Annotated in this window: 79 protein-coding genes and 2 pseudogenes; 54 read left to right on the top strand and 27 right to left on the bottom strand. The window is 63.1% G+C overall.

Going from position 1 to position 92,820, the window contains the following annotated elements; all coding sequences use genetic code 11:
- The 4 genes and pseudogenes from C7G61_RS33525 to C7G61_RS33510 form a co-directional block, all read right to left on the bottom strand.
- Positions 1–115, bottom strand: a pseudogene (locus C7G61_RS33525) (IS110 family transposase); the annotation flags it as partial.
- 96 nt (positions 116–211) lie between these two features.
- On the bottom strand, positions 212–886 hold the full coding sequence (locus C7G61_RS33520; protein WP_108521970.1) for an L-2-amino-thiazoline-4-carboxylic acid hydrolase: 675 nt from the start codon (positions 884–886) through the stop codon (positions 212–214).
- A 26-nt stretch (positions 887–912) separates the two neighbouring features.
- Positions 913–1,299: a RidA family protein gene (locus C7G61_RS33515; protein ID WP_108521968.1), complete on the bottom strand. Its 387-nt coding sequence runs from the start codon at positions 1,297–1,299 to the stop codon at positions 913–915.
- Position 1,300: 1 nt separating this feature from the next.
- Positions 1,301–2,170, bottom strand: coding sequence for a VOC family protein (locus C7G61_RS33510; RefSeq protein WP_108521965.1), 870 nt, complete (start codon positions 2,168–2,170; stop codon positions 1,301–1,303).
- Positions 2,171–2,298: 128 nt separating this feature from the next.
- Here C7G61_RS33510 and C7G61_RS33505 point away from each other — a divergent pair, with 128 nt between their 5' ends.
- The 5 genes from C7G61_RS33505 (at position 2,299) to C7G61_RS33485 (ending at position 9,261) form a co-directional block, all read left to right on the top strand.
- The gene (locus C7G61_RS33505; protein WP_108521963.1) at positions 2,299–2,925 is read left to right on the top strand and encodes a LysR family transcriptional regulator; all 627 of its coding nucleotides are present in this window, start codon (positions 2,299–2,301) and stop codon (positions 2,923–2,925) included.
- Between the two features lie 7 nt (positions 2,926–2,932).
- Positions 2,933–3,775 (top strand): aldo/keto reductase, encoded by an 843-nt coding sequence (locus C7G61_RS33500; protein ID WP_108521985.1) that lies wholly within the window; start codon positions 2,933–2,935, stop codon positions 3,773–3,775.
- A gap of 171 nt (positions 3,776–3,946) precedes the next feature.
- On the top strand, positions 3,947–4,909 hold the full coding sequence (locus C7G61_RS33495; RefSeq protein ID WP_244608583.1) for a DMT family transporter: 963 nt from the start codon (positions 3,947–3,949) through the stop codon (positions 4,907–4,909).
- Positions 4,910–5,190: 281 nt separating this feature from the next.
- A complete protein-coding gene (locus C7G61_RS33490; protein WP_244608580.1) occupies positions 5,191–8,037 on the top strand; it encodes an autotransporter outer membrane beta-barrel domain-containing protein in 2,847 nt (948 codons plus the stop codon).
- Positions 8,038–8,178: 141 nt separating this feature from the next.
- The gene (locus tag C7G61_RS33485) at positions 8,179–9,261 is read left to right on the top strand and encodes a zinc-binding dehydrogenase (protein ID WP_108521957.1); all 1,083 of its coding nucleotides are present in this window, start codon (positions 8,179–8,181) and stop codon (positions 9,259–9,261) included.
- Positions 9,262–9,471: 210 nt separating this feature from the next.
- On the opposite strand, the gene C7G61_RS33480 is transcribed toward C7G61_RS33485, so the two are convergent.
- Complete coding sequence (locus C7G61_RS33480; RefSeq protein ID WP_108521954.1) at positions 9,472–10,623, bottom strand: DJ-1/PfpI family protein; 1,152 nt, start codon at positions 10,621–10,623, stop codon at positions 9,472–9,474.
- A 289-nt stretch (positions 10,624–10,912) separates the two neighbouring features.
- Between C7G61_RS33480 and C7G61_RS33475 the strand changes: the two genes are divergently transcribed.
- The gene (locus C7G61_RS33475) at positions 10,913–12,340 is read left to right on the top strand and encodes an FAD-binding protein (protein WP_108521952.1); all 1,428 of its coding nucleotides are present in this window, start codon (positions 10,913–10,915) and stop codon (positions 12,338–12,340) included.
- A gap of 22 nt (positions 12,341–12,362) precedes the next feature.
- Here the strand turns inward: C7G61_RS33475 and C7G61_RS33470 are convergent, their stop codons facing one another.
- Together C7G61_RS33470 and C7G61_RS33465 are read right to left on the bottom strand one after the other, a co-directional pair.
- Positions 12,363–13,247, bottom strand: coding sequence for a LysR family transcriptional regulator (locus tag C7G61_RS33470; protein ID WP_244608579.1), 885 nt, complete (start codon positions 13,245–13,247; stop codon positions 12,363–12,365).
- Between the two features lie 785 nt (positions 13,248–14,032).
- Entirely contained in the window at positions 14,033–14,494 is a 462-nt protein-coding gene (locus C7G61_RS33465; protein WP_108521948.1) for an Lrp/AsnC family transcriptional regulator, read from the bottom strand.
- Between the two features lie 137 nt (positions 14,495–14,631).
- Between C7G61_RS33465 and C7G61_RS33460 the strand changes: the two genes are divergently transcribed.
- From C7G61_RS33460 to C7G61_RS33445, 4 genes are all read left to right on the top strand, one after another.
- Positions 14,632–16,998 (top strand): transketolase, encoded by a 2,367-nt coding sequence (locus C7G61_RS33460; RefSeq protein ID WP_108521946.1) that lies wholly within the window; start codon positions 14,632–14,634, stop codon positions 16,996–16,998.
- A 392-nt stretch (positions 16,999–17,390) separates the two neighbouring features.
- Complete coding sequence (locus tag C7G61_RS33455) at positions 17,391–18,821, top strand: aldehyde dehydrogenase family protein (protein ID WP_108521943.1); 1,431 nt, start codon at positions 17,391–17,393, stop codon at positions 18,819–18,821.
- Between the two features lie 142 nt (positions 18,822–18,963).
- A complete protein-coding gene (bla, locus tag C7G61_RS33450; protein WP_190242084.1) occupies positions 18,964–19,854 on the top strand; it encodes a subclass B3 metallo-beta-lactamase in 891 nt (296 codons plus the stop codon).
- Between the two features lie 197 nt (positions 19,855–20,051).
- Positions 20,052–21,464 (top strand): C13 family peptidase, encoded by a 1,413-nt coding sequence (locus C7G61_RS33445; protein WP_108521940.1) that lies wholly within the window; start codon positions 20,052–20,054, stop codon positions 21,462–21,464.
- A gap of 25 nt (positions 21,465–21,489) precedes the next feature.
- Here C7G61_RS33445 and C7G61_RS33440 read toward each other — a convergent pair whose 3' ends face one another.
- Positions 21,490–22,458, bottom strand: a complete 969-nt coding sequence (locus C7G61_RS33440; RefSeq protein ID WP_108521938.1) for an SMP-30/gluconolactonase/LRE family protein — start codon at positions 22,456–22,458, stop codon at positions 21,490–21,492.
- Between the two features lie 93 nt (positions 22,459–22,551).
- On the opposite strand from C7G61_RS33440, the gene C7G61_RS33435 reads away from it, so the two are divergent.
- Together C7G61_RS33435 and C7G61_RS33430 are read left to right on the top strand one after the other, a co-directional pair.
- On the top strand, positions 22,552–23,373 hold the full coding sequence (locus tag C7G61_RS33435; RefSeq protein WP_108521936.1) for an NAD-dependent epimerase/dehydratase family protein: 822 nt from the start codon (positions 22,552–22,554) through the stop codon (positions 23,371–23,373).
- 123 nt (positions 23,374–23,496) lie between these two features.
- Positions 23,497–25,203 carry an IlvD/Edd family dehydratase gene (locus C7G61_RS33430; RefSeq protein WP_108521934.1) on the top strand — a complete coding sequence of 569 codons (1,707 nt, stop codon included), beginning with the start codon at positions 23,497–23,499 and terminating at the stop codon, positions 25,201–25,203.
- Positions 25,204–25,338: 135 nt separating this feature from the next.
- On the opposite strand, the gene C7G61_RS33425 is transcribed toward C7G61_RS33430, so the two are convergent.
- The gene (locus C7G61_RS33425) at positions 25,339–26,136 is read right to left on the bottom strand and encodes an enoyl-CoA hydratase/isomerase family protein (RefSeq protein ID WP_190242083.1); all 798 of its coding nucleotides are present in this window, start codon (positions 26,134–26,136) and stop codon (positions 25,339–25,341) included.
- A gap of 271 nt (positions 26,137–26,407) precedes the next feature.
- Here C7G61_RS33425 and C7G61_RS33420 point away from each other — a divergent pair, with 271 nt between their 5' ends.
- Complete coding sequence (locus C7G61_RS33420; RefSeq protein ID WP_108521930.1) at positions 26,408–27,628, top strand: NAD(P)/FAD-dependent oxidoreductase; 1,221 nt, start codon at positions 26,408–26,410, stop codon at positions 27,626–27,628.
- A gap of 102 nt (positions 27,629–27,730) precedes the next feature.
- Here the strand turns inward: C7G61_RS33420 and C7G61_RS33415 are convergent, their stop codons facing one another.
- Complete coding sequence (locus C7G61_RS33415) at positions 27,731–28,645, bottom strand: ribokinase (RefSeq protein ID WP_108521927.1); 915 nt, start codon at positions 28,643–28,645, stop codon at positions 27,731–27,733.
- Positions 28,646–28,666: 21 nt separating this feature from the next.
- Positions 28,667–29,560 (bottom strand): sugar kinase, encoded by an 894-nt coding sequence (locus C7G61_RS33410; protein WP_108521925.1) that lies wholly within the window; start codon positions 29,558–29,560, stop codon positions 28,667–28,669.
- A gap of 235 nt (positions 29,561–29,795) precedes the next feature.
- On the opposite strand from C7G61_RS33410, the gene C7G61_RS33405 reads away from it, so the two are divergent.
- From C7G61_RS33405 to C7G61_RS33340, 14 genes and pseudogenes are all read left to right on the top strand, one after another.
- Positions 29,796–31,055 carry a Glu/Leu/Phe/Val family dehydrogenase gene (locus C7G61_RS33405; RefSeq protein ID WP_108521923.1) on the top strand — a complete coding sequence of 420 codons (1,260 nt, stop codon included), beginning with the start codon at positions 29,796–29,798 and terminating at the stop codon, positions 31,053–31,055.
- Positions 31,052–31,895 (top strand): annotated as a pseudogene (locus C7G61_RS33400) (VOC family protein). The gene C7G61_RS33405 and the pseudogene C7G61_RS33400 overlap by 4 nt, the downstream one beginning before the upstream one ends.
- A gap of 223 nt (positions 31,896–32,118) precedes the next feature.
- Positions 32,119–32,826 (top strand): TetR/AcrR family transcriptional regulator, encoded by a 708-nt coding sequence (locus tag C7G61_RS33395; protein WP_190242082.1) that lies wholly within the window; start codon positions 32,119–32,121, stop codon positions 32,824–32,826.
- A 302-nt stretch (positions 32,827–33,128) separates the two neighbouring features.
- Positions 33,129–33,938 (top strand): ABC transporter permease, encoded by an 810-nt coding sequence (locus C7G61_RS33390; protein ID WP_108521920.1) that lies wholly within the window; start codon positions 33,129–33,131, stop codon positions 33,936–33,938.
- A gap of 54 nt (positions 33,939–33,992) precedes the next feature.
- Positions 33,993–34,991, top strand: coding sequence for an ABC transporter substrate-binding protein (locus C7G61_RS33385; RefSeq protein ID WP_190242081.1), 999 nt, complete (start codon positions 33,993–33,995; stop codon positions 34,989–34,991).
- Positions 34,992–35,107: 116 nt separating this feature from the next.
- Positions 35,108–35,956 (top strand): ABC transporter ATP-binding protein, encoded by an 849-nt coding sequence (locus C7G61_RS33380; protein ID WP_108521915.1) that lies wholly within the window; start codon positions 35,108–35,110, stop codon positions 35,954–35,956.
- 11 nt (positions 35,957–35,967) lie between these two features.
- Positions 35,968–37,371: a hypothetical protein gene (locus C7G61_RS33375; RefSeq protein WP_108521913.1), complete on the top strand. Its 1,404-nt coding sequence runs from the start codon at positions 35,968–35,970 to the stop codon at positions 37,369–37,371.
- A complete protein-coding gene (locus C7G61_RS33370) occupies positions 37,368–38,519 on the top strand; it encodes a Gfo/Idh/MocA family protein (protein ID WP_108521910.1) in 1,152 nt (383 codons plus the stop codon). Before C7G61_RS33375 ends, C7G61_RS33370 begins: the two co-directional genes overlap by 4 nt.
- 12 nt (positions 38,520–38,531) lie before the next feature.
- Positions 38,532–39,725 carry a dihydrodipicolinate synthase family protein gene (locus tag C7G61_RS33365; protein ID WP_108521908.1) on the top strand — a complete coding sequence of 398 codons (1,194 nt, stop codon included), beginning with the start codon at positions 38,532–38,534 and terminating at the stop codon, positions 39,723–39,725.
- A complete protein-coding gene (locus tag C7G61_RS33360; protein WP_108521906.1) occupies positions 39,725–40,588 on the top strand; it encodes a sugar phosphate isomerase/epimerase family protein in 864 nt (287 codons plus the stop codon). Before C7G61_RS33365 ends, C7G61_RS33360 begins: the two co-directional genes overlap by 1 nt.
- Positions 40,589–40,823: 235 nt before the next feature.
- On the top strand, positions 40,824–41,114 hold the full coding sequence (locus C7G61_RS33355; RefSeq protein ID WP_145963734.1) for a hypothetical protein: 291 nt from the start codon (positions 40,824–40,826) through the stop codon (positions 41,112–41,114).
- A gap of 198 nt (positions 41,115–41,312) precedes the next feature.
- Positions 41,313–41,693 carry a hypothetical protein gene (locus C7G61_RS33350; protein ID WP_108521902.1) on the top strand — a complete coding sequence of 127 codons (381 nt, stop codon included), beginning with the start codon at positions 41,313–41,315 and terminating at the stop codon, positions 41,691–41,693.
- 114 nt (positions 41,694–41,807) lie between these two features.
- Positions 41,808–43,172, top strand: a complete 1,365-nt coding sequence (locus C7G61_RS33345; RefSeq protein WP_108521899.1) for an MBOAT family O-acyltransferase — start codon at positions 41,808–41,810, stop codon at positions 43,170–43,172.
- 13 nt (positions 43,173–43,185) lie between these two features.
- Positions 43,186–44,061: a hypothetical protein gene (locus C7G61_RS33340; protein ID WP_145963733.1), complete on the top strand. Its 876-nt coding sequence runs from the start codon at positions 43,186–43,188 to the stop codon at positions 44,059–44,061.
- Between the two features lie 52 nt (positions 44,062–44,113).
- Here C7G61_RS33340 and C7G61_RS33335 read toward each other — a convergent pair whose 3' ends face one another.
- Positions 44,114–44,488 carry a c-type cytochrome gene (locus C7G61_RS33335; RefSeq protein WP_108521978.1) on the bottom strand — a complete coding sequence of 125 codons (375 nt, stop codon included), beginning with the start codon at positions 44,486–44,488 and terminating at the stop codon, positions 44,114–44,116.
- A 132-nt stretch (positions 44,489–44,620) separates the two neighbouring features.
- Positions 44,621–45,919, bottom strand: coding sequence for a Spy/CpxP family protein refolding chaperone (locus C7G61_RS33330; RefSeq protein ID WP_244608578.1), 1,299 nt, complete (start codon positions 45,917–45,919; stop codon positions 44,621–44,623).
- A gap of 128 nt (positions 45,920–46,047) precedes the next feature.
- Here C7G61_RS33330 and C7G61_RS46295 point away from each other — a divergent pair, with 128 nt between their 5' ends.
- Complete coding sequence (locus tag C7G61_RS46295) at positions 46,048–46,338, top strand: hypothetical protein (protein ID WP_244608577.1); 291 nt, start codon at positions 46,048–46,050, stop codon at positions 46,336–46,338.
- 273 nt (positions 46,339–46,611) lie between these two features.
- Here the strand turns inward: C7G61_RS46295 and C7G61_RS33325 are convergent, their stop codons facing one another.
- Positions 46,612–47,832 (bottom strand): cytochrome P450, encoded by a 1,221-nt coding sequence (locus tag C7G61_RS33325; RefSeq protein ID WP_108521892.1) that lies wholly within the window; start codon positions 47,830–47,832, stop codon positions 46,612–46,614.
- Between the two features lie 304 nt (positions 47,833–48,136).
- Here C7G61_RS33325 and C7G61_RS33320 point away from each other — a divergent pair, with 304 nt between their 5' ends.
- The 4 genes from C7G61_RS33320 to cnbZ all read left to right on the top strand — a co-directional run bounded on the left by C7G61_RS33320 (position 48,137) and on the right by cnbZ (position 54,112).
- The gene (locus C7G61_RS33320; protein ID WP_108521890.1) at positions 48,137–48,838 is read left to right on the top strand and encodes a TetR/AcrR family transcriptional regulator; all 702 of its coding nucleotides are present in this window, start codon (positions 48,137–48,139) and stop codon (positions 48,836–48,838) included.
- A gap of 1 nt (position 48,839) precedes the next feature.
- Positions 48,840–50,033, top strand: coding sequence for an efflux RND transporter periplasmic adaptor subunit (locus tag C7G61_RS33315; protein ID WP_108521887.1), 1,194 nt, complete (start codon positions 48,840–48,842; stop codon positions 50,031–50,033).
- 106 nt (positions 50,034–50,139) lie between these two features.
- Complete coding sequence (locus C7G61_RS33310) at positions 50,140–53,235, top strand: MexW/MexI family multidrug efflux RND transporter permease subunit (protein WP_108521885.1); 3,096 nt, start codon at positions 50,140–50,142, stop codon at positions 53,233–53,235.
- A 133-nt stretch (positions 53,236–53,368) separates the two neighbouring features.
- On the top strand, positions 53,369–54,112 hold the full coding sequence (cnbZ, locus tag C7G61_RS33305; RefSeq protein ID WP_108521882.1) for a 2-amino-5-chloromuconate deaminase CnbZ: 744 nt from the start codon (positions 53,369–53,371) through the stop codon (positions 54,110–54,112).
- Between the two features lie 114 nt (positions 54,113–54,226).
- On the opposite strand, the gene C7G61_RS33300 is transcribed toward cnbZ, so the two are convergent.
- The 12 genes from C7G61_RS33300 to C7G61_RS33245 form a co-directional block, all read right to left on the bottom strand.
- Positions 54,227–55,114: an ABC transporter permease gene (locus C7G61_RS33300; RefSeq protein ID WP_108521880.1), complete on the bottom strand. Its 888-nt coding sequence runs from the start codon at positions 55,112–55,114 to the stop codon at positions 54,227–54,229.
- A 3-nt stretch (positions 55,115–55,117) separates the two neighbouring features.
- Positions 55,118–56,059 carry an ABC transporter permease gene (locus tag C7G61_RS33295; RefSeq protein ID WP_108521878.1) on the bottom strand — a complete coding sequence of 314 codons (942 nt, stop codon included), beginning with the start codon at positions 56,057–56,059 and terminating at the stop codon, positions 55,118–55,120.
- A gap of 145 nt (positions 56,060–56,204) precedes the next feature.
- On the bottom strand, positions 56,205–57,716 hold the full coding sequence (locus tag C7G61_RS33290) for an ABC transporter substrate-binding protein (RefSeq protein ID WP_244608582.1): 1,512 nt from the start codon (positions 57,714–57,716) through the stop codon (positions 56,205–56,207).
- Positions 57,717–57,736: 20 nt separating this feature from the next.
- Entirely contained in the window at positions 57,737–58,846 is a 1,110-nt protein-coding gene (locus tag C7G61_RS33285; protein WP_108521874.1) for an ABC transporter ATP-binding protein, read from the bottom strand.
- A complete protein-coding gene (locus C7G61_RS33280; RefSeq protein WP_108521872.1) occupies positions 58,843–59,832 on the bottom strand; it encodes an ABC transporter ATP-binding protein in 990 nt (329 codons plus the stop codon). The genes C7G61_RS33285 and C7G61_RS33280 overlap by 4 nt, the downstream gene beginning before the upstream one ends.
- On the bottom strand, positions 59,829–60,539 hold the full coding sequence (locus tag C7G61_RS33275; RefSeq protein ID WP_108521870.1) for a DUF1028 domain-containing protein: 711 nt from the start codon (positions 60,537–60,539) through the stop codon (positions 59,829–59,831). Before C7G61_RS33275 ends, C7G61_RS33280 begins: the two co-directional genes overlap by 4 nt.
- 16 nt (positions 60,540–60,555) lie before the next feature.
- Positions 60,556–62,361 (bottom strand): gamma-glutamyltransferase family protein, encoded by a 1,806-nt coding sequence (locus tag C7G61_RS33270; protein ID WP_108521868.1) that lies wholly within the window; start codon positions 62,359–62,361, stop codon positions 60,556–60,558.
- 103 nt (positions 62,362–62,464) lie between these two features.
- Entirely contained in the window at positions 62,465–63,463 is a 999-nt protein-coding gene (locus tag C7G61_RS33265) for an ABC transporter ATP-binding protein (protein ID WP_108521865.1), read from the bottom strand.
- On the bottom strand, positions 63,460–64,458 hold the full coding sequence (locus tag C7G61_RS33260) for an ABC transporter ATP-binding protein (protein ID WP_108521862.1): 999 nt from the start codon (positions 64,456–64,458) through the stop codon (positions 63,460–63,462). The genes C7G61_RS33265 and C7G61_RS33260 overlap by 4 nt, the downstream gene beginning before the upstream one ends.
- The gene (locus C7G61_RS33255; RefSeq protein ID WP_108521859.1) at positions 64,455–65,426 is read right to left on the bottom strand and encodes an ABC transporter permease; all 972 of its coding nucleotides are present in this window, start codon (positions 65,424–65,426) and stop codon (positions 64,455–64,457) included. Before C7G61_RS33255 ends, C7G61_RS33260 begins: the two co-directional genes overlap by 4 nt.
- Before the next feature lie 13 nt (positions 65,427–65,439).
- On the bottom strand, positions 65,440–66,420 hold the full coding sequence (locus C7G61_RS33250; protein ID WP_108521857.1) for an ABC transporter permease: 981 nt from the start codon (positions 66,418–66,420) through the stop codon (positions 65,440–65,442).
- Between the two features lie 207 nt (positions 66,421–66,627).
- Entirely contained in the window at positions 66,628–68,223 is a 1,596-nt protein-coding gene (locus C7G61_RS33245) for an ABC transporter substrate-binding protein (protein ID WP_108521976.1), read from the bottom strand.
- A gap of 201 nt (positions 68,224–68,424) precedes the next feature.
- On the opposite strand from C7G61_RS33245, the gene C7G61_RS33240 reads away from it, so the two are divergent.
- The 7 genes from C7G61_RS33240 to C7G61_RS33205 all read left to right on the top strand — a co-directional run bounded on the left by C7G61_RS33240 (position 68,425) and on the right by C7G61_RS33205 (position 77,796).
- Positions 68,425–69,678, top strand: coding sequence for an NAD(P)/FAD-dependent oxidoreductase (locus tag C7G61_RS33240; protein WP_108521855.1), 1,254 nt, complete (start codon positions 68,425–68,427; stop codon positions 69,676–69,678).
- 98 nt (positions 69,679–69,776) lie between these two features.
- The gene (locus tag C7G61_RS33235) at positions 69,777–70,028 is read left to right on the top strand and encodes a DUF6489 family protein (protein ID WP_108521853.1); all 252 of its coding nucleotides are present in this window, start codon (positions 69,777–69,779) and stop codon (positions 70,026–70,028) included.
- 8 nt (positions 70,029–70,036) lie between these two features.
- A complete protein-coding gene (locus C7G61_RS33230; protein WP_108521973.1) occupies positions 70,037–70,831 on the top strand; it encodes an esterase/lipase family protein in 795 nt (264 codons plus the stop codon).
- 155 nt (positions 70,832–70,986) lie between these two features.
- Positions 70,987–72,534 carry a WS/DGAT/MGAT family O-acyltransferase gene (locus C7G61_RS33225; protein WP_108521851.1) on the top strand — a complete coding sequence of 516 codons (1,548 nt, stop codon included), beginning with the start codon at positions 70,987–70,989 and terminating at the stop codon, positions 72,532–72,534.
- 9 nt (positions 72,535–72,543) lie between these two features.
- Positions 72,544–73,539 carry an alpha/beta fold hydrolase gene (locus tag C7G61_RS33220; RefSeq protein ID WP_108521849.1) on the top strand — a complete coding sequence of 332 codons (996 nt, stop codon included), beginning with the start codon at positions 72,544–72,546 and terminating at the stop codon, positions 73,537–73,539.
- Positions 73,540–73,721: 182 nt separating this feature from the next.
- Positions 73,722–76,958 carry a bifunctional cytochrome P450/NADPH--P450 reductase gene (locus C7G61_RS33210; RefSeq protein WP_108521847.1) on the top strand — a complete coding sequence of 1,079 codons (3,237 nt, stop codon included), beginning with the start codon at positions 73,722–73,724 and terminating at the stop codon, positions 76,956–76,958.
- Between the two features lie 163 nt (positions 76,959–77,121).
- Positions 77,122–77,796: a spermidine synthase gene (locus tag C7G61_RS33205; protein WP_108521845.1), complete on the top strand. Its 675-nt coding sequence runs from the start codon at positions 77,122–77,124 to the stop codon at positions 77,794–77,796.
- Positions 77,797–77,918: 122 nt separating this feature from the next.
- Here the strand turns inward: C7G61_RS33205 and C7G61_RS33200 are convergent, their stop codons facing one another.
- Positions 77,919–78,833, bottom strand: coding sequence for an alpha/beta fold hydrolase (locus C7G61_RS33200; RefSeq protein WP_108521843.1), 915 nt, complete (start codon positions 78,831–78,833; stop codon positions 77,919–77,921).
- 165 nt (positions 78,834–78,998) lie between these two features.
- Between C7G61_RS33200 and C7G61_RS33195 the strand changes: the two genes are divergently transcribed.
- From C7G61_RS33195 to C7G61_RS33120, 15 genes are all read left to right on the top strand, one after another.
- Complete coding sequence (locus C7G61_RS33195; RefSeq protein WP_108521841.1) at positions 78,999–79,379, top strand: hypothetical protein; 381 nt, start codon at positions 78,999–79,001, stop codon at positions 79,377–79,379.
- Positions 79,376–80,458 (top strand): alpha/beta fold hydrolase, encoded by a 1,083-nt coding sequence (locus C7G61_RS33190; protein WP_108521839.1) that lies wholly within the window; start codon positions 79,376–79,378, stop codon positions 80,456–80,458. Before C7G61_RS33195 ends, C7G61_RS33190 begins: the two co-directional genes overlap by 4 nt.
- Positions 80,455–81,048 carry a GNAT family N-acetyltransferase gene (locus C7G61_RS33185; RefSeq protein ID WP_108521837.1) on the top strand — a complete coding sequence of 198 codons (594 nt, stop codon included), beginning with the start codon at positions 80,455–80,457 and terminating at the stop codon, positions 81,046–81,048. Before C7G61_RS33190 ends, C7G61_RS33185 begins: the two co-directional genes overlap by 4 nt.
- Before the next feature lie 246 nt (positions 81,049–81,294).
- Positions 81,295–81,771 carry a phasin gene (locus C7G61_RS33180; RefSeq protein WP_108521834.1) on the top strand — a complete coding sequence of 159 codons (477 nt, stop codon included), beginning with the start codon at positions 81,295–81,297 and terminating at the stop codon, positions 81,769–81,771.
- A gap of 252 nt (positions 81,772–82,023) precedes the next feature.
- Entirely contained in the window at positions 82,024–83,310 is a 1,287-nt protein-coding gene (locus C7G61_RS33175) for a DUF445 domain-containing protein (protein ID WP_108521832.1), read from the top strand.
- Positions 83,311–83,494: 184 nt separating this feature from the next.
- On the top strand, positions 83,495–84,265 hold the full coding sequence (locus C7G61_RS33170; RefSeq protein WP_108521830.1) for an esterase/lipase family protein: 771 nt from the start codon (positions 83,495–83,497) through the stop codon (positions 84,263–84,265).
- A 586-nt stretch (positions 84,266–84,851) separates the two neighbouring features.
- On the top strand, positions 84,852–85,721 hold the full coding sequence (gene paaX, locus C7G61_RS33160; RefSeq protein ID WP_108521825.1) for a phenylacetic acid degradation operon negative regulatory protein PaaX: 870 nt from the start codon (positions 84,852–84,854) through the stop codon (positions 85,719–85,721).
- Between the two features lie 74 nt (positions 85,722–85,795).
- Entirely contained in the window at positions 85,796–86,788 is a 993-nt protein-coding gene (gene paaA / locus C7G61_RS33155; protein WP_108521823.1) for a 1,2-phenylacetyl-CoA epoxidase subunit PaaA, read from the top strand.
- A 12-nt stretch (positions 86,789–86,800) separates the two neighbouring features.
- Positions 86,801–87,088, top strand: a complete 288-nt coding sequence (gene paaB / locus C7G61_RS33150; RefSeq protein ID WP_027539035.1) for a 1,2-phenylacetyl-CoA epoxidase subunit PaaB — start codon at positions 86,801–86,803, stop codon at positions 87,086–87,088.
- Positions 87,089–87,201: 113 nt separating this feature from the next.
- Positions 87,202–87,978 (top strand): 1,2-phenylacetyl-CoA epoxidase subunit PaaC, encoded by a 777-nt coding sequence (gene paaC / locus C7G61_RS33145; RefSeq protein WP_108521821.1) that lies wholly within the window; start codon positions 87,202–87,204, stop codon positions 87,976–87,978.
- Complete coding sequence (gene paaD, locus C7G61_RS33140) at positions 87,972–88,475, top strand: 1,2-phenylacetyl-CoA epoxidase subunit PaaD (RefSeq protein ID WP_108521819.1); 504 nt, start codon at positions 87,972–87,974, stop codon at positions 88,473–88,475. Before paaC ends, paaD begins: the two co-directional genes overlap by 7 nt.
- A 133-nt stretch (positions 88,476–88,608) precedes the next feature.
- Positions 88,609–89,688, top strand: a complete 1,080-nt coding sequence (paaE, locus tag C7G61_RS33135; protein ID WP_108521816.1) for a 1,2-phenylacetyl-CoA epoxidase subunit PaaE — start codon at positions 88,609–88,611, stop codon at positions 89,686–89,688.
- A gap of 131 nt (positions 89,689–89,819) precedes the next feature.
- Positions 89,820–90,278, top strand: a complete 459-nt coding sequence (paaI, locus tag C7G61_RS33130; protein ID WP_108521814.1) for a hydroxyphenylacetyl-CoA thioesterase PaaI — start codon at positions 89,820–89,822, stop codon at positions 90,276–90,278.
- 16 nt (positions 90,279–90,294) lie between these two features.
- On the top strand, positions 90,295–91,626 hold the full coding sequence (paaK, locus tag C7G61_RS33125; protein ID WP_108521812.1) for a phenylacetate--CoA ligase PaaK: 1,332 nt from the start codon (positions 90,295–90,297) through the stop codon (positions 91,624–91,626).
- Positions 91,627–91,659: 33 nt separating this feature from the next.
- Positions 91,660–92,679 (top strand): quinone oxidoreductase family protein, encoded by a 1,020-nt coding sequence (locus tag C7G61_RS33120; RefSeq protein WP_108521810.1) that lies wholly within the window; start codon positions 91,660–91,662, stop codon positions 92,677–92,679.
- Positions 92,680–92,820 lie beyond the last annotated feature (141 nt).

The raw sequence follows: 92,820 nt of genomic DNA, 5'->3' as shown, positions 1-92,820 counted from the left end.
ACCACCTCTGCCGCAGCACGATGGCGCCGCGGTCATCATGACCCACGAGGTGGAACGAGTTCTTGCCGATATCGATGCCGATCACGGCGATCGCTGCGTTGAGTTTCTGAGACATGGCGTGCTCCTCGTCTTGAGCGCCCCTTGCCAGTTTCTCGTACTGGCAGGGCCGGAGCACGGCCGGATCATTCCATTAGCAGATACCCGGCGTGTCCTACTCCTGTTCGACCCGCGAGAACCGAAAATTGCAGTGACTCGCACCGCCAGCCAGCGTTTGTGTCCGGTCCAAGCGAATGCCACGTGTTGCATAGGCCTCGAAATCGAGTCCGCAAATGTGCGGTAGGATTTCTTGATCCCCATAGCGCGCTGCGAATTTGCAGAAGCCGCAAGCCTTGTAGTCGATGCCGAATTCAAAGTTGTCGCCCGGGGCCGGCTCGACGAAGTCGTAGACGAAATCTTCCGGATATTCTTCCTGATGGCTTTTTGCAGCCTGCTCGCGCAGCAAGGTCTGATTCTCTGGCGACATGAACTGACGCCCCGAGGCGAGCCGTTCGGCCATGGGTACGGTGAGCAATTGCGCCTTGTAGGTTTCTCGCTCGATATTGCCGATCACGGGCAGCGGCACGCCGTGTCGCCGGAGCACCCGACCGATGGCCATAAAGCCCATTAAACGCATGAAGAAATCGCTCATGCGACTTGCCGCGCCGCCGACATAAGGCATCTGGATGAGCACGATTTCGAATTCGTCCATCACCTCCTGTCTGATCCCGTCAATGTTGGGTAGGTGCGTCTGCTCGCGCAGCATTGCTTCGGCAAGGTCGAGGCGTTGGCGCATGGCGGCCTCCATTGCGCTGCGATGCGTCTCGTAGAAGGGATGAATTTCAGGCATAGGGTATCCTCTCCGGCACAATCACCCTATTCCGCAGCGATCGCCTCGATTTCAAGCAACCATTTTCCGTCGACGGTTTCAGCTATCATCACCGTGGACGCGGGTTCGTTCCCCTGCAGCATCTTGCGGCGAATAGCGCGGTTGGCCATGACCTGGCTTCGGTCGGTCAGGAACGTATTGACCTTGACCAGATGCTCGACGCCGAGGCCGGCGGCGGCGAGCACCTCGATGACGTTGCGCCAGGCTTGCTCGCATTGCGCCTCGAAACCTTCGGGCACACTGCCATCAGGTTTTTCCGGCACCTGGCCGCTGACGAACAGCAGCCGGCGATGCTGGCCGAGTTCCAGCCCCATGCTGTAGCCGCTGGAAGGCGCGTGGACGCTTGCGGGATTATGGCGGGTGATGTGAGCCATGTCAGATTGTCTCCTGTTGTATGAATTCCAGCGCCAGACCATGCGACGCCGCGGGCGAAACGAGCAACACAGCGCCGGCAATTTCGAAGTCGACGCCGTTGTTTTTCAATATCCGCCTGGTCGCATCCAGATCGGTGACCGCCAAACGCGTGGCGCAAAAGCGCGGCGAAGTATTGCTGGCTAAGCCCGGCAGACGGCGCGCCATTTCGGCTGGGTCGAGCACGGTGATCCGATTGCCGCTCTCGCCGACCGTCAATCGCCCGGGCGCAAGCTCGGCTGCGCTTTCCGTGAAGCGTTCGAGGAAGCCGCGGTGCTCCGCAGGCTCCGGCGCCGACATCACGACCTCGATCACGCGCAAGGCGCCGTTGGGGTGGCGCTGATAGTCGGGCTTCCAGAATAGTTCCGGCGGATGACGCTGCTGGCAGGTGAAGAAGGCGATCCCGGGCATGGCGGGATCGGTGGCGAAGGCCAGTGAAAACTCAACGCGCGCCGTGCCTCCGCCCGGTAGTGCCGCGTCACGGCCAAAATCGAACGGCGCATAGGCGCCGATGTGATTGGCCTTGAAGTGCGCCGCATCGGCATGGGCGTCGTCGCTGTGCAAAGCCAGCATCGACATTCCTTCCGCGGTGGAAAGAAAATCCCGGTTATGGGCGGCGAAGCTGAATCTATCAGGCGTGGCCGGCGGTACCGCCGCAGCATCGGTGACGGCCAGAAGTTCCAGAAAATTGTTCCCGAACATCGCGAGGCGATTGCTCGTTCCGAACGGATGCACGCCGGTCGGCGTGAGATTGAAACCGAGCGTTTGCCAATCCAGCGCAGCCTGCGCCAGTTCGTGGACACAAATGACGAGATGATCGATTAGGCGTGGCATGGGATCTCCGGACGCTGTGCACCGACCGTAACCGGCGGCAGCACTGCGGGGCAAAGCATAGTTGCTGCAGGTGTGCGCAAGAAAATCTATTGCAAGACCAGCGCCTATCAGTGACAAACTGGACGGCGATGACCTACATCCTTCCCCCGCTCAATGCGCTCCGCGCGTTCGAAGCCGCGGCGCGGCATCTCAGCTTCAAGCTGGCCGCGCATGAGCTGCACGTGACACCTGCCGCCGTCGGGCAGCAGGTCAAGGCGCTGGAAGCGCGCCTGGGCGTACGCCTGTTCGAACGGCTGCATAAGCAGCTCGTCCTGACCGCAGCCGGCCAGGCCTATCTGCCCGAAATATCCGACGGCTTTCGCCGCATCGCCGATGCGACCGCGCAGTTGAGGCCGGTGGGCGCGGTGTTGCTGCAGCTCGGCGTGCACGGCAGCTTCGATCTGCGCCGTCTGGAACTGGAGGCGTTTCGCGCAAGCCACGCGGAAATCGGCTTGCGGGTGCTGCAGCCCGCCGGCCTGCACGAGTTGATCGAAGGCAAGGTCGATCTGCTGATAGCGCGTGGGCTCGGCAACCATCCGGGCTACCGCTGCGACCGCGTGACGGAGGGATCCGGGCTCGGCGATTGGCTGATTGCGCCTGCCGGCACCGCGGACTGTCCCGAGATATCAAGCTTCCGCGATTGGCTGCGCGCTCTCCCGGTCGAGAATTCGCTCGCGCTGCATCGTCGTCGTGCGGTCGGCATGGTCAGAAGTTGAGGTGATCTTGAAACAGAAAAAATTCGGCACAGGCGGCCCCAACGTATCCGTGATCGGGCAGGGCACCTGGTATCTCGACCGCGGCGACCGCAAGGCGGCCGTTGCGGCGCTGCGCCGTGGCATCGACACAGGCATGGCGCATATCGACACCGCCGAGATGTATGGCGACGCGGAGCTCGTGATCGCAGACGCGATCGCGGGGCTGCCGCGTGAAAAACTGTTTGTGGTCTCCAAGGTGCTGCCGAGCAACGCCTCGCGGCGCGGCACCATCACCGCCTGCGAGCGTTCGCTGAAGCGGCTGAAGACCGATCATCTGGATTGCTATCTGTTGCATTGGCGCGGCTCCTATCCGTTCGAGGAGACGGTTGCGGCTTTCGACGAACTGGTGGCGGCCGGAAAAATTCGCTCGTGGGGCGTCAGCAATTTCGACGAAGACGATCTCGACGAACTGCTCGATGTCGCGGGCGAGGGCAAGATCGCCTGCAACCAGGTGCTCTACCATCTGCAGGAGCGCGCGATCGAGCACGCGGTGATTCCGTGGTGCGAGCAACACGGTGTCGCCGTCGTCGCCTATTCGCCGTTCGGCCATAATGATTTTCCGTCCGCGCGCAGCAAGGGCGGCGAGGTGCTGCAGGCGATCGCTGACGCGCACAAGGCGACCGCGCGCCAGGTCGCGCTGGCGCTTCTCACGCGGGCAGCTTCGGTGCTTGCAATTCCCAAAGCCTCGAGCGCGGAACACGCGGCGGAGAACGCCGCCGCCGGCGATCTGAAACTGAGCGACGCCGAGATCGCCGCACTCGACAAGGCCTTTCCGCGCGGACCCAAACCGCGCGGCCTGCCGATGCTCTGAGGGAACACCGTCCTTAACAAAGTGTTGCAATTGCCCCCTCAGCGCATATCCGCATCCTGTTTTCGGACCTAGTCGCGTCGGGCTATCTGGTGTTTTTTAAAGCCTCGCCCGAGTCGATCATTACTGCCTTCGAGAATTGCCGTGACACCGCCCCCCGCCGCAGCCGCGAGGCTGGACAGCGCTCCATTACCTTTTCCCGAGAGGAAGAAGTCCGTCGCTCCAGCTGCGCCTGCGCGCGCCGACCGGCCGTTCAAGGGCATTGCGCTGGTGCTGGCCTCGACGATCTTTCTCGGCACCTCCGACGTGACGGCAAAGTATCTCTCGGCGACACTGCCCTCGATCGAGATCGCCTGGATCCGTTTCCTGGTGTTCGCGATGATCATGACGCCGGCGATGATGCCGGGTTCGCCATTGTTTGCGCTGCAGACCAACCGGCTCGGCCTGCATCTGATGCGCGGTGCGGCACTGCTGGGCTCATCGCTGTTCTTCATTTCCGGCCTGCGGTTCCTGCCCATTGCGGAAGCTTCCGCCACCGGCTTCGTCGCGCCGCTGTTCGTCACGGCGCTGTCGATCATCTTTCTCGGCGAGAAGGTCGGCCTGCGCCGCTGGATCGCCACGGCAGTGGGCCTGATCGGCGTGCTCATCATCCTGCGCCCCGGCACCGGCGCGTTTCATCCCGCAGCATTCTTTCCGCTGGTCTCGGCGCTGGCCTGGGCCTGCACGCTGATCATGACGCGGATGATGAGCGGCACCGAGCGCGCCATCACCACCATGACCTATTCGTCGATCGCGGGCCTACTCATTCTCTCCGCGCTGGTCCCGTTCGTCTGGGTGACGCCGACCTGGCACGACATCGCCTTCGGCATCCTGATCGGCGTTGCCTCCACTGCAGGCCAGTGGATCGTGGTGCTGGCGTTCCGCTATGCGGATGCGTCCGTGCTGGCGCCGTTTTCCTACACGCAATTGCTTTGGGTCAGCGTGCTCGGCTTCCTGGTGTTCGGCGAAGTCCCTGACGCCTACACCATCACCGGCGCCGCCTTCATCGTAGCCTCAGGGCTTTACACCGCCCATCGCGAGCGGGTGCGGCGCTCGCAGCTTCTGGCTGTCTCGGGCGAGCCGTCGCCGAACGCCTGATCCTGCCCGGCCAGGCAGTCATAGCCAGGCCGCCAAACGTGGCGCGAGTGCCACAGCGGCGCCGCAAAACGCTCGGTTGTGGCGCAAATCTGACGGATTCAACGCCGCATCCGTAATTCTACGGCGGAACCCATGCTAGTGAATCCCAATGGCGCCGCAGAGCGCCGGGGAATGGGGTTAGGGCGTTGCATTTTCAGTTGCTACCGTCGGCGCAGGGCCGACGCCGCCGGGATGCGGCTGCGTGCGCAGTCGCACTGTCGGCGTTTGTCGTTGGTCTATGTTTGTCGACTACCCCTGCGAATGCGGCATGCGCGCCCGATCCGGTATCGAGCGGCCAGACCGTCACCTGCAGCGGCAACGTCCCAACCGGCTTTCAGGCCGGCGGCGGCGTCGACAATCTCACCGTCAACGTGCTGCCCGGCGCGACCCTCAGCGACGGCGGCGGTGGCGTGATCATCGGCGTCAACGACTTCAACACGGTTACCAACAGCGGCACGCTCACCGCCGGGCCATCGAGCACCGGAATCTTCGCCGGCGTGAACAACACGATCGTCAACGCCGCCTCCGGCATCATCACCCTCGGCGACAATGGCGTCGGCATCTTCGCCGCCGGCAACAGCACCGTGACGAACGCCGGCCAAATCACGATCGGCGACGCGGCCGGACTGGTGGCCTCGATCGTTGCCATCAACGACGACAACACCGTCAGCAACCTCGCCGGCGCAACCATCACCGTCGGCCTCAACGCCGACGGCATCCTGATGCAGGGCGATCGCGCCATCGTCAACAATGCGGGCACGATCAACGTGACCGCTTTCGGTGCCGCCATCGACGTGTTCGGCGACGATGCGCTGATCACGAGCAATGGGATGATCAACGCCAGCGACAACGCGGCCGGCATCTCCACGCAGGGCGACCGCGCCCTGATCACCCATTTCGGCACCATCAACGGCGGCGTTGCAAGCGCTGGCGTCGCTTACAACGGCTCGTCCGGTACGATCAACAACAGCGGCCGTATCCTTCTCGGCGACGACGCCGTCGGCATCGTCGTGCTCGGCGATTCCAACACTATCACCAACAGCGGCACCATCACCGTTGGAGCCGGCTTCGCCGTCGGCATCGACGTCACCGGTTTCGGCGGCAGCAATTCCATCATCAACACCGGCACGATCAACGTCGGTGCGGGCGCGACGGGTATCCTCGTCAGCGGCACCGGCACCGTTTTCAATTCGGGCACGATCAACGCCGCGACCGGTTCCGCGGCGATCGAGTTCTGCGGCGGCTGCGGCATCGCCAACGTGCTGACGCTGGGGCCGGGCAGCGTCATCAACGGCCTCGTGCTCGGCACCGGCATCGATACATTCCAGCTCGGCGGCACCGGCAAGGACACCTTCAACCTCAGCCTGATCGGCGCCGGCCAGCAATATGACGGCTTCACGACCTTCAACAAGATCGACAGCTCGAACTGGACCGTCACCGGCACCGGCGCGCAGGCCTGGAACGTGCTCGGCGGCACGCTCTCGGTCAACGGCACCATCAACGGCTTCGTCACCGTCAATGCGGGCGGCACGCTCGGCGGTACCGGCACGATCGACAACGTCTTCGTCAATGGCGGTGTGCTCGCGCCGGGCAATTCGATCGGCACCCTCAACGTGGCGGGCAGCCTGACGTTCACGGCGGCGTCGAGCTACATGGTCGAGATCTCGGGCACCAGCAGCGATCTGACCCTCGTCACCGGCGTGGCGACCCTTGGCGGCGCTTCCGTCGTGGTCGTTCCGAGCGGCACGGTGGCCAGGCAATACACGATCTTGACCGCCGGTAGCGTGCCCGACACGTTCAACCCGGTGGTTACTGGCGTTTCGTCCAACCTGAATCCGACGCTGAGCTACGACGCCAACAACGTCTATCTGAATTTCGCGCTGAATTACGGCGGCGGCCTCAACGTCAACCAGCAGAACGTCGCCAATGCGCTGACCAATTTCTTCAATGCCACCGGCGGCATTCCTGCCGGCTTCGCGTCGCTCTCGCCGGCCGGCCTGACGCAGGTCTCCGGCGAACTGGCGACCGGATCGCAGCAGGGCACCTTCGACGCCATGAACCTGTTCCTGTCGCTCATATCAGATCCGTTCGTGGCGGGCCGCAATGGCGGCTTCGGTGGCAATGCAGGCGCGATCCCGTTCGCTGAAGAGAGCGCGCTCGGCTATGCCGTGAAGAAGCCGCGCGCGGCGCGCGATGCCTTCGGCAAATTCCCGACCAAGGCGGATGTCGTGCGCAACGACCTGTTCGATCAGCGCTGGAGCGTCTGGGGCGCAGCCTTCGGCGGCGGCAGCAACACCTCTGGCAATGCCGCGCTGGGATCGAACGACGCGACCGCCCGCGCATTCGGTTTTGCTGTTGGCGCCGACTATCGCCTCTCGCGCGATACGCTGGCCGGCTTTGCGCTCGCCGGCGGCGGCACCAATTTCAGCGTCAGCGGTTTCGGTTCCGGGCGCTCGGACCTGTTCCAGGCCGGCGCCTTCATCCGCCACAACATCGGCGCGGCTTACATCACCGCCGCGGCGGCCTATGGCTGGCAGGACGTGACGACCGAGCGCACGGTCACGGTGGCCGGCTTCGAGCGCCTGCGTGCCCAGTTCAATGCCAACGCGTATTCCGGCCGCATCGAGGGCGGCTACCGTTATCTGGCGCCGTGGATGGGCATCACGCCCTATGCCGCCGGCCAGTTCACCACCTACAGCCTGCCGGCCTATGCCGAGCAAATGCTGGCGGGCGCCGGCACGTTTGCGCTGAACTATGCCGCCAAGGACGTCACGGCTTCGCGCAGCGAAATCGGCGTTCGCACCGACAAGTCGTTTGCGATGTCGAACGGCATCCTGACGCTGCGCGGCCGCGCCGCCTGGGCGCATGATTTCAACACCGACCGCAACGTCACGGCCTTGTTCCAGACGCTGCCGGGCACGGCCTTCGTCGTCAACGGCGCAGCGCAGGCGCATGACTCGGCGCTGGCTACGGCGGCTGCCGAGATGAAATGGCTGAGCGGCTGGTCGGCGGCGGCCATCTTCGAAGGCCAATTCTCCAACGTCACCAATTCCTACGCCGGCAAGGGCGTTGTGCGCTATGCGTGGTGATCCTCGCCATAGCGTTTTCGAGCGAAGTGGCCACCGGTTCGCGTAAAGAAAACGCGTAAAATAAAAAGATCCAGCATTATCGGTTCTGATTCAATCAGAACCGATAATGCTTTAAGGTGAAAAAAATCACCGGGAGGAACCATGCGCGCAGCCATTTTCCGCAACGGGGAAATTGTCGTCGACGAGATGCCTGAGCCCAAACCGGGGTCCGGCATGGTGCTGGTGAAGTCGCTGGCCTGCGGCATCTGCGGTTCCGACCTGCACGCGCGCAAGCACGCGCACCGCATGGTCGAACTGGCAAAACATTTTCCCGGCCGCAAGCCGATGGACCTTTCGCGCGACGTCGTGTTCGGCCATGAATTCTGCTGCGAGGTGCTCGACTATGGTCCGGGCACGACGCAGAAGTTGAAGCCTGGCACCAAAGTCTGTTCGCTGCCGGCGCTTTTGACCGCGGAAGGCCCGCAGGGCATCGGTTATTCCAACGACAATGTCGGCGCCTATGCCGAGCGTATGCTGCTCAGCGAAGCCTTGCTGCTCGAAGTCCCGAACGGCCTCGCCGCCGAGCATGCCGCGCTGACCGAGCCGCTGGCGGTCGGCGTGCACGCGGTGGCAAAAGCCAATATCAAAGGCGGCGAGGTGCCGCTGGTGATCGGCTGCGGGCCGGTCGGGCTCGCCGTCATCGCGGCGCTGAAGATCAGGGGATTGCACCCGATCGTCGCTGCGGATTATTCGCCGGCCCGCCGCGCGCTCGCTGAAAAGCTCGGTGCCGACGTGGTCGTCGACCCTGCGCGCACGCTACCTTATGCGACGTGGGCCGAGCACGCCCAGATGTCGCCGGAAGAAAAGGCCGCGCGCCCGCCGCTGCAGGCGTTGCTGCCGGCGCTGAAGCCTGCGCTGATCTTCGAGTGCGTCGGCGTGCCCGGCCTGATCCAGCAGGTGTTCGAGGGCGCGCCGCGCGACGCGCGCATCGTCGTGGTCGGCGTCTGCATGGAAACCGACCGCGCCGAGCCGATGCTCGGCATCCTCAAGGAGCTCAACGTTCAGTACGTGCTGGGCTACACGCCGGAGGAATTCGCGTATTCCTTGCGCCTGATCGCGGAAGGGCAGGTCGATGCCGCCTCGATGGTGACTGCCAGCGTCGGCATCGACGGCGTCGCCAAGGCGTTCGCCGATCTCGCCAACCCGGAAGCGCACACCAAGATCATCGTCGAGCCGTGGCGATGATGATCGTCGGGGCAGCGTAGCGATGTAGAGTGGGCAAAGGCGCGCGAGCGCCGTCTTAAAGGATGCAGATCCGCGCTCTCTCCACGTCATTGCGAGCCACCCGGTCGGCGCGAAGCGCCGCCGGATGACAGGCTCCGCGAAGCAATCCATCTTTCTGTGCACGAGGTGACAATGGATTGCTTCGCTGCGCTCGCAATGACGGGATGGCCCTCACTGCGTCGCCCGGTGCCTTGGGTACTCGAGCTGCATCGCGACGAAATCGGTGGTGCGCGTTCCGTAGCGGGCCGCAATCCCGTTCAGCGCGTTGTCCAGCGCTTCCGCTGGTTTCCGATCCGCTACAGACGGCAGCAAACGTTCCACCGGCCAATTCGCTGCGATCTCATCGGGCAGAATGCGAATGCCGTTCCTGGTCTGTTGTGCGCCTGCAGTGCTCGCGAACGTCACCGCCTGCGACCGATAGGTCCGCGACCATGCGTCCGCAACGAGCGCCAGCGACACTTCGTCTACGCCTTCCTTGAGTTCGATGCCGAGCCGCTCGTGCGCCCAGAACGCGGTCGTATTGCCGATCGCCGTCAGCGCGAACGGACGCGTGAAGCGAAACTCGTCGCTTTCATGCCGTGCGTCCCAGTCGGCGAGGCCGATATCGCGGCCGACAGCGCGCGCCTTGTCGCGGCCGGCAATGGCCTCGATCAGCGCCAGCGACATCGGCATCGACGCCGTGATGCCGGTCGTCGTCGCCACGCCGTCATCGACCACCAGCCGCCGATCTTCGACATAGCGCATCGTGGGATGCTTGCCGCGCAATTCCTTGACGGAATACCAGTGGGTGGTCGCCCGCTTGCCATGCAGCAGCCCGGCATCGCCGACCACCTTGGCGCCGACGCAGACGCCGATGATGATCGCCTTTTTGGCCGACTGATTCCTGATCCATTGCAGCGCCTCGGGATCGTCGTCGCGGCTCATGGCGGGAACGATGACATAGTCGGCGCCGTCGGGATGCCGCGCATCGAACGTCGCTATGGTCGCCTGCGGTTCGATCTTCAACGCCGGAAACAGCGTCATCGGGCCGGGGCGGGTTGCCAGCGTCACGACGTCGGCGACGTCGGCGCGCTTGAGGATGCCGTAGGGCATCAGGTAATCAGTAGTTTCGGTGGCGTCGTTGATGCCGATGATGGCGATCAGCGGGCGCTGTCGCTTCGGCGGCTTCAGCGCCAGGATCGTCGCGTCACGCTCGTCTTGCGTGATCGCTGGCGGGGCTGCGACGGAAGGCGCCGTCGGAAGCGAGAAAATCCAGGCTCCGCCGATCATGGCGGCAAGTGCGATTGCGCCTATCGCACTCCACAATACACGTCGCGAATTCATGATTTGCTGGCTCGCGTCTCATTCATTTCAATCGACTCCCGTTCTACTGCCGCGATGATCTGCCTGAAATGACGTAAATCCGTCGAAAACGGCCATGCATCGCGGAACTGCGAGGACGGGTTCCACGACGCCAGACTTGTTCACGCTCACACTATGAACGGCGACCCGGGACAGGCGGGATCCTCCCGGTTTGCGGGAATGTCCATCCGGCGCCGCGGCGATTGTCTGATGCCGCGCGACGCCACAGCTTTGCGGGCAAGCATCACGGCCTCTGGACAAGGAGGGTTTCATGCCATCGGACAGACGCATGTTTTTGAGCGCAGGCCTGGGTGTCACCGCCGCCGCGCTCGCCAGCGGGCTCACGACATCGGCGCAAGCGGTCGATCGTCCGCAGCTACCCGGCAATGTCAGCCTTGACCCGGAGGTTCGCGCCGCAGCGGCGCATGATTTCGGCCGCCTCATTCACCGGCAACCATGTGGCGTACTCAGGCCCGCATCGGCTGCCGACATTGCGAGCCTGATGCGTTGGGCGAAAGGCGAGGGCGTCAAAGTGGCGGCGCGCGGGCAGGGCCATTCGATTTATGGCCGCGCCTTGGTCGAGAACGGTATCGTGGTCGATATGGGCGCGATGAACTCGATCCGCGATATCAAGGCCGATCGCGTCGTGGTCGACGCCGGAGTGGCGTGGAAAGATCTGCTCGAGGCGACATTGGCGCAGGGACTCACGCCGCCGGTGCTGACCAACTATCTCGGCCTCTCGATCGGCGGAACGATCGCGGCGGGTGGCATCGGCGCGGCGTCATCAAGGCATGGCATGCAAACCGACAACGTCATCGCGCTGGATGTGGTGACGGGCGAGGGGAATGAACTGAGCTGCTCGGCGGCCGAAAATCCCGATCTCTTTAACGCCGTCCGCGCCGGCCTCGGCCAATGTGGCATCGTCACACGGGCGACGCTGCGCCTAGTGCGCGCGCCCGAGCGTATCAGGCGCTTTCAGCTCTTCTACCGCGATTTCCCGTCGCTGGCGGCAGACCAGCGGCGCGTCCTGTCGGAAGGGCGCTTCGACCAGTTGCAGGGAGCGATCCTTCCCGATGGAAACGGCGGTTGGAGGTATCAACTCGATGGCGCGGTAGCTTATGGGAGCAGTTCGGCGCCTGACGACGGGGCCGTGCTTTCCGGATTGTCCGATGAGCGCGGCGCCGCCGTCATCGCCGACCTGACCTATCACGAGGATGCGCTAGCGTTTGGAAAGTTCGAAAATCTGCTGCGGTCGAAAGGCCAGTGGTCCAATCCGCAGCCCTGGCTGTTGACATTCCTGCGCGGCAGCAACGCCGAGCGAGTTGCCGGCGACATCCTGGCCGGGCTGACGGGCGATGCTGTCGGTCCGTTCGGGCGGATAGCCCTCTATCCCTTGCTCACGGGCGCGTTTCACACGCCGCTGGTTCGGCTGCCAGCGGAAGATATCGTGTTTGTCTTCAATCTCATTCGGATTCCGGCCTCGAACGATGCGGCGACGGCGGAGCGGATGGTCGCGGAAAATCGCACGCTGTTCGATCGCATTCGAGAAGCCGGCGGCGTTCTCTATCCGGTCAGCGCCTTTGCCATGTCGCCGTTCGACTGGGAGATTCACTTCGGGTCTGGCTGGCCGCAGCTTCGCGAGGCCAAGCGGCGCTATGATCCCGAACATCTGCTTGCGCCCGGCTATAATGTATTCTGATGCGCAAATGTCTTGCGAGGTGCTAGAGCAGATCGGTCTTCAGGCTGCTCGCGAGAAAATCCACGAACCGACGGACGCGTTCCAGCGGCGCCCGCGTCGGCGGCCAGACCAGCTGAATCGGCATTCCATCGGCTTCAAATTCCGGCAGTACGATTGCAAGCGCGTCCCGCGCGACGAGATCGTTGATTTGCCATAGTGGTAGCAGCGCAAGGCCGGTGCCTTCGCTCGCGGCCGCGCGGATCGAAGCGGCGCTGTTCGAACGAAAGCGACCGTGCACCTTGACCGACTGGAGCCGGCCGTCGATGCGAAACGGCCATTTGTCGATCACATCAGTACCGGCCCGCAGGATGCAGGCGTGCTGTTCGAGATCGTTTGGGTGCTTCGGCCGGCCGTGTTGGGCGAAATAGGATGGCGCGCCAACGATAACGACGCGCAGCGTATGCAACCGCCGGGCAATCAGGGACTCATCGGTGGAGTCGCCGATCCGCACGGCGATATCGAGGCCGTCGGCAACGAGATCGGCCTGCTCGTCGGAGGCCCGGAGTTCGACATCCACATTGGGATAGAGATTTAGAAAACGGCTGACGATCGGCGCCACATAGGATGACGCAAACAGGATGGGCGCACCGACTTTCAACGGGCCGGAAATTTCGCCGCGCAGGCTGGCTGCCTCGGTCCGCGCTTCGATGATCGCTGCAACCGCCGGCTTGATGCGCTCGTAGAACACCCGCCCGGCCTCGGTCGGTTCCGATCGTCGCGTGGTGCGTTTCACGAGTTCGACGCCGAGGGCGCGTTCCAGCGTCAGCAGCGACCGGTTGAGCGACTGCAACGGGCGTCGAAGATGCCGTGAGGCCGCCGCCTGGCTGCCCTTCTCGATAACAGCCAGGAAGGCTTCGAGATCGTCCAACCGTTCCAATTCGATATACCGCTTCTGATATACCGCCCCTCGGGATGGTGGAGCGAGCAAGCAGCAATTGCAAGGTCCCACGATTGCTGCGAGTTGATTTGCTTTGCGCGCAAGCACAACTTCGTGCAGCGGTCTGCGACAAACTGGCACGACGGGCAAATCAGTCAAAACCTGTCCAGCCCTCTTTGCAAAAATATTCCGCTTTCGTTCTCACCCAAATCACTCGCATAACTCCGCCCGTCTCACGGCAGATGAGGGGCGCTCGCGATCGTCACGAACGTGCAGTGAGATGCGATGGACGCGGAAGGCGCGCTAGACGTACGCGCCGAAAGCGTACGGCGAAGTCGTGTGGTTCGGGCGCCGCGGTGCTGGCGCTAAGTTGGCGGTTGCGCATCGATCCTATCGGATCGAGCGCGGTGTCCCGCCGGCGATGGTGGCAAGAAAGCCGTTCACCAGGAAGAGCACGAAGTAAGCCGTAAAGCCATTGCGCAGGGAAGGCCGGAATGCTCCCGCTGCCCTGTATGCTCGTGTGCAGTTTTGTTTGTGCAAATCGCACGCGAGACCGCGGGTGCAGCAAGCACCCGGTCTTCCCTGCGCCCTCTAAGTTCTGGAGGGCAAACGAAGATGCAAACCTCGGACGCAACGCGCCGCGAGATCGCGAAGTTATGTCGTAGGATGGGTGGAGCGAAGCGATACCCATCGCCACACGCACTGGCATTGATGGGTATCGCTTCGCTCCACCCATCCTACGGGACTGCGCTCGCAATGACGTGGAGAGTGTCGTGTCACACCGGCAGCGCGATCGAATACTTCACCTGGCTCAGCGCAAAGCTCGACTCGATCGAGGCGATGCCGTCGAGCCGTGTCAGCTTGTTCTTCAGGAACGCTTCGTAGGAGGAGAGATCGGCGGCGACGACGCGCAGGAGATAGTCGCGGTTGCCGGTCATCAGGTAGCATTCCAGCACCTCGTCCCATTTCGAAATCGCTTTCGCAAACCGGTTGAGGTCCTCTTCCTTCTGCCGCGCCAGCTTGATCGAGATGAAGACGCTGACATGGAGCCCCAACGACTTCTGGTCGACGGTCGCGATGTAGCGCGTGATGACGCCGCGCTCTTCCAGAAGCTTGACCCGGCGATGGCAGGGCGACACGGACAGGCCGACCCTGTCGGCCAGTTCCTGCATGGTCATTCGGCTGTCGGATTGCAGCAGGCCGAGAATCTTGCGGTCGATGGCGTCGAGGTCAGGCATTGGGATGGACTCATGGTTTGGAGGAGGTTTGTGGGAAATTATCCCAATATTGTGGGGTATGTCGCAGGAAATTGAGAAATTTGACACCTCGCCGCCCGCTAAAATCGGCGCATACTGATCCTGTCCGGAGCATGGCCATGCCCATCGAGCCCGCACGCCTTGAGCTATTGTCCGCACTGGCGGCCAAGGTTCTCTGGCTATCGTCATGGACGATCCATCACGCCAATCACGTCAGGCCCAATACCGATGGACTGAAAGTGGGCGGCCATCAGGCCTCGTCCGCCTCACTCGCCAATATCATGTCGGCGCTGTACTTCTCGGTGCTCCGTCCGCAGGATCGCGTCGCGGTGAAGCCGCATGCGAGCCCGGTGTTCCACGCCATCCAGTATCTGTTCGGCCACCAGGCCCGCGAGAAGCTGGAGAATTTCCGCGGCTACAAGGGCGCGCAATCCTATCCCTCGCGCACCAAGGATGCCGACGACGTCGATTTCTCCACCGGCTCGGTCGGTCTCGGCGTCGCGCAAACCCTGTTCTCCTCGCTGGTGCAGGACTACGTCACCGCGCATGGCTGGATGAAGGACCGGCCCGAGGGACGGATGATCGCGCTCGTCGGCGATGCCGAGATGGACGAGGGCAACATTTTTGAGGCGCTGCTGGAGGGCTGGAAGCACGGCCTGCGCAACACCTGGTGGGTGGTGGATTACAACCGCCAGAGCCTCGATGCCGTCGTGCGCGAAGGGCTGTGGGCGAAGTTCGAGAGCATGTTCCGAAATTTCGGCTGGGAGGTCGTGATCGTGAAATACGGCCGCCTGATGCAAGCGGCATTCGCCGAACCCGGCGGCGAAGCTTTGCGGCGCTGGATCGATAATTGCCCGAACCAGATGTATGCGGCGCTGTGCTTCCAGGGTGGTGCCGCCTTCCGCAAGCATTTGCAGGACGACGTCGGCGATCAAGGGCAAGTATCGCAACTGATCGACCGCCGCAGCGACGAGGAACTGCTGGCGTTGATGTCCAATCTCGGCGGACACGACATGGCTAGCATGATCGAGGCCTTTGAAGCCATCGATCACGACCGCCCCGTCTGCTTCATCGCCTACACCATCAAGGGCGTCGGCCTGCCGATGCAGGGCCACAAGGACAACCATGCGGGCCTGATGACGGTCGCGCAGATGGAGAAGTGGCGCGCCGCGCAGAACATCCGCCCTGGCCATGAATGGGACAAGTTCGAAGGCTTGTCGCAGCTGCCGGCCGAGCTCGAAGCATTTCTGACGGCCGCGCCCTTTAACCAGGAAGGCCGCCGCCGTCTCACCGCGCCCGTCATTGACGTTCCGCAACAGCTCACCTTCAAGCCGGCGGCGCAGATGTCGACCCAACAGGGCTTTGGGCTGGTGCTCAATGAACTCGCGCGCGGCGATACGGAACTGGCCGCGCGTATCGTCACCGCGTCGCCCGACGTCACCGTCTCGACCAATCTCGGCGCCTGGGTCAACCGCCGCGGCCTGTTTGCCAAAGCCGAGAACCACGACCTGTTCCGGCAGGAGAAAATCCCGTCGACCTTCAACTGGGATTATTCGCCCAGGGGACAGCATCTGGAACTCGGCATCGCCGAGATGAACCTGTTCATCATGCTCTCGGCGCTCGGGCTGTCGCATGCGATCAATGGCGAACGGCTGCTGCCGGTCGGAACGCTGTACGATCCCTTCATCGAGCGCGGCCTCGATGCGCTGAATTATGCCTGCTACCAGGACGCCCGCTTCATGGTGGTGGCGACGCCATCCGGCATCACACTGGCGCCGGAGGGCGGTGCGCATCAGTCGATCGCCACGCCGCTGATCGGCATGGCGCAGGATGGGCTGGCCTCGTTCGAACCGGCCTTTGTCGATGAACTTGCCGTGATCATGGGATGGGGTTTTCGCCACATGCAGCGCGAAGCCGGCGAGGGCGGTTCGGTCTATTTGCGGCTCTCGACCCGCACGCTGGACCAGCCGCAGCGCATCATGGCGCCGGAGCTGCAAAGCGACATCACCGAGGGCGCCTACTGGCTGCGCGAGCCGGGGCCGAACTGCGACATCGTGATCGCCTATACCGGCGCGGTGGCGCCGGAGGCGATCGAGGCGGTGGGCTTCATCGGCGAAAGCCACCGCGATGTCGCTTTACTGGCGGTAACCTCGGCCGACCGGCTGCATGCCGGATGGTCCGCCGCGCGGAATTTGCGGCGCGACCGCCGTGGCATCCAGTATCTCAGCCATGTCGAAAAGCTGCTGGCGCCGTTGCCGCGCGATTGCGGCATCGTGACCGTGATCGACGGCCATCCGGCCGCGCTCGGCTGGCTCGGCAGCGTGCGCGGCCACCGCGCCGAGACGCTCGGCGTCGAGCAGTTCGGCCAGACCGGTACAATTGGCGACCTCTACCGCCACTACGGCATCGACGCCAACGCCATCATCGATGCAGCGGAAAGCCTGACCGTCGGCGCGCCGGTGCGGCACCGCAAGATGGCGGTGTGAGGTACTGATGCGAGACTTCCGATGCCGCGCCACCCCCACCCCAACCCTCCCCCGCAAGCGCGGGAGAGGGGGCACATCTGGGGCCTCGGCGGCGATCGCATGACATTTGAGTTGATTGAAGTTGCGTCTAGACGCTGCATTGAATTTTCACTCGCTGCTGCGGCAATCTTCTCCCTCTCCCGCGTGCGGGGGAGGGCCGGGGTGGGGGTCTCTCCGCACGACAGAATGCCAGCGTGAGCACCTTGCTACCCTGCCATCCCTGTCCTTATATCCAGCGCCTGCCGCATCGCGGCACCCCGCATATGGCGGGTTCAACTGCCCTGGCTTTCGTGCAAGGATGCCTGCCGAACGCTACCGTTCCCCTCCATTGCTCCGAGATAAAGAGGTTTCCGATGGTCAATCGCATGCAATTCTACATCGATGGCGCCTGGGTCGATCCCGCCGTCAAGAAGTCCACCCCCGTCGTCAACCCGGCGACCGAAGACGCGATGTATGAAGTTGCGCTCGGCTCCAAGGCCGACCTCGACAAGGCCGTGGCCGCCGCCAAGCGCGCCTTCGTGACCTATTCGCAGACCAGCCGCGAGGAGCGCATCGCGCTGTTCGAGAAGATCATCGAGATCTACAAGACCCGCATGAAGGACATCGGCGCCGCCGTCTCCGATGAGATGGGCGCACCGCTGCCGATGGCTGAACGCCTGCAGGCCGGTGCCGGCCTTGGCCACATCGCTTCCACGCTCGAAGTGCTGAAGAACTATCATTTCGAAGAGACGATCGGTTCGGCCGTCGTCGTGCGCGAGCCGGTCGGTGTCATCGGCATGATCACGCCCTGGAACTGGCCGCTCAACCAGATCGCCTGCAAGGTCGCGCCCGCGCTCGCCGCCGGCTGCACCATGATCCTCAAGCCCTCGGAATTCACGCCGACCTCGGCGTTGATCTTCGCCGAAATCCTGCATGAAGCGGGCGTGCCGAAGGGTGTGTTCAACCTGCTCAACGGCCTCGGCCCCGAAGTCGGCGCTGCGATGGCCGAGCATCCTGATATCGACATGATCTCGTTCACCGGCTCGACCCGCGCCGGCGTCGACGTCGCCAAGCGCGCCGCGCCCACCGTGAAGCGCGTCAGCCAGGAACTCGGCGGCAAGTCGCCGAACGTCATCCTCGAAGGCGCCGACCTCACCAAGGCCGTCACCGGCGGCGTGATGCACATGTTCAACAACTCCGGACAGTCGTGCAACGCGCCGTCGCGGATGATCGTGCCGCTGTCGAAGATGAAGGAAGTGGCCGCAATCGCCAAGGGCGTCGCCGACAAGACCAAGGCGGGCGATCCCCGCGCCGAAGGCACCACCATCGGCCCGGTCGTGTCGCGTATCCAGTGGGACAAGATCCAGGCGCTGATCAAGAAGGGCATCGATGAAGGCGCGACCCTCGTCGCCGGCGGTCCCGGTCTCCCCGAGGGCGTCAACAAGGGCTTCTATGTCCGCCCGACCATCTTCGCCGACGTCACCAACGACATGACGATTGCCCGCGAAGAAATCTTCGGACCCGTGCTGACGATCATCGGCGCCAAGGATGAAGCCGAAGCGGTGAAGATCGCCAATGACACGCCCTATGGTCTCGCCGGTTACGTCACGGGCGATACGGTGGAAAGCGCGCGCCGCGTGGCCCGCCAGATCCGCGCCGGCAACATCAACCTGCAGGGCGTGCCGAACGACCGCACCGCGCCGTTCGGCGGCTACAAGCAATCCGGCAACGGCCGCGAGTGGGGCAAGTACGGCCTTGAAGAATATCTCGAGGTGAAGGCGGTCGCCGGCTACAACGCCGCGTAAATTGATGCGGCGCTCGCGCCGATCGTGAAAGATGCCGGCTGCTGAAAAGCGGCCGGCATTTTTTTGACCAGAATCATCGTCAGGCTAAGACTCGTCGATGCCGACACGGCGACGATGCAACAAGAAAAGACGGAGGATGCCCGTGAAGAAAATCGTCGTGGCGCTCGTCGCGCTGCTGCCGCTTGCCGGGACAGTGCAGGCCCAGACCGTCAAGGATCTGCTTGAGACGCTCAAGGTAAAGTGGAACACACCGACCGAGCCGTTCAAGATGATCGGCAACGTCTATTATGTCGGAACCGACGGCCTGGCGTCCTACCTGATCACGTCGCCGCAGGGCCATATCCTGGTGGATACGGTGATGCCGGAGGCAACGTCGCAGATCAAAGCGAACATCGAGAAACTGGGCTTCAAGATCACCGACATCAAATACCTCGTCAACACCCATGCGCATATCGATCACACCGGCGGCCTTGCCGAATTGAAGCAGGCCAGCGGCGCCCAGATGGTCGCGGGCGAAGCCGACAAGCCGTTGCTCGAAGGCGGCTACTATCCGGGCGCGCAGGAAGATACGGCGCTCAATTTTCCGCCGGTGAAGGTGGATCGCATGGTGCGCGAAGGCGATAAGGTCGCGATAGGCGATGTCACGCTGACCGCCCGCGAAACCCCCGGCCATTCGCCGGGCTGCACGAGTTGGGAATTCTCCGTCAGGGATGGCGACGCCACGCGATCCGTCCTCGTTTTCTGCAGCGGCACCGTGGCGCTGAACCGCCTCGTCCCCAACCCGACCTATTCCGGGATCGTCGCCGACTACCGGAAGACGTTTGCACGGGCGAAGGACATGAAGGTGGATGTGCTGCTCGCGCCGCATCCGGAAATGTACAGGATGCAGGACAAGCGTGCCATGATCTCGGATGGCGCGCCCAATCCATTCGTCAATCCCGGCGAGTTCAACGCCTATGCCGCGACGCTGGAAAAGGCGTTTGAAGACGCGCTCGCCAAGCAGACCGCCGACGCACAGGAAAAGAAGGGGTGAACGAACGCAGGGCCTGCCTGCGTGGAACCGCGCAAAGTAGTTAATGCAAAGCTGCCGAAGGTCAATCTCGGGTCCAACAACCGAAAGGTGATGGTACGAAATAACGCAATTCGGATCAATTTCGTAGATCGAATAAATCAATCGTTCGTCTTCTACCCTCACGATATCGCGGGAGTTGGGTCTTTGGTCGGTCAGGTATGAAGAATTTCCTCTGGATCATGCGGACAACGCTGCGCGCGGCGCTTTGGCGGAGCACCGCGGCCGAGTGTTCGGTCTCGGTTTTCACCGTCCTCGTCTTCGCGACCTTGGCTATGGGTTCGGAAGCCGCGCGCCAATATCTGACGGTCGATAGTCCGTCGTTCTTCAGCATCTATGGTATCAATTCGATCATTGCTGCGATGGCGGTTTTCGTCGCGATCGCTTCGCTGTTTATCTCGAAGGATCGCGCGGTCGTCCTGGCGCAGCTTGCGGTGCTGGCCACGCTTCTGGAGTGGATGCTGATTGCGGCCCGCCGCGTGCCGTCCCCTATTTATAATCCGATGCCGGGCATCTGGACCGAATCGGACAAGGTAGTCCTTGCCATTATTATCGTGGTGGTCTGGTGGATCGGTGCAGTTGCCGCCATCTTCCGCGGCGCCGGCATCGGGCCTTATCAGAGCTCGGTGCTGCGGGCCCTTTGGCTGTGTGCGGTCGCAGGAGCCGCGATCGTCGCCTTGCCGGCATTTCCGACATTCCTCAGCCGCGATTACAATCAGTCCTCCTACAATATCTGGGAGTGGGGCTACGCAAAATTGTTGAAGCCTCCTCCAGCGGACGATTCGGCTCCAATCGACGCAGCGGCGGTCGAACTCTCGCAGCCACATCTTGTCGAAGCAGAAATCAAGAAGCTGTTGCCCGAGCGCAAGGGCACAACCGACGTCTATGCCATTGGCGTTGCAGGCTGGTCCGACCAGGACGTGTTTATCAAGGAATTGAACGGCGGTTTGTCGATCCTGAGCAGGTCGCTCGGCATGGATCGCGGTACGATGCGGCTTGTGAACCATCGCGATACCCTTGTGACCACCCCGGTGGCCACCCGCACGAACTTTGCGGCGGCGGTGCATGCCGTGGCTGGGATCATGAACAAGGACGAAGATATCCTGGTCGTCTTCATCACGTCGCACGGTGGGCCGACGGGCGTCGGACTCTTCCTGGGCGACGCCATGACCGCGGTACTCAGTCCGGAACACGTCGCATCCGTTCTCGATCGCGAAGGCATCCGGAATCGGGTGGTGATCGTTTCGGCCTGCTATTCCGGCATATTTGCCAAGCGGCTTGCGTCGCCGGACAGCATCGTCCTGACGGCCGCGGACGAAAACAGCACGTCATTCGGCTGCTCCAACGAGCGCGAATGGACCTATTTCGGCGATGCCTTCTTCAATCAAAGCCTCGGCGAGAGCGTGTCGCTGGAACAGGCTTTCGAGGATGCGAAGGGGAAGATCTCGCAATGGGAGGCCCGCGACGAGTTGCCTCCGTCGTCGCCGCAGGGCCATTTCGGCGTGGCGATTTCCGAGAAACTTGCGAAGCTCAAGCTCGGCAAAAAGATGCAGGCCTCTACCGAGGAGCGCTAGCTTTTCGAAAGCCTTATGGATTGCGTCAGCCGCCCGGCGCGCCTTGCGTGTTCACGTAGAGTGCGTAGATCGACTGGCTAGCGGCCATGAACAGGCGGTTGCGCTTCAAGCCGCCGAAGCAGAGATTGGCGCAGCGTTCGGGTAGCGCGATGCGGCCGATCATCACGCCATCGGGGGCGAACACCACGACACCGTCGAGTTCGGGATCGCCCATGCCCCAGCCGCACCACAGATTGCCGTCGATGTCGCAGCGCATGCCGTCGGGTGTGCCGGGGCCGGCGTCGACCAGGACGCGCTTGTCGGCAAGCTTGTCGCCGCTGGCCGCGACGTCGTAGGCAAGGATCTTGCGGTTCGGCACGCCGCGGGATTCGATGATGTAGAGAATCTTCTCGTCCGGCGAGAAGCACAGCCCGTTCGGCCCGAGCACGCCCTCGGCGACGATGGTGGCTTTGCCGGTCGCGCCATCGATCCGGTAGACATTGGCGTCGATCTCCGGCTCGGCCTTGTAGCCCTCGTAATTGCCGAGCAGGCCGAACACCGGATCGGTGAACCAGATCGAGCCGTCGGATTTGACGATCACGTCGTTCGGAGAGTTCAGGCGCTTGCCGTCGAAGGAGTCCATCAGCACTGTGATCGATCCGTCATATTCGGTGCGGGTGATGCGGCGGCCGCCATGCTCGCACGTGACGAGCCGTCCCTGACGGTCGCGGGTGTTGCCGTTGGCGAAGTTCGACGGCTTGCGGAAGATGCTGACCGCGCCGGTCTCCTCTTCCCATTTGAGGATGCGCTGGTTCGGAATGTCGCTGCACAGCAGGTAGCGCCCGTCGCCGAACCACACCGGGCCCTCTGCCCAGCGCAGGCCGGTGGTCAGCCGCTCCACCGCCGACAGCTTGAGCCAATATCTCTCAAAGCGCGGATCGAGTGCGCGGATGGCCGGATCGGGGTAATACGTGGCCGGGCGCCAGCCGGTGGAATGCGATGCTGCATCGGACATTTGCTGTTCTCGTTGTTGCGTTTCCCTGACAGTTGGATTTGCTATCATTGTCAGCTAATGACCGCAAATCGGTCGAGAGATAAGAGGAACGAAATGCCACGCATATTGATGACCGGCGCTGCCGGCGGGATCGGCACATCCTTGCGCAAGCTGCTGCCGCCGATCTATCCGGACCTGCTGCTGAGCGATCTGAAGGCGCCGGCCGATCTCGGCAAGGACGAGAAGTTCAAGGCCGCCGATCTGGCCGATCTGGCCCAGGTCGAGGCGATCTGCGAAGGCGTTGACGGCATCCTGCATTTCGGTGGTTATTCGGTCGAAGGGCCCTGGGATTCGATCCTGCAGTCCAACATCATCGGCGGCTACAATCTGTTCGAGGCGGCGCGGAAGAAGGGCGTCAAGCGCGTGGTGTTCGCCTCGTCCAACCACGCAGTCGGCTTCTACCCGCGCCACCACCGCATCGGCACCGACGTCACCGCACGCCCCGACAGCCGTTACGGCGTCAGCAAGGTATTCGGCGAAGCGGTCGGCGCGCTCTATGCCGACAAGCACGGGCTCGGCGTGACCTGCATCCGGATCGGCAATTTCGGCGAGATGCCGCTCGATCATCGTCGCCTGTCGATCTGGCTGAAGCCGGAAGATCTGGTGCAACTCTGCCGCATCGGGCTCGATCATCCCGATATTCATTTCGAGATATTCTACGGCGCCTCCCATAACGAGCGCGCCTGGTGGGACAACCATCGCGCCTATGAGCTCGGTTATCGCCCGACCGGCCGTGGCGAAGATTTCCGCGAACACGCGATGGCCGAACAGGCCAAGCTCAAGCCGGACCCGGTCGGCGATTACTACCAGGGCGGCACGTTCTGCAGCATGGAGTTCGACGGCGACAAGGGCCGGATTATCGACTGGAAGAAGTGACCGGTCATTCAGGGGTATGCGCCCTTGCGGCGCGGGCCCGGAAACCATACTGACGATCATATCGTGGCCCGGGCTCACCGGGCGCGCCCGGAAGCTAAAGCCTCGAAGACAGGAAGCAAGAAAATGGCCGACGGACTTCGCAAGGGACTGACGAGTTATGGCGATGCTGGCTTCTCGCTGTTCCTGCGCAAGGCCTTCATCAAGGCGATGGGCTATTCGGATGATGCGCTGAACCGGCCGATCGTCGGCATCACCAATACCTACAGCGACTACAATCCCTGTCACGGCAACGTTCCGCAGATCATCGAAGCGGTGAAGCGCGGCGTGATGCTGTCTGGCGCGATGCCGATGGTGTTCCCGACTATCTCGATCGCCGAGAGCTTTGCCTATCCGACCTCGATGTATCTTCGCAATCTGATGGCGATGGACACCGAGGAGATGATCCGCGCGCAGCCGATGGACGCCGTGGTCGTGATCGGCGGATGCGACAAGACCTTGCCGGCGCAGATCATGGCCGCCGTCAGTGCCGACCTGCCGACCGTCGTTATTCCCGTGGGGCCGATGGTGGTCGGGCATCACAAGGGCGAAGTTCTGGGGGCGTGCACGGATTGCCGGAGGCTGTGGGGAAAATATCGCGCCGGCGAAATTGACGACATTGAAATCGAAGCCGTCAACGGCCGGCTCGCGCCGTCGGTCGGCACCTGCATGGTGATGGGCACCGCCTCGACCATGGCATGCATCACCGAGGCGCTCGGTCTGTCGCTGCCGATGAGCGCGACGATCCCGGCGCCGCATGCCGAGCGCTTTCGCTCGGCGGAGGCGAGCGGCAGGGTGGCGGCCGTGATGGCCAAGGCCAAGGGACCAAAACCCAGCGAATTGCTGACGCAGGCCTCCTTCCAGAACGCACAAGTGGTACTACAGGCGATCGGCGGCTCGACCAACGGGCTCATTCATCTGACGGCGATTGCCAACCGCACCAAACACCGCATCGATCTCGAAGCGTTCGACAAGCTCGGCCGCGAGGTGCCCGTGCTGATCGACCTGAAACCGTCAGGCGAGCATTACATGGAGCATTTTCATCATGCCGGCGGCGTGCCGAAATTGATGGCGCAGCTCGGCGATCTCATCGATCTCGATGCCAAAACCATTACGGGGCAGACGCTGCGCGAGGTCGTCGCCGACGCCGAGGAGGTGCCGGGGCAAGACGCCATCCGTCCGCGCGACAATCCGATCAAGAGCGAAGGCGCGATGGCGGTGCTACATGGCAACCTGGCGCCGCGCGGCGCGGTCATCAAGCAATCAGCGGCAAGCCCGAAACTGCTGCAGCATACCGGCCGTGCCGTGGTGTTCGAATCCGTCGAGGACATGACGCTGCGGGTCGACGATCCCGATCTCGACGTCAACGCCGATGACGTGCTGGTGCTGCGCAATGCCGGCCCCAAGGGTGCGCCCGGAATGCCGGAGGCTGGCTATCTGCCGATCCCGAAGAAACTCGCGCGTGGTGGGACCAAGGACATGGTGCGGATATCCGACGCGCGCATGAGCGGCACCGCGTTCGGCACCATCGTGCTGCACATCACGCCGGAATCCGCCGTGGGCGGTCCGCTGGCGCTGGTGAAGAACGGCGACATGATCCGCCTCGATGTCGCGAAACGCAGCATCGATCTGCTGGTCGACGAGGCGGAACTGGCGAAGCGCCGCGCGGCGCTTGCTCCGGCCGTCGCGCCCGATTGGGCCAGGCGCGGCTACGCGCACCTGTTCAACGAGACGATTCTGCAGGCTGACGAGGGCTGCGACTTCGATTTCATGCGCGGGCGGGGGAAGGGGTAGCCCTGTGGCGTCATGCCCCGCGAAGGCGGGGCATCCAGTACGCCGAGGCATTGAACTTGAATTGAGCGAGCGCGGCGTACTGGATCATCCGCCTTCGCGGATGATGACAGTTGAGCAGGCGGTATCAACGCGCCACTACTTTCCCTTGCTGGTGAACTTCTTCACCGCGACGCGGAAGTCGTCGGTGTGCATGGCGTCGATGATCTTCGCTTCCTCGGCATCGAGTTGCTGCCTGGTCGGTGTAACCGCGGCCTGATAGACCAGCGACTTGGTGCCGGCGATCGCCGCGGGCGGATTCTGCGCCAGCCGTTCGGCGAATTTGCGCGTCTCTGCCTTCAGTTCCGCTGCCGGAACGACGCGGGCGACCAGGCCCCATTGATAGGCCTGCTGCGCTGTAAAACTGTCTTCGGCCAAAAATATCTGCAACGCGCGGCGGGTGCCGACGGTGCCGACCATGCCGACCGTGCTGCCGCCGTCCGGCGAGACGCCGATCTTGGCATAGGCCGGCGTGAAGCGGGCGTCGTCGGCGGCAATGCAGAGATCAGCGATGAAGGCGAGCCCCATGCCAGCACCGGCGGCGGAGCCGTGGACGCTGGAGAGAACGATCTTCGGCATCCGCCGCACCGTCTCGATAAAGGCGTGGTAGTGCTTCAGCAACTCGCCGACCACGGGCGCGATGGTATCGTTGGCGGCGGCAGCTCCAATGGTCTGCAGATCGCCGCCGGCCGAGAAGGCGCGGCCTTCACCCTCGATGACAAGCACACGGATATCGTCGTTGCCCTCGACCTCGCTGCCTAGCTGCTCGAGCTTTTGCGCGATCGACAGATTGATGGAATTGAAGGCCGCGGGCCGGTTCAGGGTGATGGTGGCAATCGGACCCTCGATCCGGAGCAGGGCAGGGGCGCTGGCGGCGGTATCATCTGACGTCGGCATGGCTGGGCCTCGGCTCGGAACGGAGGCCAGCATTTAAATAGCAGAAGGTAAGAGGTGACAATCCCCGGCCAAGCCTGCAAAATGCCTGGCAATCCTTCCCCCCCGGGGCGATGGCGCTCTTGCGTCTGTTCGCGCCATGAGCTCAGATAGGGCCTGTCATCGTTCGGAACGGACACGAGCGCCGCTTCCAAGGGACGAGACAGGCAAGCCAAAATCAGTGGAGAGGAAACGACATGGGTCATTCCCGTGCGCTCGAACGTAGGATGTTCCCATGACGGCAGGACCGATTGTCATCATTGGCGCGGGCCACGCGGGCTTTCAGCTTGCGATGTCGCTGCGCCAGCACGGCTTTTCCGAACGCATCGCGCTGTTGAACGATGAAGGCCATCTGCCGTACCAGCGGCCGCCGCTATCCAAGGCCTACCTGAAGGGGACCGGCGGACCCGACAGCCTGATGTTCCGCCCGGAAAAATTCTATCATGACCAGACCATCGATCTGATCTCCGATCGCGCGGTATCGATCGACCGCGCCGCGCGCAAGGTGCGGCTCGCCTCCGGCACTTCGCTCGATTACGGCCATCTCGTGCTGGCGACCGGTGCGCGCAATCGCCTGCTCGACATTCCCAATGCCAATCTCGACAGCGTGCGCTATCTGCGGACGCTCGATGAGAGCCAGTCCTTGCGGGACTACATTGGCCCGGGCCAGCGCGTCGTCGTGATCGGCGCCGGATTTATCGGCCTCGAATTTGCCGCGACCGCGCGGGCCAAGGGCCTCGAAGTCGACGTCATCGAGCTCGCGCCGCGGGTGATGGCGCGCGCGGTGACCGCGGAAATCTCGGAATATTTTCAATCGCGGCACACCGCGGCCGGCATCCGGATTCATCTCGGCGTCCAGGTCACCAGCATCGAGAGCGACGGCAGCAAGGTCACCGGGGTCAGCCTCAGCGACGGACGGCATATCAAAGCCGACCTGATCGTGGTCGGCGTCGGCGTCCTGCCCAATGTCGAACTGGCGGCGGAGGCAGGGCTGAAGGTCGCGGCCGGCATCGTGGTCGACGAGCATTTGCTGACCTCCGACCCGAACGTCTCGGCGATAGGCGATTGTGCGCTGTATGCGAGCCCGCGGTTCGGCGGCTCGCTGCGGCTGGAGTCGGTGCAGAACGCCACCGACCACGCGCGCTGCGTCGCGACCCGGCTCACCGGCGATGCCAAGCCCTATGACGGCTTGCCCTGGTTCTGGAGCGATCAGGGTCCCGACAAGCTGCAGATGGTGGGACTGACCACCGGCTACGACCGCGTGGTGGTGCGCGGCGATCGCGCCCAGGGGGCGTTCTCGGCGTTCTGTTACAAATCCGGGCAACTCGTCGGCATCGAGTCCGTCAATCGCGCCGGCGACCACATGTTCGGCCGGCGCCTGCTTGCCGCCCACGGATCGATCACGCCGGAGCAGGCGGCGGATGCGAGTTTTGATTTGAAGCGCGCGCTGACATAAGTCGGAGGCGGCCGAGTTCTGTAGCCCGGATGCAGCGAAGCGAAATCCGGGGCTGTTGCATGCGGCGTGGGTGATCCCGGATTGCGCTTCGCTCCATCCGGGCTACGGCTGCAGGGCGTTCGCCACCTCGGCCGCTGTCGGCATCGACGGCGCGGCGCCCATTCGCTGCACGCAGATCGATGCGGCGGCATTGGCGTATTCGAGCGCGTCGCGGATCGCCTTTCCATTGGCAAGCTGGGCTGCGAGGGCGCCGACAAAGCAATCGCCGGCGCCGGTGGTGTCCACCGCCTTCACGGCACGCCCCGCAATCAGCGAGGGTTCGCCGCCCATGAGCGCGAGCACGCCGCGCTTGCCCAGCGTGACGCAAATGGTTTTGTCGGCACCGGTCGGCAGGCGCCGCGCTGCTTCAATAAAACGTTCGGGGGCGTCGGTATCGGCCAGCGCGGTGCCGGCGAGAAACCCGAGCTCGGTTTCGTTGAGGATCATGATGTCGGCGAGTTCAAGCAATTCCGGCCCGCAGGCCATCGCCGGCGCCGGGTTGAGGATGGTGGTCGCCCCGGCCGTGCGCGCCCGTTTGAAGAAGGCGCCGATCGTCGCTTGCGGAATTTCGAACTGGCTGACGGCGACGTCGCCTTTGGCGAGCACGGGGGCGGCGACATCCTCAGCGCTGACCAGCGCATTGGCGCCGGGCACAACGACGATGGTATTGTCGGCGTCGGCGATGGTGATGATGGCCGTCCCGCTATGGATCCCGGCGATGTCCTTGACGAGCGCGAGGTCGACGCCTTGCGCGGCGAGGAACGTCCGCAATTGCTGCCCGAAGGCATCTCGGCCCAGCCGGCCGATCAACGCGGTTGTTGCACCCAGCTTCGCCGCGGCGACCGCCTGGTTCGCACCCTTGCCGCCCGGAAAATAATGCACGGCGTTGCCGGCGACGGTCTCGCCGACCTTCGGATGCCGGGTGGCCGTCGCCACCACATCCATGTTGATGCTGCCGGCGACGAAGACGCGTCCCATGCGTTACCCCTGCTTCGCCGGTCAGGCGCTCTCCCGAAACTCCTGCTTGACCGCGTCGATATCGCCGAGCGACGGCAGGCCGGCCTCGTTGCCGAGGCGCTGGATCTTGTAGGTCGAGGCGGCACGCGCAAACTCGAAATGATCCTGCCAGCTTTTAGCGGGATGGCTGAGATAAGAATAGACATAGGCGCCGTGGAAAACGTCGCCTGCGCCATTGGTGTCGATCACGCGGTCGCGCGGGATCGGCAGCGCGGGCAGGCGGCGGACCGCGCCAGTCTCGTCATACCAGAGCAGGCCTTGCTCGCCCATGGTGACGCCGCCGACCCGGCAGCCGCGACTCTTGAGATAGTCGAGCATGGCGTCCGGCGTCTTGTCCATCTGCTCGCACAGCCGTTCGGCAACGATGGCGACGTCGATGAATTCCAGCAGCTCGTGGGTATTGGTGCGCAGGCCGCCGCCATCGAGCGATGTCAGGATGCCGTCTTCGCGGCACAACTTGGCATAATGGATTGCGGCGTCCGGCTGGTGGCCGTCGATGTGCAGCGCGCGGCAGCCCTTCAAGTTCAACATCGGGAAGGGATGGATGTGCTCGTCGTCGCGGCAGCGCACGATGGCGCGTTTGCCGTCTTTCGGCATGATGAACGACAGCGAGGAGGAATTGACCTTGCGCGGATGGATCGAGATTCCGTATTTCGCGCTCATGTCCTGAAACATGCGGCCGAGCCAGTCGTTCGCCACCGTTGCGATCAGGTCGGGCACGATGCCGAGTTTGGCGCAGCAGAACGCCGCGGTGACGGCGTTGCCGCCAAACGACACCGCATAGGCGGAGGCCACATGTTTTTCGTCGCCGGTCGGCATGTGGTCGGTGATGAAGGTAACATCGATATAGGTCTGTCCGATGAAGAGAGCCTGCATTCGTTTTCCGTCATGAGCTGATGGGTGGTCCCGGCCCGGCGCGCACACATTAGCACCGGTTATCGGATGCATTCGCTGAAATTATTCGCAACCGTGCCGTCTTTGCAGCCTGAGATGGGAGTATGAGGAGACTACGACCGTTCTTAGACTAGTCCTTGGGGCTATCGCCAGCATCCGCCGATAACGGCGAACCGCTGCCTGGGGTTCCTGACAGTGCAACAAAAGGGGGGCAAGGATGACCGTTTATTCCGGTCCGGTGTTCGACATGGCGGTTAACCAATTTGGCGTCATCGCCAACCATCTCGAAATCCCGATGGACGAGCGCGACCGAATCCTGATGCCGAAGCGGGCCATCACAATCTCCTGTCCGATCCACCGCGATGACGGCACGGTCGCGGTATTCGAAGGCTACCGGGTGCAGCACCACCTCACGCTCGGCCCGACCAAGGGCGGCACGCGATTCGCGCCCTCCGTCGACATCGGCGAGGTCGCAGCCCTTGCGATCTGGATGAGCTGGAAATGCGCGCTCGTCGGGCTGCCCTATGGCGGCGCCAAGGGCGGCGTCAATGTCGATCTCTCCACCATCTCCAGGCGCGAACTGGAAGCGCTGTCGCGGCGCTACATGCAGGAGATGATTCCCTTCGTCGGCCCGCATACCGACGTCATGGCGCCTGACATGGGCACCAATGAGCAGGTGATGGCCTGGTTCATGGACACTTATTCGATGTACCAGGGCCGCACCGTGACCGAGATCGTCACCGGCAAGCCGGTATCGTCGGGCGGCACGCTCGGCCGGCGCGAAGCAACGGGGCGCGGCGTCGCCTATCTTGCCAGGCGCGTGCTGAAGGAGCTGTCGATCAATCCGGGCACTGCGACCGCCGTGATCCAGGGCTTTGGCAATGTCGGATCCTATGCCGCGCTGGAGCTGCATCAATACGGGTTGAAGATCATCGCGGTCAGCGATCACACCGGCGCGCTGCACGATCCGGCCGGGCTGGATATTCCCGCGCTGATGCGGCATGCGGGCACGCATGGCAGCATCGCCGGCTTCTCCAACCAGATGACTTTCGACCCCGAACAGATCCTGACGCTGGCCTGCGACGTCCTGGTGCCGGCGGCGATGGAGCGGGTGATCGATGCCAGCGTCGCGGAAAATCTCAAATGCCGCGTGCTGGCCGAAGGCGCCAACGGCCCGACCACGCCGGATGCCGATCTGGTGCTGGAAAAGCGCCAGGGCGAAGTGTTTTTGATTCCCGACATTCTCTGCAACTCCGGCGGCGTCGTGGTCAGCTACTTCGAATGGGTGCAGGATTTACAGCAATTGTTCTGGGAGGAAGAGGAAGTGACGCGGCGCGAATACGCCATCCTCGATCGCGCCTTTGACAACATGGTGCAGCGTGCCAATGCCGACAAGATCCCGCATCGCACCGCAGCGATGGCGATCGGGGTGGAGAAGGTCCGCGCTGCCAAGAACACGCGAGGCCTGTTCCCGTGATCACCGGCCTCGATCACGTCGTCGTTCTCACCGGCGATATCAATGCGGCCTCCACCGCTTACCAGACCTTGTTTGCCCGTGCGCCGGCCTGGCAGAACAGCGGCGAGGGCGCCGACCGTGTCCTGTTCACGCTCGACAACACGACGCTGGAATTGATGGCGCCGAGTGGCGAGGGCGCCAATGCGGAGCGCATTCGCGCTGTGCTGGCCGCGCAGGGCGAGGGGCTCGCAAGCATCTGCTTTCGGACCAGCGACATCGCCAGGATGCATCGCAGGCTCGACCGGCTCACGCTGAGGCCGGACGCGATTGCCGACGTCGAAAGCCAGGACGCGATCTCAGGTGCGACGCTGTCATGGAAGCGCACGCGCGCGGCAACGGAGGCCACGCGCGGCATCCGCCTGTTCTTCCTCGAGCGCGACAAGGAGCGACCGCTGTCGGTGCGAACCACGACCGGATCGATCACGGCGATGGATCATGTCGTGGTCTCGACGTCGGACCCCGAACGGGCCGCAGCCCTCTACGGCGCACGGCTCGGCCTCGACATGGCGCTCGACCGCTCGCACCCGGATTGGGGCCGGCTGATGTTCTTCCGCTGCGGCGACCTTATTGTCGAGGTGACGCACCGGCCGGGCAAGCAGGAAGATACGTCGCAGGACCGGCTGCGCGGCCTGTGCTGGCGCGTCTCCGACATCGACGCCACCCATGCGCGGCTGGCTCAGGCCGGCCGTCGACGTCTCGGAAGTCCGCACCGGCCGCAAGCCGGGGACGCGGGTCCTGACGGTGCGCAGCGGGACGTGCGGCGTCCCGACGCTGCTGGTGCAGCCGTCTACGGGACCGTGATATCTTTCCCTTCTCCCCTTGTGGGAGAAGGTGGATCGACGGCGCGAAGCGACGGCGAGCCGGATGAGGGGTCTGTCTCCGCGGATAGAGACCCCTCATCCGCCTTCGCTTTCGCGAAGGCACCTTCTCCCACAAGGGGAGAAGGGGAAGAGCGTTGCCGCCTCGTTCTCAAATCGCGCCATGCGTGCTACAGCAGACATCATGTGTCTACCGGGCGATTGATTTGGCAAAGGCAAAACGCGTTCAGAAATGGCAGCGCGACCCCGAGGGGATGCGGCTTCGCATTCTCGAGGCCGCCAAGCAGGAATTCGCCGCCCATGGCCTGGCCGGCGCACGCGTCGACCGCATCGCGGCCAATGCCGGCGCAAACAAGCGCATGCTGTATTACCACGTCGGCAACAAGGAAAACCTCTACCTCGCGGTGCTCGAAGGCGCCTATGAGAAAATCCGTTCTGAGGAGCGTGGGCTCGATCTCGAACATCTCGATCCGCCCGAGGCGATCGAGCGGCTGATCGACTTCACCTGGAACTACTTCCTCCGCAACCCGGAATTTCTGGCGCTGCTCAACACCGAAAATCTCGCCAAGGCGCGCCATCTGAAGCGCTCGACCAAGGTCAAATCGATGCATTCGCCGTTCGTCGAGATGATCCGCACGGTGGTGACGCGCGGCGTCGAAAGCGGCGACTTCCGCGTAGCGGTCGATCCGGTGCAGCTCTACATTTCGATCGCTGGGCTATGCTTCTTCTATCTCTCCAACAGCGCAACACTCTCCGTGATCTTCGGCCGCGACCTCCTGAAGAAGGAGGCGAGGGACGAGCGCCTCGCCCACATGGTGGCGCTGGTGCTGGCGGCGCTGACGGGCAAATCGACGGCGGATTTTGGCAAGCCGGCGCAGCCCGGCGTGCGGTCGCCTGCGCCTCAGCCGGTCTAGCAGTCGTTCCTGCGAACGCAGGAACCCATAACCACCGGTTTCGGTTGTTGAGCCGTAGGTCCGTAGCCCGGATGGAGCGAAGCGCAATCCGGGACCGCTCACGCCGCTTGCACTTTCCCGGATTTCGCTGCGCTCCATCCGGGCTACGAACTGCACGGCGTAGGGGTCCCTGCGTTCGTGTAGGGTGCGGCCGCTTTTTTTTGGGTTCCGAAGGCCACAAATTGTCACACCCAACCCGCTTGCCAGTATTTATCCAACGGGTTAATTTCTTCCCAGAAAAGACGATCACCAGGGAGCGGGACGTGGCGGAGCTGAAGCGCGAGAGTGGCGTATCGAAAGCGCTGAACGCGGCGTGGGTGCGGCCGTTTTTGTTCCTGCTATTCATCGTGGTGGCATGGGATCTCACCATCCGCGTGTTCCGGATTCCCGCCTACCAGATCCCGGCGCCCGGCGACGTCGTGGCGGTGCTGTGGACGGACTGGCCGGAACTGCTGCGGCAGGCCTGGCCGACCACCTACGCCACCCTGTGCGGCTTCCTGCTGTCGGCCATGTTCGGCATTCCCGTGGCCATGCTGATTGCGGGTTCCAAGACGGTGGAAAGCTATGTCTATCCGCTGCTGGTGTTCTCGCAATCGGTGCCGAAGATCGCGATCGCGCCGCTGTTCGTGGTGTGGTTCGGGTTCGGCATCATCCCGAAAGTGATCTCGGCGTTTCTGCTCGGGTTTTTCCCGGTGGTGGTGTCCGCCGTGCAGGGCTTCAAGTCGGTCGACCCTGATATGGTCGATCTCGCGCGTGCGATGCAGGGCAGTCGCTTCCAGGTGTTTCGCGCCGTCAACCTGCCGCATGCGATGCCGGCGATTTTCTCCGGGCTGAAGGTGTCGGTAACGCTCGCCGTCGTTGGCGCCGTGGTCGGCGAATTCGTCGGCTCCAATTCCGGCATCGGCTATGTGCTGCAGCGCTCGATCGGAACGTTCGACCTGCCGACGATGTTTGCAGCTCTCGTGATTCTCGCGCTGCTCGGCGTGGTCCTGTTCTGGGCCGTCGACCGCATCGAACGCCTCGTGATCCCCTGGCATGTCAGCCAGCGCGAGGACATCATTTTTGCTTCCTAAGCCAAACCAAAACGGCCGGCCAAAGGCCGCAACAACACCAACGGGAGGATGACCATGATACGAACGATAGCGGCGATCTCCGCCGCCTTGATCTGGACCGCACTTTCGGTGCTGCCCGCATCGGCCGCCGACAAGGTCGTGCTGATGCTGAACTGGTACGTCTATGGCGAGCACGCGCCGTTCTATTACGGCAAGGCCAAGGGCATCTATGCCGCCGAGGGCATCGACCTCGAAATCCAGGAAGGCCGCGGTTCGGCGGCGACCACGCAGGCCGTGGCGGCCAAGACCGCCAATTTCGGCTATGTCGACGTGCCCACGATGATGCGCGCGGCAGTGAAGGGTGCGCCGATCGTCGCCACCGGCGTGCTGCTGCAGACCAGCCCGATGTCGGCGATGGGCTTTGTCGAAAAGAACATCAAGAAGCCCGAGGACATCAAGGGCAAGACGGTGGCGATCACGCCGGCTGACTCGATGACGCAGATCTGGCCGCTGTTCCTGAAGAAGACCGGCCTGAAGGAAAGCGACTTCCAGACAGTGGCCGGCGACGGCCAGACCAAGCTGAACGCCGTCATCAACGGCCAGGCTGACCTTCTGCTCGGCTATGTCATGGACCAGTCGATGAAGATCAAGGACGCCACCGGCAAGGACGTCAACGCCATCAAGTTCGCCGACTACGGCATCAACATGGTCTGCTCGGGCGTCGTCGCCAACACCGACTTCGTCAAGGCCAATGCCGATCTGGTCAAGCGCTTCATGTCGGCGACCACCAAGGCAGTTGAAGCCGCCGAGAAGGATGCCAAGGGCGCGGCGCAGTCGATCCTCGACGCCAACCCGAAGGGCGGCAAGATCGATACGCTGACGCAAGGCTTTGAACTGACCATCCCGCTCTACCGCACGGCGGAAACCAAGGGCAAGCGGCCGTTCCAGGTGACCGACCAGAACATGACCGACACGGTGAACCTGATGGTCGAATATGGCGGGCTGGATGCCAAGGCCAAGGATAATCCGAAAGCGTTTTACACCAACGACTACCTGCCGCAGGGCGGTTCGTGAACACAAGCCGTCATTCCGGGGCGATGCGCAGCATCGAACCCGGAATCTCGAGATTCCGGGTCTGGTCCTTCGGACCATCCCGGAATGACGGGCATCTCGACAACGGAATGAGCTGAATGAATCCCGCGACCAAACCAATCGAGATCAATCAACCGAGCGCGCATCTGCGCCTGGTGTCGGATCGAGCCGGCGCCGCGGCGCCGGGCATCACGCTGTCGGGCGTCTCAAAAACCTATCGTTCGCGCGACGGCGATGTGCCGTCGCTGCGGCCGCTGGATTTCCACATCAACGAGGGCGAGTTCTTTGTCGTGGTCGGCCCGTCCGGCTGCGGCAAGTCCACGCTGCTGAAAATGATTTCGGGCCTGCTCGCGCCGTCCACCGGAGAGATCCTGGTCGAAGGCGAGCAAGTCACAAAGCCGCACGGGAATGTCGGCATCGTGTTCCAGAACGCGCTGCTATTGCCCTGGCGCAACATCCTGTCCAACGTGATGTTGCCGATCGACATGAAGAAGCTGCCGCGCGACGAATATTTGCCGCGGGCAAAGGCGCTGTTGAAACTGGTCGGCCTCGAAGGCTTCGAGAAGAAGCTGCCGTGGCAATTGTCCGGCGGCATGCAGCAACGCGCCTCGATCTGCCGCGCGCTGGTGCACGATCCCAAGATCATGCTGATGGACGAGCCGTTCGGCGCGTTAGATGCCATGACACGCGAGAAGATGAACGTCGAGCTGATGCGCATCCAGCGCGAAACCGGCAAGACCGTGCTGCTGATCACGCATTCTATACCGGAGGCGGTGTTCCTGGCCGACCGCGTGCTGGTCATGACCGAACGGCCCGGCGCGATCGCGGCGATCTACGACGTGCCGCTGCCGCGGCCGCGCTCGCTGGATGCGATGGCCGATCCCGCTTTCACCGAACTGGTGCAGCGGATTCGCAAGCATTTTTTCACCCAAAGCGCGCTGGATTGAGAGCTGGCTTGATGTCGTATCGCTTGGCCGTACGCGATATATCGTTCTTTGAACGCCCGGTCACTTTCGCCCGGCCGTTCCGGTTCGGCGCGGTCGTCATCAACGCGACGCCGCAGGCTTTTGTGCGCGTCGAGATCGACGTCGAAGACAGGGGCAGGGCGCTGGGGGCCAGCGCCGAGTTTCTGGTGCCGAAGTGGTTCGACAAGCGGCCTCATCTTGCGCCGGAGGAAACGGTCGCGGAGTTACGCCGCTCGCTGCTGATCGCGCGCGAGCTCTATCTGGCGCATTCCGGCTTCGAGAACGCATTCGGCCTGCACGCAGCCTGCATCGGCGCGCAGGTCGAGGCTTGCGCTGCGGAGGACATCCCGCCATTGGCTGCGGCTTACGGACCGGCCGAAATCGATAAGGCGATCCTGGATGCGTTGCTGCGCTGTGCGGGGGTAAACTTCTTCGATGGCATGGCTGCCAATGTCGCCGGCATCGATGCGCGCCTGTCGCGCGATCTTGGTGACAATGACGTGTCGCAGTTTCTCGCAGGCCGCAGGCGGCTGGAGCGCGTGGCGATCCGGCACACGGTCGGCATGGATGACAAGGTCGAAGGCGAGGGCGGTGTCGCCGACCTCAGAGAAAACGCCGGGGCGCGCTATTTCAAGCTCAAGCTCAACGGCGATCCCCCGCATGACGCGGACCGCCTGAGCCGCATCGGCAGGGAACTTGCCACACTGCCCTATGATTACTGCGTTACACTCGACGCCAACGAACAATATGCGGATCTGGCTGCCCTGGGCGCATTGGTCGATCGGCTCGAGCGCGACGCCGCGCTGCGGCCGATCGCGCAGAAGCTGCTCTATATCGAGCAGCCGATGCCGCGCGACTTCACCCGCCAATCGCCGCTCGGCGCACTGGCGCAGCGTGATTTCATTGTCGACGAGGCCGACGATTCCTATGACGCGTTCCCGGTGGCCCGGGCACTCGGCTATCGCGGCATTTCGTCGAAATCCTGCAAGGGCATCTATAAGTCGGTGATCAACGCCACGCGCGCGGCAAAGTGGAGCGCAGCCGGCGAGAAATGCTTCATTGCCGGTGAGGATCTGACCTGCCAGGTGGGCCTTGCGGTGCAGCAGGATCTCGCGCTCGGCGCGCTGATCGGCGTCACCCATGCCGAGCGTAACGGTCACCATTATGTCGACGGCTTTGGCGATACGCCGGCCGCCGAGGCGGAAGCGTTTCTTGCAAGCCATCCCGATCTCTACGCTCGCGACGGCGGCAAGGTCCGGCTCGCGATCCATGACGGCGATCTCCTGACGGGATCGCTGACCACACCGGGCTTCGCCACGGCCACGCATCCGGACTGGTCCGCGATGTCGCCGCTCGCGCAGCCCACAGCCAGAATTCCCTTGGAGAAAGCAGTATGACGACCAAACGCCTCGGCCTGATCATGAACGGCGTGACCGGCCGGATGGGGCTCAACCAGCATTTGATCCGCTCCATCATTGCGATCCGCGACCAGGGCGGCGTGGTCCTCGCGAACGGCGATCGCATGCTGCCCGACCCGATCCTGATCGGCCGCGACGCGGACAAGGTGGAGCGGCTCGCCAAGCGCTTCAACGTCGAGCGCTGGTCGACCGATCTCGACAAGGCGCTGGCCGACAAGAGCGATACGATCTTCTTCGATGCCGCCACGACGCAGGCGCGCCCCTCGCTGCTGACCAAGGCGATCAATGCCGGCAAGCACGTCTATTGCGAGAAGCCGATCGCGACCAATCTCGATGAGGCGGTGGCGGTGCTGCGGCTCGCCAACGCCAGGGGCGTCAAGCACGGCACGGTGCAGGACAAGCTGTTTTTGCCGGGCCTGAAGAAGCTCGCTTTCCTGCGCGATTCCGGCTTCTTCGGCCGCATGCTCTCGGTGCGCGGCGAGTTCGGCTATTGGGTGTTCGAGGGCGGCTGGCAGGAGGCGCAGCGGCCGTCATGGAATTATCGCAGTGAGGACGGCGGCGGCATCATCCTCGACATGGTCTGCCACTGGCGCTACGTGCTCGACAATCTCTTTGGCGAAGTCGAGAGCATCTCCTGTCTCGGCACTACTGATATCCCGGAGCGTTTCGACGAGAAGGGCAAGAAATACACGGCGACCGCCGATGACTCCGCCTACGCCACCTTCCGCCTCAAGGGCGGCGTGATCGCGCATATCAACATGAGCTGGGTGACGCGAGTCTACCGCGACGACCTCGTGACCTTCCAGGTCGACGGCACGCACGGCTCGGCGGTAGCGGGCTTGACCGATTGCGTGATCCAGCCCCGCCAGGTGACGCCGCGCCCGGTCTGGAATCCGGACGAAAAGCGCACCCATGATTTCTATGCCGACTGGCAGAAAGTTCCCGAAAACGTCGTCTACGACAATGGCTTCAAGGAGCAGTGGGAGATGTTCATCCGCCACGTCTGCGAGGACGCGCCCTATAAATACACGCTGCTGGAAGGCGCCAAGGGCGTGCAACTCGCCGAATGCGCGTTGCAGAGCTGGCGCGAGCGGCGCTGGATCGACGTCGCCCCGATCAAGGTGTGAGGAGGCCCAACCATGAACAAGCCCGTCCTGCCGATGTCGTCGCTGTCACTGAAGCTGCCGACGGCGGATCGCTCGATCGAAACCTATCGCCTGGCGGCGTCGCGGACGTTTCCGGCGAAGCTTGAAGGCACGCTCAATCGCGTGGCGTTCTCGGCCGCGCATGTGGTGGCTGATCCATTCGCCGATAACGATCCGTGGCTGACATCCGCAATCGACTGGGACCGGACCATTGCGTTTCGCGAGCACGTCTGGGATCTCGGCCTCGGCGTTGCCGAGGCGATGGATACCGCGCAGCGCGGCATGGGGCTGGACTGGCCGACCTCGCTGGAGCTGATCCAGCGCTCGGTGAAGGCGGCGAAGGCCAAGGGCAATGCGCTCGTGTTTTCCGGCGCCGGGACCGATCACCTCGCGGTGGAGGATGCCAAGTCCATCGATGACGTGATTCGCGCTTACGAGGAGCAGATCGCGGCGGTCGAGAAGGCCGGCGGCCGGATCGTCCTGATGGCCTCGCGCGCGCTGGCAAAGCTCGGTCGCAGCGCGGACGACTACGCCAAGGTCTATAACCGCGTGCTCGGCCAGGTTCGCGAACCCGTGATCATCCACTGGCTCGGCGACATGTTCGACCCGGCGTTATCAGGCTATTGGGGCACGGCCGATCTGGACAAGGCGATGGACACGGCGGTTGCCATCATCAACGCCAACGCCGCCAAGGTCGACGGCGTAAAAGTCTCGCTGCTCGACAAGCAGCGCGAGATCGACATGCGCCGGCGGCTCGACAAGAACGTCAGGATGTATACCGGCGACGACTTCAACTACGCCGAACTGATCGCGGGCGACGACAAGGGCTTTTCGCACGCGCTGCTCGGCATCTTCGACGCCATCGCGCCGGCGGCGTCCTACGCGCTGTCGCGGTTGGCTGCCGGCGACGCGGCCGGCTTCCATGACGTGCTGGGGCCGACGGTGCCGTTGTCGCGCCACATCTTCCAGGCGCCGACGCGGTTCTACAAGACCGGCATCGTGTTCATGGCCTGGCTCAACGGCCATCAGGATCATTTCACCATGGTCGGCGGACAGGAGAGCACGCGCTCGACGCTGCATCTGGCCGAACTGTTTCGGTTGGCCGACAAGGCCGGACTGCTCTCCAACCCTGAAATGGCGACACGGCGCATGAAGACGGTGCTGGCAACCCGCGGCATCGAGCCCTGATGCGCGATTTTTCTGCCGATCATCGCTGGCTGTCGCTGAACACGGCGACGGTCCGCAAGCAGGGCGATCTCACAGCCATCGTCGAGGCCTGCGCGCGCCATGGCATCCGGGCCATCGATCCCTGGCGTGACCAGGTCGGGGCTGTCGGCCTCGACCGCGCGGTGCGCGCGGTACGCGACGCCGGGCTCGAGCTGTCGGGCTATTGCCGCGGCGGCATGTTCACGGCGGATGCGGCGCACCGCGTCGAGGCGCGCGACGACAATCGCCGCGCCGTCGACGAAGCCAGAGCGTTGGGCGCGCCTTGCATCGTGCTGGTCGTCGGCGGGCTGCCGCAATATTCGCGCCCGGGAAGCGTTGCCTCGAAAGACATCGTGGCCGCGCGGACGCAGGTCCATGACGCCATTGCGGAGATGCTGGAATACGCCAAGCAGGCCAGCATGCCGCTCGCAATCGAGCCGCTGCATCCGGCCTATGCAGCGGACCGTGCCTGCGTGAATACGACGAAGCAGGCGCTGGATATCTGCGACCAGCTCGATCCGCAGCGCACCGGCGCGCTCGGCGTTGCGCTCGACGTCTATCACATCTGGTGGGATCCGGAATTGATGCCGCAGATCGCGCGCGCGGGAAAGGATCGCCTGCTCGCGTTTCACGTCTGCGACTGGCTGGTGCCGACCAAGGACATCCTCAACGACCGCGGCATGATGGGTGACGGCGTCATCGACATCACATCTGTGCGATCGGCGGTCGAGGCGCAGGGCTTTGCCGGCTATTCCGAGATCGAAATCTTCTCCAACGACTGGTGGGGAAGGCCGATGGACGAGGTTTTGCGGACCTGCATCGAACGACATCGCACGGTCGTTTAGCGAGGGTCGATCGAATCGGCCTGCTCGCTGTCTCAACGGCGGACGGTGTTGTCTCGTATGTGAACTGCCACGCGTTCTCTTTTCTGATAGCGTAGCGCCAGGAGACAGCGCACGGTTCCAGATTTAACCTTTTGCGCGGCTATTTAGATTAACAAAGGGTTACCGTTGCGCCCCCGCGAACTCCGGCGCTAGCTACGCCGCACGGAGAACGTCTCCGCGAGCGATGAGCGACAACATGAAAATCCTTTACGCAATTGCGACCCTCACCCTGCTGTCGACATCGGCGCAGGCCTGGCAGGTCGTGGAACGCTGCACCTACAGCAAGTTCTATGGCCAGATGTGCACAACGTCCTACCTGGACGACCCGCCGCGCAACGCGGCGCAGGATCAGGAAGACGAAAAGGCCAGGCGCGCCAGCATCGAAAAGTGGGAAGCGTTCTGCAAGCCGAAGCGCACCTATGACGATGAAGGCGTCGTCCGCCTGGTTTACGCCCGCAAGGGCTGCGAGTTCGGCCGCAGCGAATAGCGCGCTTTCGCTCCTCGCGAACAGCGATGCGCATTTCCGGGCCTGCCGGCTCGATGAATTCCGGCGCCTTGTCGCGGCGGAAAGACCGCTAAATCTTTATCGACCAAATTGCGGCCCGGTTAGTCACGCCGCTTTACGCCGCCTCAATGCTTGTCGGGCATTCCTGACGTTCGGCATTCAGTTCAAGAGGCAGGGTCCATGCGCGTCTTCATCGCAATCTCGATCGTCGTTGCTTCGGTATCGTCCGCGTCCGCACAATTCGCGATGGATCACGGCCATGCCGCGGACGCCGCCCAGGCCGCTCGCGCGGCGCGGGCTGCAGCGGATGCCAAGGCCGCGGCCATCGCCTCCGGCGCGCCGCTGCTTCCGAGCCAGCAAACCAATTTCTACGTCGGCAGCAGCGGCACCGTGAAGATCGCGCCCCGGACCGGGGAAGAACTGAAAGCCGATGAAGCCGCCCAGGCCGTCTGGAAGGAACGCTGCCGGCCGACCGTGGTCGAAGACCGCGAGGGCTTGCGCCGCGTGAGATATGCCGAACGGGATTGCGATCTCTCCCGCTTCAACACCGCCGGGAACTAGAACTCCCGCGCATTAGGGCAGAATCGTGCGACGTGCTGCGAACCGGCAGTCCGGTTTCGGCTAGGCCCTCCCAGGTCGAAATGCTAGAGCTTCTCCAACAACCGTTGGGGAAGCATGACTTTCACTTCCTGGCAGTTCGGCGTCTTCGTCGCGATCGCCTTTGCGGCCTATTACCTGCCGGCCCTGCGAGCGTTTCAAGTCCAGCTGCTGGTCTTCGCCAGCCTGTTCTTTTATGGGTATGGCCAGCCGGAACTGCTGGCGCTGCTGGCGGTGGCGGTTTTCGGAACCTACCTCTTCCTGATCCTGGCGTTGCGAAACCGGCGAGCCTGGCTTCCGGTCGGCATCGCCTTCAACCTCGCGCTGCTCGCATTCTTCAAATACAAACTGCTGTTCATCGATCCGGCGTCCCCCAGCCTGGTGGACTTCGCGCCGCTTGATTTCCTGCTGAAACTGCCGCTGCCGATCGGCATTTCATTTTTTGTCTTTCACAACATCAGCCTGCTGGTCGATCTGACCCGGCAGAAGGCCGCGCCGCCGACGCTGACCGGCGTCTTTCTCTACATCATCTTCTTTCCGCAGCTCGTGTCGGGTCCGATCACGCGCGCGGAAATGTTCATGCCGCAGATCAAGCCGAAATATTTCGCGGACATTCCCTTCGTCGAAGCCGCGAAATGGATCCTGACCGGGTTTTTCTTCAAGCTCTATGTGGCGAACAACCTCAATGAAATGACGTCTTATATGAGCTTCCCGCTCTACGAGACGCTGCAGACCCGGGATCGCTGGTTGCTCGTTTTCCTCTACAGCTATCAGATCTACGCGGACTTCTTCGGCTATTCCGCGATTGCGATCGGGCTTGCTCTCCTGTTCGGTTATCGCCTGCCGATCAACTTCAATCTTCCCTACATTTCGACCTCGTTCTCCGAGTTCTGGACGCGCTGGCACATCTCGCTATCGAACTGGCTGCGGACCTATCTTTACGTTCCGCTCGGCGGCAACCGCCATGGCGTATGGCGGACCTATTTGAACCTGATGATCGTGATGGGATTAGGTGGCCTCTGGCATGGCGCCGGCCTCAGCTATCTGATGTGGGGATTGATGCACGGCCTGCTGCTGGTGCTCGAACGCCCGTTGTTGGCGCGGCTGGCTTCGATCGACTTTGCGGTGTTTCGGGCGGCCCGGATGACCGTGGTCTTTGTCTGCGTCACCATGCTCTGGATCTTCTTCAAGCTGCCGAACTTCGATCATGCGGTCGGCTACCTCGCGGGCATGTTTACGCCGAGCACGAATCCCAACCCGATCAAGCTGTTCTATAGCCTGGCGCTGCTCTATTCGCTGCCGGTCATGATTCAGCATCTTGGTTCCCGTCCGCTGTTCGAGGGAAGACTTCGCTGGGCGGAGCCATATCTCTATGGTTCCATGGCTGCGCTGATGTATCTGGAGGCCGGCCCCGAAACGTCGTTCATCTACTTTCAGTTCTAGGGAGAAGGAAAACGTGTCTGCCGTTCGGTGGTTAGTAAAATGCGGTGCTGCCGCGGCGATTGTCTTGATCGCGTGCGGCTTCGCCACCGTGCGCTTCGGCAGCGGGCTGCAGATGCCGGCGACGACGACGCGGGACGGCACGCTGATCACCCTAAGCCGCTACCTGCGCGAGCCGGTGCCTGACATCGTGTTGGTGGGCAGCTCGATCACGTTCCGCCTCAAGGAGGAATATTTCGCAACGCGCGGCTTGCGGAATCTGGCGCTTGCGGGAGGCTCTCCGGTCACCGGGCTGGAAATCGTTGCGAACCAGCCGCAGCTCCCGCGGTTCATTCTGGTCGAGGCGAATGTTCTCGCTCGCTCCACCGATACCGCTCTGGTCGAACGGTACTCACGCGGCGACACTGAGCCGTTTTTCTTTCGCCCCGTCAGGGCCGCGGTGGCGGCGTACGAGCAGCGGCTCCACGCCCCTCTTACGCACGAGCAGGTCGTGCCCGACTTGCGCCGATTGGTTGGGCAGCCGCCGAGCAATTTCGACAACCGGATCTATGTGGATCGTGCGCTGCAGCAGCTCAATGCGGAGGATCCGACGGATGCCGCTCGGTTCAACGTGAAACGAATTGAGGAATTGGTCCAGGTAATGGAACAACGCGGCGCGCGGGTATTCCTGTTCGAGCTAGCTTTTGCTGAGCCGATTGAAGGATCGCGATATGCGGCGACCACGCGGGAAATAATTCACGCCGCCTTTCCGGACTCGAATAGATGGTTGCCGATTGAAGTGAATAGAAGCGAGCTGCGCTGGGCGGACGGCGTTCATCTCGACGAACGCTCTGCGGTAATTGTGGCGCAGGCGATGGAACGCGCTCTGGCATTGGCGCGCACGGTGAAGTGACGGAGCAAACCTAGTCGCCCTGTCTTCACCGAAAAAGCCGGAGGCTGCGGCGTTATCGCGGTTGAGCAAGGAAGGCGATGATCTTTTTTCTATCGTCGCTGGATGAGAGGCCCCCATACGGCTTCATGCTGTTGCCGGGTACGACCTCATCGGGGTTTGCGATGAAGCGATCAAGCTTGTCCTCGTCCCAGACGAAGCCCGCCTCCTTCATCGCGCTGGAAAACCCATAGTCCGGCAGCGATCCTGCTTTCCGTCCGACAATCTTGTGCAGGTTGGGGCCCAGCCGATTGTCGCCCTCCCTTACCATGTGGCACGTTCGACAGGCATTGTTGAACGCTTGTTGCCCTGAGACGCCCTCCGTGCCTTGCGACGCCTGAGGCAGGGCAGAAGGCTGCGAAAGCAGGTACGTCAGTCCGCTCAGTGCCATGATCAGGAACGCCCGGTCGCGGTGCCGCACAGATGCGTCACGCCGGCTGGACGGTGGCCGGGCGAGAAGTGTGGTCAAGTGCCATTGCCTCATTCGATCACCTCTTCAAGAGGATCGGGGTCAAGGTTGCGGTCAGGGGCTTGCGGTCTGCTGCAACGTATTGAAGCGCGCCTTCTGCTCGTTGCCCAGCGTGGCATAAAACTCGTCCAATGCTGGCAGCACCAGCGCGGCTGCCTGCAGCATGGCGTCGAGCCGTTTCTCCATGGCTTCCAGCCGTCCGAGCGGAGTGAGCGGTACGTCGTCCGGGCAGGCGGCCTGCAATTTTTCAACCGCATTCTTCGTCGCCGTGCTTAGGCGGTCGAGCGCTTCCTTTTGCTTGCCTGCGGGATGTATCACGGCCTCGATCCGCTCGATCGGTAGCTGCGTGAGGCTGGATTTCGGCTCGCCGCAGCGTTCGGCTTCCGCGTTCGCTTCCTGCTGTGGTTGCGAACGATCGCCGACGTTCGGGCCGAGCGCGTTGAAGCGCGCTTTTTGTTCGTCGTTCAGCGAATTATAGAACTGCTCGAGTGCCGGCCGCACGATCCTTACCGCCTCGAGCGTTGCGCTGACGCGGTTTGTCATCGCCCGCAAGCGACCGGGCGGCGTCATCGCATAGGAATCGGCGCAGGATTCCTTGAACACGTCGGCAGCCTTTGCCGCAGCGGCCTTCAATTCGTCGAGCAGAGCGCGCTGCTCGGGCGTCGGCTGGACCGCGCGCGTGATCTCCGCGATCGGCCAGGCGGTCACGCCCTTATCCGGATCTCCGCACAATTGCCGGAGAGTCTGTGGGCTCACGCTTGCGCGTCCGCGCGCTCGAAAATCGGTGATCGCCGCGCCAGGCTCCGGATATCGGGCGTAGGCGGAATACGGGCTGTCCGTACCCCAGAACACCGTGTCGACGAAGTCGTCGTAAGCGTAGGCCCAATAGCCGGGGTCGTAGGCGTAGGGCCAGAAGGTGTAACTGAAGATATCGGAATAGGCGTAGGGCCAGAATACCGGGCCGAGCCAGGCCACAAACGCGGCGCGGTGCCCGTGCCGCCAGGCATGGCGGGGAGCCCAGCCGTTCTCGCGGGCCATGAGCGCGGTTCGGGCTTGCAAGGCATCATTGCTGCGGAACTGCGCGACAAACCGTCCGCGGGCTGCAGCCTGCGCGGCGGCAGTAGCGGCGGCGGATCGTTCAGCCGAAGGCGGTGGTGCCAGCCGCTGCAGGCGCGCCTGATCGGTCTGCTGCATGCGCTGTTCGCGCTGGAGCAGCCGGTTCTGCGTCTGCAGCAACCGTTCCTGCGAGCGTTGCGCCCGAAGGCCTTCCGGCTTTTGAGACTGCAATTGCTGCACGCGCTGCTGCAGGCGATCGATGCGGGTCTGCCGTTCAGTGCTTTGGCGCGACAGCATATCACGCTGCCGCTCCTGCACAATTTGCTGTCGCTGCTGGACGCGCTGCTCACGCTGCAGGGCGCGCGTTTCGATCTGCTCTCTTCGCGACGGCCCCGCGCCCGCGGCGGGCGATGTGCGCGGGCCAGATGGTGTGGCGATGCGCGATTCCGGACGCCCCGTCATGGCCGGTCGCTGCGGCGGTGCGGCACGATGGATTTCGGGTCGTGGCGCTGCAACGCGCGGTGCGGCTGGTCGCGGCGGCGCGGCGATCCGCGGGGCTACGTGCGGAGCCATGGCTGGACGCTGCGGCACGGGAGCCGCACGGAACGCCGGGGCGGCGGGTCGCGCCATGGCCGGAGGCGCTGCAGGACGAGCCATCGCGGGCGGTGCCGCTGGGCGGGCCATCGCCGGCGGTGGTCCCGCTGGACGGGCCATAGCAGGTGGTGCTGCCGGTGCTGCCGGACGGGCTGCTGGCGCAGCCACGCCACCTGGGCCATGACCTCTTCCTTGTTGGGCGAACGAGCCGGTGCTCACCGCAATCGCGGAGACACCAAGAAAAAATGCTGCAGCGCGAGCGCATGGCGAAAGCATGATCTCAACTCCCTCATGCTTCGTCGCCCGGAAATGCCAACGCGCAAGCGCAGAAATCGTTCTCTTTTGTTTTGATTTGCATTGCGGTGTTGCGACGCAGGTGCAGTTCGTCTGCGGCGCTAGCCGACCGTACAAGGCACGCTGAGAAAGCCGCGAAAGCGCACCCGGCCGCCACGGACCGGTTCGCCGGCGAGTGCATAATCCGGAAAGCGCGCGAGGAAGCGCGAGATCGCGATGGCGCCCTCGAGCCGCGCCAGCGCCATTCCGGCGCATTGATGCGCGCCGGTGCCGAAGGCCAGATGCCGGTTCGGCGAACGGCCAATGTCGAAACGTTCGGGATCGGCGAATTGCGCGGGATCGCGGTTGGCGGCGCCGATGCACAGCGTCACCGGCGTGCCCGGCGGCATCGCGATGCCGCCGAGTTCAAACGGCTCGACCGTCATGCGGTTGCCAAGCTGGTTGGAGCTTTCGAACCGCAGCATTTCCTCGACCGCGGTCTTGATCAGCGAAGGGTTCTCGATCAGCCGCCGTTTCTCGCCGGCGTGGTTCGACAATGCCACCAGCCCGTTGCCGATCAGATTGGTGGTGGTCTCATGGCCGGCATTGAGCAGGAAGATGCAATTGTGCAGCAGCTCCTTTTCGGTCAGCCGCTCGCCATTGTCTTCGCCCTGGATGAGCCGGGTCAGCACGTCGCGGTCGGGATTGCCGGGCTTGGCCCGCCGCCGGGCCACCAGCCCTTCGAGGTACGACAGGAAGTCTCCCACCGCCTTGTTGCCGCGGGCGAACGCGTCCGGGCCGATCACCGGCTCCAGCGCGCCGAGGATGGCCAGGGACCAGTCGCGCAAGGGCTCGCGCTCGTCTTGCGGGACGTCGAGCAGATTGCCGATAACTTCGATCGGGATCGCGGCGGCGAAATCGTCGATCAGGTCCACCTTGCCCTTGGCGGCAATGGCGTCGAGGAGACGGTCGACCAGCCGGATCAGATCGGGCTCCATGCCGGCGATCGCGCGCGGCGAGAGCGCACCCATGATCAGGCGGCGGACGCGGGTATGGGCGGGGGGATCGTTGAAGACGAGGCTCGTGGTGTGGTGCTCGTAGAGCAGGGAGGCACCGTATTTCGGCGAGAACTCCTTCTTCTTGTCCGATGAGAAAGCTTTGGTGTTCTTGTAGGCCGCAACCAGGTCGTCGTAGCGGGTCAGGAAATACGAGCCGTTCGGTAGCCGCTTGACCGGATCGGTCTCACGCAGCGCGCGATAGGTCGGGTAGGGGTTGGCATAGAACTCCGGCGTCAGCTTTTCGAGGTCGAAGGTGGCCGCCAGTTCGCGCGCATCCGAATTCATGGCCCGCCATACTCCCCGGGAAGATTAAGTAAGCGACCGACAAATTAGTCGCATTTGCAACTATCTTAAATGCCGTACCCGAGGCGTCAAGCCGGTGCGCAGCTTCCAGCCGCGCACCATCAGCGGCGCGTTCGGGTTGCGGCCGATCCGGGATGAACCGGCAAGGTGAGCGCCGGATTCTTGGAAAGGCGTGCTCAAACAAGAGGATGAAGCTGTGTCTTTGACGCCACCCCGCGACAGAATCCGCTTGGTGCGCTGCAATAGATCCTTGACTTCGTCAAGGTGAGTGATTACTCACGCCCGCATGTCTAGCCTGCGCATGACCAGTGACTTGCGGCGCCAATTGATCTTGAGCGCCGCCAAGCGATGCTTTGCCCGTAACGGCTTTGCCGGCACCACGACCAAGAGCGTGGCGGCGGCCGCTGCCATTTCGGAAGGGCTGTTGTTCAAGCACTTCCCGTCCAAGGCTGCGCTGTACGCCGAGATCCTCGCCGAGGAGTGCGAGGCCGATCCGGACTTCGCGCATCTGCTCGACCAGGAGCCTTCAACTGCCACACTGGTCGAACTGGTCAAGGGCATGGTCGGCCATTTCATGGAAGTATCCGACGGTTCGGACCAGGAGGAAGCGCAGCGGCTGCGGCTGATGACGACGAGCCATCTCGACGATGGCGAGTTCGCGCGTCTGCTCTACGACAAGATCGGCGGCCTGATCGGGCCGGTATTTAGAGCATCGATCGAAAGCGCTGTAGCGGCTGGCGACGCGTCGCGGATCGGCAGCGATCCGCTCAACCTGTTCTGGTTCGCCCACCACACCGTGCTGATGGCGGCGCTCTCGCGGCTTCCCGCCGTGCCTTGTCTTTCCTACGGCAACGCCGCGGATCTGGAGCGGCAGCTGTGTCAATTCATCCTGCGCGGCATCGGACTTACCGAGGCCGCAATTGCTTCTCATCTGGACGGCGAGCTGTCACCGAATTCGGGACAATCGGTAACTGCAGAAAGTGCATGACATGAATATCGTGACTGAACCCAAAATTTCGGGCAAGCCGATTACCGACAAGCCGCACAAGCGGCCGGTCCGGCTGGTGCGCTGGTTCATCGTTGTGGGGACGCTGCTGGCCCTGCTGGTCGGGGGCCTGGTCTGGTTCAACTATTTCCGCGGCAAGATGATCGCGCAGTTCTTCGCGAACAACAAGCCGCCGCCGGTGAGCGTCAACGTTGCCACGGCGAAGTCCGAGACCATTCCGAATCTCCTGACCGCGGTCGGCGATCTCGCCGCCGTGCATCAGGTCAACGTGACTTCCGATGTCAACGGCCGCATCACCGACATTCAGTTCACGGCAGGCGCCAGCGTGAAGGCGGGCACGCCGCTGGTTCAGCTGTTCGACGGTCCGGAGCAGGGCGACCTTGCCAACTTCAAGGCCCAGCAGCGCGTGGCGCAGATATCGCTGGATCGCGCCAAGCAATTGGCCGAGCGGCAGGTCGGACCGCAGGCGACGGTGGATACGGCGCAGGCTGCGTTCGATCAGGCCAGCGCCGGCATCGCCAAGACGGAAGCCATTATCTCGCAGAAGCTGGTGCGGGCGCCGTTCGATGGCGAACTCGGCGTTCGCAAGGTCGAGGTTGGACAATATCTGACCGCCGGCACGCAGATCGTCTCGCTGACCGATCTGTCGGCGCTGTATGCGAACTTCACCGTGACGGAAAAGGATTCCGGCCAGCTCAAGGTCGGCCAGATCGTTCGTATCGCGGTCGACGCCTATCCGGGCCGCACCTTCGAGGGCAAGATCACCACCATCGAGCCGCAGATCGCCATCGAGACGCGCAACATCCGCGTGCAGGCGACGATCCAGAACCCGGAGAAGATCCTCAAGCCCGGCATGTTCGTGACCACCACCGTGGTGCTGCCCAACAAGCCGCCGGTTATCACCGTGCCCGAAACCGCGGTCGACTACACGCTCTATGGCGATTCGGTCTACCTCCTCAGCGAGAAAAAGGAAGAGGACGGCAAGACCAGCCTCATCGTCACGCGTACCTTCGTGCAGACCGGCAACCGCATCGAGGGACGTGCTGAAATCCTGAAAGGATTGAAGGACGGCGACCGTGTCGTAGCCCTCGGCCAGCTCAAGCTGCAATCGGGATCGGCCGTGACGGTCTCGAACGAGCCGGTGCCGCCGATACCGGCGAAGCCGCCACGCTACTAACTGACGATCGCGCGGCCCGCGGGCCGCGCTGATGACAAGGCGGGCAACGGTCCTTGAGATGAGGCCGTGCCCGGAAAAATGCTGAACTCAGCGGGATAATTTTGCGATGGCCTTAACCGATATTTTCATCAAGCGTCCGGTCCTGTCGGTCGTCGTCAGCCTGCTGATCCTGCTGATTGGTCTGCGGGCCGCCAGCGTATTGCCGATCCGGCAATATCCGAAACTGTCGAACACGGTGGTCAATGTCACCACCGTCTATCCCGGCGCGTCGGCCAACCTGATTCAGGGTTTCATCACCACGCCGATCGAGCAGGCGGTCGCCTCCGCCGAGGGCGTCGACTACATCACCTCCTCGTCCGTGCAGGGCACCAGCACGATCCAGGTCTACGTCAAGCTGAACTTCGATCCGAACCAGGCGCTCACCGAAGTTCTCGCCAAGGTGAACTCGGTCAGATACCTGATCCCGAAGGAATCGAACGACCCGATCGTGACCAAGACGACCGGCCAGACCACGGCCGTGATGTATCTCGGATTCTCCAGCGACGAGCTCTCGGGGTCTGCGATCTCGGACTACCTCACGCGCGTCGTCCAGCCCGTATTGTCGACGGTCGACGGCGTGGCGTCGGCAGACATTCTCGGCGGGCAAACGTTTGCGATGCGGCTGTGGCTCGATCCAGTGCGGATGGCAGGCCGCGGCGTATCGCCAAGCGACGTCTCGGCGGCGATCGCCGCCAACAACTTCCAGGCCGCGGCAGGTCAGTCCAAGGGCTATTTCATTGTCTCGAACATTCAGACCAACACCGACCTGCGGAACCTCGAGCAGTTCAAGAAGATGATCGTCAAGTCCAAGGACGGCGGCTTCGTGCGGATCGAGGATATTGCAACCGTCGAACTTGCCGCCCAAAGCTCGGATGCGAGCGTCGCGTTCAGCGGCGAGCGCGCGATCTTCATCGGCGTGCAGGCGACGCCGCAAGGCAACCCGCTGACGCTGGTCAAGGGCGTGCGCGCGCTGTTTCCGGAGCTCGAACGCAACCTGCCGCCATCGATGAAGATGAAGGTGGCTTACGATTCCACCAAGTTCATTCAGTCATCGATCGACGAGGTGAAGAACACGCTGATCGAGGCCGTGTTGATCGTCGTAGTCGTGATCTTCCTGTTCCTGGCCTCGTTCCGCTCCGTCATCATCCCCGTGGTCACGATTCCGCTGTCGCTGATCGGCGTCTGCAGCCTGATGCTGATGATGGGTTTCACTTTCAACCTGCTGACGTTGCTGGCGATGGTGCTGGCGATCGGACTCGTGGTCGACGACGCCATCGTGGTGGTGGAGAACATCCATCGCCATCTGGAGGAAGGAAAAACGCCGGTGCAGGCGTCACTGCAGGGCGCGCGCGAAATCGTCGGCCCCGTGATCTCGATGACGATTACACTCGCTGCCGTGTACGCGCCGATCGGCTTCCTCGGCGGCCTGACTGGTTCGCTGTTCCGCGAATTCGCCTTCACGCTGGCGGGCTCGGTGATCGTATCGGGCGTGATCGCGCTGACGCTGTCGCCGATGATGTGCTCGGTCTTATTGAAGAGTGCCGACGAGGGGCGGTTCGCCAGGCTCGTGAACCGCGTGTTCGGCGCGATGACGCGCTGGTACGGCCGTCAGCTCGACCGCTCGCTCGACTATCGTCCGATCACCGGCGTGTTCGCGCTGACGATCCTCGGCCTGGTGGGATTCCTCTATATGAACACGGCCAAGGAGCTCGCTCCCGAAGAGGATCAGGGCATCGTGTTCTCGGTGACCAAGGCGCCGAAATACGCCAACATCGATTATGTCGACTTCTACGGCGAGAAGCTCGACAAGGCGTTCGCCAAATTCCCCGAAACCGACCTGCGCTTCGTCCTGAACGGCATCAACGGGCCGCAGGGCGGCATTGCCGGCATGCTGTTGAAGCCGTGGGACGAGCGCGAGCGTTCCTCGATCAAGCTGAAGCCGCTGGTGCAGGCGGAGATCGCCAAGATTGAAGGCGTCCAGGCGTTTGCGTTCAACCTGCCGCCGCTTCCGGGCGGGCCGGGCGGTTTGCCGGTGCAGATGGTGATCAACTCGACCTCCGGCTTCCAGACCGTCTACGAGCAGATGGCCAAGCTGAAGGACGCTGCACGCAAGAGCGGCTTGTTCATCGTGTCCGACTCTGACCTCGATTTCAATCAGCCGGTGGTGCGCGTCTCCGTCGACCGTTCCAAGGCCAGCGATCTCGGCATCAACATGGCGCAGGTCGGTGCCACGCTGCAGACGCTGCTGGGCGGCAATTACGTCAACCGCTTCAATCTCGAAGGACGGTCCTATCAGGTGATTCCGCAGGTGCCGCGCGGCATGCGGCTGTCGCCGGAATCGCTCGGCGGTTACTATGTCCCGACCAGCACCGGGCAGTTGGTTCCGCTGTCGACCATCGTGTCGATCGAGACCGCCACCGATCCGAACTCGCTGACGCATTACAACCAGCTCAATTCCGCGACCTTCCAGGCGGTGCCGATGCCGGGCGTGACCGTCGGGCAGGCGGTAGACTTCCTGGAGGGCGAGGCGAAAAAGTTGCCCGCCGGTTTCGGCCACGATTATCTGGCCGATTCCCGCCAATATGTGCAGGAAGGCAATCAGCTAGCGATCACCTTCGGCTTCGCGCTGATCATCATCTTCCTGGTGCTGGCGGCCCAGTTCGAGAGCTTGTGGGATCCGCTGGTGATCATGATCAGCGTTCCCATGGCGATCGTCGGTGCGCTGATCCCGCTGTTCTTCGGCATGGCCACCATCAACATCTATACCCAGGTCGGGTTGTTGACGCTGGTCGGCCTCATCACCAAGCACGGCATCCTGATGGTCGAGTTCGCTAACGAATTGCAACTCAAGGAAGGCCTCGACAAGCGTTCGGCGATCGAGATGGCGGCCCGCATCCGGCTGCGTCCGATCCTGATGACGACGGCGGCGATGGTCACCGGTTTGATTCCGCTATTGACCGCGACCGGGGCAGGTGCGGCGAGCCGCTTCTCGATCGGTCTCGTCGTGGTCTCCGGCATGTCGATCGGTACGCTGTTCACGCTGTTCGTGCTTCCGGCGGTTTATGTCTGGCTCGCTACCGACCACCAGGCCAGAGCCGACTCGGAGCGGACCAAGGAGATTGCCGATTTCGATCTCGGGAAGACGGCGCTCAAGCCGACCTGAGCTCTCAAGCCCGCGAATAATCGCGAGCGGCGGCAGCGGAAATCGCTGCCGCCGCTTTTTTGTACCGGCAGTCATGCGACCGGCGACGCCGCGGGATCATGCATGCTAGGAAGAAAGAAACAGGGGAGCCAACATGACGAGCGACTTTGCAGCCGGCAACTACCGCTTCATTCCGGCCGTGTTTCAGTATTCCGGCGGGGTAGCGGCCAATCCCGGCTATGAAATCGAACGGGTACGGTTCGACAAATGGGTGCCGCTGGCCGAGGGCTTTGCGCAGATCGCAAAATACATTCAGGCGGCGGGAAGGCCGCTGACGTCGTTCTGTGCGTGCGAGCTGCGTTCACCGGCCGCCTTCACCGACGAAGGATTCCGCAATTTCAACCTGCACTACGTCAAGACGCTGGCGGAGTGGGGCGTCTATGACGGCAAAACCAATCCGGTAGCGCGCAGCAATGTCTGTCCGGAGATCGATCCGCCGGCCGAGCCGTCGTTTTATGCTTTTTCATTCACGCGGCCGAACCAAAGCGCGACGCCGAGCTTCGTCATCGCAGGCAGTGGCGAGTCGCAGGAAGGCAACGCGAGCTATGCGGAGCGCACGGTGCGCTACCGTGACATCAGCCCCGAGGGCATTGCGGAGAAGGTCCGTTATGTCGCCAGCGTGATGGAGCGGCGCATGGGCGAATTCGGGTTCGGCTGGAAGGATGCGACGGCGACGCAGACCTACACCATCCACGATTTCCACCATGTCTTTGCCGATGCGCTCGTTCGCCGTGGCGCCGCGCGTTCGGGGCTGACCTGGCATTTTGCCCGGCCGCCGGTGATCGATCTTGAGTATGAGATGGATTGTCGGAGAGTGATGCGGGAAGTGGTGGTTTAGCGGCGGTTAGGTGAATTGCTTGTCATTGCGAGGAGCGAAGCGACGAAGCAATCCACCTTCCTTGCGGTGCCATGGATTGCTTCGCTGCACTCGCAATGACGGCTCTGCCGGCGCCTACCTTTCCCTTGGATCCAGCGCGTCGCGCAGGCCGTCGCCGACCAGGTTGAACGAGAGCACCACGAGGAAGATCGCCAGTCCCGGCCAGACCGCCATCCAGGGCGCGTTGGTGAGAAAGCGCTGCGCGGCGTTCAGCATGCTGCCCCAGGACGGGGCCGGGGGCTGCTGGCCGAGGCCGAGGAAGGACAGCGCGGCCTCCGCAATGATGGCCGCAGCGATCGACAGTGTCGCCTGCACCAATAGCGCCGGCATGATGTTGGGAAGGATATGAAACAGCGCGATGCGCCACCGCGGATTACCCATGGCGCGCGCGGCCTCGACATAGTCCTCGACCTTGACGCTCATCACCTGGCCGCGCGTGAGCCGCACGAAGATCGGCGTCGCCGAGATGCCGATCGCGATCATGGCATTGCCGAGGCTCGGCCCCAGAAACGCGGCCAGTGCAATCGCGAGGATCAGGAACGGGCAGGCCAACATCGCGTCCGTGATGCGGCTGATCAGGGCGTCGATGAAGCCGCCGCGATAGCCCGACAACAGGCCGAGCGGCACGCCGATCGAAAGCGCGATCCCGACCGAGATCGCGCCCGCGAGCAGCGAAGCCCGCGCGCCATAGACCACGCGGGCGAGAATGTCGCGCCCGAGTTCATCAGTGCCGAACCAGTGCAGGGCAGACGGCGGCTTGCGAACCAGCGACCAACTGGTTGCGATCGGATCATAAGGCACGACCAGCGGCGCCAGCAAAGCGAGCAGGGCGAAGGTCGCAATCACGGCGAGACCTACCACCGCGCCCTTGCGCTTGAACAGCCGGCGCAGCGCGCGTCGCGCCGGGCTCTCCTGTTCGTCGGAAGCGGTCAGCTTGATCGCGCCGATTGTCGCGTCGGTCATGGCCTAAGCCCTCAACCGTGGATTGACGAGGATGTAGGCGATATCGGCGATAAGATTGAGCGTGATGTAAATTGTTGCCGTCGTCAGCACGACGCCCTGCACGACCGCGTAGTCGCGATTGAAGACGGCATCGACGATCAGCTTGCCGAAGCCTGGAATCGAAAAAATCTGCTCGGTCAGCACCGCGCCGGACAGCAGCGTGCCCAGTTCGAGCGCGCCCAGCGTAATGACCGGCGTCAGCGCGTTGCGCATGGCGTGCTTGAGAATGACGGAGCGCTCGGAAAGCCCCTTGGCGCGGGCGGTGCGGACGTAGTCGCTTTCGAGCACCTGCAGCATGGCACTGCGGGTATGTCGCATCAGGATCGCGGCAATCGCATTGCCCAGCACGAAGGCCGGCATGATGGTGGAGGCGAGGCTGGCGCGCCAGTTCTCGGTCAGCGGCACGTAGCCCGACGCCGGCAGCCAGCCGAGTTCAACCGAGAACAGGAAGATCAGCATGATGCCGAGCCAGAAGTTCGGCGTCGAGATGCCCCACAGCGCGAACAGGTTGGCGCCATAGTCCCACCCCGTGCCTTTCTTTACCGCGGAGACGATGCCTGCGGGAATGCCGATCAGGAAGGCGATCACGATCGCCATCGACGCGACTTGCATCGTCACAGGCAGTTTCTGCGCGATCAACTGCAGCACGGGCACCTTGATGCGCAGGGACTCACCGAGATCGCCCGACAATACGCCTTTGACCCAATAGGCATATTGGATCGGGATCGGTTGATCGAGTCTGTATTGCTCGCGAATTTGCTGGATGACGGCGGGATCGCGCTCCTCGCCGGCCATCACCAGGGCGGGATCCCCGGGCAGCAGATGCTGAAGCGAGAAGATCAGGACCGACACGAAGAACAATGTCGGGATCAGCTGCAGGATGCGCTGGCCGAGGAAGTTCAGCATGGTTTCATCCGTGTCCCGGGCGCAGCGCAGCGGTGCATCGTTGCGCCGCAGAACCGGGACCCATGTCCCACGGTGGGTCCCGGCCTGGCATTGCATCGCTTATGCGCGGCAATGCATCCGGGACACGAGAGGGAGAGCGCGGCCCTCACTTCAGTTTCAGTCCAACCACTCGCACGAGCCCGTCCGGCATCTGCCTGTAGCCCTCGAGCTTGGTGGTATGCGCGATCAGGAGCTTGGGATGATAAAGATAGAGCAACGGCTCGTCGTTCAGAACGACCTTGGTCAGTTTCTCGTAAATCGCCATGCGCTGTGCCTGGTCGGTCACGAGACGGGCGTCTTCGAGCGCTTTATCGGCTTCCGGGTTGGAATAGCCGCCGTCGTTCTGCGGCGCCTTACTATGCAAAAATACATAGGCGTTGCCGTCCGGGTCGATTCGTCCGCTCCACGGGATGAGGAAGGCTTGAAATTCTCCGGCCTGGGCTTGCTTGAACGAGGTCGCGAACTCGATGGTCCGGATCTTCAGGTCGATGCCCACTTCCGATGCCATCGATTGCAGGACCTGCGCAACGGCCTCGTTCTCTGCGCCCAGTGGTACCATGAGATCGACAGTGACCGGGAGGCTTACACCAGCTTCCTTCAACAAGGCCTTCGCCTTGGTGACGTCGCGAGGTTTGACCGGAAATGCCTTTTGATAATAAGGATGATCGGGGCTGACCCATTGATTGCCGGGGAAGAACTCGCCGTTGAACACGACCTGATTGAGTGCCTCGCGGTCGATCGAGAGATCGAGCGCCTGTCGCACCTTGACGGACTGACTGAGCGCGCCCTTGTTCTTGTCGTTGGCCACATTGATGGTGAGACCCATGTAGCCGATCGCCGGCGCTGTAGACAATTTCAGCTTGCTGTCGGCGCGAACGGCCTTGATGTCGGTCGCCAGGACGCGTTCGATCAAGTCAAGGCCGCCTGATTTCAGGTTGGCGAGCCGCACCGTCGAATCGACGATCGGCAGAAACACCACGCGATCGATGAAGATGTTGTCCTTGTTCCAGTAGTCGGCAAACTTTTCGAACACCATGCGATCCTGCTGCACGCGCTCGACGAATTTATAGGGTCCGGCGCAGACCGGATGCTGTCCAAACTTGTCGCCTTGCTCCTTGGCGGCCTTCGGCGACATCATCATCCCGGCACGGTCGGTGAGCTGTGCGATCAGCGGTGCAAACGGCGATTTCAGCACGAGCTTGATCGTCAGGGGATCGACGACATCGACATGGTCGACGGTCGCCAGTTCCGGTTTCCGGAATGAGGTCGGCAGCGTCAGGTGACGTTCGATCGAAAACTTGGCGGCTTCGGCATTGAAGGGCTCACCATCATGGAATTTGACGCCGGGCCGCAGCTTGATCGTCATTTCCTTGCCGTCGGCGGAAGTCTCGTGTGACAGCGCCAGTTGCGGCACGATATTGAGCTTTTCATCGATATCGAACAGCTTGTCGCAAAATGCCGCGAACACGATGCGGCCGACATAGGTGCGGCTGATTGACGGGTCCAGGACGTCCGGATCCTGGGCAATGCCGATGCGCAGCGTGCTCTGGGCATGCACGACCGCCTCCGACGACACCAGCAACGCGGCTGCGGCAAATGCCAAACGCGAGAATTTAATCACCGACGACGCCATTTCCATTAACTCACTGTTGTTGTGGTCCCGACCATATCAACCCCGCCGGGCCTTGCAGCTTCCGTGCCTTTGCTGAAGGCGGCCACCAATTTTTCCAGGGCGGGAGAAAAGCCGCTGTCCATCGCCATGACCGTCTCCGGTGGCGGCAATTCCGCCGTGCGGTGGCAGGCTGTGGCGTGTCCTGCATCATCCGCGAGCAGTTGCGGCACTTCAATTCGGCACCGGTCGATCGTGTAAGGACAGCGCGTGTGAAAGCGGCAGCCGGCCGGTGGGTCGAGGGCACTCGGCATCTCTCCTTGCAGCACAATTCGGCTGCGCTTTGCCCGCGGTTTGGGCACCGGAATCGCCGACAGAAGGGCCCGGCTGTAGGGGTGCCGGGGAGCTGCGAACAGCGCCTGCGCATCCGCGGTCTCGACGATCACGCCGAGATTCATCACCGCGACCCGGTCGGCGATGTGCTTCACCACGGCAAGGTCATGGCTGACGAAGATGTAGGCGAGGCCGAGCCGGTCCTGCAGGTCGCGCAAGAGATTGAGGATCTGCGAGCGGATCGAGACGTCGAGCGCGGATACCGGCTCGTCGCAGATGATCAGTTTCGGCTCCACCGCCAGCGCGCGTGCAATCGCAATGCGCTGGCGCTGGCCGCCGGAAAACTCGTGCGGATAACGCCGCGCAAAACGCGGCTCCAGCCCGACCAGGCGCAGCAATTCTCCAACCCGTTCGCGGCGGCGCGGGGCCGGCACCAGATCGTGCAGCACCAGCGGCTCGGTCAGGATCTGGCTGACCGTCATGCGCGGATTGAGCGAGGCGTAGGGGTCCTGGAAAATGATCTGCGCGTCGCGGCGGAAGTTGCGCAGTTCATCGGCGTCCAGTGCCAGGAGATCGCTGCCCTCGAAACGGACCCGACCGGCGTCGGGTTCGATCAGCCGCAACACCAGCCGGCTCACCGTAGACTTCCCGCAGCCGGATTCGCCGACCAGCGCCAGCGTCTTGCCGGCCTCGACGGTGAAGCTGACGCCGTCGACTGCTCTGACATGGGCGGTGGGCCGGCCAAACACCGAACGCGCGGCAACGAAATGCTTCACCAGGCCTTCTACTTCGAGCAGGGCGGTCATGACACCAATTGCTCCAGCGGTGCACGGATGCAGCGTGAGGCGTGGCCTATGCCCACGATGGCCAATGGTGGCGGCGCTGCGATGCAGGCTTCAATGACGAACGGACAGCGCGCAGAAAAACGGCACCCGGGCGGCGGGTTCGCCATGTTGGGCACCATGCCTTCGATGGTCGCCAGATGTGCGGCTCGGCGGTCGAGCCGCGGGATCGAGCCGAGCAGGCCGACAGTGTAGGGGTGCTGCGGATTGGCGAAAAGCTCATCGACCGGTGCGCGCTCGACGATCTCGCCGGCATACATCACTGCGACCTCGTCGCAGACCTCGGCGACCACGCCGAGATCGTGGGTGATCAGGATGATTGCAGCGCCGCTGGCGGCCTTCAATTCGCGCATCAGGTCGAGGATTTGCGCTTGCAAGGTGACGTCAAGCGCGGTGGTCGGCTCGTCGGCGATCAAAAGGCGGGGATCGCAGGCCAGCGCCATCGCGATCATCACGCGCTGGCGCATGCCGCCGGAGAGCTTGTGCGGATACTCGTCGATCCGCTTGTCGGGCGAGGGGATGTGGACGCGGCGCAGCAGCTCGATGGCGCGCTCGCGCGCCCGTCCCCGCGAACCACCGCGATGGCGCAGGATCGTCTCGATGATCTGGTCTCCGATGGTGAAGCTCGGATTGAGCGAGGTCATCGGCTCCTGGAAGATCATCGCCAGCCGGTTGCCGCGCAGGTCGCGCAGGGTTTGGTCGGGCACTTCCAGCAGATCGAAGCCGTCGAAGCGGATCGAGCCGGAGACCTCGGCGGAATGTTTCGACAGCAGCCCCATGATGGCGAGCGAGGTTACGCTCTTGCCGCAGCCGGATTCACCGACCAGACCCAGCGTGGCGCCGTTGGCCACGCTGAGATCGACGCTGTCGACCGCGTGCGTGGTGCGGCCGTCGTCGCCGTGGAACACCACGCGCAGGCCCTCGATTTCGATCAGCGGAGCTGCCGTCATGCCTTGCCCTCCAACGCCGCTTCGATGGTGGCGTCTATCACGGCGCGGTCGGTGATCCCGGCAGGATTTCTCCGCGTCGGCATGAATTGACGAAAATGCACCCAGCGCTCGCGGCTGACCTGTTCCAACCGCTCGAGTTCGGCAAGCGGATCGGTATGGTCGTCGACGCGCAGGTCGAGATCGGACCATTCCTCCTCGCCCTGGATCACCAGCGCGGCCGATTGCTTGCCGCGCTTGTCGCCCCCGGCGGCTTCGCCGGCCTTCATGGCCACGATCAGCCGCTGCGCAAAGGGCAGGCTGGCATTGGCGATAAAGGCCTGCGCGGTATCGTCGAGCACGGCGGCGCCAGCCAGCATGTTGCCGGCAAGCGAAAAGCCGTCACCCTGAATATGACCGCACCAGTCGACGCATTCGCTGCCCGTATGCGCGGCGATCCGGCCCATGATATCCACGACATGAAGCTGCCGGGCCTCGCGGCCGTCGTCGGCGGCAATCAGCGTGTCCACCACCTCGCGGGGCTCGCGCCCTTCGCGCAGCAGCTTTACGCCGTCGATGCCGTAATAGGGATTGACCAGCGCCTGCGTGGCGACGCCGCCGATGCCGGGAGCGATATGCGGCACACGCGCGCCCACCGCGAAAAATCTGGTCGCAACGGCAATACCGATTTGGCCGGTGAGCGAATCGCGGGCGATGATCGACCAGGTCATCTTGTCTCTTCTCTAACTATCGTCCGGCCGCGTAGCCCTGCATGCCCCTGGGATTGGCGGCGGCGCGGCGGCGGCGGCCAACTTTTGAGGCTGCAGTCAGGCGGCCTTCCGACCAGTCGGGGCCAATCTCGACGACGTGGCCGCGGCCCTTCAGGGTATCGACGGTCGCCTTCGGCACGCGGTTCTCGACCACCAGCACGCCGGGGCGCGCGGTGCGTGGCCAGAACGAGATCGGGAAATGTTCGGAGTGCCAAGCCGGCGCGTCGATCGCTTCCTGCAGATTCAGTTTGGCGTGCACATGCCGCAGGAAGAACTGCGTGGTCCATTGATCCTGCTGGTCGCCGCCCGGCGATCCCCAGGCCATGTACGGCTCGCCGTCGCGATAGCACATGGTCGGCGAGAGCGTGGTCCGTGGGCGCTTGCCGGGCGCGAGTGCGGCCGGGTGATCTTCCTCCAGCCAGAACATCTGAGCGCGGCTGCCGAGGCAGAAGCCAAGTTCCGGAATGACCGGCGAGGATTGCAGCCAGCCGCCGGACGGGGTCGCCGAAACCATGTTGCCGGCCTGATCGATGATGTCGAAATGCACGGTATCGCCGCGCACCTCGCCGAAGCGGCCGACGGTCGGCTCGCCCGCGCCCATGGCGCCGACCGCCTCGCGATGGCCTTCGGCTCGGCGCAGCTTTACGACCGAGCCGAAACCTTCGACCGAGCCCGGGATGAAATCGAGCGAGGCCTTGTCCCTTGAGATCAGCTTGCGGCGTTCGTCGTTGTAGGCGTCCGACAGCAAGGTCGCGATCGGAATTTCGGTGAATTTCGGGTCGCCATAAAACTTCTCGCGGTCGGCGAACGCGAGTTTCGCGCATTCGATCTGCAGATGGATGAATTCGGGGCCGGCGGGATCGAGCCCGTCGAGCTCAAAGCCCTTCAGCAGCGCCAGCTGCTGCAGCATCACAGGGCCCTGGCTCCAGACGCCGGGCTTGCAGACGGTGTAGCGGCCGTAGTCGTAGGTCAGCGGCGCCTCGACCGTCGGCTGCCAGCGCGCCATGTCGTCGGCCGAAAGCACGCCGCGATGTGGCGAGCCGCTGACATCCATCACTTCCTGGGTGCGGCAGAACTTGTCGATCGCTTCCGCCACGAAGCCGTGCGACCAGGATTTGCGCGCGCGTTCGATCTGCGCGACGCGATCGGAGCCGGCGCTTTCGGCCTCTTTCAGAATGCGGGCGTAGGTTTCCGAGAGTTTTTTGTTGGTGAATAGCGTGCCGGGCCGCGGCACTTCATTATTCGGCAGATAGACCGCGGCCGACGTCGTCCAGTGATTGCGAAACAATTTCTCGACGATCTGGATAGTCGCGGATGCGCGCTCGACCAGCGGATAGCCGTCGCGCGCATAGGCGATCGCAGGCTCCAGCACGTCGCGCAGCCGCATCGTGCCGTAGTCGCGAAGCAGCAGCATCCAGGATTCGAACGTGCCGGGCACGCAGGCGGCGAGAAGCCCGGTGCCGGGCACCATTTCCAGGCCTTCGCTCTTGTAATGCGCGATGGTGGCCTTGGCAGGTGCGGGGCCTTGGCCGCAGATCACCTCGGTACGGCCGCGCTTGGTGTCATGCACAATGATGGGCACGTCGCCGCCCGGACCGTTCAGATGCGGCTCCACCACCTGCAGCGTGAAGGCGGTGGCGACACCGGCGTCGAAGGCGTTGCCGCCTTTTTCCAGGATACCCATGCCGACGGCGGTGGCGATCCAGTGCGTCGAGGTGACCACGCCAAAGGTGCCTTCGATTTCCGGCCTTGTGGTGAACGGATCGGGATTGATGTTGCTCATGGGAGTCCGATGCGGTGCTGGTATCTTGATGCGGGCGCACTTGACCACAGGCAAGGCTGGATGCCAACCGCTGGGATGCCACGCATTGCACCCATCCCGGTGATCATACCAAGGCCGTGGTCTCAACCGGATGGTTGACGGCATGGCAGGCGACGCCGTCGATCAGGGCCGGCGCTTCCTTCCGGCAGAGATCGAACGCCAGCGGGCAGCGCGGGTTGAAGGCGCAGCCGGGCGGCGGATCGATCGGATTGGGGATTTCGCCCTTGACCGGGATCCGCTGGCGGCCGGACATCGCGAGATCCGGAACCGCCCCCAGCAGCATCTTGGTGTAAGGCATTTTGGGATTGGCGAACAGCTCGCGCCCTTCCGCAATCTCGACGATACGGCCGAGATACATCACGCCGATCCGGGTCGCCATATGGCGGACCACGGCGAGGTTGTGGCTGATGAAGAGATAGGTCAGGCCGAACTTGTCCTGCAGGTCGCGCATCAGGTTGAGGATCTGCGCCTGAACGGAAACATCCAGCGCCGAGGTCGGCTCGTCGCAGACGATGAATTCTGCCTCCGACGCCAGTGCGCGCGCGATCGCGATGCGCTGGCGCTGGCCGCCGGAGAATTCGTGCGGATATTTTAACCCGTCGTCGGGATGCAGGCCGACGACGCTCAACAATTCACCGACGCGCGTTCGGATATCGCGCTCGCCCTGGATCAGGTCGAAGGCGCGGATCGGTTCGGAGACGATAGCATCGACACGAAAACGCGGATTGAGGCTCGCATAGGGGTCCTGAAAAATCATCTGGATGCGGCGGCGGAGCCGCTGCCGCGCCTGTGCCTGCCTCGCATTCGTCATCGACACGCCGTCGATCACGACCTCGCCCGAACTCGGCGGCAGCAATCCCACCACCATCCGCGCCACAGTGGTCTTGCCCGAGCCGGACTCGCCGACGAGCGCAAAAGTTTCGCCCTTTTTGATATCGAAGGTCACGCCGTCGACGGCCTTCAAAAATTCCAGATGGCCGCCCTCGAGGACACGGTTGAGCCACGGTTTCGAGACGTCGAACACGCGGCGCAGATTTCTCACATCGACAAAGGAGGCCGTCATGCCGCGGTCTCCTTCGCGGTTTCGCCTGGCGCGGTATCGAAGAGATGGCAGGCCACCGCATGCGAGCCGTGCTTGAGCGGTTCCGGCCGTTCGACGCGGCAACGGTCGAACGCAAAGGCGCAGCGCGGATTGAACGAGCAGCCCGGCGGGATCGCCGACAGCCGCGGCATCGAGCCGGGAATTTGCACCAGTCGCTTGTCCTCGCCGGCCAGCGTGGGGATCGCGCCCATCAATCCCTTCGCGTAGGGATGCAGCGGGTTCTGCACCACGTCCTGCACCGGGCCGATCTCGGCGATACGTCCGGAATACATCACCGCGACGCGGTCGGAGGTCTCGGCGATCACGCCCATGTCGTGGGTAACCAGCATCACCGCCGTGCCGTGATCGCGCCCGAGGCGTTTGATCAGCGAAATGATCTGCGCCTGCACGGAAACGTCGAGCGCGGTAGTCGGCTCGTCGGCGATGATCAATTCGGGTTCGGCGCAGATCGCCAGCGCGATCACGACACGCTGGCGCATGCCGCCGGAGAATTCGTGCGGATAGGCGTCGATGCGTTTTTCCGGCGCGGGGATACCGACTTCGGCCAACAGGTCGATGGCGCGCTTGCGCGCCGCGGTCTCCGACAGATTCAGGTGGGTCCGGATCGTCTCGACGATCTGGTCGCCGATCCGGTAGAGCGGATTGAGGCTGGTCAGCGGATCCTGAAAGATCATGCCGATCCGTTTTCCGCGGATGCGGCGGATTTCTTCCGGTGGCAGATGGTCGATTCGCGTTCCCGACAGGTAGATCTCGCCGCCTGCGATGCGGCCGGGCGGATCGATCAGCCCGATGACGGCAAGCCCCGTGACCGATTTGCCGGCGCCGGACTCGCCGACCACGCCGAGCACTTCACCCTTGGCGATGTCGAACGACACCCCGTTGATCGCGCGCAGCGCGCTGCGGCGGGTGAGGAATTCCACCTCGAGGTTACGCACGGAAAGGACAGGAACGGTCATCGGAGCTTTGGATTGAGCGCGTCGCGCAGCCAGTCGCCGAGCAGGTTGATGGAGAGGATCAGTCCCGCCAGCGCTATGCCGGGGAAGGCGACGATCCACCATTCGCCGGCGAACAGATAGTTGTTGCCGATCCGGATCAGGGTGCCGAGCGAGGGCATGGTGTCGGGCATGCCGGCGCCCAGGAACGACAGCGTCGCCTCGGTGATGACGGCGAGCGCGAGGTTGATGGTGGCGATGACAAGGATGGGGCCCATCGTGTTGGGCAGCACATGCCGCAGCATGATCTTGGGCGCGGGCAGGCCGATCAGTTGGGCTGCCGCGACGTAATCCTTGCTCTTCTCGACCATGACCGAGCCGCGCACGGTGCGGGCATACTGCACCCAGAAACTTAAGCCGATCGCGACCACCAGCACCGCCAGCGTACTCATGGCGTCCAGCCGGTTGCCGAATACGGACTTGGCGACGCCGTTGACGAGTAGCGCGATCAGGATCGCGGGGAAGGTGAGCTGCACGTCGGCGATGCGCATGATCAAGCCGTCGACCGCGCCGCCGACATAGCCCGCGATCAGGCCAAGCGTGATGCCGAGCGTCCCGGCAAAGATGACGCCGAGCACGCCGACCACGAGCGAGATCCGCAAGCCGTAGAGAATAGCTGAAAATACGTCGCGGCCCTGCTCGTCAGTGCCGAGCAGGAACGGGCTCTGGCCGTCGGCGGTCCACAGCGGCGAGATCCGCGAATTCATCAATTGAAGCTGCGCCGGATCGAAGGGGTTCTGCACCGCGAGCTGCGATGCGAAGAGCGCCAGCAGAAAGAACAGGACGGTGACGGCAGCCGCCACCATGGTCATTCGCGAGCGGCGGAACGAATAGAAAATATCGCTGTCGAGCGCGCGCTTGATCCAGCCCGTGCCGGCGCGCGTCCGCTCCGCGCTCGGCTCTACTCGGTGGGGCACCACGGCATCGGACATTGGATGTCTCGCTTTAGGCCGGACGGCTGATGGTCGAGCGCAGGCGCGGATCGACGATCGTGTAGAGGATGTCGACCACCAGATTGATAGTGACGAAGATCAGCGACACCATCAGCAGATAAGCGGCCATAATTGGGATATCGACGTTTTGCACGGCCTGCACGAACAACAATCCCATACCCGGCCACTGGAAGACGGTTTCGGTGATGATGGCAAATGCAATTACCGAGCCAAACTGCAGCCCTGCCACGGTGATGACGGGAACCAGCGTGTTCTTCAGCGCGTGGCCGAAATGGATGGCGCGTGTCGTCAGGCCGCGGGCGCGGGCGAAGCGGATGTAATCGGTGCGGAGCACCTCGAGCATTTCGGCGCGCACCAGCCGCATGATCAGGGTCATCTGGAACAGCCCCAGCGTGACCGATGGCATGATCAGCGCCTTGAGGCCGGAAAAGGTCAGCAGGCCTGTCGTCCACCAGCCGATCCGCACCACGTCGCCGCGTCCGAACGAGGGCAGCCAGCCCAGCGTCACCGAGAACAGATAGATCAGGAGAATGCCGATCAGGAAGGTCGGCAGCGAGATTCCGATCAGCGACACCGCCTGGAAGAATTTTGTGAGAATGGTGTCACGCCGCAGCGCCGAATAGACCCCCATCAGGATGCCGAACACCATGGCGAAAACGGTGGCGCAGGCGGCCAGTTCCAGCGTCGCCGGCATCCGCTCCATCAACAGGTTCGAAACCGGCTGGCGGAATTGGTAGGAGACGCCGAACTTGAATTGCGCGGCATTGGCGAAGTAGCGGGCGAACTGCACCGGCACGGGATCGTCGAGGCCGAGCGACTTGCGCACCGCCTCGCGCTCGGCCGCCGGCGTATCCAATGAGACGATCTGGTTGACCGGGTCGCCGGCAAAGCGGAACATCGAGAACGCGATGACGCCGACCGCGATCATGACGCCGATGGCCTGGATAGCGCGGCGAAGAGTGAAAGCGAGCATGGATTCCTTTCACTGCTCTCTAGAGCATGCTTCAACTGAGTTGAAGCATGCTCGTCGATCATCTTATTGTTTGAGCATGATCTTTTCGGAAAACCGGTACCCACTTTTCCGGATCATGCTCTAGATGCGGCGGCGGACGTCGCGGTCGCCTCGAAAAGAAAAGTCCCGGAAGCCGCCAAGCCGCCGGGACCTGTTGTTGACGCCTGGCTAGTCCTGTTTGGTCGCCCAGTAGAGCAGGACCTGGTTGTCGGCGCGCTGGCTCAGCTTCACTTTCTTCGATACGCCCCACGCCAGCGCCTGCTGGTGCAGCGGGATATATCCAAAGTCCTTGGCGCCGATTTCGTACGCTTGCTTGATCAGGAGATCGCGTTTGGTCATGTCGGATTCCTGAAGCACCTTGTCGGTGAGTTCGTCGAGCTTCTTGTTGCAGTAGCCGCCGAGATTGGCCTCGCCGCGGCTGGATTTCGGATCGTCACGGCAGCCCATGATGTCGAACAGGACGTTGTGGGAGTCGAGCGTGCCGGGTGTCCAGCCGAGCAGGTAGAACGAGGTCTGGTAGCCGCCGGGCTTCAGCACCTTGGCGAAATACTGCGCCTTGGGCTGGGCCAGCAGCGTCACCTTGACGCCGATGCGGGCCAGCATGCCGACCACCGCTTGACAGATCCCGGCGTCGTTGACGTAGCGGTCGTTCGGGCAGTCCATCGTGACTTCGAAGCCATCGGGATAACCGGCTTCGGTCAGAAGCTTCTTGGCGCCGTCGGGATCGAGTTTCGGTCGCGTGAAGTCACCGGACAGCTTGAACAATTGCGGCGCGATCATCAGCGCCGAGGGTGTCGACAGGCCGCGCATGACGCGGGTCTTGATCAGTTCGATATCGACGGCCTTGAAGAAGGCCTCACGCACCTTGACGTCCTTGAACGGGTTCTTGCCCTTGACGTTGGAATAGAGCAGCTCGTCGCGCGTCTGATCCATGCCGAGGAAGATGGTGCGAAGTTCCGGTCCCTTCAGCACCTGGGCGTTGGCGCTGGAATCGACCCGCGTGATGTCCTGGATCGGAACCGGCTCGATGACGTCGACTTCGCCCGAGAGCAGGGCGGCCACGCGCGTCGCGTCCGAGCCGATCGGCGTGAAGATGATTTCCTTGAGATTATGTTCGGGCTTGCGCCACCAGTTCGGATTGGCCTTGTACACCGTCTTCACGCCGGGCTGATGGCTCTCGACGCTGAAGGGGCCGGTGCCGTTGGCGTTAAGCGAGGCAAAGCTCGGTGTCGTAGCCGCCGCGGGCGTCGGGTCGACCGAATTGTTCGCCTCGGCCCATTTCTTGCTCATGATGTACCAGGTATCCCATTGCGAGTTGAGAATGGGATTTGGCGAGGTCAGGACGAAGTCCACCGTGTAGTCGTCGACCTTGACGACCTTGGCGTCGGTGGGAATGCGGGTCTGCAGGTTCGAGCCTTTTTTGCGGACGCGATCCGCCGAGAAAACCACATCATCGGCGGTGAAGGGATCGCCGTTCTGGAATTTTACGCCCTTGCGCAAATGGAACCGCCAGCGGGTCGGCTCCGGCGTTTCCCAGCTCTCCGCCAAGGCGGGTATGATTTTCAAATCCCTGTCGCGGGCCACCAGGCCTTCGAAGACGTGTCCGAGATGGGCGTGCGTCGTGCTCTCGTTCAGCGTGTAGGGGTCGAGCGATTTGAGGTCGCCCTGGTTGGCGTAGCGCAGGGTCTGGGCCGATGCCGGCGCCATTGTGAGCGCGATGATTGAAGCCGTGGCCGCTGCAAACAAACTCCGACGTACCGACATCTGTTCGATTTCCCCGCTTTTGATCAGCCATTTCCGCGACTGGCGGCGGATATTGCCGAGCCATGTTGCCAGAGTCCAGCCACCGCGCAAGCATCATTATCCCGCACCGCGTGCCGGTTTGCGCGGCGGTGCAGTATTGACTAGTTTCACCATAAGCCGTGCGCGCGCAAGCACGTTACATTGAACTTTCGGAGTGCCTGGATGGCGGAACTGAAGGCCGACGTACTCGTCCTGGGTGCGGGCATGGTCGGCGTGAGCGCCGCCTTGCACCTGCAGAAGCGCGGCCGGAACGTGGTTCTGATCGACCGGCACGAGGTTGCCGGCGAGGAAACCAGTCACGGCAATGGCGGATTGATCGAATGCGCCTCGGTCTTTCCTTACATGTTTCCGCGTGATCTCGGCCAGATCCTGCGCTACGCGTTCCTGCGTGCGCCGCAGGTGCGTTACCACTTCAGGGATTTGCCGGCTTTCCTGCCGTGGCTGACACGGTATTTCCTCGCCTCATCACCGGAGCGTGCACTGCACAGTGCGATGGCCGAGCTGCCGCTGATCCAGCGCAGCCTGATCGAGCATGAAGCGCTGATCGCGGAAGCCAATGTGCCGGAGCTGTTGCGGCGGACCGGCTGGATCAAGCTGTTTCGCTCCGAGGCGACGCTTGCGGGCGCGGTGGGGGATCTGGAGCGTGCCAGGCAGTATGGGGTCGAGGGCGAGATCCTGGACACGGCGGCGATTATGGCGCGCGAGCCGCATCTGACCGGCGATTTCAGCGGCGCGATCCATTTTCCGGCGCCGGGCTTCGTGCCGGATCCCGGCGGCCTGGCCAAAGCCTATTCGGCGCTGTTCGGCCGCAAGGGCGGGCGATACCTTGTCGGCGACGCACGAACGCTCGAACAATCCGGCGGACGGTGGCGGGTGGCGACGCTCGAAGGCACGATCACCGCGCGCGACGTCGTCGTGGCGATGGGGCCGTGGTCCGATCAGATTTTTGCGCCGCTCGGCTATTCGATCCCGCTTCAGGTCAAGCGTGGTTACCATTTGCACCTCGAGCCGCGCGGCAATGCGGTTTTGAACCATCCCGTGCTGGACACCGATCTCGGCTATCTCTTGGCGCCGATGAACCGCGGCATCCGCCTGACCACCGGCGCGGAGTTTGCCCACCGCGATGCGCCGCCGACGCCGGTCCAGGTCGAGCGGGCGCTGCCGCGGGCGCATAAATTGTTCCCGCTGGGTGCGCCGGTCGACGCCGCGCCCTGGAAGGGCGCGCGCCCCTGCTTGCCCGATATGTTGCCGGTGATCGGCAAGGCCCCCCGCCATGACGGGCTATGGTTCGATTTCGGCCACCAGCACCACGGCCTGACGCTCGGACCCGCAACCGGCCGCCTGCTGGCCGAAATGATGACCGGCGAGACCCCCTTTGCCGACGTCCGGCCTTTTGCCGTCGAACGCTTTGGTTGACCATACCGGACGATTGACGGGGGTGGAGGCGAGGTCTTGTCCTTGCGCGACGCAGGCCATCGTGGCGATACTGTCACAAGCCAGCAAAAGGAGCGGTCATGAAAGTTAACGTCGAAATCGATTGCACACCGCTGGAGGCCAGGCAGTTCTTCGGGTTGCCCGACGTCTCGCCGATGCAGAACGCCGTGATGGACAAGATGCAGCAGCAGGTGATGGCCAATATCGAAAAGGTTTCGCCGGAATCGCTGATCCAGAGCTGGTTCACGTTCGATCCCAAAATCGCCGAGCGGTTCCAGGATATGTTCGTGACCATGGCCGGCCTCGGCGGCATGGGCAAGAAGGACAAGTAATAGTGGCCATCGCGGAAGGCGGCGCAGCGACGGGCGAGCAACGGCTTCAGCCGCCGAGCCTCTTTCTGATGCTGGCCGAGGTGAGGGGCCTGTTCGAATTGAATTCGAGCCTCTTGCTGTCGCCGTTATTGTTGCGCGCGCCGAAGGGCGACGGGCATCCGGTGCTGGCGCTGCCGGGCTTTCTCGCCAGCGATCTCTCGATGGCGCCGATGCGGCGTTACCTGAAAGAACTTGGCTACGACACCCATGCGTGGAACATGGGCCGCAATCTCGGTGGCGTCGCTTCCAAGCGCGTTGCGTTGCGCGATCTTCTGCGGCGCATTCACGACCAGACCGGCCGCAAGGTCAGCCTGATCGGCTGGAGTCTCGGCGGCGTCTATGCGCGCGATCTCGCCCTGCAGATGCCGGACATGGTGCGCGCCGTGATCACGCTCGGCAGTCCGTTTGCCAAGGACATCAGGGCGACTAATGCTACGCGGCTCTACGAGGCGCTGTCGGGGGAGGCGGTCGACGACAATCTGGAAATCCGCAAGGCGATCGCCGGTGACCTGCCGGTGCCGGCGACCTCGATCTATTCCCGTACCGACGGCATCGTGAACTGGCACACCAGCCTGCTGCGTCCTTCTGAGACCGCCGAAAACATCGAGGTGTACTTCGCCAGCCATATCGGGCTCGGCGTCAACCCCGCAGCATTATGGGCGGTGGCCGACCGGCTGGCGCAGCCCGAGGGGGAATTTAAGCATTTTGACCGATCAGGGCCATTTGCCATTGCCTACGGCCCACCTGAAAATGCACAATCCTGAGCCAACGCCCTGAGCCAAGGGCATGATCCCGAAAGGTCCCGCCCGGCAATTGATGCAGGATGGTGAGAGGTTTTCGGATATGCTCCAATAACAAAGACATTCTAGACGCCAGAAGCGCCACCAAGGCGCCGCGTTTTCTACTGCGGGAGGAAAATATGGCGGACGCCAAGAAGCTGTCTTCGATGGACGCGTCGTTTCTGTATCTGGAAACGCCCGAGATGCCGATGCATGTCGGGAGCATGGCGATCTTCCGCCTGCCGGAGAACTACAACGGCAACTTCTTCGAGGACTTCAAGGCGATGATCGCCTCGCGGCTGCACATCGCGCCGATCCTCAAAGCCCGTCTGGAAAAGGCCCCGCTCGACATCGATCATCCGTCCTGGGTCGAGGACGACCAGTTCGACATCGACCGTCACATCTTCCGCGGCAGCCTGCCGGCGCCGTATGACCGCGCCACGCTCGAGCGCATCGTCGGCTGGATGCATGCCAAGCTCCTCAACCGCGCCCGGCCGCTTTGGGAGTTCTATGTCTTCGAGGGCATGAAGGATAACGAGATCGGGCTTTATTCCAAGATGCATCACGCCTGCATCGACGGCGGCGCGGGCGCGGCGCTGACCAACATGATCTACGATGTCACCCCGGTGCCGCGCGTGGTCGAGCAACCGATCCCGCAGGCCAAGGGTGGCAATGAGCCGCGCGACATCGCCGCCAACCTGATCGATTCCTACCAGCAGCTCTGGCGCCAGCCTTTCGACGGCTCATCGACGCCCAAAACCCTCGACCTGCCGCGCTCGGGCAAGAGCGATCTCGGATCGATCCTGTTCGACAACGCCATGTTCCAGATCGAGAGCGCGGTGAAATTCGCCGGCAGCATTCCGGCGATGCTCAAGAGCGTCTCCGACGTGGTCGGCAAGATCTCCGATCCGAAGTCGCGCGACAGCATCGCCAGCATGGTTTCGCCGTCGACTATTTTGAACAAGGCGATTTCGTCGGAGCGCAGCTTTGCCGGCACCTCGATCTCGCTGTCGCGGGCCAAGGCGGTCGCCAAGGCATCCGGCGGCAAGCTTAACGACGTGGTGCTGGCGCTGTCTTCGGGTGTGGTCCGACGCTATCTGTTGGAGCGTGGCGCCTTGCCGGCCAAGTCGATGACGGCAGCTGTGCCGATCTCGCTGCGCGAGGAGGGCAACACCGAGGCCAATAACCAGGTGTTCGGCATGATCTGCTCGATCGCCACCAATATCGAGGACCCGAAGGAACGGCTGGAGGCGATCATCGCGCAGTCCACCAAGTCCAAGGAGATGTCGCATCCATTGCGGGCCTTCATGCCGCAAGTCTCCAACGTCTCGATGCTTGGTGCGCCGATCCTGGTGCAGATCATGGCGCTGCTCTACAGCCGCTCGGACCTGTCGAACGTGTTGCCGCCATCGGCCAACATCACCGTGTCCAACGTACCGGGGCCGCGGCAGACGCTTTACGCAGCGGGCGCGGAATTGCTGCACATCTTCCCGGTATCGATCGCGACCCACGGGATCGCGCTCAACATCACCGTGCAGAGCTACCGCGACCAGCTCGATTTTGGCTTCATCGCCGGCGCCAACATCATTCCCCATGTCCAGGTCATGTGCGACATGCTGCCGGTCGAATTTGAAGCGCTGGAGGAGGCGTTCGCGCCGCCGCCGAGCATGACCAGAGCGGCTGAATAGGGTTTGACGATGATTGAAATGCCGCCGCTGCAGTTCGCCCAGGTGAACGGTATTCGCATGGGCTATTATGAGGCGGGGCCGAAGTCCGACCAGCCGCCGCTCATCCTGTGCCATGGCTGGCCGGAGATTGCGTTCTCGTGGCGTCACCAGATCAAGGCCTTGAGCGAGGCCGGCATCCGCGTGATTGCACCGGACCAGCGCGGCTATGGCGCGACCGACCGGCCCGAGCCGGTCGAGGCCTATGACATGGAGCATCTGACCGGCGATCTCGTCGGCTTGCTCGACCATCTCAAGATCGACAAGGCGATCTTCGTCGGCCACGACTGGGGCGGCTTCATCGTCTGGCAGATGCCGCTGCGGCACCTTTCCCGCGTTGCAGGTGTCGTGGGGGTCAACACGCCGCACTGGGATCGCGCCCCGGCCGATCCGATTGAGCTGTTTCGCCAGCGCTTCGGCGACAAGATGTACATCGTGCAATTCCAGGACCCCGGCCGCGAGCCTGACAGGATTTTCGGAAGCCGCGTCGAGCAGACCTTTGATGCGTTCATGCGCAAGCCGGTGACGCGCCCCGAGGGTACGCCGGAGGAACAGCCGATTGCCGGCATCGGCGCGTCGCCGCGGGTCAATCTTGCGTTTCCGCAGATGATCGCGAATTACGATGCCAAGCACGATCCGCGCACGCCGATCCTGTCGGCCGAGGAAAAGAAGGTGTTCGTCGATACTTTCACGAAGACCGGCTTTACCGGCGGCATCAACTGGTACCGCAACTTTTCGCGCAATTGGCAGCGCTCGGAAGGTTTAGACCATACGGTGCGCGTGCCGTCGCTGATGATCATGGCCGAGAACGACGCGGTGCTGCCGCCATCGGCCGCCGACGGCATGGAGAAGCTCGTCCCTGATCTGGAAAAATATCTCGTGCGCGGCAGTGGCCATTGGACGCAGCAGGAAAAGCCGGACGAGGTCAGCGGCAAGCTGATCGAATGGCGTAAACGAAGATTCGGATAGAAAGCTAACGCATCTTCATTGCGAGGATCGAAGCGACTTGCGCAGTCATTCCGGGGCGATGCGAAGCATCGAACTACGATGTGCAATTGCACATCGGAGAATCTCGAGATTCCGGGTCTGGTCCTTCGGACCATCCCGGAATGACGGCGCGGGGATGAGACAGGGCAGGAGACACTACCAAGATGCCATCGACCAACAAGCTGAACCCGATACCGCATCCGCCGAAGAAGCCCGTTGTCGGCAATATGCTGTCGCTGGATCCTAACGCGCCGGTGCAGCACCTGGTGCGGCTGACCAAGGAACTGGGGCCGATCTTCTGGCTCGACATGATGGGCGCGCCGCTCGTCATCGTTGGCGGCCACGATCTCATCGACGAGCTCTCGGATGAGAAGCGCTTCGACAAGGCGGTGCGCGGCTCGCTGCGACGTGTTCGCGCCGTCGGCGGCGACGGCCTGTTCACCGCAGACACCAGTGAGCCGAACTGGAGCAAGGCGCACAACATCCTGCTGCAGCCGTTCGGCAACCGCGCGATGACGTCCTATCATCCGAGCATGGTCGATATCGCCGAGCAGCTCGTGAAGAAATGGGAGCGGCTCAACGGCGACGAGGAGATCGACGTCGTCCACGACATGACGGCGCTGACGCTCGACACCATCGGTCTGTGCGGCTTCGACTACCGCTTCAATTCGTTCTACCGCCGCGACTATCACCCGTTCGTGGAATCGCTGGTGCGATCGCTCGAGACCATCATGATGACCCGCGGCCTGCCGCTGGAAGGCCTGTGGCTGCAGAAGCGGCGCAAGACGCTCGCCCAGGACGTCCTCTTCATGAACAAGATGGTCGACGAGATCATCGCCGAGCGCCGCAGCAATGCGGAAGCCACTGATGCCAAGAAGGACATGCTCGGCGCCATGATGACCGGCGTCGACCGTGCCACCGGCGAGCAACTCGACGACGTTAACATCCGTTACCAGATCAACACATTCCTGATCGCGGGCCACGAGACTACCAGCGGACTTCTGTCGTGCACGATCTATGCGCTGCTCAAGCACCCGGAAGTGCTCAAGAAGGCTTACGAGGAAGTCGACCGGGTGCTCGGTCCGGATATCGATGCGAAGCCGACCTATCAGCAGGTCACGCAGCTCACCTACATCACGCAGATATTGAAGGAGGCGCTGCGGCTGTGGCCGCCGGCGCCGGCCTACGGCATCGCGCCGCTGCAGGACGAGACGATTGGCGGCAAGTACAGACTGAAGAAGAATACCTTTGTCACGGTGCTGGTGATGGCGCTGCACCGCGATCCCAGCGTCTGGGGTCCGAACCCGGACGCCTTCGATCCCGAGAATTTCAGCCGCGAGGCCGAGGCCAAGCGCCCGATCAACGCCTGGAAGCCGTTCGGCAACGGCCAGCGCGCCTGCATCGGCCGCGGCTTTGCGATGCATGAAGCGGCGCTGGCGATCGGCATGATCCTGCAGCGCTTCAAGCTGCTCGATGTGCATCGCTACCAGATGCATCTGAAGGAAACGCTGACGATCAAGCCCGACGGCTTCAAGATCAAGGTGCGCCCGCGCGCCGACAAGGACCGCAGCGCCTTCGTCGGTCGTGCCGCCGCTGCGGCGGCTGCCGCGAGCGCCGCGGCGCCGCAGGCGCGGACTCGCCCCGGACACAACACGCCGCTGTTGGTGCTCTATGGCTCCAACCTCGGCACGGCGGAAGAACTGGCGACGCGGGTAGCTGACCTCGCCGAGGTCAACGGCTTTGCTACAAAACTCGGAGCGCTCGACGATTATGTCGGCAAACTGCCGGAGCAGGGCGCGCTCATGATCTTCTGCGCCTCCTATAATGGCGCAGCGCCTGATAACGCCACGCAGTTCGTCAAATGGCTGGACAGCGGCCTGCCGAAGGATGCGCTCGCCAAGGTGCGTTACGCCGTGTTCGGCTGCGGCAACAGCGACTGGGCGGCAACCTATCAATCCGTACCGCGGATGATCGACGAGCAGTTGGCGGCACATGGTGCGCGCAGCCTCTTTGCTCGCGGCGAAGGCGACGCCCGCAGCGACCTCGACGGCCAGTTCGAGAAATGGTTCGCGAAAGCAGCGCCCGCGGCGATGAAGGAACTGGGCGTCGATTCCAGCTTCGCCCGCAGCGCCGACGACGCGCCGCTCTATTCGATCGAGCCGGTGGCGCCCTCGGCCGTGAACGCGCTCGTTACGCAGGGTGGCGTTGCGCCGATGAAGGTGCTGGTCAATTCCGAGCTGCAGAACAAGACGGGCGCTAATGGTTCCGACCGGTCGACCCGTCATGTCGAGGTGCAATTGCCGCCCGGCATCACCTATCGCGTCGGCGACCATCTCAGCGTCGTTCCGCGCAACGACCCCGCGCTGGTCGATTCCGTTGCGCGCCGCTTCGGCTTCCTGCCGGCCGACCAGATCCGGCTGCAGGTCGCGGAAGGCCGCCGCGCGCAATTGCCGGTGGGCGATGCCGTGTCGGTCGGGCGATTGCTGACCGAATTCGTGGAGTTGCAGCAGATCGCGACCCGCAAGCAGATCCAGATCATGTCGGAACACACGCGCTGTCCCGTCACCAAGCCAAAACTGCTCGCCTATGTCGGCGACGATGACGCGTCTGCAGAGCGTTACCGCTCGGACGTGCTGGCCCGGCGCAAATCGGTGTTCGATCTGCTGGAGGAACATCCGGCCTGCGAACTGCCGTTCCACGCCTATCTGGAAATGCTGTCGCTGCTGGCGCCGCGCTATTATTCGATCTCGTCGTCGCCTTCCATCGACCCGGCGCGCTGCAGTGTCACCGTTGGCGTCGTGGAAGCGCCCGCCAGTTCGGGGCGCGGCGTCTACAAGGGCGTCTGCTCGAACTATCTCTCCGGCCGCCGCGTCGGCGACAGCGTGCATGCCACGTTGCGCGAGACCAAGGCCGGCTTCCGCTTGCCCGATGATCCGGCCCAACCCGTGATCATGATCGGCCCCGGCACTGGGCTGGCGCCCTTCCGCGGCTTCCTGCAGGAGCGTGCGCACCGCAAGGCGCAAGGCGCAAAACTGGGACCGGCGATGCTGTTCTTCGGCTGCCGGCATCCCGAACAGGATTTTCTCTACGCCGATGAATTGAAAGCCTTTGCCGCCGACGGCATCGCCGAGCTGCACACCGCGTTCTCGCGCGCCGACGGGCCGAAGACCTATGTGCAGCATCAGGTGGCGGCGCAGAAGGAGCGCGTGTGGAGCCTGATCGAGCAGGGCGCGATCGTCTATGTCTGCGGCGACGGAAGCAAGATGGAGCCGGACGTCAAGGCCGCGCTGGTTGCGATCTACCGCGAAAAGTCCGGCGACGACGCCGAAGCCGGCCTGCGCTGGATCGACGATCTCGGAACCAAGAACCGTTACGTGCTGGATGTGTGGGCCGGCGGGTAAAGCTCTATCCGTCGTCCCTGCGAACGCAGGGACCCATACTCCGCGGCCTCTCGTTAAGACAATAGTGCCGGATAATCTGCCCGTAACCACAATGTCCAGTGGTTATGGGTCCCTGCGTTCGCAGGGACGACGACTATTGAGACAGCATGCTAAAAGCCGTGGCATGATTCCCTGGGAAAAGATTGACACCGCGCGCATTCCGGGCACCGACGACGAGCTCCGCCTGAAGCGGCGCGGCAAGGAGTTCTCCATCATGCTCGGCACCAACGAGCTGATGAACAGTCGACTCTCGGGCTCGGAGGCGGCGCTGGCGACGCTCGCGGCGAAGAAGATCGAAAAGATTGCAAAGCCGCATGTGCTCATCGGCGGCCTCGGCATGGGCTTCACCCTGCGCGCGGCGCTCGCCGTGCTCGGAAACAAAGCGCAGATCGTGGTGGCCGAACTGGTGCCCGCGGTCGTCGCCTGGGCGCGAGGTCCGATGGCGGAAATTTTTGGCGACAGCCTGAATGATCCGCGCGTGAGCATTCGGGAATCCGACGTCACCGAAATCATCCGCGCGCACCGTTTGAAATTTGACGCTATTCTGCTCGACGTCGACAACGGCCCGGAGGGGCTGACCCGCAAGGCCAATGACGGGCTCTATAGTCCGTCCGGGTTGGATGCGGCGCGCGCGGCGTTGCGGCCGGGGGGCGTGCTGGCGGTCTGGTCGTCCGGGCCCAATCCGGCATTCGCAAAGCGCCTTCGTGGTGCAGGCTTCGACGTCAACGAAGTCAATATCCGCGCCACTGGCAGAGGCGGCGGCGCGCGCCACGTCATCTGGATTGCCAATAAAGCGTAGCCCGGATGGAGCCAACGGGTCGCGCGATTGCGCGCCCGATGACAGGCTCCGCGTGATCCGGGACGGCCGCTAGCTGATAGAGTTTCCCGGATTGCGCTGCGCTCCATCCGGGCTACGCAGAGCTACGCCGCCTTCGCTGCCGCGCGACGCGCGTGCTCGTCGATCGCGCCGATGATCTGCGGCCACATCGGGATCGGCAGCGCGTGACCCATGCCTTCGATCATGAGCAGCTTTGCGCCAGGGATCGACGCCGCCGTGTCCTTGCCGCCCTCGGGACGGATCAGCGGATCGACAGTGCCATGAATGACCAGCGTCGGCGCCTTTACCTGCGCCAGCCGTTCCTTGCGGCTGCCGGAGGCCAGCACGGCCCGCAACTGCCGGCCGACGCCGTTCGGATTGAGGCCGCGCTCATAGGTGCGCGCGGCGCGTGAAGGGTCGAGCGCTTCGTCTTCCGGGAACGAGCCGACGCGCAGCACTTTCCACGTCTGGGCAAATCGCGCGAAATATTCCTCTTTCGTGGCCGGCGGCGGCGCCATCAGCACGGCGGCGGCTTCGCGCGTCGGCGGCGGTACCTTGGGATTACCTGTCGTCGACATGATCGAGGTCAGCGAACGCACCCGCTGCGGAAACGACAGCGCGATTTCCTGGGCGATCATGCCGCCCATCGATGCTCCGACGAGGTGTGCCGATTGGATGCCGAGTACATCGATCAGGCCGACCGTGTCCTTCGCCATGTCGATCAATCTGTAGGTCGAGGCGACCGGGATCTTCAGGAACCGCAGCTTGAGCAGTTCGAACGGCGTCAGCCGCCCACCGCCAGATAGATGAGAAGACTTGCCGATGTCGCGATTGTCGAAGCGGATGACGCGAAAGCCGCGTGCGGCGAGCTGGCGGCAGAAATCGTCATCCCAGTGGATCATCTGGGCGCCGAGCCCCATGATCAGCAACAGCGGTTCCGCGGCCGGATCACCGAAAATTTCGTAGCAAATATCGATGCCGTTGGCGCGAGCGATCTGTGGCGGCTGATGGGCGAGCATCGCGTTTGTCTTCCCTTAGGTGACCTGAGCTTTGAGTAACTATGGCATGGTTTCCCGCACCGCAGAAGACTTGGCAGCGGTTGACCGGCCCGCCGCAACGGTGTCGTATGGGCCAAACAGCAAGCGAAGCGTGGCAAGCGCTCGTAACCTTTCGGGAGAGGCGCGATGGCCGACAAAGGCAACGATCCTGCCGCGATCTGGCAGACCATGCTCGGGGAGATGGAGAAGGGGTTCAATTCCTTCGCCAACCAGGCGATGACCTCGCCGGAGTTCTCCAAGGCGATGAACCAGGTCGGCGGCGTGTCGGCGGGCGCGCAGAAGCAGCTCGGCGAGCTGATGGAGAAATACCTGCTGGCGATGAACCTGCCGAGCCGGGCGCAGATGGTCGGCATGGCCGAACGGCTGCAGTCGATCGAAGGCCAGCTCAACGAGATCAAGGCGATGCTGCATCAGGTGCATCATAACTCGCTGGCGCAGGACGGCGGCCTTGGCACGCCGCGGCCGCCGCGCACCAAGCGTCCGCCATCGGAGGGAGAGCAGAAATGAACGCTCCGGCGGCTCTCGATCTGGCGTCGATCTCGGAGCGGGTCCAGTCCGAGGTGCAGCGCGCGATCCAGCGCAGCATCAAGGGCGTCGAATATTTTTCCTCGTCCGGTCCATCGCTCGGCTCGACGCCAAAGGACATTCTCGCTGTCCGCGGCACCATGAACCTCTATCACTATCGGCCGGTCGCGGACGAAATCTACCGCATTCCGATCCTGATCGTGATGGCGACCACCAACCGCGGCTACATCCTCGACCTGGTGCCGGGCCAGAGCTTTATCGAGTTTCTGTTGAAGCGCGGCTACGACGTCTACATGCTGGACTGGACCGCGCCGAAGCCGGAGGAAAAATCCCTGCGGATGGAGGACTACGTCCTCGACTTCATCCCGGACTGCGTCCGCCGCGTGCAGCAGGATTCCGGCGAGCATGATGTCAACGTGATCGGCTATTGCTTTGGTGGCGTGCTGTCGCTGTTGTACGGCTCGATCTTCAACGACGGGCCGATGAAGAACCTGATCTGCTTCACCACGCCGATCGATTTCCGCGAGATGAAGCTGTTTTCGAATTTCTCCGACCGGCGCTATTTCGATGTCGACCGCCTCGTCGACAGCGTCGGCAACGTGCCGCCGGAAATGATCCTGTCCTCGTTCGAAATGCTGCGGCCGGCCTCGCGCACCGTCAGCCAGGTGCAGTTGTGGGAGAACATCTGGAACGACGAATACGTCAAAGCCTACCGGATGATGGATCGCTGGGGCACGGACACCTTGCCGCTGGCCGGCGAGTACTTTCGCGCCATCACCAAAGACCTGATGTGGGACAACAAGCTCTACAACGACACCATGACGGTCGGCGGACGCGCGGCGGATATTTCAAAGATCAAGGTGCCGATCCTGCATGCGGTCGCCGAACACGATCACATCGTGCCCTATGGCGCCGCAAAACACCTGATCACCAAGGTCGGCTCCACGGACAAGGAAGAGGTGATGCTGAAGGGCGGTCATGTCAGCCTCGTCGCCGGCGCCAACGCGATCAAGCGGCTGTGGCCGAAACTGGACTCCTGGCTAGGTAAGAGATCAACATGAGCGAAACACGTTCCTATCCGCGCCACGTCAAGACCGACGCCGGCGACATTGAATTCCGCATGATGGCGCGCAGCGACGAAGCCGCCGTGCTGGCCTTCGCGCAAAAGCTTCCGACGCACGACCTGCTGTTCCTGCCGCGCAATATCAGTCAGCCCAAAGTGCTGTCGGCCTGGGTCAACGAGATCGAGCGCGGCGCCATCACGAGCCTGCTGGCGGTGAAAAACGGCACGGTGGTCGGCTGCGGCACGCTGGTGCGCGACCCGCATTCCTGGTCGCCCCATGTCGGCGAGATCCGGATGGTGGTGTCGCAGGATGTCCGCGGGCAGGGCGTCGGCCGGGCGCTGTCGCAGGAGACCTTCGCGCTGGCCCTGGGCGCCGGGCTGGAAAAGCTGTCGGTTCAAATGACGGTCGACCAGCAGGCGGCGATCACGCTGTTCGAAAGCCTGGGCTTCAAGGCCGAGGCCCTGCTGCGGGACCACGTCCGGGACGTCGACGGCAAGAAGCACGACATCGTCGTGCTCGGACATAATGTGGCGCAGGTTCGGGCACAGATGGAAGCCTACGGGTTGCCGGGGGCGGTCCAGCACTAGCTGGACAAAAAATCGCGAAAACAACCCCATGCAAAGTAGATGGGGCCGGCTCCGGCATTAGCCTAAAGTGGAACTTTTGCCGTTTCTCTGGGCGAACCGCTCATCCATCAGGCTTATCACGAATTCGTGATATCGCGCTGCAACATTGATGTTGCGCCGCACCATTAACTATGGCACAACACTCCTGCCCCGGGCCAATCCGGACGGGGTGAGCCCATAGCTCAAACCTGAGGATGGAGAGACCCAATGACCACCGAAACCAATTCCGTGCTGAACACCGTCAAGGAAGCCTTCGCGCCCGTCACCGAGGCGTTCACCAAGCTCCAGAACCTGGAAGTTCCGGAAGCTGCCCGTGAGTTCGTGAAGAAGCAGGCCGAGACCGCCAAGGAGCGCGCTGCCGACTTTTACGCAGGTTCGGAGAAGGCGACCGCTGCGATCGAGACCGCCGTTGCCGGTTCGGTTTCCGAGGCCGCCAAGATCAGCCGCAACATCCAGCAGGCGTTCTATCAGGACGCGGAAGCGTTCTTCGCCGGCATCGACAAGCTCGCATCGGCCAAGTCGCTGAGCGAAGCCGCCCAGATCCAGTCGGACCTGGTCCGTGCGCGTGGCGAAGTGCTCGTCTCGCGGGCGAAGGCCAGCACCGAATATCTCGGCAAGCTCGTCACCGAGGGTGCCAAGAACGCGCAGGACAACTTCGCCAAGGTCTACTCCAAGACCGCCTGATCGCGATCCGCCTGACAACTGCATTTTCGAAGGCCCGCTTTTGGCGGGCCTTCTTTTTGTCGGGTGTCGGCATAGATCAACGTTGCATCTCCTCCGTCATTGCGAGGGCTATAGCGACGACTTGTCCGCCGATGCTCAACGAGCGAAGGCGGACGCAATCCATCTTTCCGTTCGCGGTGAGCTGGATTGCTTCGCTACGCTCGCAATGACGGGGTACGCTGACACAGGCGCGAATCTTCTTCGAAAGCCGTCATGACGCTTCCCGCCACCTTCGGCATCGACACTCCCGGCGACGCCGCCCGCGCCGCCGAGTTGCGGCGTGTGAAGTTGCTGGCGACGGGGGTGTTGGCGGCGACGTTTGTGATCTTCCTCGCCGCCAGGGCGCTGCTGCCCCTGCATCCCGCCCTCGGCTTCATCGCAGCCTTTGCCGAGGCCGCCACCATCGGCGGCCTCGCCGACTGGTACGCCGTGGTGGCGCTGTTCAAAAGACCCTTGGGATTGCCGATCCCGCATACCGCGATCATCCAGAGCAACCAGCAGCGCATCGCCGACAAGCTCGGCGAATTCATCGAGGTGCATTTCCTCGAATCTGCCCCGGTCGAAGCCAAGCTGCGGCAGATCGATTTCGGCTCGTTCATCGCCGACTGGCTGCGCGACCGCAAGCGCAGCGAGGATCTCGCGCGCTTTGCGCTGCGGCTGTTGCCCGAAGCGGTAGCTGCGACGGAGAATTCCGGGCTGATGACCTACGTCAGCCGCCGCATCACCGCGCAGCTGATGGCGATCGATCTGGCGCCGCTCGCCGCCGGAACGCTGCGCGCATTCGTGAAGGAGGGGCGGCATCAGGGTCTGCTCGACGATCTCCTTCGCGGCGTGCATCAGATGATGACGCAGGCCGAAACCATGGCGATGATCCGTGAGAAGATCCGCGCCGAATTGCCGACGCTTTTAAAACTCTATCGTGCCGACAAGTTTCTGGTGAACAAGATCGTCGCTTCCGCCACCGTCTTCTTCGAGGAAGTCCGCAACGATCCCGCCCATCCGTTTCGCGGTGAGTTCGATCGCATGGTGCTGACGTTCGTCGATCGGCTCGGCACCGATCCGGTCTATGCCGAGCGCATCCAGGGCCTGAAGCGCGATCTTTTGGCGCGCCCCGAACTGTCCGGTCTCGCGCGCCACATCTGGGCGAACGCGCGCTCGTTCTTCGAGCGCAGCGCCTCGGGCGAGACGCAGGTGCTGCAGCAATATCTGGTGCGCATGTTCGTGACGGCCGGCGAGGCGCTGGCAGGCGACCCCGAACTTCGCGCCGAAATCAATCAGGGGCTCGTTGCCGTGATGCGCACCGTCGTCGCCGAACAGAAGAGCGGCGTTTCGACCTTCATCTCGGATCAGGTGAAATCCTGGGACATGGGGCAGTTGATTTCGCTGATCGAAATCAACATCGGCCGCGACCTGCAATACATCCGTTTCAACGGCTCGCTGATCGGCGGGCTTGCAGGGCTGGCGCTCTACACCCTCGAATACCTGCTGCGGCTGCTGTGACTAATTGATCACGTCAACGCTTTTAGTTGTTCCGACTGTGATCTGCCCCGCTTGCAACGGCAAAACCGGTTCCTTAGCTTTTTATGGAACAATGTTGCGTTGCGAACGATTCTACTGCGTTGCGTCTAACTGAACCAGTGGCGTGGCTGCCGAGACGTAAGGGGCCCGCCCGAGAGGAGACATAATGTCCGTTGCTACACAGACGCTTTCGCCGCCGTCCAGAACGCTGATGTTTCTGGAGGGGCGAGCCATTTCCGAACTGGGCGCGTTTCTCGGCGCGTTGCCGCTGCTGAGCCTCGCCCCGCGAGGCGATGGTCATCCGGTGCTGGTGTTGCCCGGGCTTGTTGCATCAGACACTTCCACGCGTCCGCTGCGCAGCTTCCTGAAGAGCCGCAGCTACGCGGTCAGCGGCTGGCGCCAGGGCCGCAATCTCGGGCTGCGCCACGGCGTGCAGAACGCGATGGTCGATCTCGTGCACGAGTTGAACGACACCCATGGCCGCAAGGTCTCGCTGGTCGGCTGGAGCCTCGGCGGTCTCTACGCACGCCAGCTCGCCAAGATGATGCCGGAGCGCGTGCGCTCCGTGATCACGCTTGGCAGCCCGTTCGCCGCGGGACCGAAGGCGACCAACGCCTGGCGCGTTTACGAGATGGCGAGCGGCCGCCGTGCCGACGAAGAAGACGCCCGTTTCGGCGGTGCGCTGTCCGGCACGCCGCCGGTGCCGACCACCGCGATCTTCAGCCGCACCGATGGCATCTGCGCCTGGCAGGGCTGCATGGAAAAGACGTCGGCGACTTCAGAGAGCATCGAGGTCGAGAGCAGCCATTGCGGCATGGGCCATCACCCCGCAGCGGTCTATGCGGTGGCCGATCGCCTGGCGCAGCCGGAAGGCGAATGGGCGCCGTTCGATCGAAGCGGCTGGCGGAGTTTGGTTTATCCGAACCCGCATCGATAACAGACGCGAGCCGCGGGCTCTTCCAGCCTCGCCCTTCATTGAGAAGGCCAAGGAGATCGGTGCGGATGACAAGTCGCGGGCTGATGATCTTATGGCGCGGCTGGCGAAGATGAAGCCGGCGCCGCGCAAAGGAAGTGGCAAGTGATCTATGAGAATCGTGGCCGTCATCGCCATCGCTTACATACTTACTGGCGCTCACTACGTTTGGCGTGATTTCCGAAAGCCGATCGATGGCCAGCCCGGTTATGTCAGGTGGGGCGGAATACGGCCCAAGCTGTTCATCGCGCTCTACTGGCTTCCCGGAACGCTGTCTTCGGCCAGTCGTGGCGGGGTCTTACGACCCAAAGCCGTTTCATGGGCAATCTTTGCTGCCCTCACCGCCGCCGGGCTTTACTTCTCAAGTATATAATTCCCCTTGCGGAGAGGCCGACGCGAAGCGGCGGGTGAGGGGAGCCTCCGCGGACTCACCTCTATCGAGTTTGCTGAGGCAGCCCCTCACCCCAACCCTCTCCCCGCAAGAGCGGGGCGAGGGAGAACTCCCGGCCGCCGTTGTCGCTATCCCGAAAAACGCGCTATGCCTTGACGCATGCCGCCACCGCTTGCCCGCATCATCCAGCAGTTGAAGCGCGAACCGTCGCGCACCGGTTCGATCGTCATCACCGTGTTTGGTGACGCCATCGTGCCGCGCGGCGGCTCGGTCTGGCTCGGCACGCTGCTGGAGTTTTTCCAAGAGCTCGACATCGACGCCAGCGTGGTGCGCACCGCGATGTCGCGGCTGACCGCCGACGGCTGGTTCGAACGCAATAAAGTCGGCCGCAACAGCTTCTATCGTCTGGTGCAGAGTGGGCGGCAAACTTTTGATATCGCAACGAAACACATCTATGGCCCGCCGGCCTCCGACTGGACCGGGCGGTTCGAGCTGCTGCTGATCGGCAATGGCGAAGACCGCGACGCCTCGCGCGAGGCGCTGAAGAATGCGGGTTTCGGCAGTCCGCTGCCGGGCGTGTGGGTTGCGCCGTCGGGCGTGCCGGTGCCGGAGGAAGCCGCCGGCGCCATTCGTCTCGAAGTCTCTGCCGAAGACGACAGCGGTCGGCGCCTGCTCAGCGAAAGCTGGCCGCTGCATCGCACCGCGGACGCCTATCAGAAGTTCATGAAGACCTTCGAGCCGCTGCACGGCTGGATTGTCAGCGGCGAGCGGCTGACGGAGGCCGACGCCTTCACCGCACGGATTCTCCTGATCCACCATTACCGCCGCGTCGTGCTGCGCGATCCCTTGCTGCCGACCGCGCTGCTGCCGGCGGACTGGCCGGGCAGGGCGGCCCGCGCGCTCTGCGGCGAAATCTATCGCGCGCTACTTTCTGCGTCGGAACAATGGCTTGACCGCCATGCGACCAACGAAAATGGGCCTTTGCCAAAGCCCGTCGCGGAACTTTCGAGGCGTTTCGGCGATCCGTAATATGTTACAGAAATATATTGCGTATCTAAAATTATGTTATATATTTCCTTCCAACAAATTCCGGGAGGTCCGCCATGTATACGCAGGCGCTCAATTCGTCCGACGGCGAAGACCGCAACATTGAGGACGCCGAACGGGCTGCGCAGTTTCAGGCCCGCATCGATGGCGACGAACGCATCGAGCCCAACGACTGGATGCCGGCGGCCTACCGCAAGACGCTGACGCGGCAGATTTCCCAGCACGCGCATTCCGAAATCGTCGGCATGCTGCCCGAAGGCAACTGGATCACCCGTGCGCCGTCGCTGCGCCGCAAGGCCGCATTGCTCGCCAAGGTGCAGGACGAATGCGGCCACGGGCTCTATCTCTACGCCGCCGCCGAGACGCTCGGCACCTCGCGCGAAGAGCTGGTCGACCTGATGCTGGCGGGCAAAGCAAAGTATTCCTCGATCTTCAACTATCCGACGCTAACCTGGGCCGACATCGGCACGATCGGCTGGCTGGTCGACGGCGCGGCGATCATGAACCAGATCCCGCTGTGCCGCTGTTCCTACGGCCCGTATGCGCGCGCGATGATCCGCGTCTGCAAGGAGGAGTCCTTCCATCAGCGCCAGGGCTTTGAGATCATGCTGATGCTGTGCCGCGGCACCGACGAACAGAAAGCGATGGCGCAGGACGCGCTGAACCGCTGGTGGTGGCCGGTGCTGATGATGTTCGGTCCGCCCGACCAGGCCAGCCAGCACTCGGACACCTCGACCAAATGGAAGATCAAGCGCTTCTCCAATGATGAGCTGCGCCAGAAATTCGTTGATGCCACCGTGCCGCAGGCGCAATTCCTGGGCTTAACGATTCCCGATCCCGGCATGAAGCAGAACGAAGCGGGCAACTGGGAATACAGCGCGATCGATTGGGAAGAGTTCAAGCAGGTGCTGGCCGGCAACGGCCCCTGTAACCGCGACCGCCTCGCGGCGCGGCGGAAGGCGCATGAGGATGGTGCCTGGGTACGCGAGGCGGCGATGGCCTACGCCGAGAAGCGTCGGCAGCGCGCCGCTCTGCAGGCCGCAGAGTAGGGAGACCTAGCAATGGCAACGCCGAACATTCCGCTCTGGGAAGTCTTCATCCGCAGCCGCAACGGGCTGGCGCATAAGCATGTTGGCTCACTGCACGCGACCGACGCGACCCTGGCGCTGCAGGCCGCGCGCGATATTTACACCCGCCGCGGCGAGGGCCTCTCGATCTGGGTGGTGCCATCGAATGCGATCACGGCGTCCGATCCGTCCGAGAAGGGCATGATGTTCGAGCCGGCGGAATCGAAAATCTATCGGCACCCGACGTTTTACGATGTGCCCGACGAAGTAGGGCATATGTGAGTTTTCCGTCATTGCGAGCGAAGCGAGGCAAATCCATGGGACCGCAAAACAAGTCTGGATTGCTTCGTCGCTTCGCTCCTCGCAATGACGACTGAGCAAAGCAGGTTACCGATATGACCGAAGCCAACGTTACCGTCTCTGAAACGCCGCTGGTGCTCTACACCCTGCGCCGCGCTGACGATGCGCTGATCCTGGGGCATCGGCTGTCGGAATGGTGTGGCCATGCGCCGATGCTGGAAGAGGACATGGCGCTCGCCAATATGGGCCTCGATCTGCTCGGCCAGGCGCGCGAGCTCTATTCCTATGCGGCCAAGGTCGAGGGCAAGGATAACGACGAGGACAAGTTCGCCTATCTCCGCGACGTCAGGCAGTACCGCAATTTGCTGTTGCTGGAACAGCCCAATGGCGATTTCGCGCGTACCATGGTGCGGCAATTCTTCTACGCCACCTTCGCCGATCTCTATTGGCGGGCAATGATGCGCTCCGGCGATCCGACGCTGGCGGCGATTGCGGCGAAGTCGGAAAAGGAAAGCGCCTATCACGTCAGGCACTGTTCGGAGTGGATCGTCCGCCTCGGCGACGGCACTGAAGAAAGCCACGGCCGCACACAATCTGCGATCGACGAGCTCTGGGCCTTTACCGGCGAGATGTTCGCCGTCGACGACAGCGAGCGCGCGCTGATCGATGCCGGCATCGCCATCGATCCCGCGCCGCTGCGTTCGCAATGGCTGAAGACGATCACCGGTGTCGTCAGTGAGGCTACGCTTGCTTTGCCGAAGAACGACTGGATGCAGCAGGGCGGCCGCAGCGGCCGCCACAGCGAGCATCTTGGCCATCTCCTCAGCGAACTGCAATCGATGCAGCGTACCTTTCCGGGGGCGACATGGTAACGGCCATTCTCAACGACAGCGATCTGCGCCGTCGCGCCTGGGAAGCGGCTGCGCAAGTGGTCGATCCCGAGATTCCCGTGCTCACCATCGCCGATCTCGGCGTGCTGCGCGAGGTCGAGGTCCGTGATGGCCGCGTCGAGGTCGCGATCACGCCGACCTATTCCGGCTGTCCCGCCATGAACATGATCGCTCTGGAGATCGAGCTCGCGCTGGAGCGCGCCGGAATCGCCCGGCCGACCGTCCGCACCGTGCTGTCGCCGGCCTGGACCACGGACTGGATGAGCGAGGATGGCCGCAACAAGCTCAGGGAATACGGCATCGCTCCGCCGCAGGCCTCAAATTCGCGCCGCGCGCTGTTCGGCGAGCAGCAGGTGGCATGCCCGCAATGCGGCTCGCAGAATACCGAACTGCTGTCCGAGTTCGGTTCGACCTCCTGCAAGGCGCTGTGGCGCTGCAAGAGCTGCCGCGAACCGTTCGACTATTTCAAGTGTCATTGAGGTCCTCTATGCCGTCATTGCGAGCGAAGCGAAGCAATCCATCGAGCCGCAAAGAAAAGGTGGATTGCTTCGCTGCGCTCTCTTGCGCAAACGCTTTGCGTTTGTCGCAGACAATGACGGTGGGGAAGCACTGATGTCCCACGCACCGCGCTTTCACCGTCTCGCCGTCTGCGACCTGCGCCGCGAAGCCGTTGACGCGGTGTCGATGACGTTTGCCATTCCGAAGGAACTGGAGGACGACTACAGCTTCACGCCCGGGCAATACCTCACGCTGCGCACCACCATGGACGGCGAGGAAGTACGCCGCTCCTATTCGATCTGCTCCGGGCCTGACGATGGCGAGTTGCGTATCGCGGTTAAGAAGATTGATGGCGGCGCGTTCTCGAACTGGGCTGCGGATGAGCTAAAGACCGGCGACGAACTCGACGTCATGACGCCGACCGGCCGTTTTGGTGTCGCCCATGCGCCTGACGAGGCGCGGGTCTATGTCGGCTTTGCCGCGGGAAGCGGCATCACGCCGATCCTGTCGATCGTCAAGGGCGTGCTGGCGCGCGAACCCGATAGCCGCTTCTTCCTGTTCTATGGCAACCGCACAACATCGAGCATGCTGTTCCTCGAAGAACTGGAGGAATTGAAGGACCGGTTCATGCAGCAGCTTTCGCTCTTTCATGTCATATCGGGCGAAGAGCAGGATATTCCGATCCTGCATGGCCGGCTCGACGGCGAAAAGGTGCGCGTGCTGCTGCGCTCGCTGGTGCCGGCGGCAAGCGTCGATCACGTCTTCATCTGCGGGCCCACGGGCATGAGTGAGGACATTGAAGCGACCTGCCGTGAGATAGGCATTGCCGAGGATCGCATCCATGTCGAGCGCTTTGTCTCCGAGTTTGGCGGTAAGCCGCGCCCCAAGAAAGTTATCGAGGCGTCCGCGCCGCCCAGGGCGATGGCGTCCCTGATCATCGATGGAAAACGACGCGAGGTGCCGGTCGCTGAAGGTGAGGCCATCCTCGATGCCGCCTTGCGCGCCGGCATGGATCTGCCGTTCGCCTGCAAGGGCGGCATGTGCTCGACCTGCCGCGCCAAGCTGGTCGAAGGCGACGCCCAGATGGAAGTCAATTATTCGCTGGAGCCGTGGGAGCTGAAGGCGGGTTTCATCCTGACCTGCCAGGCGAGGCCATGCTCGGACAAGGTGGTAGTGGACTACGACCACGTATGAGGAATCGCGGGATCGTTGACACCTCAGGTGCTTCGTCCCAACACTGACTACGTAGAGAGGCCTGTTCAAACAGGCCCGTGCGCACAGGGAGAGAACGTCGTGGAACCGTCTCGCAGAGCGGGCTATCAGCTATGAACGTCGCGCTTTCGCCCGACGAGATCGCCCGCGCCTGCGCGGATGCGATGTGGAAGGAAGACGACGCCAGCAAGGGCCTCGGCATGAAACTTGTCGAGGTCAAGCCCGGGCAGGCGACGCTGACGATGACGGTGCAGCCGCACATGGTCAACGGCCAGCGCATCGCCCATGGCGGCTTCATCTTTCTGCTGGCGGATTCCACCTTCGCCTTTGCCTGCAACTCCCGTAACGAACGCGCCGTCGCCGCGCAATGCGACATCGCCTTCATCAGGCCGGGCAAGCTCGGCGACGTGCTGGTCGCGACCGCACGGGAAGTTTCGCGCAACGGACGGTCCGGGATTTACGACGTTCGCGTCACCGCTGGCGATGTCGTGATCGCCGAATTCCGCGGCCATTCCCGCACCATCGCCGGAACGTGGCTGCCGGTTGCGGACAACGGGGCCACACAAAGATAGCGAGAAGGGAAACGCCATGGCCATGGCAAGATTGAAATCCAGCGGAAGCGGTTACAGCGCTGAATTGGACGAGGCCGAGCGCGCCTCGCGCGACGAGATCATGGCGCTGCAGACCAGGCGTCTCGCCTGGTCGCTCAAGCACGCCTATGACAACGTCGCGCACTACAAGAAGGCGTTTGATGCGGCGGGCGTGCATCCATCCGATTTCAGGCAGCTCTCCGATCTCGCCAAATTCCCGTTCACGGTGAAGACCGACCTCCGCGACAATTACCCCTTTGGCATGTTCGCGGTGCCGCGCGAAAAGCTGGTCCGTGTCCATGCGTCCTCGGGCACGACGGGCAAGCCGATCGTGGTCGGCTATACGCTAGGAGACATCGACATCTGGTCGGATGTGATGGCGCGCTCGATCCGCGCCGCAGGCGGCCGTACCGGCATGCTGATGCACAACGCCTATGGCTATGGCCTGTTCACCGGCGGACTCGGCGCGCATTACGGCGCCGAAAGGTTAGGCTGCACGGTGGTGCCGGTCTCCGGCGGCATGACCGAGCGGCAGGTGCAACTGATCAACGACTTCAAGCCCGACATCATCACGGTGACACCGAGCTACATGCTGGCGATCTCGGATGAGTTCAAGAAGCAGGGGCTCGATCCGCGCAAATCGTCGCTGAAGTTCGGCATCTTCGGCGCCGAACCCTGGACCAACGCAATGCGCGCCGAGATCGAACAGACCTTTGACATGGATGCCACCGATATCTACGGCCTGTCGGAAGTGATCGGCCCCGGCGTGGCGCAGGAATGCGTGGAGAGCAAGGACGGCCTCCACATCTGGGAGGATCATTTCTACCCCGAGGTGATCGATCCCGAGACCGGCGCCGTGCTGCCTGACGGCGAGAAGGGCGAGTTGGTCTTCACCTCGCTGACCAAGCAGGGCTTTCCGATCATCCGCTACCGTACCCGCGACCTGACGCGGCTGTTGCCCGGCACGGCGCGGCCGGGCATGCGGCGCATGGAGAAGGTGACGGGCCGTTCCGACGACATGATCATCCTGCGCGGCGTCAACGTATTCCCGACCCAGATCGAGGAAGCGCTGCTGGCGACCGATTGGTGCGGCGGGCATTTCATCATCGAGCTGACGCGCGAGGGTCGCATGGACGAGATGACCGTGCTCGCCGAAGCCCGCCCCGAAAGCTGGGACGGCAGCGGGTTGTACGCGCATGCTGAAAAGGTCGCGGTCTTCATCAAGAACACCATCGGTATCACCGCCCGCATCAAGGCCGTGGCCCCGGACACGCTGGAACGTTCGCTCGGCAAGGCGAAACGTGTTTACGACAAGCGGCCGAAAGGGTAACTCCTGCTGCTCAGAAGCCAGCAGGAATGCCTGATGTCGTTTGCCGAGAAGCCCGATCTTCGATCTGCCACGGTCCAGGCGCGCTGTGTCCGGCTGCCGGCGAAGGCCGTCGATGCCGCGTCGATCTCGCCGGTCATCGAGGCGCATGCGCTGTCGCGCGGCGAAAACGATCTGCTGATCGAGCTCAAGGCCGCGGCCGTTAATCCATCTGACGTGAAGGCCGCGACCGGGCTGATGCCTTACGCCGTATTCCCGCGCACGCCGGGCCGCGACTATGCGGGCGTTGTGATCGACGGTCCGCAGGGGTGGATCGGGCGCGAGGTGTTCGGCTCGTCCGGCGATCTCGGCATTCGCCGCGACGGCACGCATGCCACGCATCTCGTGATCGAGGCGGAAGCCGTGGTCGAGAAACCGAAGGGCATTTCATGGGAAGAGGCGGCCGGCATCGGCGTGCCCTTTGTTACCGCGATGGAAGGCTTGCGCCGCGCCGGCATTCCCAAGGCGGGCGAGACCGTGCTGGTCATGGGCGTCAACGGCAAGGTCGGGCAGGCGGCGACACAGATCGCGAGTTGGCACGGCGCGCGCGTGATCGGCGTCGTCCGCAGGAGCGAGCTCTATGAAGGCCACGCCAATTCTCCCGTCGATGTCGTCGATGCCTCCGCCACCGACGTTGCGGCGCGCGTGCGCGAACTCACCGGCGGCAAGGGCGCCGACATCGTCTTCAACACGGTCGGCGATCCCTATTTCGAGGCCGCGCACAAATCGCTCGGCTTACGCGGTCGGCAGATCCTGATCGCCGCGGTGGACCGCATCGTGCAGTTCAACATCCTGGAGTTCTATCGTGGCCAGCACACTTACGTGGGCATCGATACGCTCGGCCTGTCGTCGGTCGCGACCGGCGCGGTCTTAAGGGAACTCGGCCCCGGCTTCGCGGGCGGGCATCTCAAGCCGTTCCCGATCAAGCCGAACGCGATCTATCCGCTGGAACAGGCCAAGGCGGCATTTATGGCTGTGGCCGGTTCGTCGCGCGATCGCGTGATTCTGCGACCCTAGCATTACAGTTGCGTTCTTGGAAGGTTTCTGAATCCATGGGCAACCATGATTCGGAGATCGTGGACGCGGGCAGCGTCGATTGAGGAGACGCTTGCGTTGTGGGCGGCGTCGCTTCGAGAGATCAAGAAGCTGATACGTCCG

Source organism: Bradyrhizobium algeriense, from assembly GCF_003062295.1.
In the GTDB taxonomy this organism is placed as follows: Bacteria; Pseudomonadota; Alphaproteobacteria; order Rhizobiales; family Xanthobacteraceae; genus Bradyrhizobium; species Bradyrhizobium algeriense.
This window is presented reverse-complemented; position numbering and strand designations above follow the sequence as displayed.

Bases quoted from the DNA above. Each gene is read 5' to 3' on its own strand.
- C7G61_RS33520 (WP_108521970.1), bottom strand. From the start codon at position 886: ATGCCTGAAATTCATCCCTTCTACGAGACGCATCGCAGCGCAATGGAG.
- C7G61_RS33515 (WP_108521968.1), bottom strand. From the start codon at position 1,299: ATGGCTCACATCACCCGCCATAATCCCGCAAGCGTCCACGCGCCTTCC.
- C7G61_RS33510 (WP_108521965.1), bottom strand. From the start codon at position 2,170: ATGCCACGCCTAATCGATCATCTCGTCATTTGTGTCCACGAACTGGCG.
- C7G61_RS33505 (WP_108521963.1), top strand. From the start codon at position 2,299: ATGACCTACATCCTTCCCCCGCTCAATGCGCTCCGCGCGTTCGAAGCC.
- C7G61_RS33485 (WP_108521957.1), top strand. From the start codon at position 8,179: ATGCGCGCAGCCATTTTCCGCAACGGGGAAATTGTCGTCGACGAGATG.
- C7G61_RS33480 (WP_108521954.1), bottom strand. From the start codon at position 10,623: ATGAATTCGCGACGTGTATTGTGGAGTGCGATAGGCGCAATCGCACTT.
- C7G61_RS33475 (WP_108521952.1), top strand. From the start codon at position 10,913: ATGCCATCGGACAGACGCATGTTTTTGAGCGCAGGCCTGGGTGTCACC.
- C7G61_RS33465 (WP_108521948.1), bottom strand. From the start codon at position 14,494: ATGCCTGACCTCGACGCCATCGACCGCAAGATTCTCGGCCTGCTGCAA.
- C7G61_RS33460 (WP_108521946.1), top strand. From the start codon at position 14,632: ATGCCCATCGAGCCCGCACGCCTTGAGCTATTGTCCGCACTGGCGGCC.
- C7G61_RS33455 (WP_108521943.1), top strand. From the start codon at position 17,391: ATGGTCAATCGCATGCAATTCTACATCGATGGCGCCTGGGTCGATCCC.
- C7G61_RS33445 (WP_108521940.1), top strand. From the start codon at position 20,052: ATGAAGAATTTCCTCTGGATCATGCGGACAACGCTGCGCGCGGCGCTT.
- C7G61_RS33440 (WP_108521938.1), bottom strand. From the start codon at position 22,458: ATGTCCGATGCAGCATCGCATTCCACCGGCTGGCGCCCGGCCACGTAT.
- C7G61_RS33435 (WP_108521936.1), top strand. From the start codon at position 22,552: ATGCCACGCATATTGATGACCGGCGCTGCCGGCGGGATCGGCACATCC.
- C7G61_RS33430 (WP_108521934.1), top strand. From the start codon at position 23,497: ATGGCCGACGGACTTCGCAAGGGACTGACGAGTTATGGCGATGCTGGC.
- C7G61_RS33425 (WP_190242083.1), bottom strand. From the start codon at position 26,136: ATGCCGACGTCAGATGATACCGCCGCCAGCGCCCCTGCCCTGCTCCGG.
- C7G61_RS33420 (WP_108521930.1), top strand. From the start codon at position 26,408: ATGACGGCAGGACCGATTGTCATCATTGGCGCGGGCCACGCGGGCTTT.
- C7G61_RS33415 (WP_108521927.1), bottom strand. From the start codon at position 28,645: ATGGGACGCGTCTTCGTCGCCGGCAGCATCAACATGGATGTGGTGGCG.
- C7G61_RS33410 (WP_108521925.1), bottom strand. From the start codon at position 29,560: ATGCAGGCTCTCTTCATCGGACAGACCTATATCGATGTTACCTTCATC.
- C7G61_RS33405 (WP_108521923.1), top strand. From the start codon at position 29,796: ATGACCGTTTATTCCGGTCCGGTGTTCGACATGGCGGTTAACCAATTT.
- C7G61_RS33385 (WP_190242081.1), top strand. From the start codon at position 33,993: ATGATACGAACGATAGCGGCGATCTCCGCCGCCTTGATCTGGACCGCA.
- C7G61_RS33380 (WP_108521915.1), top strand. From the start codon at position 35,108: ATGAATCCCGCGACCAAACCAATCGAGATCAATCAACCGAGCGCGCAT.
- C7G61_RS33375 (WP_108521913.1), top strand. From the start codon at position 35,968: ATGTCGTATCGCTTGGCCGTACGCGATATATCGTTCTTTGAACGCCCG.
- C7G61_RS33370 (WP_108521910.1), top strand. From the start codon at position 37,368: ATGACGACCAAACGCCTCGGCCTGATCATGAACGGCGTGACCGGCCGG.
- C7G61_RS33365 (WP_108521908.1), top strand. From the start codon at position 38,532: ATGAACAAGCCCGTCCTGCCGATGTCGTCGCTGTCACTGAAGCTGCCG.
- C7G61_RS33360 (WP_108521906.1), top strand. From the start codon at position 39,725: ATGCGCGATTTTTCTGCCGATCATCGCTGGCTGTCGCTGAACACGGCG.
- C7G61_RS33355 (WP_145963734.1), top strand. From the start codon at position 40,824: ATGAAAATCCTTTACGCAATTGCGACCCTCACCCTGCTGTCGACATCG.
- C7G61_RS33350 (WP_108521902.1), top strand. From the start codon at position 41,313: ATGCGCGTCTTCATCGCAATCTCGATCGTCGTTGCTTCGGTATCGTCC.
- C7G61_RS33345 (WP_108521899.1), top strand. From the start codon at position 41,808: ATGACTTTCACTTCCTGGCAGTTCGGCGTCTTCGTCGCGATCGCCTTT.
- C7G61_RS33335 (WP_108521978.1), bottom strand. From the start codon at position 44,488: ATGGCACTGAGCGGACTGACGTACCTGCTTTCGCAGCCTTCTGCCCTG.
- C7G61_RS33330 (WP_244608578.1), bottom strand. From the start codon at position 45,919: ATGCTGTCGCGCCAAAGCACTGAACGGCAGACCCGCATCGATCGCCTG.
- C7G61_RS46295 (WP_244608577.1), top strand. From the start codon at position 46,048: ATGGTGTGGCGATGCGCGATTCCGGACGCCCCGTCATGGCCGGTCGCT.
- C7G61_RS33325 (WP_108521892.1), bottom strand. From the start codon at position 47,832: ATGAATTCGGATGCGCGCGAACTGGCGGCCACCTTCGACCTCGAAAAG.
- C7G61_RS33320 (WP_108521890.1), top strand. From the start codon at position 48,137: ATGTCTAGCCTGCGCATGACCAGTGACTTGCGGCGCCAATTGATCTTG.
- C7G61_RS33315 (WP_108521887.1), top strand. From the start codon at position 48,840: ATGAATATCGTGACTGAACCCAAAATTTCGGGCAAGCCGATTACCGAC.
- C7G61_RS33310 (WP_108521885.1), top strand. From the start codon at position 50,140: ATGGCCTTAACCGATATTTTCATCAAGCGTCCGGTCCTGTCGGTCGTC.
- cnbZ (WP_108521882.1), top strand. From the start codon at position 53,369: ATGACGAGCGACTTTGCAGCCGGCAACTACCGCTTCATTCCGGCCGTG.
- C7G61_RS33300 (WP_108521880.1), bottom strand. From the start codon at position 55,114: ATGACCGACGCGACAATCGGCGCGATCAAGCTGACCGCTTCCGACGAA.
- C7G61_RS33295 (WP_108521878.1), bottom strand. From the start codon at position 56,059: ATGCTGAACTTCCTCGGCCAGCGCATCCTGCAGCTGATCCCGACATTG.
- C7G61_RS33285 (WP_108521874.1), bottom strand. From the start codon at position 58,846: ATGACCGCCCTGCTCGAAGTAGAAGGCCTGGTGAAGCATTTCGTTGCC.
- C7G61_RS33280 (WP_108521872.1), bottom strand. From the start codon at position 59,832: ATGACGGCAGCTCCGCTGATCGAAATCGAGGGCCTGCGCGTGGTGTTC.
- C7G61_RS33275 (WP_108521870.1), bottom strand. From the start codon at position 60,539: ATGACCTGGTCGATCATCGCCCGCGATTCGCTCACCGGCCAAATCGGT.
- C7G61_RS33270 (WP_108521868.1), bottom strand. From the start codon at position 62,361: ATGAGCAACATCAATCCCGATCCGTTCACCACAAGGCCGGAAATCGAA.
- C7G61_RS33265 (WP_108521865.1), bottom strand. From the start codon at position 63,463: ATGACGGCCTCCTTTGTCGATGTGAGAAATCTGCGCCGCGTGTTCGAC.
- C7G61_RS33260 (WP_108521862.1), bottom strand. From the start codon at position 64,458: ATGACCGTTCCTGTCCTTTCCGTGCGTAACCTCGAGGTGGAATTCCTC.
- C7G61_RS33255 (WP_108521859.1), bottom strand. From the start codon at position 65,426: ATGTCCGATGCCGTGGTGCCCCACCGAGTAGAGCCGAGCGCGGAGCGG.
- C7G61_RS33250 (WP_108521857.1), bottom strand. From the start codon at position 66,420: ATGCTCGCTTTCACTCTTCGCCGCGCTATCCAGGCCATCGGCGTCATG.
- C7G61_RS33245 (WP_108521976.1), bottom strand. From the start codon at position 68,223: ATGTCGGTACGTCGGAGTTTGTTTGCAGCGGCCACGGCTTCAATCATC.
- C7G61_RS33240 (WP_108521855.1), top strand. From the start codon at position 68,425: ATGGCGGAACTGAAGGCCGACGTACTCGTCCTGGGTGCGGGCATGGTC.
- C7G61_RS33235 (WP_108521853.1), top strand. From the start codon at position 69,777: ATGAAAGTTAACGTCGAAATCGATTGCACACCGCTGGAGGCCAGGCAG.
- C7G61_RS33225 (WP_108521851.1), top strand. From the start codon at position 70,987: ATGGCGGACGCCAAGAAGCTGTCTTCGATGGACGCGTCGTTTCTGTAT.
- C7G61_RS33220 (WP_108521849.1), top strand. From the start codon at position 72,544: ATGATTGAAATGCCGCCGCTGCAGTTCGCCCAGGTGAACGGTATTCGC.
- C7G61_RS33210 (WP_108521847.1), top strand. From the start codon at position 73,722: ATGCCATCGACCAACAAGCTGAACCCGATACCGCATCCGCCGAAGAAG.
- C7G61_RS33205 (WP_108521845.1), top strand. From the start codon at position 77,122: ATGATTCCCTGGGAAAAGATTGACACCGCGCGCATTCCGGGCACCGAC.
- C7G61_RS33200 (WP_108521843.1), bottom strand. From the start codon at position 78,833: ATGCTCGCCCATCAGCCGCCACAGATCGCTCGCGCCAACGGCATCGAT.
- C7G61_RS33195 (WP_108521841.1), top strand. From the start codon at position 78,999: ATGGCCGACAAAGGCAACGATCCTGCCGCGATCTGGCAGACCATGCTC.
- C7G61_RS33190 (WP_108521839.1), top strand. From the start codon at position 79,376: ATGAACGCTCCGGCGGCTCTCGATCTGGCGTCGATCTCGGAGCGGGTC.
- C7G61_RS33185 (WP_108521837.1), top strand. From the start codon at position 80,455: ATGAGCGAAACACGTTCCTATCCGCGCCACGTCAAGACCGACGCCGGC.
- C7G61_RS33180 (WP_108521834.1), top strand. From the start codon at position 81,295: ATGACCACCGAAACCAATTCCGTGCTGAACACCGTCAAGGAAGCCTTC.
- C7G61_RS33175 (WP_108521832.1), top strand. From the start codon at position 82,024: ATGACGCTTCCCGCCACCTTCGGCATCGACACTCCCGGCGACGCCGCC.
- C7G61_RS33170 (WP_108521830.1), top strand. From the start codon at position 83,495: ATGTCCGTTGCTACACAGACGCTTTCGCCGCCGTCCAGAACGCTGATG.
- paaX (WP_108521825.1), top strand. From the start codon at position 84,852: ATGCCGCCACCGCTTGCCCGCATCATCCAGCAGTTGAAGCGCGAACCG.
- paaA (WP_108521823.1), top strand. From the start codon at position 85,796: ATGTATACGCAGGCGCTCAATTCGTCCGACGGCGAAGACCGCAACATT.
- paaB (WP_027539035.1), top strand. From the start codon at position 86,801: ATGGCAACGCCGAACATTCCGCTCTGGGAAGTCTTCATCCGCAGCCGC.
- paaC (WP_108521821.1), top strand. From the start codon at position 87,202: ATGACCGAAGCCAACGTTACCGTCTCTGAAACGCCGCTGGTGCTCTAC.
- paaD (WP_108521819.1), top strand. From the start codon at position 87,972: ATGGTAACGGCCATTCTCAACGACAGCGATCTGCGCCGTCGCGCCTGG.
- paaE (WP_108521816.1), top strand. From the start codon at position 88,609: ATGTCCCACGCACCGCGCTTTCACCGTCTCGCCGTCTGCGACCTGCGC.
- paaI (WP_108521814.1), top strand. From the start codon at position 89,820: ATGAACGTCGCGCTTTCGCCCGACGAGATCGCCCGCGCCTGCGCGGAT.
- paaK (WP_108521812.1), top strand. From the start codon at position 90,295: ATGGCCATGGCAAGATTGAAATCCAGCGGAAGCGGTTACAGCGCTGAA.
- C7G61_RS33120 (WP_108521810.1), top strand. From the start codon at position 91,660: ATGTCGTTTGCCGAGAAGCCCGATCTTCGATCTGCCACGGTCCAGGCG.